We start from the raw sequence: 111,029 nt of genomic DNA, 5'->3' as shown, positions 1-111,029 counted from the left end.
CGGTGTCGATGGTGGATTGCAGCTGTGCGAAGTCGTCCAGGATCTGCTTGGAGGCCTTGAACATGTGAGCGATGGTGCTCACTGGGGTGATCTTGGTAGCGAACTGGATATCGCTGTACGGCTTCGCGGTGTTCTCAGCCACGACGCGGGCAGCGTTGGTGAAGCCGGTCTGCTGCACCCAGAAGATCGCGGGAGAGCTGGTACGGCCCGGGGCAATCAGGTCGCGGATGAACAGACGCTGCTTCGGCTCGGCATCGATGCCAGGCAGGCGCTGTGGCTCGACCACGCCCTCGGCAACGCCGGAGCTGATCAGGGCGGCCTGTACCGGCACGCTCACTCGGCGGTTGCCTTCGACACTGGCTGCGAACTGTTTCAGCGCTTCACTCTTGATCACGACGCCGCCAACGGTGTCGCGGGGAGTGGACGAGCTGTTGCCAGGGTTGCGCACCAGTTCCTGCTCCATTTCACCAAGACGAGCTTTCAGCTGCTTCTCGGCTTCGGTGAGGGAGTTGAATTTGGTGGCCAGCTCGTCGACGGCTGCCTTGGTCTCGTTCGAGAGAGTGCCAGCCTTCTTGGCTTCATTCAGGGCATTTTCAGCCTGTTTGCTGAAATCGTCGGTGGCCTTCTTCAGCTCAGCCGAGACGTTCTTCAACAGATCTGCAGTGGATTCGCTCATGGTTTTGCTCCGGTTTGGATAGCTGCTGCCGAGAACCGCGCAAGTGCGGCTTGTAGGTCGGCGATGGGGTTGGCCAAGTCGGCCGGCGTTTCGGCAGCGTTCTGCTTGCCGGAGCTGGTAGCGCCAGGCGTACCAGCTTTGAGGTCTTGAATCAGTGCACGCCGATCTGTGCGTGACATACCTTGCTTGGCAAGGATCACGTCCAGACGTCGGGCGGCGACTTGGTGAGGCGCGGAGGCCTGTGGGTCTTCCTGGATAGCATCCGAGGCAAGCAGGCTGTCAGCGAAACCTGCCTCTATCGCAGCGCTGCCGCCCATCCAGGTCTCCACATCCATCAGCTTGCGCATCGCCTCCGGCTTCTCGCCGGTTCGGACCGAATAGATATCGGCCAGGGTTCCGTCGATTTGCTCGAGGAAGTCAGCCACCTCGCGGATCTCGTTGCGATCGCCTGCGGCCATGGTCCAGCTGTTGTGGATCATCAAGAATCCAGCCCGGGCAACTTGGATTTCATCGGCGGCCATCGCGATGAAGGATGCGGCCGAGGCAGCCAGGCCCAGCACCTGGACGGTCACCTTGCCCTTGTGCTCGCGCAGCAGGTTGTAAATGGCCAGGCCTTCGAAGACGTCGCCGCCAGGGCTGTTGATCTTCACGGTCACATCGTTTTCGCCGATGGAACGCAGCGCTGCGCTGATCCGCTTGGCCGTTACGCCTTCGCCAGTCCACCAGTCGAAGCCAATCGGGTCGTACATGGTGATGGTATTGTCGTCGGTCGCCGCCGCTTTGATCGACGGGTTCCAGCGCTCCAGCGCCATCGGCATGAGATCGCAGTGGATCTGCGCGCGCGGGCGAGCCGCCGGAGCCTCCGGAATGGTCTTCAGTGTCATGAGTTACTCCAGGGTCAGGCTGCTTTGAGCAGTGGCAGTGAGATCAGGGCATGGGCCATCATTGGGCCGTCGGGGTTTCCAGATTCCAGCGCCTTGGACGCCAGGTCGAATGCATCACTGATTGCCCCCCTTGTCACCGCTCTGGTTGGCAGCGGCGATTCGCAACATGAATGCGGTGGCCGCCGGCGACATGCCAGCCGACTGCTTGCCCAGCTGGTCGAGCGGCACAAGCGCCGATTGCACGGTGAAGGTATCGCCACCGGGGATCGGCGCCAGGTTTTCGAGGCGGCGCACTTCGTTCCGGCTCATCCAGCCATTTTGCAGGGCTGTGTTGTACCAGGCGCCGCGACCGGCGCTGTCAGCGCGGAGCAGACCCTCTACGGCAAACTCAGCAAAGAACTCATCGGCATCAACCTCACCGATCAGGCATCGGGTGATTTCCTGTTCGATGTTGACGAGCAATGGCCGCAGGCTGTTGGTCAGAAAGTGCAGGTTCTGCGCCTCAACCGAGCTGGCCCAGCTGGACTGCTTATCCATGTGCCCCACCATGAACGGCGGCACGCGGAACCATCGGCAGATTTCTTCAACGTTGAACGACCTAGACTCCAGCATCTGGGCCGCCTCAGGGTTCATCGTTATGCCCTGGTACTTCATACCGGCCTCGGCCACCATGATCTTGCCGGCGTTCTTGGACCCCATGAAGGCGCCAAGGCTTGCCCTCAGCTGCTCACGCTGCTCTGGCTTCAGTAGCGTTTCGCTGCTGAGGATGCCTGAGGCCTGCATGCCCTGGGCAAACACCTTCGCAGCAGCCTCCTCAGCCGACATGGCCGAGCCGAAGATGTCACGGCCTGTAGTCACGGGGAGCATGCCGCACACACCATCCAGGCCGAACCCACGGATGTGCATCAGGCTCTTTTCGGGGATATCCCGGTCAGTACCGTTTTCAACGTATGTGTACTTGAGCCTACCGTTTTCCTGCCGCTTCACCTTCATGCACTGAGGCAGCAGCGGCACCAGTGCGACCAGGCGGTTGCCAATGAACTTCTTCTCGACGAAGGCATTGCCTCGAAGGCAGATACTCGCCACCACCAGCAGCATGAAGCGTTGCGGGGTCATTTCGCTGTTTGGCACCCGGCACAGCAGCCGGAACAGCGGGTGGTCCTTGGCGGTTTCACGCGACCCGTCGGGCATTCGCCGGTACAGCTTCAGGGGCAAAGTAGAGACCGACTCAGATAGCAGCCGCACGCAGGCCCAGACGGTGGACAGCTGCAGCGCCTTGTCAACCGTGACATGCTGGCCGCTCGCCGAGGTGCCAAACCACTCCTGCCAGAAAGCGCCGTCCTTCAAGCTGATGGGCACGCCCAGCCAGTCCAGCACAGCAGACTTGATCCGCCCTGGTTTCTTTTCGCGTGCCATTACAGTCCCACCATAATCGGGTTTTCAAAGAAGCCGCTTGCGTCCGGTTCGCCGGCATTCGCCAGCACTCGCCCGATGGCCATGATCAGCGCGACTGCGCCGTCTATCTTGTTGTCGTCGCCCTGCTTGATCGGGCGCACTACGTCGTCGTTGCCAGGCAGGAACTTCCCGATCACGTTGCCTATACACCAGGTCATGATCGGGTTGCCGTCATGGTGGAACCGGCCAGCGGTGATTGCCGCTTCCAGCTCCTTCATGGCGTCCGACATGTTGGTGTAGTTCTGCGTGATAGTGATCGGGTTGAATCCCTCGTCGTCGAGGTCGTGGCTCAGGCCTGTCGCGCCATGCGGGTCAATCGGAGACTCGCGCAGCGGTGCCTGATGATTGGCTTCCTTGGTGTCCTCGAGGATCTCGCGGTAATCGATCTCAGCGCCATCAGTAACATCCAGGTGCCCGGAGTTGACCCAGGCCTGGAACCGCTCCGACATGCGCTTGTTGTCGGTATTGAATGCCGTGTCGTAAGGCACCCAGAACTTGGGACCGACACTGTAATAGTGGGTCTTGCCATCGATGACTCGCCAGAACAGCCTTGCCCGCGAGTTCATGTCGAGCTTGCGAGCCAGGTCGAAGCCAGCAATCCACTCTTGCCCCTCGAATTGCTCCAAGGTCAGGGTCGTGTCTTCGCAGGCCTTCCAGTCCTCCATGTTGAAGAAGCCGGATTTGGCGCTCACCCATAGGTTCAGGTGCTTCGTCTTGAACGTGTTGGTGAAACGAGCGGAGCGGATCGCTCGCGCCTGCTGGCTTTCCAGGTACTCCTGAAACACCGAGATCCCATGGTTGGGGTTGGCCTTGGCCAGCATCTTCGGGTCGGTCCAGTCGTCACCTTCATCAAGCGTCCAGATGTACCCGAACAGCTCGTCGTCAGGAACCGTGCCCTCGAGCATCTCGATCACCTGGCGACGCTTGTCGTAGCATGGTCCTTCGATATCAGCCCCTGCAGTGGTGATGATGAACATCAAGGGCTGTCTGCGCGCGCCCATGCCGGTGAGCATTGTGTCGTACTGCGCCGAGGTTCTGTGCTCGTGGTATTCGTCGACGATGGCACAGCTGGGCGACGCACCGTCGCCAGGGTCGCCGATCAGTGGCTCGAAGCGGCTGAAGTCGGACGGTATGTTCATGTTCGAGGCGTTGACCTCGATGCCAGCAGCCTGGATCAGCATGGGCGACTTGCTCACCATCAGCTTGGCCGGACGGAAGACCTCCCAGGCCTGTTTCTCGGTCGTCGCTCCGGAGTACACCTCGGCACCAAACTCACCGTCGGCAACGAACATGCTGATGCCCACACCGGCCGCGATTACCGACTTGCCGTTCTTGCGTGGCACCTCCCAGTAACTTTCTCGAAACCGGCGGTGCCCGCCCTTCTTCCTGACCCAGCCGAAGGTGACCGCCATACCGAAGAGCTGCCAGGGCTCCAGGCTGATCAGCTGACGCTTGAAGGCCCATTCGCCCTTGGTGTGCGGCAGCAGCTGGATCAGCTTGAGCTTCTTCTCGGCCTTGGCCGGGTCGAACTTGAAGCGAAACCCACGCTTGCGACTTGCGGCCAGATCGTCGAAGTGACGCTGAATGGCCAGGTGAATGTATCGGCAGGCTGGTACTTTCCCGCGTAGCACGGAGCGCCCCCACGCCATCGCCTTGTCGACGTTGGGGTGCAGGGCCTTGGTCATCTATGAACTCAGTAGTTGGGCAAATTCGTTGGTGGCTTTTTCTTTATTGCCGCCGATCAGCCGGGTGCGGCTGGACGGATCAAGACCCAGCAGCGAGCCGAAGGTCACCATCTGGCGCATTGTTTCGTTGGCTGCGGTCAATGCTGGGTTCTTTACCGGCCCGCCCGTTGCCCCAGCCACCACGATGCCGTGTTCTTTGATCGACTCTTGGGCCATCCGCCAGTTGTCGTAGGCGGTGCAGAAGGCTTCGACATTGTGCAGATCGGTGAGCGCGACGACGTTCTCGCGCAGCAACTCTGGCAGGATCATCTTCCACATCACCGCGGCCCGCTCGCTCAGCCACTCTGGCGGATCGACATCGGTGATCTTGGAGAACTCCGGCTCAGCGTTATTCAGCGCTCTCTTGCCGGGGTTGCCGGCGAGCTTTTTCTTGGCCGTCGGCTTGGGTTTGCGACCACGGCCGGCGACCGTGGCGGTGCCTCCCATCGCGCAACTCCTGAATTTTTAATTTCGCGGGTGTAAAAAAACGACTGAGGGCGCGGTGTCCGAGCGAAAGGGCCTGAACTTTGGACCCTCCCCCTCCCCATAAACGAGATTTCGTTTCATCTTCACCGTTTTCGATCATTTTTTGACCGTTTTCGACTCCCGCTGCGTCTTCGCCTTGTGGCAGTCGCGGTTGATCGCCCGAAGGTTGTGGTCATCGTCGGTCCCGCCGTGGGCAAGAGCGACAATGTGGTCAACCTCGTGTGCTTCTCGGATGCGGCCAAGCTGGGCGCAGTCGTCACAGCGGCACAGGTACTGATCTCGCTTCAGGATGCGCTCACGCTTGCGCCGCCAAGGGCGACCACCACGGCCTGACCCCTTACGTGTTGCCCAAGCCTTGGCCTGCTCGGCAGCCAGGTCAGCATGGCCATCGCAGTAGCCATTGGCATTGCGGTGCAGAGCGCGACAGCCCTGGGCCCGACATGGCCGCTGAGGTCTCAACGGCATGGCGCGCCACTCAGGTAGGTCTGCGGTGGCGCATCAGGATCGACACCGCCTTCATCCGCTAGGGCTTCGATCAGTGCCAGGTTCTGGGTCGCGATCTGCTCGAGCAGGCTTGCCTGCCTCTTCTGCTCTTCCAGTATCTGTTCCAGTAACGAGATCTCGGGCTCGCTCATACGCCACCTTTGTCCACTTGTTGATCCATTCGCGCCGGGCGGCGCATCCACTGCAAGCCATCAGTCCACCCGCAGGATCTTGGCCACGTTGCCCTTGGCCCGGCACACCAGAACGGCGGCAAGCAGGTAGAACGCGGTGTTGAACCAGGACGCATCGGCGAACTCGTCATGCATCACCATGCGCCCTACCAAGCTGATGAACTGCATGCCAGTCACAGCGCAAGCAGCCCAGGCCATCAGCGAGACGCCAAGCTTGTAGCGGGAGTCCGGGTAGGGCCGGTAGCGCAGGCCGATCATCACGAAGATGACGGCGCAGAGTCCGGCCTGGATAACGGCAACCATTCAACCCTCCTTCCTGGCGCGCAGACGGAAGACCCATTGCAGCCAGGTAGGCATGCGACCGGTCTGCATCCACTCCAGCAAGCCAGAGAAAGTGACGACGCAGAGCACGCCGCATACGAATGCGCTGAAGCCAGCGGTCTGGGTCCACGCCCGGCCCATCAGCTCAGCTGCACCGAAGTAGCCACCGATCCAGCCAGCCAGTAAATAGCCGACGCGGCGCCAGGTGCTGATGTCCTTGGCGAACACCACGTAGAAGAAAGCCCCACCGAACGCGCCGACCAGTGCGGCGAGATCCAGCTGGGGGAATGCAGCACCCAGGCCGACGCTGGCAAGTACGCCGGTCACTGCGAGGGCGCCGGTACTTGGCTCGGCCATAAGCACTGCTCCATAAAAAAGCCCCAGCATTTGCCGGGGCCTAGAAACGATCAGGCCCGACACATTGGTCGGGCCTGAAAGAAATACTTGAGGGATTAGCGGGAAGCAACCAGATGCAAACCTTCGTTGTCTACTAGCCTAATCGCGCCTTGAGCCTTAGCCTTGGCATACGCCTTGGCAGCCTGGGCTAGTTTTTCACGCTTCAGCTCCTGAAGCTCGCTCAAAACTGATTTCGATGTGGTTTCGCAGTAGCGCATAACCCTGCCCTCCAAGGCAGCTTTTGTGTTCGTAGCCAAAGCCCATCACTTTGGCCTCATTTGTTTCGAGTAGGCGCCGGTAGTAAGAGTTCAATCCGGGTTTGCTATCCAACGCCAAAGCGACAAAGCCGTTACATTCGACTTTCGTGCCGAATTGCATGATGCATTCGACCAATCCATCTCCAAGTGTAGCTAAGCTGCGACGATTCAGCGGCTTGAGCCCGTAATCCTTAGGAGATGCAAAGCGGAATTCGTCATCGAAATCCAACCCCAGTGCGAATTTCACCTCATACATGTCGCTAGGCAACGGACCCAGCTCGGCCTCGATGCGCTTGCGTGTATGAGTGGCTTCGGCTTCTACAGGGACAAAAAGCACTCGATACGCAACGGCCCCGACGAAGAGGCGCTGAACGTAAAACTCATCCCCTAGATCTCCGCCAAAATGCCCTGGGATCTTTTCCAAACCTTCAATGCGCAGCTGATCCATGCCAGAGGACTCCACCAATCCAACCGCTACAAATAAAGAGCAGGTGGTGCGGACCATCGCTGCGATTTCCGCTAATCATATTTGAGCAGCGCCCTCATGACAATGGCAAATTGCCACTGGAAAAACAAAAACCCCGGCATAGAGGCCGGGGCTTTCGCCATCACTCCTAAGCAACGCGCAGGAATGACAGGATGGGGAAATAATCGGCCATGCGGCCATTTGATGTCAAGCGGCATTTTCCATCGAAAGACCTTCGTAGCTCAGGATGTCGGCCGCAGCCTCCAGCGCTTCTTCGGCCATCTGCTTCAGCATGTCCTCGATGTCCTTCCTCCAGCGGCGGCGAGTTCGCTCAGGTCGAGCATCCGGGTCCCACCGGTTGATATCGTAGAACTGAGCCGGCAACACGATCATGTCGCTCGACCGTTTTCCCTCGGCGCCCTTCATCTTCGGGATCGCCCAGGCCGTAACTGCACTGGTGATGAACAGCTTCGGAGCATGGGAGGCAACCATGGGGATCAGGCGGCTGATCGACTGAACCTTTCGCCCCTTGTGCGTGCTGAATTTCGCCACCAGGACATCCCAGTGCCGCGGCTTCAGCTGGCTGTGCAGCCTGGCAAACACCCAGCAGTCAGCATCCATACGGCTGATTTCGCCGCGCTCCACCGACCTGCTCAAGGTCGCCATGTCGTGGCCGTCTTCGCTGCCGGGCTCGTATAGCTTCTGCCAGGCCTGCTTGCTGGTGTTGTCGATCGCTTCTGCAGCCAGGGCCGAGACGACCGCCGCGAGTACGCTGCTGTAAATCATGTCCTTCCCCCTCAATCCCCGGTGTAGTTGCTGCCCCCGACGCCGAGCCGGTTGCCTTCCTGATAATGCGCACCCGGGCCGGTTGCCCGAGGCTTCTTCAACTGCTCGATCTGCTGGAGCGCTGCCCGGAGCCTCATGCTGAGCTGGGTCACCAGTTCATCCAGGGCCAGGGCCTCGCCAGTTGCAGCCGCTACCCAGCCCGAGGCGTTGCAGTGGTCGCATGGCAGTTCGTGAAACACGCCCTGAGTGACCGATCTCCCACGGCACAAAGGGCACTTGTCCAGCTCGATCGCGGCCTTCTTGAAGGCTGGGCCGTGCTTCTTCATCAGCCGAACACCTTCAGCCCTTGAGCGCGCAGCGACTTCTCAGTCACCTGGTGCGCCCACTGCCCATCAGGGTCACCCAGGATCAGTTCGAAAGGGTTCCTGATGCGCAGCGATTCGCGAGATGCCTGCCAGATCAGGAAATAGATCGGGTAAGGGTGAATCAGCTGGCTCTCGCACCATGCAGCGAAGTCTGGATAGCCAGGATGGTCGGTGATCGACTGCTTGAGCACCGAAGGAAGGTCGGAGCGCGCCTTGTCGCCGTTTTTCATTTCGAATCCTCGCTAATTACAAATGCGGTAAGGTCGTTCGGCGCCACGGCTGCTGTGGCCTCTGGCGAATTCTGCGAAATTTCAAATAAGGCCTTGGTAAGGCCGTGAATGGCTGCAAAGCCGATACGATCAAGCCAGGCGTGCCACTTCTCCAGCGCGGCGCGGCGCTGCTGCATGGCCTGGGTGTGGATGTAGGTGCTGGCGATCTTGCCCAGCTTGTGGTTCAGCAGCATCTCGCCGATGTGGCCGTCGATGCCGAGGTCGGTCCAGGTGCTGCGAGAGACCTTGCGCAGGTCGTGACTGGTCCACTCGCCCTGCCCCAGGCGCTTGAACACGTTGCTGGCTTGCGTCTCGCTCAGGCACAGGCCCCGGCGATTCGGGAACAGGTATACGCCCTCATAGCCCTCGGCCTGCTGGATGGCCCGGTACCGAGTCAGCAGCGCCTGCACCTGGGCGGTCAGCGGCAGGCGGTGCTCGGTGCGAGTCTTGGCGTTGGCGGCGGGAATGAACCACTCGGCCGCCGCCAGCGAGATCTCGTTCCAGCGCGCCATGCGGGTCTCGCCGATCCGGGTGCCGTGGGCCAGCATCGTCAGGGCCAGCATGGCAGCGCCTGGATCCTGCTCGAATGCCTGGGCCAGCTGCTGCATCAGCTCCGGCAGTTGCACATCGCGCAGGCGCGCCGCCTTGGGCAGGATCTTGGCCTTGGTGAAGTCGTTGAAGCGCATCCCGGCCATGGGGTTTCGGTCGATCAACCCCAGCTGCAGGGCCTGGCGGAAGGCTGTCAGCAGCAGCGCGAACATCTGCCGCAGGTAGGACAGCGACACCTCGGCCTGGCACGGCCACATCAGGTTCTTGTCCAACGCATCGGCAGTCACGTCAGCCAGGGCCAAGTCATCCAGGCGCGGCTTGAGGTGCTGGGCAATGGCGGACTTGGCGCCGGCCTTGCGCTTCGCCGACAGCGAGCGGTCGCGCGCCATGCGGTCACCGTACCAGTCAAGCAGCTGCCCCACGGTGGCCATGCCGGAAACCACCGGCGCCGTGGCCGGATCGCGCAGCAGGCGCTGACGCAGCGCGGGCAGCTCGGCAATCACCGCCGCCACGGTCAGGTCAGGCCAGCGGGCGACCGGCACCCACTTCTTGCCGCGCACCAGGTGCCAGGTGCCACGCTCGCGGTTGCTCCAGAAGCGCAGATACAGGCCGGGGTGACGCGGGTCGCGCAGGTCGCGTACAGACTTGTCGGCGGCCTGCCGGCGCACTTCGGCTTCGCTCAGCTTCACTTCACGGGTCGCGCTCATGCAGCCACCGTGGCGGGTTGCAGCAGGTAGGCGCGGATGGCCTCGACGGCGTCGATGTTGCCCCGGCACACGATGGCTAGGTAGCCTTGATCGGCAAGCGCCTGCAGGTAGGCATCCTGGCTCGGAGATACCGGCGCGTCATAGGGCGGCATGGCCTTGAACTCGATGTATAGGCCGAAATAGCCACCTCGAGCCATGGGCAGCACCAGGTCAGGCACACCGGCTTTCAAGCCCTGCCCCTTCAGCTTGGCAGCCACTGCCTTGACCCGGTGCCCGCCGTTCGGGACGTGGTAGATCAGCTTGTAGGCCTGCGGGTAGCGCAGTTGCAGCTCCTGCATCAGCGCGGCTTGCTCCTGCCCTTCCCGGTCGACGGGCTTGGCGCGAGTCGGCTTGGCCCTGAACGGGCGAATGGCGGGCGAATTCATGCGATCAGCACCCCCTCATTGAGCAGCAGCGCCTGGGTGCGCATGACGCCCTCGGCGTGGTACCGGCGTGCGGTGTCGCGATCCACTGCCCGGCTGCGTCCGTCGCACGCGTCGTGACAAGCGCTGCAGCACCAGGCGCCTTGCAGGTCGTGCGGCTTCTTGCCGACGCCGCAGGTGCCCGCCAGGCGATAGTGCGCAAGCACGGTGGTCTCGGGGTTGCCGTTGCATACGCCTGGGATGCGCACCTGGCACTCACGCCCGCGCGCGGCCTTGGTCAGCTTGGACTGGCGCATCAGATCGACTCCCGCCCGCGGTGGGACGCCCAGTCGAACGGCAGGACGATGCCGCCGCCTTCCCGCAGCCGGTCGGCCGATCGCTCGCCCATAGCCGCTGGCAACTCCTTCGCGCCAAGGTTGGAAATCACGATGGTCGGCAGCATCCGCTCGTAGCGGCCGTTGATGATCGAGAACAGACGGCTCAGTTCGAAATCGCTCGGCGCCTCCTTGCTCGCGCCGACCTCATCCAAGACCAACAGCGACGGCCGAATCAACGCGTCGAGGATGCTCCCCTCGGTCTGGCCGGAACTGCCATCGAACGTGGCGCGGATGGCCTGCAGGATTCCGCCGAGGGTCCGATAGGCTGCCGTATGCGTGGTGGTGGCCATGATGGCTTGGGCGATCGACACACCCAGGTGCGTTTTCCCGGTACCGGGGTTACCCACCAGGATCAGGCAGCGCCCGGCGGCCAGATTGGAATCGAACTCGGCGGCGTAACGCTCGCAGCGCGCCTTGGCCTTGTGCTGGCCTTCGCAGGTCGCCGCATAGCTGTCGAACGTCTTGTCCTTGAACCGCTTTGGGATCAGCGAGTCGCCGAGCTTGTACGCCAGATCCACGCGCTGACGCTTAGTGTCTTCGGCCTGGGTTTTGGCGACCTGCGCCGCCTTGCAGCCTGGGCATGGGGAGCGAAAGGTGTGGTTGAGTACCTGGTGGGTAGTTGCCTCATACGGGCCATGCTCTTCGCACATGGCCATGGAGGTGACCTGCGGGCCGGCAATGCTGGACAGGTGAACCACTTTTTCAGAACGCATAGGAGCCATCCTCCCGTGGAATGAGGCCGTCGTGGTAGTCGCGGTCATTGAAGCCGTGATGACGGCTGTTTGGCTTGCCCTGTGCGGGCGATTTGGCGGCGAATCGCTTGGTGATCCATTCCACCTCGAAGCTGCGCCACCCGCTCTCGATGACGATTTCCATGACCTGGGCAGGCTGGATACCGAAGGTGAGGCACTGGCGGAGCTTTTCGTTCAAGCGCGTCCAAACCCGGGAGCTCATTGGGGCGCCCTTGGACTTGCGGACCGCCAAGTAATCAGCGATCAGGGACTCATCGAGCCCGTGCGGATTGTCGGCCAGCATGGCGGCTTTGCCGAATGGCGCCTTGCGCTCGTCCTTGGTCGGAGTCGGCTCCGAGTCGCTGGGGGGGCATGTAACATCTTCCGAAGGAAGATTTACATAGGGGGTTTCTTTCTTAGAATAAAGAAGGGAGTCGGCGGTTTTGGTCTGTTTCGACTCCGAGCCGATTCGGACCACTTCAGCCGAGTCGGCTGTTTTGGTCTGTTTCGGATCAACGTAGATCCAGTCTTTTGGATCATTGACGCCGATGTCACCCCGAGCCCCACCCTCACGGAATAGGACACGACGACGCAGCAGGCTGGAAACCGCCTTGGACACGGTGTCAGGGTGAGCGTGGATGGCTTTCGCGATGTCGGTCGCCGGGATTCGCTGGGCGCCCGCACCGAAGTTGATGGTGGCCTTGGCCACGTACAGCACAATCTTCATCTCCCGGGCTGGGAGATCGATAGCCAGCAGGCCATCCATGAGCTGGTTGTCCATCCGGGTGAACCCCCTGGACTTGTCAATTGGGACTATGTTTGTCATGCTTCAACTCGTTGGAAAGTTGTAGAGAAAGCCGCCCTGCCAGGCGGTTTTTTTTCGTCTGCTGTTTGGCTACTGGATGCCTGAACAGCTGGACGGCCCCACTACTGGCGCAAGGCCAGATAGGTGAAAATTTCTACAAGGTCACGCAGCGGCATCCCTTTTCCCTGCCTTCAGCGCGCCCTTGGTCAAACGCTCGATTTGGTACTGGCGAAGCTCAGGAACATCCGCCCATTGGCGGACGGCCTCATAGGTCACCCCTAGCGCCTTCGCCAGGGCTGAAATAGACCCGAAATGTTGGATTGCCTGGCTCTTGGTCATGGCGACCTCCTCTGCTCGCCCAGACATTCAAGCATGCTTGCATATTCAAAACAAGCATGCTTGACAAGCAACCTTGTAGATTGCGCGAATGAAAACTACTGATCGAATCACCAAACTCGTCCTGACCCGTCGCCCACAGTTGGGCGTTCGCAATGTCAAACGCGACATCGCGAACACCTGCGGAATCAGCTATGAGGCTGTCCGCCAGTGGTTCGCCGGAGATACCGAGAACATCAAGAACGAAAACCTCGTCGCGCTAGCCGAGGGCTACGACACGACTGTTGATTGGCTTTTGTCTGGGAAGGGTGAGCCACCACGCAAAGGGGCCGCTAAGCAAGAGCAAACAAAAGAGGTTAGCGCTCCGAGTTCCGCTGCAGACGCAGTGCGAAAGATGCTTGAAAAGCACGGTAAGGGACTGACCGCTGAGGCCAGGCAGCGGATAGTCAGCGCGGTTGAACATGATCCTCAAGGCGAGAAGGAAAGCGGCTTTTTGATCGCCGCCAACCCTGCTATCAGGGGTGATATTTCCATCCCGCAGTACGACATTCGGGCGGCAATGGGTCACGGCCAAGTCCCGGCTGAATACAGCGAAATCATTAGGAACGTCGTAATAAGTGAAGATTTGCTGCGTGACAAAGGCGTGAACTACACGGCGCCTCAGTCCTTGGCCATCATCACCGGATGGGGCCAGAGCATGGAAGGTACAATCAATGACAAAGACCCTGTAATCGTTGACCGAGGCGTGAATGATTACGCAGGGGAAGGCGTTTACGTGCTCACCTGGCACGGTGACCTTCTGATTAAGCGCCTGCAGCGGAAAGACGAAGATCACCTCTGGCTGATCTCCGACAACCCTCACAACAAGGATCAGCAGGCCAGGATCGACGATGTGACAATTCACGCCAAAGTGCTACTTGTGTGGAACGCTCGCAAGGTCTGATTGATCGCAAGCCTGCGACCATTTCAGACCGTGACCGGCCCGCCAAAGCGGGCTGGATTAACTACTAAAACGGGGCCTCCTCCCCATCACTATCAACCAAGCTCACATCCTCTTCACTTTCGATCACCCGATCGTCATCCGTCGGCGCATCCCACTGAAGAAGCACCGATCCATCCTCGCAAAAACTCATCTCCAGCCCGTCAGACTCGGCTAGCAAGTCCATGATCGCGCACCAGTCCTGATCGTTGTCCGTGTCGAGGCGAGGGACGAGAACCCTCCTTCCGTGCTGCGCCAGCGGCGAGTTGATCATCGCTGAAACCCTCAAGCCCAGCCGCTCAAGGCTCGTTAGCTCTTCCATACGAACTGCTCTTTCCTGCGCCGACATCCGAAAGCTCCTACACACTGGACATCCATACAGTAAGAGAAAATTACACAAGCGTGCTTGCATTTAAAAAACAAGCATGCTTTTATAAATGCAAGTTCGCTTGCATTTGCATCGAGCTGGCAGCTCCGGCAGCCACCGCTCTTTAAAAACCAGTAGATGAGCCACCACGCGCCGAGTTAAGCCGGCCGTTGAGCCCTGGTGGACAGTACGCAACGCAGCAAGCTTCCTCGCTCGACATGTCGGCCCGCAGGTTTGCTGAGCAATACCGATTTCACTGGCTGGCCTTGGCAACAGGGCCAGACGGGAAATCAACCGCCCTGGAGGGCAACACGATGAGCTGCAACTGCATCAGCGATGCCGTGAAGCTGGTTACGGACCAGCTCGCTGAGGAGGCGCCAGGGTCAGGGCCTTTTTACATGCGCGCAGAGGGCCATAACCTTTCACTCAACATCGAGACCGGAAGGGCCAGTCGGCGATTCTGCGTAGAAGTCACCGGCCACTACATGGCGCCGAAGAAAGCTGGCGGCATGAAGCGCGTGAACAAGACCGTTTCGGTGGTCGCCAATTACTGCCCGCTCTGTGGCAAAGCATGTACCGCCGACGGAGAGGAAGAAACAACCAGCTGCGCGTCAGCCTGACGAAAACTGCCCGGTTCACCTGGTTCCCCATCACCAGGCTGCATCGGTCGTGGCGTTCGCCCTCCCCTTGGTCCGGGAGGTAGACGGCAGCGAGCATCACGACCAATGCAGCCACCCCGCAAGAGCAAATCATGGACACGATCACTATCGGCGCATGGATAGGCCACCTTGGCCGAGGCCTGGCGCCTCGCGAATTGCAATGCATCCTAGATGTCGCCCAGGGCTTCACCACCAAGGAGATAGCCAGGCACTTCGGCATCAGCGAAAGCGGTGTCGAGAAGCGTATCGGCGACGCCATGTTGAAGCTGGGCGTTGCCCGCCGGGCGGCGGCCGTAGCCGAAGCCATGCGCCGCCAGATCATCAGCCCGCTCTGCATCGCGCTGGCCGCCCTGATCACCATGCACGCGGTTATCGACGACAGCGACCCAATGCGCCGCGACCGCCGCGCGCCGGAGCGCCGCACCGCCCAAGTTCGAATCGTTCGCAAGGCCGAGGCCTTCGAGCTCCACGCCTGACCCACTGAGGACCAACCCCATGCAAGCAGCCATCCAACAAAGCCAGGACAAGCTCGAAGCCCTGCGCCAGGAAGTGATCACGGCCACCGAGGCATTCCGCGCCAAATCTCGCTTCTTTGTCACCCAAAGCGGCAACGGCTGGGCCGTCGTCTCTGCAAGCAACAACCGCGTATACGGCCGCAACACCAGCTACGCACAGGCTGTTCGCTATGCGCAGAGCCTGGAGCGCGCGATCGATGCCAAAACCCTCCCGGTAGTGGCTGTGGTGAAGGTCCGCCAGATCGGTGAAAGCGCAACACGCTGGGTGGCACTCTTAGCCTTGACGCTGATCTTGTTGGCCGGGGCGGCGTCGTCATGAGCCGCGGGGTAAACAAGGTCATCCTGGTCGGCACTTGCGGCCAGGACCCGGAGGTGCGCTACCTGCCGAACGGCAACGCCGTTACCAACCTCAGCCTGGCCACCAGCGAGCAGTGGACCGACAAGCAGTCGGGCCAGAAGGTCGAGCGCACCGAGTGGCACCGTGTGTCGCTTTTCGGGAAGGTCGCCGAGATCGCCGGCGAGTACCTGCGCAAAGGCTCCCAGTGCTACATCGAGGGCAAGCTTCAGACCCGCGAGTGGGAGAAGGATGGCATCAAGCGCTACACCACGGAAATCATCGTCGACATCAACGGCACGATGCAGCTGCTAGGCAGCCGGCCGCAGGGTCAGCAGCCAGGCCAGGTGCCAGATCGGCAACCGCAACAACGCCGGCCGGCGCGCCAGCAGCCGAACCAGCAGGCGGCGCCACCTGATCAAGACAGCTTCGACGACGACATACCGTTCGCGCCCCTTCCGTACCTCGCCGGTGCGTAGCGATGAAGCGCAGGCAGCAGGTTCACCCCACCGCCTACTACCTCGGCCGCGCATGCCGCGACAACAGCCAGTCACGCGATGCCCATCCCTATGGCTGGATGACCGTGGACTGCGGCTGGTGGCTTGCCGGCTGGCATGACCGAGACATGGAGCTTTCCGCTTGAAACGCATCACCGCGCACGTCCGGCACGACCGGCGCCAGCAGCAAATCAATTTGCCGCCCAGCGGCTTGGGAGGTACCGGCCATGGCCGAGGAGAAGACCGGAGCCGCGAAGCACTCGGCGGACTACCGCGATCGCGAAAAGAAGAAGGCCGAGAAGCTAGGTATCGAGAAGGTGTTCTTCAACATGCCTGCCGGAATCAAGGCTGCCATGGCCGCCGAGATCGAGCGCCACGGCTATGACCAGGTGCAGGAGCTTTGGCAGGACTTAGCCCTGTCGTGGATTGCCCAAGAGCCAGAAGAGCGTAAGCGTCCGGCGAATTCACCTTCCGAACTCCAGCTTTAAGGGCGATGGTGTCCGCGTATTTTTAAGCGGACGCAATCACCCTTATCGCCAGGATTTCCATGCGCCAACGAAGCTCTTATCCGAAACCCTTCAAAGCCCAGGTCGTTCAGGAATGCCTGCAACCTGGGGCGACCGTATCCAGTGTCGCCATCAGCCACGGCATCAACGCCAATGTCATCCGCAAATGGATGCCGCTCTATCGAGACCAGCCTGCAACAACCTCGCTGCCAGCCTTCGTCCCGTTAAAAGCCGCACCTAAACGGCCAGCCGAAGCGTCAGCGATCATCGAGTTGCCCATGGCCGGGCTAGTGATGACCGTCAAATGGCCAACCTCAGATCCCGAGGGCTGCGCGCAATTTATCCGGGCTGTCGCTCGATGATCCGCATCGATGCGATCTGGCTGGCCACCGAGCCGATGGACATGCGCGCCGGCACCGAAACGGCATTGGCCCGGGTGATTGCGGTGTTCGGTGCGGCGAAGCCGCACTGCGCTTATCTGTTCGCCAATCGCCGGGCTAACCGGATGAAAGTGCTGGTGCACGATGGCGTCGGCGTCTGGCTTGCCGCGCGTCGACTGAATCAAGGCAAGTTTCACTGGCCCAGCATTCGCCATGGTTGCGAAGTCGAACTCGACAGTGAACAACTCCAGGCGTTGGTACTAGGCCTGCCGTGGCAACGAGTCGGCGCAGGTGGTGTGATCAGCATGCTGTAATCGCCGGCCATTTGACTGGTCTGCTTGTCGTCGTCCTGCGCCTGCTCTGGCACAATCGGCAGCATGACTTTCTCGCCCAATCTCGATCAGATGACCCCGGAACAGCTTCGTGCCTTGGCGGCACAGGCGTTGCAGTTGCAGTCTCAGGTCGAGGCGATGAGCAGGAAGATCCAGAACGATGAAATCCTCATCGAACAGTTCAAGTTCGAAATCGCCCTGCTCAAACGCCACAAGTTTGCCAAGCGCAGCGAGCAAATCAGCCCGGCACAAGGCAGCTTGCTGGATGACCTGCTCGATACAGACCTTGAAGCTATCGAGGCAGAACTAAAACAGCTTCTTCCCGCTTCGTCACAGGCCGAGCCACGGCAATCACCCAAACGTGCACTATTGCCGCCGCAATTTCCGCGTACCGTGATTCGCCACGAGCCAGAAAACACTCTGTGCGCCTGTGGCTGCCAACTTCAGCGTATTGGGGAAGACGTCAGCGAGAAGCTGGATTACACGCCGGGCGTGTTTGCCGTCGAGCAACATGTGCGTGGCAAATGGGCCTGCCGTCAGTGCGAAACTCTGATTCAGGCGCCGGTGCCCGCGCAGGTCATCGACAAAGGTATTCCAACCGCAGGCCTGTTGGCCCATGTGATGGTGGCCAAGTTTTCCGATCACTTGCCGCTCTACCGACAGGAGAAAATCTTTGGCCGCGCCGGGCTGGCGATTGCTCGCTCGACTTTGGCCCAGTGGGTTGGACAGACCGGCGTGCGACTCCAGCCGCTGGTCGATGCGCTGCGTGAAGCTGTGCTGAAACAGGGTGTGATTCACGCTGACGAAACACCGGTGCAAATGCTTGCGCCGGGCGAGAAGAAAACCCACCGGGCTTACGTCTGGGCCTACAGCACTACGCCGTTTTCGGCACTCAAAGCTGTGGTTTACGATTTCAGCCCCAGTCGTGCAGGCGAACATGCGCGCAACTTCCTGGGCGACTGGAACGGCAAGTTGGTCTGCGATGACTTCGCTGGCTACAAAGCTGGTTTTGAGCAAGGCATCACTGAAATCGGCTGCATGGCCCACGCCCGTCGCAAGTTTTTCGATCTGCATGTTGCGAACAAAAGCCAGTTGGCCGAACAAGCGCTGCACTCGATCAGCGGCTTGTACGAGATCGAACGCCAGGCGCGGGACATGAGTGATGAAGATCGCTGGCGAATACGTCAGGAACTGGCGGTACCGATCAGCAAAACACTGCATGACTGGATGTTGGCCCAGCGCGACCTGGTGCCCAACGGATCAGCCACAGCTAAAGCCCTCGATTACAGCCTGAAACGCTGGGTAGCGCTGACGCGCTACCTGGACGATGGGGCTGTGCCCATCGACAACAACCAGGTGGAGAACCAGATACGGCCGTGGGCACTCGGACGCTCGAACTGGCTGTTTGCCGGGTCACTGCGCAGTGGCAAGCGGGCGGCTGCAATCATGAGCCTGATCCAGTCAGCGCGCATGAATGGGCATGATCCGTATGCCTACCTTAAAGATGTGCTGACGCGGTTGCCGACGCAACGGGCCAGTGAGATCGGGCAGCTACTGCCGCATCAGTGGGTATCGGCCTAGCTGCAACAAGGTGATTTCTGAGTGGACAATAGTTCGAAAATCCAAGCGATTATCTCAGATGACCCCATTCGGTGGCGGTTACTCGAAATAGTGCGCTCCTTGGGATTGCCAGACTGCTGGATCGGAGCAGGCTTTGTACGAAACGCGGTTTGGGATTATCTGCACGGGCGCGATTCATCCCCGATTTCAACAGACGTTGATGTCATCTGGTTTGATGCACAACGCTGCACACCAGAGCAAGATGAAGCCCTGGAAGCAGTTCTCAGAGGTCTAGAGCCGAACGTATTATGGTCTGTGAAAAATCAAGCGAGAATGCATGCTCAGAACGGCGATAAGCCATATCTCTCAGCGACCGACGCAATGCGCTACTGGCCAGAAACCGCAACGGCGGTAGCCGTAGCACTGCGAGAGAAAGGCTCATGCGAGGTCGCGGCGCCCTTGGGGCTTGATGATCTTTTTGACTTGATTATCAGGCCAGCGGGGAGGTTCGCCACGGAGAAAACTGCGATCTATCAAAGCCGCCTCAAGTCCAAAAATTGGGTGAAAATCTGGCCGCAGCTCAAGCTTGCGCTCGTAGCGGTACCTCCCATCCCTCCGACAAAGTAACTTAGCCGGACGCATATCTTTTAGGAGAGAACCATCAAGGCTTTATCAATTGTACGGCCCAGTGGCAGTCGAATCGCTTCTGGCCAGAAAACACTCGAAGTCCGTCGTTGGCATCCAGACTTACAACCTACCGAGGATCTTCTGATTGTCGAAAATGGGCGTTTTCTTCATGCCGACGGGGAGGAAGATGATGACGGTATTGCGGTCGCGATTGTGCGCGTAAAAGCCGTGCGTCCGTTCATCCTGGCTGACATGGAAGCAGCCTGCGCAAGTTATTTTGAAGACGGCTGGCTCGCATGGGAGTTGAGTGACATAAGACCAATATCCCCTGTTACCATCCGCGCGGCGCGGGGTATCTACGAGGTAGATTTCCTGCATACAGAAGAACCCTGAACATTGAGCAAGATGTGTTGGGCAGACGCTTACAGAAGAGCGTGCGCGCCGACTTGAACGGCCTGACGCGCCAGCTTTTTACATATCGCCAAAACTAGCGCGTCAGTTCGAAGCAGCCAGCATGGCAGAGCTTAAGCGAGAGCCTGGGTGCGAAGTGATCGACCCGTTTACTTCTTCTGCTCGGCATACACCGCAAGTCGCCAGATAATCGGCTTCTGACTGGTGTGCTGATAATGATTTTGGGCAGGAAGAGTGTGACCGCCAGCAATTGCAATTTCATCGCCGCAGTTGATGCAGTGATAAATGCCTGGCCATTCTGCCTTCTCTCCGGGCTTAAACTCCCGCTTGTAAGCATCCGAAGTGCTCTTCTTAACATCACTGTCGCGGTGATACCAAGCCATACATACCTCCTTCTGTATTGAGCCCCAACTTAATCACGGCAGGCAAATGGCCACAATGCTGTGATTTTAAACAGCCATCATGCCGCATCCGGCCACGGAGGGCGGCGCATGCATGGAGAAAGCCATGAGCAGAAAGCCAAACGCCGAAACTGCGCCGCCCAAGGTGCTGGCCTACAGCGTCGAAACAGATGACCCCGAAGAATCCACGATCCAGTTCGCCACGTCGAACGCCGCCGCAAGGCGCCAGGGCGCGGACGAGATAGGCGCTGACTTCGGCGCCGTATCCTGCCGACGTGCGCAGTGGGCCGACCAGTACGCCGGCCAGCGCTTCATCCCGGCCGAGGCCTACATCGACGCTGGCTGGTGGTTCGACTGCAACAACTGCGGAACCAGGTGCGACAGCGATGCCACGCGCTTTGATGAGGAGACTGGCGACGATATACCTCTAGATCTGATGTTCGACGGGCAAGTCGTCTACTGCTCGGCGGAGTGCAAGACAGGCCACGAGGCCGAAGTGACTGCCCGCAACGCCAGGTTCGAGGTGTTCAAGGAACGGGTCGTCGCTGCGCAGCCATTCGTCACATTCACCGAGTTCACCGGTGGATATCCACGATGCGGAGATAGCGCGAGATTCACCTTCCACGGCGCCAAGTACGGCGGATCAGTAAGCGAGGCATATGACGGTCAAGGCCTGAAGTGGTACGTGGCGCAGGACGATAAGGTCGCCTGGAACAACTTCATCGCAGAAGAAACTGACGCCTGACCCTCCGGCGCTGCCCGCCAGCGCTCATGAAGCACAGCCAGGCATAGCCATCATCGCCAGCAGTAGCGGCGTAATATTTTTGATGGCGACCGACAGTTTCACAATCAGGTCGGCGATAGAGTGCAGTAGTTCCATAAGGTGCTCCAAGCATGCAAGAGCAAACCGTTGCTCCTGTCGCACTATGCACCTTTAAAAATCCGCCTCTTCTGACCACCCTTCCTCTTGTGGGTTTCCGCCGCGCTGCCCGCCAGCGCCTTCCCCTATTCAACGATAACGCCTCCCCGGCGAGGATCCACCATGTCCAATCGAATCGTCTGCCAGTTCAGTTGCGGCGCCGCTTCGGCGGTGGCCACCAAGCTGGCCCTGGCCGAGTACGGCAGCACGCACGACGTGCAGATCATCAACGCGTTTCTCGCCAACGAGGAAGCCGACAACCGCCGGTTCGCCCAAGACTGCGAGGCTTGGTTCGGCCAGCCGATCACCGTCCTGCGTGACGAAAAGTACGGCGCCGACACCCACGAGGTGTTCCGCCGTGAGCGATACATGAAGGGCCGAACCGGCGCGCCATGCACCAAAATCCTCAAGCGCCGCTTACTCGACACTTGGAAACAGCCTGGCGACGTAATGGTGTTCGGTTACACCGCCGAAGAGGCCGATCGCCTGGAGGACTTCCGGGAGCGCAATCCAGACCGCCCAGTGATCGCCCCGCTGATCGACCGCGGCTTGGGCAAGGATGACTGTAAGGCCATCCTGCTGCGCGCCGGAATCGAGCTACCCCTGATGTACCGCATGGGCTACGACAACGCCAATTGCATCGGCTGCGTGAAGGGCGGCGAAGTCTACTTCCGGGCGATCCGCCAGGACTTCCCAGAGCAGTTCGAGGCGCTATGCGCCATCCAGGATGACCTGGGTGAAGGCTCATACCTCTTCCGCAACCGCACCACCAACGTGCGATTCTCACTTCGCGACCTGGGCGATGGCCCTGTGCGCCGCAACGAGAAACTGCCCGCCTGCTCCTTCTTCTGCGAACTGGCCGAGGCAGACATCATCGCCCGCGCCTGACCGGAGATCCTATGCCCATCACCTACGGAAGCGTCTGCAGCGGCATTGAAGCTGCGACAGAGGCCTGGCATCCGCTGGGCTGGAGTGCCGACTGGTACGCCGAGATCGAACCATTCCCCTCTGCGGTGCTTGCCTACCACTACCCGGAGACGCCGAACCACGGCGACATGACCCGCCTGGCGGCCATGGTGCTGTCCGGAAAGATCCCAGCGCCCGAAGTGCTGGTCGGTGGCACGCCGTGCCAGGCCTTCAGCGTGGCCGGCATGCGTGAAGGCCTTGCCGACCCCCGGGGCGCCCTCACCATCAAATACGTGGAGCTACTTGATGCAATTGACCATGTTCGAACCATGCGCGGCGAACCCGAGGCCGTCTGCACTTGGGAAAACGTCCCCGGCGTCCTCTCCGACAAAGGCAACGCGTTTGGCTGCTTCCTCGGCGCCCTGGTGGGCGAATCCGAAGAACTCCAACCGCCAGGGGGCAAATGGAAGGACGCTGGTTGTGTGTATGGACCCACGCGAACAGTCGCATGGCGGGTTCTGGATGCCCAATATTTCGGCCTGGCCCAACGACGCCGCCGTGTGTTCGTTGTCGCAAGTGCTAGAGCAGGATTCGATCCCCTCGAAGTACTTTTTGAGCGCGAAGGCGTGCGCCGGGATACTCCGCCGCGCCGAGGCGAGGGGCAAGACCTTACCGGCCGAGCTCCATTCGGCCCTGCACTCCAGTGCGGGTGCGGATACGTCTTCGGTTTAGACCTAGGCCAGTATGGCTGCCCAAACTGTGAGGGCGATGAAGGCCCGGCGGTTGAGGTCCTGGCCGGCGTGCCAGCGTATGGCGGTCACAGCCTGCGGGGAGAAGTCAGCCAGGCGGCCACCCTGACCGCAAAGGACACGCGCCTGGACATCGAAAGCGAGACCTTCTGCGTCGCTCCATCGCTTCGGGCACAGCCAAATGCCAGCCACCGGCTCGATTCCGATGCATACGTGACCGGCACACTGAGTTCGCGGGCCAGCGCAGGCGGCGGGCTGGGAACAGATTTCGACCTGGCGGGCGGACTGCAAGTAACTGGAACCCTCCAGGCCAACGGCAAGGCGGCAGGAAGTGCAACCCAGCAGGACGCCGAGAGCGGCATGCTGGTGGTTCACGGCACGCAAGACCCATGCGTCCTTGATGATCAGGCTTTCGCACTGGGCCGGAACAATGGCCAAGAAAACGCCCTGCTCGCCTTCAGCTGCAAGGACCATGGCGCCGACGCTGGCAGCCTGGCTCCGACGCTTCGGGCCATGGGGCACGGCGCCAGCCACCCCAACGCCGGCGGCCAGGTCGCAGTGTGCATCACTGGCGAAATCACCCATACGCTGAAGGCCGAAGGCTTCGACGCCAGCGAAGACGGTACCGGCCGTGGCCAGCCAATGGTTCAAGGGGGGGCTGGTGTTCGCCGACTCACTCCGCGCGAGTGTGAATGGCTCCAAGGCTTCCCCGGCGACCACACCCGCATCCCCTATCGCGGCAAGCCCGCCGATGAATGCCCGGACGGGCCGCGCTATAAGGCGATCGGCAACAGCAAGGCCGTGTTCGTCGTCCGGTGGATCGGGAGACGCATCGAACATCAACTCGCCCGAAAACAGATTTGACACAGCTTTCAGTCAACTGATGCTGGACGAAGTAGCACGAATGCCATCATAGTTGTACAAATAATGTCACCCGCAAAACAGATGCCAGAACAGATATGGAACTTCCAAAATTAAACAAAGAAAACAAAACCATAGAGAAAAAAATATTCTCTATAGCTATTTTTTCAGCTAACACGTGGATGACTTTGATAGCGCCTCTCGCTATTGGCCTTTTTGCCAGCAAGCTTTTCGCCAAAGAAGCGTTCACGCATGCGGAAACGACGCTATACACTATAGCAGCCGTGATACACATTGTTTTTGCGATAGTTATTTTTGTTGCCGGCAACAGAAAGTCAACCACGGTAGAAGTAGATGAAATAATACAGGAAAATAGAAAGTTCAAAGAAGAGATAATACCAAAGGCGAAGAGCCTTTACGAGATATCCAAAACACAGCAATCAGTAACTTACATGATGACTCTTGAGCTTGAAGCCATTATGGACCAAGTTAAGCAGAGATCAGCAGACTACCCGCTCAACCAGCGACTGAAAGATTGGGAAGCCGGTCTAAATAGAATTCTGTGGCACCTCGTAGAACACCGAACACAATTGTTCGACTACAAAGCGGACGCCTTTTACAACTTTGCTTTTTATATGTACAACAAGGATAGCGATGAGCTTTCAATAAAGTGGCGAAGCCATGATAACCGCCTGGAGGTTTCAAATCGGTCTTGGAAGCCAGGCTTCGGCCACGTCGGCCTAGCGTTTGTTCAAGGCGAAGCGAAAATCTGCCAAGACATTACTACAAGCTCAGAACTTTCTGATAGCTCAGCAGACGTTTCTGACAAGAAAAAGTATAGATCGTTCATTTCTATTCCGATCAAAGACTCCTACACTGTAATGGAGCCGAAGGCTGGCACCAAACCTCTAGGTGTGCTAGTATTCACCAGTAGTCATGTAAGCCAGTTCTCATGGCAACGTGACAAAATATTTACTCTGACCGTTGCTAAAATACTGTCCATGTATATAGAACGACACATAGCTTCTTGTTTAGAGGAGGGCATAAATGAAAACTAGCAAAAAACCGATGACCGCGCTTTTGATCAATCCTTCCAATCAGGAAGCTCACGGCACCCAGTCTGAGAGCCTTATTTTCGAAGACTTGATCATCCAGCATTATATGAACAGCCAGTCCCATTCATCCTTCGCGAGGGAGTGGGTTGAGCATGAGGTCGAGCAAAGCGGCGACTACTTTACAGAAGAAATATATAAAGAAGCCTAAGTTTTCACTAGAAGCCCGCTTAATGCGGGTTTCTTTTTGCCTCGCTTAAACTGCTTAGTATCAGCTCGTATAAGTCGAGTTGCAAAATAGCTATATCCCACCTACACCAACCGCCTCAACTTAGCCGCCTGATACCAGCCCTTGTCGCGACGTCCACTGCTACCTGCTGAATGGCGTCGGCATCAGCTGCATCCCCGACAGCCAGCTGCAGGCCAGCAACGAGCGCCAGCTCTCCCCGCACGAAACACAACCCGAACCTAAACCTGCACTGGCGCCTGGGCGCTGGATTGATGAGAGGTATCAGCTGTGACAGATCCTTCAGCACTCGGACGAGACATGTGGCTCATGCTCCGCCCCACTTTCGACGATGTGGCAGAGGCCAATGGGTTCTCTGGCCCCCTTGAAAAGGCGCAGCTCTGGGCCGGCTTCATGTCGGCTGCGAACGGGGCGATGTATCAACAGGTCGGCCGCGAGCAGGCCAAGATCATCAACGACGGCATCGAGGCCGCATTGGTTGATCTTGCACGTAGCAAACTGCAGGTGGTGAAGCCATGACCGACCTGATCGAAGTGAGGGTATCGAACCTAATCGGTGCGCCGCTGGACTGGGCGGTGGCCATGGCCGAAGGCTACAAGCAGGACACCGAGAACCACCTGACGATTATCAGTCCCCGGGGCGTCTTCACCAGCGTGAGCATTCGCGGCGCCTCCGAAGGCTTCGGGTTTCGACCATCCACCAACTGGGACCAGGGCGGCCCGCTGATCGACAAGCACAACGGCGGGCTGCACTACGAGGCCCACCTCGCCGACGCGAACTTCCGCTACAGCTCTGGGCCAGGCAGGACCGGTTTCTGGTGCTACGGCCCAACTGCGCTAATTGCCTTCTGTCGAGGCCTGGTCAAAGCCAAGCTCGGCGATACCGTCCAGGTGCCCAAGGAGCTGATGCCATGACCGAACAAAGCACAAAGGAATTCTACTCTGTCGATCAAGCCTCTCAGCATGCTGCTGAATGGTGCAAACGCAATCCCGCATGGTGCCGGATCTGCGATATCCCGGATATCTCCGTGTTCGAAAAAACTTACGATGAGATTCCAAAGCGCGAGCGCGCCTACTGGGAAAAGAACGGCGGCGAAGAATGCTGGCGTGAATTCGGCGCCGGAGGAACCAAGGTGCCCACCGGATTCATCTCTGGAAAGGGCGAGTTCTTCGACCACGTCCTGAAAGTGCCACTCCATCACAACATGATGATGGTGTACCGCGTCGGCAAGAGGTGGAAGCCATGATCGCCCTCGCCTACATGGCCTACCTCATCTACCGGGGGCCGCGATGAGCCGGTTCGTTGCCGTCGTGCACGGCTGGCACGTAGAGAGCAAAGGCTTCGATGTCCATGAGCTGGCCGCCAGAACAGCCCAAGGCGCCGATGACGAAGCATGTCTACTCGCAGCACGCCGTGACGCTACGTTTGACCGCACAGCCTATGTGGTGGTCGAGATCGATGACCGCGAGCATCTACCCCGGCGCCTGACCTGGCGAGAACGGCTCACTGGCCGAATCAAGTAACCCCTCCCCCTACAACTCAAGCCCGCCGACGATACCCGGCGATGAACAACGCAAGCCCAGGCACCAGCAAACCGACAGCGGTATAGCCGAAAGCAGCCTGCCCAGATGCACCTACTGCTGCAAATGCAGCACCCACCGCTATCAGCGGCGCCGCGACTAGGTAAAACGGTTTGGCTGTCTTGCCCATATCGAACCTCCTGTTTGATCAACCCTTTTATCACATGGGCCCGCCGACATGCGCGGGCGAGGACTCCCTATGTCTGCAACAGAACGATTCCACCACACCGCGAACGACTGCCTGGAGCGCCTGGCTGCCGATCTCTGGCCGGAAGCCAAGCTGGCTCTGGTCATCTACACCCCGGAAAAGCCCGAGCTCGACATCGTCCTGAAGGACAGCGGCCTCGACGTCGATGAGGTTGTGAGCACGTTGCGCCGGCGCGGAGGCCTCAGCCTCGACGGTCAAAACGTCTACAAGCGCTCGCTCTGCGACGTCATCATCGGCGCCCTTGCCATGGGCAAGATGAACACCAACCCGCCACCGGCTGACCATTGGTGCCAGGAATTCTGGGATGCCGGGCGCGCCGAGGGAGCGCTGCAGGAAGAACTGGTGCAGGCACTCCGCCTAGCTCGCAAAGAGCTGGACGCCTGCCAGCGGGTGATCCACTACGCCGGCGGCTTCGATCCAGCTTACGTCGATGATGCCCAGGCCGCGATCAAGATCACCGACGCAGTGTTGGCCAAGACCCCAGCCTAACCACCAACCTGCCGCCACCGGCGGCCTGGAGACCATGTCCCCCAACCGAGGCGACGGCACGGGCCGGCGCAGTCGGTTACCACTTCTTGGCCTGAGGAGGCTATATGGCACAGTTAGATGGAATTGATCGCCTGCTTCGCCTGCCCGATGTGCTCCGCATCACTGGCATGGGGCGCAACACCGTGTACACACGAATTAAGGAAGGAACGTTTCCAAAACAGGTTAAGATAGGACCCAAATCGGTCGCCTGGCGGCAGTCAGACATCAACCAATGGATGGCTTCACTCAACCCCAGCGACGACCAATCAGTACATTGAGCAGTACACTGAAACGTCAGATTCAGCTCAAGCCCATACCCCATCAGCTTTACAGGTCCACCAGTGGAAATTTTCAAGGAATTCACATTCGAATCGGCCCACCGCCTGCCCCACGTCCCTGAAGGGCACAAATGCGGCCGTTTGCATGGCCACTCGTTCAAGGTCGGCCTGCACCTGACCGGCCCGCTCGACCCGCACACGGGCTGGATCCGCGACTTCGCCGAGGTCAAGGCGATCTTCAAGCCGATCTATGATCAGCTGGACCACAACTACCTGAACGACATCCCCGGGCTGGAAAACCCCACCAGCGAAGTGATCGCCAAGTGGATCTGGGACCAGGTCAAGCCGCTGATGCCCGAGCTGTCCAAGGTTCGCATCCACGAAACCTGCACAAGCGGTTGCGAATACACCGGCGACTGATTCGCCCGGCTCACTGGCCCTGCGCGCTGCCCATGGCATCGCGCAGGAAGCTGGGGGCGATGTAGCGCTGGTAGTGCGCCTCTGAAAGCAGAAAGAACTCGCGATCGATCGCATCGCGCAATTGGGGCAGTTCCCAGTCACGGAACTCCGGCAGCAACACCATGCCATAGGCCTCCAGGTCACGGATCATCCGCGCCCCTCGGGCAATCAGCTGGTAAGCCCAACAATACACCGACTGCTGCTCGACAAAGCGGATGGAGCGCTGCTCCAGTTGCTGGCGCAGCAGGCCTTTGTCGAACACCTCAAGCTTGGCCATCATCACCTGCACCAGCAACTGCTCAAGGCGCAACCACACGGCGCGCTTCTGCGTGTCGTCGTAGCCGTTCCAGTTGATCACTTCGTGGTGAAAACGCTTGCAGCCACGGCACACCGTGTCTCCGTACACCGTGGAGCACAGGCCGACGCAAGGGGTTTTGATGGACTTGTTGGACATGAAAAACAACAGCTTGGCGATGGAACACAGGCCCATGTTAGCCCTTTGTCTAACCAGGGTCACTCGTTAAAGTCATGTACACCGCCTTACCTTCGGGCTTTTTTTGCCGTAGAATCATCCGGCCTTTTCAAAGGCAACAATGTCCGTTGGAAGCTGTTTTCAAAGCGTCACGAGCACAGTTGATCCGGTAGAACGGCGTTGGCCCGGGCCATGCATCCCTCGCATGCCCGCGCCAGCCCTCATCAGTCCCCGTTCTGCAGGCGTAAAACTTTGAAAGCAGCTTCTGTAAGGATTCCTTGCGACCCTGGTTGGGCGGCCCACAAAGCCGCGGCAGCGCATGGGTGCATTGAATGCTGGATAAGCGTCCCGGACCCCCTTTAGGGACCACTGATGAGGGAAATAACTGTGCTTGAAGCCTACCGCAAACACATCGAAGAGCGCGCCGCCCTGGGTATCGTTCCCCAGCCGCTGAACGCCGAACAAACTGCAGGCCTGGTCGAGCTGCTGAAAAACCCGCCGGCCGGCGAAGAAGCCTTCCTCGTAGACTTGATCACCAACCGCGTACCGCCAGGGGTCGACGAAGCTGCCTACGTCAAGGCCGCTTTCCTCTCCGCCGTCGCCAAGGGCGAAGCCAAGTCGCCACTGATCGACCGCAAGCACGCCACCGAACTGCTGGGCACCATGCAGGGCGGCTACAACATCGAAACGCTGGTCGCACTGCTGGATGACGCCGAACTGGGCGCCGTCGCGGCCGAACAGCTCAAGCACACCCTGCTGATGTTCGATGCTTTCCACGACGTGGCCGAAAAAGCCAAGGCCGGCAACACGCACGCCAAGGCCGTCCTGGACTCCTGGGCTGCCGGCGAGTGGTTCACCTCGCGCCCGGCCATCGCCGACAAGTACACCCTGACCGTGTTCAAGGTGCCTGGCGAAACCAACACCGACGACCTGTCGCCTGCACCGGACGCCTGGTCGCGCCCTGACATTCCGCTGCACGCCCTGGCCATGCTGAAAATGGCCCGCGACGGCATCGAACCGCAGCAGCCTGGTTCGGTCGGCCCGCTGGCCCAGATCGAAGCCGTCAAGGCCAAGGGCTTCCCGGTTGCCTATGTCGGCGACGTGGTCGGTACCGGTTCCTCGCGTAAATCCGCTACCAACTCGGTACTGTGGTTCTTCGGCGACGACATCCCTTACGTGCCGAACAAGCGCGCCGGTGGCTTCTGCTTCGGCACCAAGATCGCCCCGATCTTCTACAACACCATGGAAGACGCCGGCGCCCTGCCGATCGAATTCGACTGCACCAACCTGGGCATGGGCGACGTCATCGACGTTTACCCATACAAAGGTGAAGTACGCCGTCACGACAGCGACGAGCTGGTCACCACCTTCGAGCTGAAAACCGAAGTGCTGCTGGATGAAGTCCGCGCTGGCGGCCGTATCCCGCTGATCGTCGGCCGTGGCCTGACCGAAAAAGCCCGTGCCGAGCTGGGCCTGGGTGCTTCCGACCTGTTCAAGAAACCAGAGCAGCCTGCCGATTCCGGCAAGGGCTTCACCCTGGCGCAGAAAATGGTCGGCCGTGCCTGTGGCCTGCCAGAAGGCCAGGGCGTGCGCCCAGGCGCCTACTGCGAGCCAAAAATGACCACCGTCGGCTCCCAGGACACCACTGGCCCGATGACGCGCGACGAGCTGAAAGACCTGGCATGCCTGGGCTTCTCTGCTGACCTGGTCATGCAGTCGTTCTGCCACACCGCGGCCTATCCGAAGCCGATCGACGTCACCACCCACCACACCCTGCCAGACTTCATCCGCACCCGTGGCGGCGTGTCGCTGCGCCCGGGCGACGGCATCATCCACAGCTGGCTGAACCGCATGCTGATGCCTGACACCGTAGGTACCGGTGGCGACTCGCACACCCGCTTCCCGATCGGCATCTCGTTCCCGGCCGGTTCCGGCCTGGTGGCCTTCGCTGCCGCCACCGGCGTCATGCCACTGGACATGCCAGAATCGATCCTGGTGCGCTTCAAGGGCAAACTGCAGCCAGGCATCACCCTGCGTGACCTGGTTCATGCCATCCCTTACTACGCCATCCAGAAGGGTCTGCTGACCGTCGAGAAGAAAGGCAAGAAAAACGCCTTCTCCGGCCGCATCCTGGAAATCGAAGGCCTGGACGAACTGACCGTCGAGCAAGCCTTCGAGCTGTCCGACGCCTCGGCCGAGCGTTCCGCTGCCGGTTGCACCATCAAGCTGCCGGAAAAGGCCATCGCCGAGTACCTGCAGTCCAACATCACCCTGCTGCGCTGGATGATCGGCGAAGGCTACGGCGATGCCCGCACCCTGGAGCGCCGTGCCCAGGCCATGGAAGCCTGGCTGGCCAAGCCTGAGCTGCTGTCGGCCGATGCCGATGCCGAATACGCCGAAATCATCGAAATCGACCTGGCCGACGTCAAAGAGCCTGTGCTCTGCGCGCCGAACGACCCGGACGATGCGCGCCTGCTGTCTTCGGTACAAGGCGAGAAGATCGACGAAGTGTTCATCGGTTCGTGCATGACCAACATCGGTCACTTCCGCGCTGCCGGCAAGCTGCTGGAGAAGGTCAAGGGTGGCATTCCGACCCGTCTGTGGCTGGCTCCGCCAACCAAGATGGACGCTCACCAGCTGACCGAAGAAGGCTACTACGGCATCTACGGCAAGGCCGGTGCACGCATGGAAATGCCAGGCTGCTCGCTGTGCATGGGCAACCAGGCACGTGTGCAGACCGGTTCGACCGTGGTCTCCACCTCGACCCGTAACTTCCCGAACCGTCTGGGCGACGCGACCAACGTGTACCTGGCATCGGCCGAGCTGGCCGCTGTCGCTTCGATCATCGGCAAACTGCCGACCGTCGAAGAGTACATGCAGTACGCGAAAGACATCGACAGCATGGCTGCCGACGTTTACCGCTACCTGAGCTTCGACCAGATCGCCGAGTTCCGCGAAGCGGCAGCCAACGCCAAGATCCCGGTGGTCCAAGCGTAAGCTGAGTTACAGGTTGTAAACAAAGCCCCGGCAGCGATGCCGGGGCTTTGTTGTTTTGGCCTGTGCCGGCCGCTTCGCGGCTAAAGCCGCTCCTACAGGGCTCCCACGGTGTTCGAGACCTGCACATGCCCTTGTAGGAGCGGCTTTAGCCGCGAAGCGACCGGCACAGGCCACCTCATATCACAAACAAGTCGACGAACCTGTGCACAGCCGTGCCTTCCAGCTTCTGCTGGTCCTTGCACAGTTCGAAAACCTGCTGACACCGCTGCCGGGCAAAGCGGGTCGCCAGGTTGGCCCTGAACTTGGCCTCCAGCAACGGTATCCCCTCCCCCCGCCGCCGCCGATGCCCGATCGGGTATTCCACCACCACCTGCTCGGTGCTGCTGCCATCCTTGAAGAACACCTGCAGCGCGTTGGCGATCGAACGCTTGTCCGGCTCCAGGTACTCGCGACTGAAGCGCGGGTCTTCCACCACCTCCATCTTCTCGCGCAAGCGATCGATACTTGGGTGGTTGGCATGGAAGGCGTCCTCATAATGCTCGGCCACCAGATAGCCAAAGATCAGCGGCACGGCCACCATGTATTGCAGACAGTGGTCACGGTCGGCGGCATTGGCCAACGGGCCGCTCTTGGAGATGATGCGGATCGCCGATTCCTGGGTGGTGATGACGATGCGGTCGACTTCATGCAGACGATTACGCACAAGTGGATGCAGGGTTACTGCTGCCTCACAGGCAGTCTGGGCGTGGAACTCTGCAGGGAAACTGACCTTGAACAGCACGTTTTCCATCACATAGCTGCCCAACGCCTGGGGCAGGCGCAGCTCGTACTGCCCGGCGGGCTTGAGCGCCAGGTCTTTGTTGGTATGGCTGAACGAAACATCGTAGAACCCCCACTGCGACGCCGTGAGCACGCCCGGCACGCCCATCTCCCCACGCAAGGCGATGTCGGCCAGGCGTACACCTCGGCTGGAGGCATCGCCCGCAGCCCAGGATTTGCGCGAACCGGCGTTGGGCGCGTGGCGATAGGTTCGAAGGGCCTGGCCGTCAACGAAGGCGTGGGACAAGGCCGAGAGCATCTGCTCACGGTTGGCCCCCATCAGCCTGGCGCATACGGCGGTCGAGGCGACCTTCACCAGGATCACGTGATCGAGACCGACACGGTTGAAGGCGTTTTCCAGCGCCAGCACGCCCTGGATCTCATGCGCCATGACCATGGCCTTGAGCACCTCACGCATCAGCAGTGGCTTTTCACCCGCGGCAACACGCTTCTGTGACAGGTGGTCAGCCACTGCCAGGATGCCGCCAAGGTTGTCCGAGGGATGAGCCCATTCGGCGGCCAGCCAGGTGTCGTTGTAGTCCAGCCAGCGCACCGTGCAGCCAATGTCCCAGGCGGCCTTGACCGGGTCGAGGCGATAGGAGGTACCGGGGACGCGAGCACCATTCGGGACCAGCGTGCCTTCCACCTGGGGGCCAAGGAGCTTGGTGCACTCAGGGAAGCGCAAGGCGAGAAGGCCGCAACCGAGGGTGTCCATCAGGCAGTTGCGCGCGGTGTCCAGGGCCTCGCGGGATTCGACCCGGTAGCCGAGGGCGTAATCGGCCAGGGTTTGTAGCACCCGGTCGTAATCCGGGCGGTCGTTGAGGTCTACGTTGGCGCTCATATCCAGCTCCCTTCAGAATTGCCGGGGCTGCCGTGCAGCCCTTCGCGGGCTTGCCCGCTCCCACAGGTTGACCACAGCATTCAGAACCTGTGGTTACCCTGTGGGAGCGGGCAAGCCCGCGAAGGGCCGCTTGGCGGCCCCAACGAACTAAAGCCGAGCGCCAGTGGTGCGTTAGAAGCTGTCGCCAGGCACGCGAACCCAGCCCTCCATCAGCACGCGAGCACTACGGCTCATGATTGCCTTGGTTACCGTCCACTCACCATTCACCTGGCGTGCCTCGGCCCCGACCCGCAGGGTGCCCGAAGGATGACCGAAACGCACAGCGCTGCGCTCGCCCCCGCCAGCGGCGAGGTTGACCAGCGTGCCCGGAATGGCCGCCGCAGTGCCAATTGCCACCGCAGCCGTACCCATCATGGCATGGTGCAACTTGCCCATCGACAAGGCCCGCACCAGCAGGTCGATCTCAACGGCCTGCACCGCCTTGCCACTGGAGGCAGTGTAGGTGCTCGGCGGCGCGACGAACGCCACTTTCGGCGTGTGCTGACGCCCGGCAGCCTGGTCGACGTTGTCGATAAGCCCCATGCGCACGGCGCCGTAGGCGCGAATGGTCTCGAAGCGCAGCAGCGCCTGCGGATCGCCGTTGATGGCGTCCTGCAGTTCGGTACCGGTGTAGCCGATATCGGCAGCATTGACAAAAATGGTCGGGATACCGGCATTGATCAGGGTCGCCTTGAACGTACCGACCCCCGGCACTTCCAGGTCATCGACCAGATTGCCGGTGGGGAACATGGCACCGCCACCGCCGTCTTCATCGGCTGCTGGGTCAAGAAACTCCAGCTGCACCTCGGCCGCCGGGAAGGTCACCCCGTCCAGCTCGAAGTCGCCGGTTTCCTGCACTTCACCTTCAGTGATCGGGACATGGGCGATGATGGTCTTGCCGATATTCGCCTGCCAGATACGCACGGTAGCGATACCGTTGCGCGGAATACGCGCCGGGTCGACCAGGCCACTGCTGATGGCAAACGAACCGACCGCAGCGGACAGGTTGCCGCAGTTGCCGCTCCAGTCGACGAAAGCCTTGTCGATGCTGACCTGGCCGAACAGGTAGTCGACATCGTGCTCGGGTTTGATGCTTTGCGACAGGATCACCGTCTTGCTGGTGCTCGACGTGGCGCCGCCCATGCCATCGATCTGCTTGCCGTAAGGGTCGGGGCTGCCGATTACCCGCAGCAGCAGCGCATCGCGAGCGGGACCTGGAATTTGCGCCTGCTCGGGCAGGTCTTGCAGGCGGAAGAACACGCCTTTGCTGGTGCCGCCGCGGATGTAGGTGGCGGGGATTTTGATCTGGGGTACATGTGCCATTTTCTTGGGCATCCTGATAGTCCGGTGAAATACCCTGGGGCTGCCTTGCAGCCCTTTCGCGACACAAGGCCGCTCCCACAGGTACTGCGCCGCCCGTTGTGGGAGCGGCCTTGTGTCGCGAAAGGGCCGCACAGCGGCCCCCGATTCATGCTCAGGCGGTCGCTTCGAGGAAGTCCTGGGCAAAGCGCTGCAGCACCCCGCCCGCTTCGTAGATCGACACTTCCTCGGCGGTGTCCAGACGGCAGGTCACCGGTACTTCCAGGCGCTCGCCATTGGCACGGGTAACCACCAGGGTCAGGGTCGCCCGTGGCGTACGCGCACCCAGCACGTCATAGGTTTCGCTGCCATCCAGGCCCAGGGTCTTGCGGTCGGTCCCCGGCTTGAACTCCAGCGGCAATACCCCCATGCCTACCAGGTTGGTGCGGTGAATACGCTCGAAGCCTTCGGCCACGATCGCCTCGACACCGGCCAACCGCACGCCCTTGGCCGCCCAGTCACGGGACGAACCTTGGCCGTAGTCGGCACCGGCGACAATGATCAGCGGCTGCTTGCGCTGCATGTAGGTCTCGATCGCCTCCCACATGCGGGTAACCTTGCCTTCCGGCTCGATACGCGCCAGCGAGCCCTGCTTCACGCTGCCATCTTCATTGCGCACCATTTCGTTGAACAGCTTGGGGTTGGCGAAGGTGGCGCGCTGGGCGGTCAGGTGGTCGCCACGGTGGGTAGCGTAGGAGTTGAAGTCTTCTTCCGGCAGCCCCATTTTCGCCAGGTATTCGCCGGCGGCGCTGTCGAGCATGATGGCGTTGGACGGCGACAGGTGGTCGGTGGTGATGTTGTCCGGCAGCACCGCCAGCGGGCGCATGCCACGCAACGTGCGTTCGCCGGCCAGGGCACCTTCCCAGTAGGGAGGGCGGCGGATGTAGGTGCTCATCGGGCGCCAATCATACAGCGGCGCAACTTTCGGCCCGCGGTCTTCCTCGATGGCGAACATCGGGATGTACACCTTGCGGAATTGCTCCGGCTTGACCGCTGCACGTACCACCGCATCGATTTCTTCGTCGCTGGGCCAGATGTCCTTGAGGCGGATTTCCTTGCCATTGACCACGCCCAGCACATCCTTCTCGATGTCGAAACGAATGGTACCGGCAATGGCATAGGCCACCACCAGTGGTGGCGAGGCCAGGAAGGCCTGCTTGGCGTACGGGTGGATACGCCCGTCGAAGTTGCGGTTACCCGACAACACGGCAGTGGCGTACAGGTCGCGGTCGATGATTTCTTGCTGGATCACCGGGTCCAGGGCGCCGGACATACCGTTGCAGGTGGTGCAGGCGAAGGCGACGATGCCGAAGCCAAGTTGCTCCAGCTCCTTCTCCAGCCCTGCTTCCTCCAGGTACAGCTGCACGGCCTTGGAGCCGGGTGCCAGCGACGACTTGACCCACGGCTTGCGGGTCAGGCCCAGCTTGTTGGCATTGCGCGCAATCAGGCCTGCGGCAATCACGTTGCGCGGGTTGCTGGTGTTGGTGCAACTGGTGATGGCAGCGATGATTACCGCGCCGTCCGGCATCTGCCCCGGCACTTCTTCCCAGCTGCCGGCGATGCCTTTGGCTGCCAGGTCGCTGGTGGCGACGCGGGCATGCGGGTTGGACGGGCCGGCCATGTTGCGTACCACGCTCGACAGGTCGAAGCTCAGGGTACGCTCGTAGACCGCGCCGCCCAGGCTGTCAGCCCACAGGCCGGTGGCCTTGGCGTAGGTTTCCACAAGTTTGACCTGCTGCTCTTCACGGCCGGTCAGGCGCAGGTAGTCGATGGTCTGCTGGTCGATGGCGAACATCGCCGCCGTGGCGCCGTATTCCGGGGCCATGTTGGAAATGGTGGCGCGGTCGCCCAAGGTCAGGGCGCGGGCACCTTCACCATGGAACTCCAGGTAAGCGCCGACCACTTTCTGCTTGCGCAGGAACTCGGTCAGGGCCAGTACCAGGTCAGTGGCGGTGATGTTCGGGGCCAGCTTGCCAGTCAGCTCGACGCCGACGATTTCCGGCAGGCGCATCCAGGAGGCGCGGCCGAGCATCACGTTTTCGGCTTCCAGACCACCTACGCCGATGGCGATCACACCCAGTGCATCGACATGCGGCGTGTGGCTGTCGGTGCCGACGCAGGTGTCCGGGTAGGCGACGCCACGGTCGCTGTGGACCACCGGTGACATCTTCTCCAGGTTGATCTGGTGCATGATGCCGTTGCCCGGCTGGATCACGTCGACGTTCTTGAACGCCTTCTTGGTCCAGTTGATGAAGTGGAAGCGGTCTTCGTTGCGGCGGTCTTCGATGGCACGGTTCTTTTCGAAGGCCTGCGGGTCGAAACCACCGCACTCGACGGCCAGCGAGTGGTCGACGATCAGTTGCACCGGCACCACCGGGTTGACCTGGGCCGGGTCGCCGCCTTTGTCGGCAATGGCGTCACGCAGGCCGGCAAGGTCGACCAGCGCAGTCTGGCCGAGGATGTCATGGCACACCACGCGGGCCGGGAACCACGGGAAGTCGAGGTCGCGCTTGCGTTCGATCAGCTGGCTCAGCGAGGCGTCGAGCGTAGCAGGATCGCAGCGGCGCACCAGGTTCTCGGCGAGCACGCGGGACGTGTAAGGCAAGCCGTCGTAGGCGCCGGGCTTGATCGCCTCGACCGCCGCGCGGGCATCGAAGTAGTCCAGGTCGGTGCCTGGCAGGTGCTTGCGGTATGCAGTGTTCATCATGGAATCAGGCTCGGTCACAGGATTCGGAAGGTTTCACCGTACCTGTGGGAGCGGGCGTGCCCGCGAATGCGTCAGCAGGTGCACAGTGGTTGCAAGGCCGGGTGCATTCGCGGGCACGCCCGCTCCCACAAGGGGAACGGGTTGCCTCTCTATAGCTATTCAGCGCTGCTCGATCGGCACGAACTGGCGCTGTTCGACGCCGACATACTCGGCGCTCGGGCGGATGATGCGGTTGTTGGCGCGCTGCTCGAAGACGTGCGCCGCCCAGCCGGTCAGCCGCGAGCAGACGAAGATCGGGGTGAACAGCTTGGTCGGAATGCCCATGAAGTGGTACGCCGAGGCATGGTAGAAGTCGGCATTGGGGAACAGGCGCTTCTGCTCCCACATGGTCTTGTCGATGGCTTCGGAAACCGGGTACAGCACCTTGTCACCCACTTCGTCAGCCAACTGCTTCGACCAGCCCTTGATCACCTCGTTGCGCGGGTCGGACTCTTTGTAGATGGCATGGCCAAAGCCCATGATCTTGTCTTTGCGCTCGAGCATGCGCAGCAGCTCGGCGGTGGCTTCCTGCGGGCTCTGGAAGCGTTCGATCAGCTCCATCGCAGCCTCGTTGGCACCGCCGTGCAGCGGGCCACGCAGCGAGCCGATGGCTGCGGTAACGCAGGAGTACAAATCAGACAGGGTCGAGGCGCAGACGCGGGCAGTGAAGGTCGAGGCGTTGAATTCGTGTTCAGCGTAGAGAATCAGCGACACGTTCATGACCTTGACGTGCAGCTCGCTCGGCTTCTTGCCGTGCAGCAGGTGCAGGAAGTGGCCACCCAAGGTGTCTTCATCAGTGGTGCAGTCGATGCGTACGCCATGGTGAGTGAAGCGGTACCAGTAGCACATCACGGCCGGGAACAGCGCCAGCAGGCGGTCGGTCTTGTCGCGCTGGGCTTCGAAGGTCAGTTCTGGTTCGAGGGTGCCCAGTACCGAGCAACCGGTGCGCATCACGTCCATCGGGTGGGCATCGCGCGGGATGCGCTCAAGCACTTCCTTCAAGGCTTGCGGCAGGTCACGCAGGCCCTTGAGCTTGCGCTTGTAGTCGGCCAGCTCGGCCTGGGTTGGCAGCTCGCCATACAGCAGCAGGTAGGCGACTTCTTCGAACTCGGCACCGGCGGCCAGGTCACGCACATCATAACCACGGTAGGTCAGCCCGGCACCGGCCTGGCCCACGGTCGACAGTGCAGTCTGGCCGGCCACCTGGCCACGCAGGCCTGCGCCACTGAGTACTTTTGCTTCGGCCATGGTGTTTCTCCTTTCTTGAATTTGTTATGGATGCTTTCTGGCTAATTCGGGCGCTAGCGCTTAGCCCTTCTTCTGGGCAAACAGTGCATCGAGGCTCTGCTCGAAGGCGTGATAACCAATGGCATCGTAAAGCTCCATGCGGGTCTGCATGGTGTCGATCACGTTCTTTTGCGTGCCATCACGGCGCAGCGCTGTATACACGTTCTCGGCTGCTTTGTTCATGGCGCGGAACGCCGACAGCGGGTACAGCACCAACGACACGTCGACCGAGGCCAACTCTTCGGTTGTGTACAGCGGCGTGGCACCGAACTCGGTGATGTTGGCCAGGATCGGTGCCTTCACCCGATCAGCGAAAGTCTTGTACATCTGCAGTTCGGTAATGGCTTCCGGGAAGATCATGTCAGCGCCGGCTTCGACGCACGCCTCGGCACGGTCCAGGGCGGCGTTCAGGCCTTCGACGGCCAGCGCGTCGGTACGCGCCATGATCACGAAACTGTCATCGCTGCGGGCGTCCACGGCAGCTTTGATACGGTCAACCATTTCCTGCTGGCTGACAATTTCCTTGTTGGGACGGTGGCCGCAACGCTTGGCGCCAACCTGATCCTCGATATGGATGGCCGCAGCGCCGAACTTGCTCATCGAACGCACGGTACGGGCAACGTTGAAGGCCGAAGCGCCGAAGCCGGTGTCGACATCCACCAGCAACGGCAGGTCGCACACGTCGGTGATACGACGCACGTCGGTGAGCACGTCATCCAGGCCAGTGATGCCCAGGTCTGGCAGGCCCAGGGAGCCGGCGGCCACGCCGCCACCTGACAGGTAGATGGCCTTGAAGCCGGCGCGCTTGGCCAGCAGGGCATGGTTGGCGTTGATGGCGCCAACCACCTGCAGCGGATGTTCAGCGGCAACGGCCTCACGGAAACGCTGACCGGGGGTGCTCTTGACTGTCATTTCTCACCTCGTGTGCTGTTGTTGTGGGCGTCCAGGTAGTGACGCTCGATATTGCGCTTGGACGCGCCGATGTGGCGACGCATCAGGAGTTCGGCCAGTTCGCCGTCACGGTCGGCGATGGCATCAAGAATGCGATGGTGCTCGGCAAAGGCCTGGCGTGGCCGGTTAGGCGTGGCAGAGAACTGGATACGGTACATGCGCACCAGCTGGTACAGCTCGCCGCAGAGCATCTTGACCAGGGTCTGGTTGCCGCTACCCTGAATAATCCGGTAATGGAAGTCGTAGTCGCCTTCCTGCTGGTAGTAGCCCAGGCCGGCCTGGAACGCGGCATCGCGCTCATGGGTGTCGAGCACCCGGCGCAGTTCGTCGATGTCGGCCTGGCTCATGCGTTCGGCGGCCAGGCGGCAGGCCATGCCTTCCAGCGACTCGCGAATTTCGTACAGCTCGATCAGCTCGGCGTGGTTGAGCGATACCACCCGCGCGCCCACATGCGGCACGCGCACCAGCAGGCGCTGGCCTTCAAGGCGGTGGATAGCCTCGCGTAGCGGCCCGCGGCTAATGCCATAGGTGCGCGCCAACTCCGGCTCGGAAATCTTGCTGCCGGGGGCGATATCACCCTTGACAATGGCCGCCTGGATGCGTCGGAAGACGTTTTCGGAGAGGGTTTCCGTTTCGTCTGTCAGCACCGGGCCGGGGGTGGGAAGGTCCTGCATATTGTCGACACCTTTTAAAACTCTTGGCCAGAAACTAGCGAAACAAGACCCGCAAGTCAAAGACAAAATGAATATTGTCGACAATCGTCTAATCGCGAACTATCACCACTTCAACGCTGTCAGATCGCGCACCGCTGGCGTCAAGACGTCGTCGTGATAGAATGCCGCGCCTCCGATGGGGTATGGATAGCCTGTCTGTCATGCATTCGTGCCTGTTGGCAGATAAACGAGGAAGCTTGCGCAGTAATTGCCAGTCACCTTGACCTGAACCTTGCCTAGAACCTTGCAATGCACCGCGCCAGGAATATGAGACTTACACCCGTTTTATTGCTGCTATGCCTCACCCTGCTGCCGGCCCTTGGCCAGGCTGCGGGCAAGACCGTGTATGGTCTCAACGAATACGCACATCTGGGCGACCTGGACCTGGAAGTGGCCGCCAAGCTCGACACCGGTGCTAAGACCGCGTCGCTCAGCGCCCGCGACATCAAGCGGTTCAAGCGCAATGGCGAAAGCTGGGTGCGCTTCTACCTCGCCATCGATGCGGCCCATTCGCACCCGATCGAACGCCCACTGGCACGCGTCAGCAAGATCAAGCGCCGGGCCGGCGACTATGATGCCGAATCGGGCAAGGCCTATACGGCCCGCCCGGTCATCGAACTCGAAATCTGCATGGGCCAGACCAGGCGCACCATCGAAGTCAACCTCACCGACCGCAGCGCGTTCCAGTTCCCGCTGCTGATCGGTTCCGAGGCGCTCAAGCACTTCGACGCACTGGTTGACCCAAGCCTTAAATATGCGGCCGGCAAACCTGCCTGTGCCACCGACGCTCCCAAAGCAGAGTAATCCCGATGCGCTCTCTTACCCTCCATCTGAAAGTCCTGATCACCGTGCTGGTGCTATTGGGCGTGGCGGTCACGGCTTATCAGATCTTCGTGCTCGGCATCCCGGTGACCGAGGATGAAACCGACGACCTGTGGAACATCGACGCCAAGGTCGAGTTCGTGGCCAGCAGCAAGGACCCGGTCAAGGTGCAGATGTTCGTGCCACCGCTGAACCGCGACTACGTCAGCCTCAACGAGAGCTTCATCTCCAACAACTACGGGGTCAGCATCAACCGTGCCGACGGCAACCGCAAGGTTACCTGGTCGGCACGTCGCGCCAGTGGCAACCAGACCCTCTACTACCGCCTGGTACTGACCAAGCGCTACAGCAACGAGAAGACCAAGGTCAAAGGCCCGACCTTCCGTGACAGCCTGGCCGTCGAGGGTCCCGAGAAGATCGCCGCTGAAGCGCTGATGGCGCCTATACGTCAGCACTCGGCCGACGTCGAGACCTTTGTCAGCGAGACCATCAAGCGGGTCAACAACCTTAACGACGACAACGTCAAGCTGCTGCTGGCCGGCGACACTTCGGCGATGAAGAAGGCCCAGGTCATCGACCTGCTGCTGTCGATCGCCCACGTGCCGATGGAAAAGGTGCACACCATCCGCCTGCTGGCCGACACCCCGCAAACCCCAGAGCTGTGGCTGCGCAGCTTCAACGGCGACGACTGGCTGTACTTCAACCCGGACACCGGTGAGCAAGGCCTGCCGAGCGACCGCCTGCTGTGGTGGACCGGTGACGACAACCTGATCACCGTCGATGGCGGCAAGAAGGCCACCGTCACCTTCAGCATGAACAACAGCGAGATGAACGCCATCCGCCTGGCCAAGCTGACCGACGAGAACACCGACGCCGACTTCCTCGAATACTCACTGTACGGCCTGCCGCTGCAAACCCAGCAAACCTTCATGATCATGGTCATGATCCCGATCGGCGTGCTGGTGATCCTGGTGCTGCGCAACCTGATCGGCATCCAGACCCTGGGCACATTCACCCCGGTGCTGATCGCCCTGGCGTTCCGCGAAACCCAGCTGGGCTTCGGTATCATGCTGTTCACGGTGATCACAGCCCTGGGCCTGTCGCTGCGCTCGTATCTGGAACACCTCAAACTGCAGATGCTGCCACGCCTGTCGGTGGTATTGACCTTCGTCGTGGTGCTGATTGCCGCCATCAGCCTGTTCAGCCACAAGCTGGGCCTTGAACGCGGGCTGTCAGTAGCGCTGTTCCCGATGGTGATCCTGACCATGACCATCGAACGCCTGTCGATCACCTGGGAGGAGCGTGGTGGCGGCCATGCCATGAAAGTGGCCATCGGCACCCTGTTCGCCGCCTCCCTGGCACACCTGCTGATGATGGTGCCGGAGCTGGTGTACTTCGTGTTCACCTTCCCGGCGGTCCTGCTGATCCTGGTGGGCTTCATGCTGGCGATGGGCCGTTATCGCGGCTACCGCCTGACCGAGCTCGTGCGCTTCAAAGCCTTCCTGAACAAGGCAGACACCTGATGTTTGGTCTCATCAAGACGTGGAAAGCCCTGGAGGCCCGGGGCATCATGGGGATCAACCGGCGCAACGCGGACTATGTGCTGAAGTACAACAAGCGCAACCTGTACCCGATCGTCGACGACAAGATCATCACCAAGGAGCGCGCACTGGCGGCCGGCATCCATGTGCCGGAAATGTACGGCATCATCGAGACCGAAAAAGAGATCGAGAAGCTCGACCAGATCATCGGCGGTCGCAGCGATTTCGTCATCAAGCCAGCGCAAGGCGCCGGTGGTGACGGCATCCTGGTAATCGCCGACCGCTTCGAGGACCGCTACCGCACAGTGTCGGGCAAGATCATCAGCCATGAGGAAATCGAGCACCAGATTTCCAGCATCCTCACTGGGCTGTACTCCCTCGGCGGGCACCGCGACCGCGCGCTGATCGAGTACCGCGTGACCCCGGACCAGATATTCAAGAGCATCAGTTACGAAGGCGTACCGGACATCCGCATCATCGTGCTGATGGGCTACCCGGTGATGGCCATGCTGCGCCTTCCGACTCGCCAGTCTGGCGGCAAGGCCAACCTGCACCAGGGCGCCATCGGTGTGGGTGTCGACCTGGCCACTGGCGTGACCCTGCGCGGCACCTGGCTGAACAACATCATCAGCAAGCACCCGGACACCACCAACGCGGTGGACGGCGTGCAACTGCCGAACTGGGACGGTTTCATGAAGCTGGCCGCTGGCTGCTATGAACTGTGCGGCCTGGGCTATATCGGCGTGGACATGGTGCTTGACCAGGACAAGGGCCCGCTGATTCTGGAGCTCAACGCCCGCCCGGGGCTGAACATCCAGATTGCCAACGACTGCGGCCTGACTCAGCGCACTCATGCCATCGAGGCGCACATCGAAGCACTGGCCAAGGAGGGTGTGACCGAAGACGCCGAGCAGCGGGTACGGGTAGCACAGGGTCTGTTCGGGCATGTGCCCAACCGCTGAAATACAGGGGCTGCCTTGCAGCCCATTCGCAGCACACGGTTGCTCTTGCAAGCACTGCAGTTGATTCAAGCGCCTCGCTCAACCTGCAGGAACTGCCTTGTGCTGCGTATGGGCCAAACACAATGTTGAATGTCGTACCCAGCGCTAGGCGCTTTTCCTGCACAGGACTACAATCGCCCTCCTCGCTTTTACATCGCCGTCCATACTGATGCCGACCTGCACGCTACACCCCCTGCCCTACCAGCCCGACCCTGCCGCCTATTTCGCCCACCTGCGCCAGGCCCCCGGTGCGATCCTGCTCGACAGCGCGCGCCCCGGTGCCGAACGCGGGCGTTTCGACCTGCTCAGCGCCTGGCCGCTGCAACAACTGCAGGCGCAGCCCGATGAAGATGGCCGCGCCTTCCTCCAGCGCCTGCGCGCTGGCCTGGCACAACTGGGCCACGCCGACTTGCCCAACGGTGTAGAACTGCCCTTTGCCGGGGGCCTGATCGGCTACCTGAGCTACGACTTCGGCCGCCGCCTGGAACACCTTCCAAGTCTGGCCGTGGACGACCTCGGCCTGCCAGACGCACAACTGGGCCTGTATGACTGGGCACTGGTCAGTGATCATCTGCTCGGCACCAGCCAGCTGGTGTTCCACCCGAGCCTGGCCGGCGACGAACGCGAACGCCTTATCAGCGTGTTCCAGGACACCAGCGCCACCACCGGCGACTTCCGGCTGCTCGCGCCGATGGCCGGTGACCTGGAGCCGGAGCAATACAAAACCGCTTTCGACCAGGTACAACGCTACATCCAGGCCGGTGACTGCTACCAGATCAACCTCACCCAACGCTTTCGCGCGCCCTGCCAAGGCGATCCATGGCGGGCCTACCAGGCCCTGCGCCAGGCCTGCCCGACCCCTTTCTCCGGCTACCAGCAATTGGCCGACGGCAGTACCCTGCTGAGCTTTTCGCCCGAGCGCTTCATCCGCGTCAGCCAGGGCCAGGTGGAAACCCGGCCGATCAAGGGCACCCGCCCACGCGCCAGCGACCCGGCGGAAGACCAGCGTAATGCCCAAGAGCTGCTGCACAGCCCGAAGGACCGCTCGGAAAACCTGATGATCGTCGACCTGCTGCGCAACGACCTGGGGCGCACGTGCGAGATTGGCTCAGTGAAGGTACCGGAACTGTTCAGCCTGGAGAGTTACCCCAACGTGCACCATCTGGTCAGCAGCATCACCGGCCAGCTGGCCAGCGACAAGGATGCGCTGGACCTGATCGGCGACAGCTTCCCTGGCGGCTCGATCACCGGCGCACCGAAGATCCGCGCCATGCAGATCATCGACGAACTGGAACCCGCGCGCCGCGCGCTTTACTGCGGCTCGCTGCTGTATGTGGATGTGCGCGGCGAAATGGACAGTTCGATCGCCATTCGCAGCTTGCTGATCAAAGATGGTCAGGTCAATTGCTGGGGCGGCGGGGCGGTGGTAGCCGACTCGCAGTGGCAGGCCGAGTATGAAGAGTCGATCGCCAAAGTGCGGGTGCTGATGCAGACCCTGCAAGGCTTGTGAGCCCATCCAGACCACGTTTTTTTGTTACCATCCCCCTACTACGAGCGCACAGCGCCACAGCCAAGATGGAAACCGCCTGATGAGCCAACCCTTCGACGTCGCCGCCCTGGCCGCGACCTATGCCAACAAGTCCCCGCAGGACATCCTCAAGCTTGCCTTCGAGCACTTCGGTGATGACCTGTGGATCTCCTTCAGCGGCGCCGAGGATGTGGTGCTGGTCGACATGGCCTGGAAGCTGAACAAGCAGGTAAAGGTATTCAGCCTCGACACTGGGCGCCTGCACCCGGAGACCTACCGGTTCATCGACCAGGTACGCGAACAGTACAACCTGCCGATCGAAATCCTCAGCCCCGACCGCGCCAAGCTCGACCCGTTCGTCAAGGAAAAGGGCCTGTTCAGCTTCTACAAGGACGGCCATGGCGAGTGCTGCGGCATTCGCAAGATCGAGCCGCTGCGACGCAAGCTGGCCACCGTCAGCGCCTGGGCCACCGGCCAGCGCCGCGACCAAAGCCCGGGCACCCGCAGCCAGGTGGCGGCACTGGAAATCGACAGCGCCTTTTCCACGCCTGAGCGCACGCTGTACAAGTTCAACCCACTGGCGCAGATGAGCAGTGAAGAGGTATGGGGTTATATCCGCATGCTCGAGCTGCCGTACAACAGCCTGCACGAGCGTGGCTTCATCAGCATTGGCTGCGAGCCATGCACCCGCCCGGTGCTGCCAAACCAGCATGAGCGTGAAGGGCGCTGGTGGTGGGAAGAGTCGACGCAGAAGGAATGCGGGTTGCATGCGGGCAACCTGATCAGCAAGGCTTGAGATAGCTAGGGCGGCCTGTAGGAGCGGGTTTACCCGCGAAGAAGACACCGCGGTGGATGGAGCGGGCAAGCCCGCTCCCACACAGTTACTCCCACAGCGGCCCCATCACTCCCGAATCAGTGCACCGGCAGCTCGACACCTTCGAACAATTCTTCCAGCTCTTGCTTGTTATGGCACTGAATGGCCTTGGCCATCACTTCACGAGTCAGGTGCGGGGCAAACTTTTCGATGAAGTCGCACATGAAGCCGCGCAGGAAGGTACCCCGACGGAAGCCGATCTTGGTGATGCTGGCTTCGAACAGCTCACTGGCATCCAGCGCCACCAAGTCACTGTCGAGCTTGGCGTCCACAGCCATGCCGGCAACGATACCAACGCCCAGCCCCAGGCGCACATACGTCTTGATCACGTCGGCGTCAGCCGCGGTGAAGACCACTTTTGGCGTGAGGCCGCGGTGATTGAACGCCTCATCCAGCTTTGAGCGCCCGGTGAAGCCGAACACGTAGGTGACGATCGGATATTCGGCGACCGCTTCCAGGGTCAGTTTCGGCAGCTTGGCCAGCGGGTGCCCCTGTGGCACCACGACGCAACGGTTCCACTTGTAGCACGGCATCATGATCAGGTCGCCGAACAGCTCCAGCGCCTCGGTGGCGATGGCGAAATCGACCGTACCGTCCGCAGCCATCTCGGCAATCTGCATGGGCGAACCCTGATGCATGTGCAGGGACACTTCCGGATACTGCTTGATAAAGCTGCTGATAACCGGCGGCAACGCATAGCGCGCCTGGGTGTGGGTGGTGGCGATGGACAGCGTGCCCTTCTTCTCGTTGGAGAACTCCTGGGCAATCTGCTTGATGCTCTCGACCTTGCGCAGGATTTCGCCTGCGGTATTGATGATGCGCTCACCGGCCGGGGTCACGCGGGTCAGATGCTTGCCGCTGCGGGCAAAGACTTCAACACCCAATTCGTCTTCGAGCAGGCGGATCTGCTTGCTGATACCTGGCTGGGAGGTATACAGGCTCTGCGCCGTCGCGGAGACGTTGAGGTCATGGTGCGCCACTTCCCAGATGTAGCGCAGTTGTTGAAGCTTCATAGGTTTCCCTCGGTTCAGCGGTGAGTCCGCGGCAGCAGGCAGCGACGATATATAACTATATTAGTGGTTCTGGAAATAAATCTAGAACTATTTTGTTACATGCCCACGGAAATGGACTGCACCTATCTTCACGTTTTCCTACGCCCCAGATGCTGCGCCAAGGGCACCATGTACACCGGCACCGGCGACAGCTGCAGCAGCCGCACCGCCGTGCGCCCCAGCGGTACATCCACTCCGGCACCGGCACTGTGGCTACCGAATATCAACAGGTCGACGCTTAGCCGCTGGGCCTGGTCGAGAATCACCTGCGCCGGGTCACCCTGCCGCACACGCACGGCCTTGATCACCGCCAGGTCAGCCTCTTCGCCCAGCTCGTCGCGAAAGTTTTCCAGCACACGCTGCTCTATGTTCGCCATCACTGTGTTCACCCCCTGACTGTGCAATTGATCGAGCGTCTGCTCATCGAGGTAACTTTGCAGGAGGGATTCGGCGAACTGGCCCATCGGCTCGACCGCGTGGATCACATACAACTCGGCACCGAACGTGCGCGCCAGGGCCAGTGCGTGTTGCATCACGAAAGGGGCGTAGACACCGAGGTCGGTGGCGTACAGCATGGAGCGGATCATTCGACCTCCTCGACTGCCGCAGCGGCAGAGCAAGCTTCAGCTTAGCAGCGCGCCGGACGCTCGCTTTGCCGTCCGGCGCGCTGCTGCCGTGGGCTGGAGGGCCCTGCCGTAGCCTCGGCCACCCTCAGGCCGGCCGGCCGCTGCTGTCGATGAAACTCAGCGCTTGGTACAGCATTTCAATGCGCGGCATGCTGCAGCCTGCCGCCCGTGCGCGTGCCAGCGGCTCGGCGTAAATGGCCTCCAGCTCCAGCGGGCGTTTGTGGACATGGTCGTGATACATGCTCGGCCAGTAGTCGGGCATGCGCTCGGTCACCTGGAACAAGTGCTCGGCATAGCCCGCGGGCAGTACATGGCCACAGGCTGCCGCCCCCTGCACCACCTCGGCCATCAAGGCCTGTATCAGCTCGCGGCTATTGCTGTCGGCCATCAGTGGCGAAGTGCTGGCCCCCAGTAGCACCGACAGCCCGTTGTAAGGCACGTTCCACACCAGCTTCTGCCAGCGCGCCAAGGCCAGGTTCGGCATGGCCTGCGAGTCGATCCCCGCAGCCTGGAACAACCCGGCGCCTTCATTCACCAGCGCGACACCGCAATCGGTGGCCGGCCCACTGTGATACCCCAGGTTGACCGCCCCCAGCGCCTGGTGGCGGATTACACCTGGCGCCTGACGGTTGACGCAGATGAAGCACAGGCCGCCGAGCAGGTGCATGTCGCTGCGCAAGGCCGGACGCAACTGCTCCTCGACACCCAGGCCATTCTGCAACAGCACCACCTTGGCGCCGGGCGCAGCAGCCTGGACGATCAACGGTGCCAACTGCTCGTTGCTGGTGGCCTTGGCCCCGATCAGGAGCCAGTCACAGGGCGGCATGTCGGCGGCACTGACGTAAGCCTGCACATTCATGTGCAGTGCGCCATGCACGGCACTGTCCAGGCTCAGTCCGCGCTCACAAACGGCCTGGTACTCGCTGCGCAACAGAAAATGCACATCGAAACCGGCCCGGGCCAGCATCAATCCATAAAAGCCGCCGATGGCGCCACTGCCGATGATGCCGATGCGAGGGGGGTGCGAATGCATGACAATCTCCAGGTAAAGGGTCAGCACTCTTTTTACACAGGTTACGTAGCGCTGGGCAGTCCATACGCGCGCAACACCCTCGCTCAGGTAAAAACCCCACAATGACTGGGTTCAGCCCATTGTCGTGCCATCTGTAACGCGCTAAGGTTCGGCTCCCCGCTGCGATTATTCTTGCTGCTGGGCCGCACGGGGATAGTTGGCGGCCGGCACCCGTGACCTGACGAGTAACACGATGGCTGATTTACCGATCGATGACTTGAACGTTGCCTCCAACGAGACCCTGATCACCCCTGATCAGCTCAAGAAGGAAATCCCCCTCAGCGCCAAGGCCCTGCAGACCGTGACTGCCGGCCGTGAAGTGGTGCGCAATATTCTCGACGGCAAGGACCATCGCCTGTTCGTCGTGGTCGGCCCTTGCTCCATCCACGACATCAAGGCAGCCCACGAATACGCCGAGCGCCTGAAAGTGCTGGCCGAAGAAGTGTCCGATACGCTGTACCTGGTCATGCGCGTGTACTTCGAAAAGCCGCGCACCACCGTCGGCTGGAAAGGCCTGATCAACGATCCGTACCTGGATGACTCGTTCAAGATCCAGGACGGCCTGCACATCGGCCGCAAGCTGCTGCTGGACCTGGCCGAAATGGGCCTGCCGACCGCCACCGAAGCGCTCGACCCGATTTCTCCGCAGTACCTGCAAGACCTGATCAGCTGGTCGGCCATCGGTGCCCGCACCACCGAATCGCAAACACACCGCGAGATGGCCTCGGGCCTGTCCTCGGCGGTGGGTTTCAAGAACGGCACCGACGGCGGCCTGACCGTTGCCATCAATGCCCTGCAGTCTGTGTCCAAGCCGCACCGCTTCCTGGGCATCAACCAGGAAGGCGGCGTGTCGATCGTCACCACCAAGGGCAACCCATACGGCCACGTGGTACTGCGCGGCGGCAATGGCAAGCCGAACTACGACTCGGTCAGCGTCGCCCTGTGCGAACAGGACCTGGCCAAGGCCAAGATCAAGGCCAACATCATGGTCGACTGCAGCCATGCCAACTCCAACAAGGACCCGGCCCTGCAACCGCTGGTGATGGAGAACGTCGCCAACCAGATTCTGGAAGGCAACCAGTCGATCATCGGCCTGATGGTCGAAAGCCACCTGAACTGGGGCTGTCAGTCCATTCCGAAAAACCTGGACGATTTGCAATATGGCGTGTCGATCACGGACGCCTGCATCGACTGGTCGGCTACCGAGAAAACCCTGCGCAGCATGCATGCCAAGCTCAAGGATGTGCTGCCGCAGCGTAAGCGCGGCTGAACATTACGGGAATGAAAAACGCCGGGCACTGCCCGGCGTTTTTTGTTGTGTCTGGTGCCTGTCGTCAGCTCAGGCCTTGCTCGAATGCCGCTGCTGGCGCTCCATGTAACGCTCCACGTACGAGCAAGACGGGATCACCGTGTAACCCATCTGATCGGCGTACTCCAGAGCCCGCTCGGTCAGGGCGGCAGCGATCCCACGGCCGCGCAGGGCGTTGGGCACGAAGGTGCGATAGATGTCCAGCGTCTGCTTGCCCAGATCCATGTACGTCAAGTAGGCACGATGACCGTCCACGTTGGTCTCGAACTGATGACCGGCCTGGTCATGGTGGATGGTCAGCGCTTCGCTCATCACTACTCCTCGCAGGTCTTCTCGGCAGACCCTTACCTTAACCGATGGTGGTTTATCCGGCACAGAATCCTCTACGCCACCTGTTGCCGCTTCGACCATTGGACGATTGTAATCGTTCGGATCGCCTGGCACTCACAAGATAGTAGGCACCCCGAGCGGGAATGCTCAAGGTGGTGGCGGTTAAAAAAGGTCGAAACGCCGCCCGGGTGACTTTCCCAAGCCCGCCCCAACAGCCACCGGATGTTCTAGGGCTTAAGACGCTGATCGACAGTTAAAGTCACCCTTAGTTCAACAAAAAAGTTCCTGCAGCACAACCGCTTGCGAACCCTGCAGATTTTTTTCACAGACACGTCGCAAATCTTGTCGGCGCGGAGTCAAGCAACATTTTTTTTGCAGTTCTTGCGCTCTGTCAGTTTACTTACTACAAGTAATGGGTACTATGTACGCCGGCCAGTTTCTCTTTCCTGAGAGATGGCTATTTAATAGAAAGTCCTTGAAGGGGAACACGATGAACAACGTTCTGAAATTCTCTGCTCTGGCTCTGGCCGCAGTTCTGGCTACCGGTTGCAGCAGCGTATCCAAAGAAACCGAAGCTCGTCTGACTGCGACTGAAGACGCAGCAGCTCGCGCTCAAGCTCGTGCTGACGAAGCCTACCGTAAGGCTGACGACGCAATGGCAGCCGCTCAGAAGGCTCAGCAGACCGCTGACGAAGCCAACGAGCGCGCCCTGCGTATGCTGGACAAAGCCAGCCGCAAGTAATAATCCTCACGGATTGTTAAGAAGCCGACCCACTTGTGGGTCGGCTTTTTTATTGCCCTTGAAACCGGTAAACGCGGTCATCAGGTACGAAAAGGCCTGCACTAAGGGCAGGCCTGGGTACGCCGAAATTACCTTACTGCAGTTCGGGCGGAATGCTCGACACCATCGGTGCGGCCCCTTGGTTTTCCACCGGCACGGCAATTTCTACCGGCATGCCATCTTCTGCAGCCACCACGTCACGCACCATGTCCCAGTTCATGCGTAGGTTATTGGCCAGGTCTTCACGCTTGAGCAAGGCATTGATAACTGCGGTGTGTTTGTCGACCACTGACGGGTTACCCTGGTCATCCAGCGGCGTGTGCGCCTCAAGATAGACCTTGCCGGCGCTGATACCGAACTTGTAAGGCTCGTTGATGATGCGCACTGGCGTGCCCACCGGCACCATTTTCGACAGTTCAAGCACGTTGTTGTTGAACATGCGGAAGCAACCGTGACTGGTGCGCATGCCAATACCGAACTTCTTGTTCGAACCATGGATCAGATAGCCCGGTACGCCCAAGGTGAACTTGAACGGCCCCAGCGGGTTGTCCGGGCCAGCCGGCACCACAGTTGGCAGGATATCACCGTCCTCGGCGTGCTCTTTGCGAATCGAAGCGGGCGGCGTCCAGGTCGGGTTGGGCGTCTTGGCGGTGATCCTGGTGTTGGCGATCGGCGACCCCCACCCCTCGCGACCAATGCCCAACGGGAAGGTGTACACCACGCTCTCCCCCTTGGGGAAGTAGTACATGCGGTACTCAGCCAGATTGATGACGATGCCTTCGCGCGGGCCCGGCGGCAGAACGAAACGGGTTGGCAGGATGATCTCGGTACCGGCGCCCGGCAGCCAAGGGTCCACGCCGGGGTTGGCGGCAATCATTTCCAGGTAGCCGAGGTCATTCGCGGTGCCGATATCGGCGAACGTGTCCTCGTACTTTGCCTTGATCACATGCACTTGGCCGACGATGTCTTCACCGGGCGGTGGCAGTGGCAGCTCCAGCGCAGCAGCGGGGCCCGCTACCAACAGGGCGGCCAGGGACAGGCTACGGGTGACGGCAGGAAAGCGCGGCAACATCCGGTAAATCCTTCGAAAGGTGGGTCAAGAGGATCGATTGTACACCCGCGCCGATGCAAGCGGGAGGCATTGGCACGTTGCAAGCGTTTCAGATGATGAAAGGTGCTTTTCGTTCAGCTGCCGTGCAGCTCTGGCCACACCGGACGCATGCCACGTCGCTGGGCATCGAGGATGGCACGGCACAGCTCACACAGGCGACCATCGCGGTAGATCGATCGCGGCACCCCCGACCAACGCGGCTGGGCTGGCAGCAGGCCGCCACACAAAGTACGGTCGACCGGCACGCCCAGCTCGAGCTGGCGGGCCACGAGGTGGACGCGGCTTTCCTGGCAGGCGAACAGGTCGAGCTGCTCGTCGGGCTCGATCAGTTGATAGGCATACAGGGACCAGGCAGGGCGCGGCATTTGGAGCACTCGAAACGGGGGGCGCAACATTAGCCCAAAGGCGGCCCCGTTTAAAGCTTCACAGCAAGGGTTTTATCGCTGGCCAGGCATTTTCCAGCAGGCGCTGCTGAGCCCCCTGGGCCGGATGGATGCCATCAGCCTGCATCAGTTCAGGCACTCCCCCTACCCCTTCGAGGAAAAACGGCACCAAAGGAACCTGTTTGTCCGCTGCCAGCTGTTCATACACCTTGGCAAAGGCAGTGGTGTAACGCACACCATAATTGGGCGGCAGGCGCATGCCCAATAGCAGCACCTTGGCCCCTGCCTGACGCGAATGCTCGATCATCGAGGCAAGATTTTGTTGCAATTGTGCAGGCGGCTGCCCGCGCAGGCCATCGTTGCCGCCCAGTTCCAGCACCACCAGGCTCGGTTTATGTGCTGCAAGCAGCGCCGGCAGCCGCGCCTGGCCACCTGCGCTGGTGTCGCCACTGATCGAAGCATTGACCACTTTGTCGTCAAAACCTTCGTCCCTGAGGCGGGCCTGCAAGAGAGACACCCAGCCCTGACGGCTATCCAGGCCAAAACCGGCGCTGATACTATCGCCAACAACCAGCAGTGTTCCTGCCGCTGCGCTCTGGGCCAGGCAATACAGGGCCAGACCGGCACTCAACCACCACACTCGCATCGGATTCTCCATGAGCCCCAGCATTCTCGTTGCGCAGAACCTTAGCAAAGTGGTCCCCAGCGCGGAAGGTGACCTTACCATCCTCCACGCACTGTCTCTCGACCTGGCCCAAGGCGACAGCCTGGCCATCGTCGGCGCCTCGGGCTCTGGCAAGTCGACCCTGCTCGGTTTGCTCGCCGGCCTCGACCGGCCCAGCGCTGGCAGCGTCATGCTCGCCGGCCACGACCTGGGGCCACTGGATGAAGACCAGCGTGCCCGTGTGCGAGCCGAACATGTGGGTTTCGTGTTCCAGTCGTTCCAGTTGCTCGACAGCCTCAATGCACTGGAAAACGTCATGCTGCCACTGGAACTGGACGGCCGCCGCGATGCCCGCGAACAGGCTCGCACTTTGCTGGAGCGGGTCGGCCTGGGCAAGCGCCTGAGCCACACACCTCGGCAGCTGTCGGGCGGCGAGCAGCAGCGCGTGGCAATCGCCCGCGCCTTCGCCGCGCAGCCTGCGGTGCTATTCGCCGATGAACCCACCGGCAACCTCGACAGCCACACCGGCGAACGCATAAGCGACTTGTTGTTCGAGCTGAACAAGGAGCGCGGCACTACCTTGGTGCTGGTCACCCATGACGAACGCCTGGCCCGCCGCTGCCGGCGCCAGATCCGCCTGGACGCGGGCCGCCTTGTGGCGCCGATGGAGGCCCGGTGAGCCGTATGCCGCTGTCCCGCTTGTGTGGCCTGGCACTGCGCCAGTTGCTGCGCGATGTTCGCGCCAGTGAAGTGCGCGTGCTGTTCTTTGCCCTGTTGGTGGCGGTAGCTGCCAGCACCGCCATCGGCTATTTCGGCGCCCGCCTAAACGGCGCCATGCAGCTGCGCGCCAGCGAGTTTCTGGGCGCAGATCTGGTACTGCAGGGCAGCGCACCGGCCCGCGAGCAACAGCTCGATGCCGGCAAGGCATTGGGCTTGCGCCATGCACGCGTGGTCGAGTTCACCAGCGTGGTCGGCGGCGACAATGGCATCCAGCTGTCCAGCGTCAAGGCCGCCGACGGCGCCTATCCGTTGCGCGGGCAAGTACGCAGCGCTCCGGCACCCTATGCCGGAGAAACACCCGGCGGCGGCCCTGCCCCTGGCGAAGTGTGGGTCGAACCGCGCCTGTTGGCAGCACTGGGGCTGGCAATCGGCGACAGCATCGACGTGGGCATGAAAACCCTGCGCATGAGCCGCGTGCTTACCTACGAACCGGACCGCGCCAACAACTTCTACAGCCTTACCCCGCGCGTGATGATGAACCTGGCCGACCTGGAGGCCACCGGCGTAATCCAGCCGGGCAGCCGGGTCACCTACCGCGACCTGTGGCGCGGCGATGCCGAGGCGCTGGCGCAGTACCGTCACACCGTGGAAAAAGACCTGGCCGCCAACCAGCGCCTGCGTGACACCCGCGATGGCAACCAACAGATCGGCGGCGCGCTGGGCAAAGCCGAACGCTACCTGAACATGGCCAGCCTGGTAGCTGTGCTGCTGGCAGGCGTGGCCGTGGCACTGTCGGCCAGTCGCTATGCCGCACGCCGACTGGACGCCAGCGCTCTGCTGCGCTGCCTGGGCCTGTCGCGCCACCAGGCATTGGGCTTGTATTGCTTGCAACTGGCCATGCTCGGCCTGGTCGCTGCCCTGGCCGGCGCCTTGCTCGGCTGGCTGGCTCAGCTGGGCCTGTTCCGCCTGCTGCACGGCTTGCTGCCGAGCGTGGTGCCCGCCGGCGGCATCGTTCCAGCGCTGGCAGGTATCGGTACCGGGTTGGTCGCACTGGCTGGCTTTGCCCTGCCGCCGATTGCAGCACTGGGCCAAGTACCGCCTCTGCGTGTGCTGCGCCGTGACCTGCTGCCGATACCTGCGAGCAGTTGGCTGGTGTACGGCGCCGCCCTGCTCGCCCTGGGCCTGATAATGTGGCGCCTGAGCCTCGATCTGCTACTCACCTTCGCCCTGCTCGGTGGCGGCCTGGTCGCTGCACTTCTGCTCGGCGGCCTGCTGTTGCTCGGTTTACGCAGCCTGCGCCAGCTGCTGGCCGGTGCGCCACTCACCTGGCGTCTGGGGCTGGGCCAGCTATTGCGCCACCCCATGGCGGCAGCAGGCCAGGCCCTGGCATTCGGCCTGATACTGCTGGCCATGGCCTTGGTCGCCCTGCTGCGCGCAGAGCTGCTCGATACCTGGCAAGCACAGCTACCCAAGGATGCGCCTAACCACTTCGCCCTGAACATCCTGCCAGATGACCGTGAGCCGTTCATTCAACACCTGCACCAGGTCAATGCCGCTTCAGCACCGCTGTACCCGGTAACGCCCGGGCGCCTGGTGCAAATCAATGAAAAACCGGTACAGCAGGTGGTCAGCAAGGACTCGGCAGGCGAGCGCGCCGTGCAGCGCGACCTCAGCCTGACCTGGGCCGCCGAGTTGCCCGAAGGCAACGTGCTGACCGCCGGCAGCTGGTGGCAAGCTTTGCCAGCCGACAACGATATTCCCGGGGTTTCGGTGGAGGCAGAACTGGCCAGCAGCCTGAAACTGCAGATGGGCGACCTGTTGACGTTCGATATTGGCGGTCAGCAGCGCCAGGCCCGCGTGAGCAGCCTGCGCAACGTGCATTGGGACAGCTTCCAGCCGAATTTCTACATGATCTTCCAGCCTGGCACGCTGCAGGGGCTGCCGACCACTTACCTGACCAGCTTCTACTTGGCGCCAGGGCATGACCTGGATGTCGTCGCACTGTCACGGGCGTTTCCGGCGGTGACCATCCTGCAGGTGGATGCCTTGCTCGACCAGCTGCGCAGCATTCTCGCCCAGGTAACCCTGGCGGTAGAGTATGTGCTGCTGTTCGTGCTGGCCGCCGGGCTGGCAGTGCTGTTCGCTGGCTTGCAGGCCACGCTGGACGAGCGCATTCGCCAAGGCGCACTGTTGCGCGCACTGGGCGCGGCGCGGCCGTTGCTGGTCAAGGCCCGGCGTATCGAGTTCGGCCTGCTGGGTGCGGCCAGCGGGCTATTGGCGGCCGTGGGCTGCGAACTGATTACCTGGGTGCTGTACCGCTATGCCTTCGACTTGCAGTGGAGCCCGCACCCGTGGCTGCTGGTGTTGCCGCTGACGGGGGCACTGCTGGTGGGTGGTGCTGGGGTGCTGGGAACGCGGCGGGCGTTGAATGCCAGCCCGCTGGCGGTGTTGCGCGAGGCTTGAGGCCTGGCTGTCAGCGCTTCTGCCGGGACAGCACATGCCTCAAGCTGACGCAAGACGGGCCAGTCAGTCCGTCGAGACGCCCTGGCCGTAACGGATGCTGCTCACATACCAGGTCGCTTCACCGGTAGGTGTATGCACCACCACCTCATCACCCTCCTCCTTCTTCAGCAAGGCACGGGCCATGGGCGAATCGATCGAGATGTAATCGTTGCGCCCGTAGATCTCGTCGTAGCCGACAATGCGAAACTTCATGGTCTCGCCCTCGTCGTTCTCGATCTCAACCCAGGCACCGAAAAACACTTTGCCTTCCTGCTCGGGCGAGTACGCCACCACTTTCACATCTTCAAGCCGCTTGCGCAGGTATCGCACCCTGCGGTCGATTTCGCGCAGCAGCTTCTTGTTGTACTGGTAGTCCGCGTTCTCGCTGCGGTCACCCAACGAAGCCGCCCAGGCAACCTTTTGGGTGATTTCCGGACGATACACCCGCCACAGGTGGTCCAGCTCTTTCTTCAGCGCCTCATGGCCTTCTGTGGTGATGATATTGGTGCTCAATAGCGCATTCCTCAGCGGCGGGTAATCAGGCCTTGACGCGCGATGCGGGTGAGATGGCCGATGACTTCGGCGGCTTCGTCCGGTGCCGGCGCCTGGATCACAGCCAGGTCGAAACGGTCATTGCCATACTGCGCGAGATGACAGCCGCTATCGGCGAACTGGATCAGAAAGGCACGCGCCTGTCCCTTGCGCCGTGACAGGCCTTCAAGATGACGCAAAAGGGTGGGCTGATGCCGGCCGCCGAGCAGGATGCGCGGTGTGCGGGACGCCTGGTTGGCAGGCAAAGGGCTCAAACAGACACTGGTACGTGGGCAACTCATGGAGCTTCTCTCCGCCTCGCGAATCCCGCTGGGCAGCGGTGGGAGGCGTCACCGAACCAGCGCTTTAGCGGTATTTCGGACGGCCCGGAGGTGGGGCTTTCCTGCGCCCCGCAAGTAGCTGTTTAAATCGGCGCAGGCGGTATGCTAGAGCGATGAGCCCCAAGTTGCAAGCGACAAGCCGCAAGCAAGAACAAGCCGAGTATTGGCCCGCGCTTGCCTGCGGCTCGTAGCTCACAGCGTGCAGCTGATTACCGGGCGATCAGGCGGTCGAGCGAGAAGCGGCCAGCGCCTTCGATCATGACTGCAACGGTGCCGGCCAACAGCGCCAGGGCGAACTCGTAGCCGTTGTTGGACATGAACAGGCCGTTGCCGATGTGCACCGAAACGATCGCCACTATCAAGGTCACCGTCAACGCCAGGGCCGCCGGGCGAGCCAGCAGGCCGACCACCAAGGCCAGGCCACCGAAGAATTCGGCACTACCGGACAATAGGGCCATCAGGTAACCCGGCGCCAGGCCGATGCTTTCCATCCATTGGCCGGTGCCTTCCAGGCCGTAGCCACCGAACAGGCCGAAGAGTTTTTGCGCACCATGAGCCATGAAGATGATGCCGACCAGGATGCGGATAACGCTCAAGCCAGCGCCAGCACGTGTAGAGAACAGAGCGTTGAGGGTAGTGTTGTTCATGTCGAAGCGTCCTTGAAGTGAAGCAGTTGTGTGGGTATGGGCGCCATCATAATCAATTCTATTGATATGAAAATCGCAAAAAACCCAACATAACAATCGATAAAATCGATGCTTAACGCTTCGCTACGCGCTCCAGCGCCGCGCGTTCGCGGTTGAACGCCAGGTAGTACTTGTTGATGCTGTTGACGAAATTGACCGGTCCCATCCCCACTTGCTCCATGGCGATGCGTTCGGTCTGGAAAAACCACTGGTTGCCGTTGAGACCTCGCCGCCGAGCCTCTGCACGCATGGCCTGAACCCGCTCGGGGCCGAGGTTGTAGGCTGCCAGCACAAAGGCCATGCGCTCACGCTCGTTGATCTTGGTACTGGCGAAAAACTTGCGCCGGATAAGCGCCAGGTAACGGGCACTGGCCAGGACATTGCCATCTACCGTCGCAGTATTGCTCACCCCCACCCGCTGGGCCGCCGAAGGGGTAATCTGCATCAGGCCATGGGCACCGCCCGTACCGCGTGCAGCCGGGTTGAGCGTCGACTCCTTGAAGGCCAATGCAGCCAGGTTGAGCCAATCGATCTGTTGCGCCTGGCCATGCTTCTGCAACACCGCCCGCACCGATGCCAGACGCTGGCGGTCCTTGCTGGCCAACGGATTGTGTACACGGTACTGGCGGCGGTAGATGCGCTCGAACGCCGCATCCTGGTTATCTGGCGCGCGGTAACCTTGCAGAAAGTGATCGACTGCGGCCAACAATTGCGGCGCTTCACGCCCTACATACCAGCGCATGGCTTGCGGCGCCCCCAGGCGCACCCGGCTGTCCAGGCGCAGGCGCGGCATAACCCGGGCCCAACGCCGGGCAATGGGCTGCTCGACCACGGTCAGGTGGTAGATGCCTGCCTGTACCATCTCCAGCACATCCTCCACCGCCAGCGTCGAATCGACCCACTCCACTTTGATCGGCGGCCGCTTGCGCAGTGCCAGTTGCTGGTTGACCTGCTGGATCAGCGGCCCGGCGGCACTGGCGCTGGTCAAGGCCACGGTACGCCCTGACAGCTGTTCGACCTTGCTGAAACTTCGCTCGCCTTTGCGCCCGACCAGCATCAGCGGCACCTGGTCGAGTATCGGCGCACTGCCCCGGACACCGCTCACCGTAGTGGGGTCAAGCAGCTCGCCGGGCGCAGCCAGGTCACCCTCGCCGCGGGCCAGGGCGCCCAGCAACTGTTCCTTGGCCCGCGGGATGAGCTTTAGCTGGATCTGCTGGTCGTCAGCGGTGCGAGCATTGAGGAAATGCTCCAAGGCACGCAGGCGATAATACTCGATGCCGACTGGCTCGCCCTTGACCTCACCAGAGCTGTTGCGGCTCTGGTTGACCAGCACTCGCAGTACTTTGCTGGTGCGAATCTGCGCCAGGTCACGCACCTTGGCAGGCGGTATGTTTTGCTGCGGCCCCGGCGAGCGCGCCTGGGCGGGACCGGCAAAGGCCAACCCCAGCGTCAGCAGAAAAATGAGCCAGCATCGCTGCATGCGAAAACGTGTCCGTGGTCGGTGAGCGGCATCCATGGGTTGCACCGCCAAGTGATAAACGACGGTAAAAGACCACGGCAACAGCATGAAGTTCTTGGTTTTTTCAGAAAAACGCGGTTTTTGCTATGCTGGCCGCCCCGCGGCACGAGATAGCACCATGCAACTGATCGATATCGGCGTCAACCTGACCAACAGCAGTTTCCACGACCAACAAGCCGCAATCGTCGAGCGCGCACTGGAGGCCGGCGTTACGCAAATGCTGCTGACAGGCACCAGCCTGGCGGTCAGCGAACAAGCCCTGGAACTGTGCCAACAACTGGATGCAAGCGGCGCGCACCTGTTCGCCACGGCCGGCGTGCACCCTCATGATGCCAAGGCCTGGGATGCCGACAGCGAGCGCCAGCTGCGACGGTTGCTGAGCGAACCGCGCGTACGCGCGGTAGGCGAATGCGGCCTGGATTTCAACCGCGACTTCTCCCCTCGCCCGCTGCAGGAAAAAGCCCTGGAAGCCCAGCTGACACTGGCTGCGCAGCTGCGCCTGCCGGTGTTCCTGCACGAGCGCGATGCCAGCGAGCGCTTGCTGGCGATTCTCAAGGACTACCGCGACCACCTGACCGGCGCGGTGGTGCACTGCTTTACCGGTGAGCGCGAAGCGCTGTACGCCTATCTGGACCTGGACCTGCATATCGGCATCACTGGCTGGATCTGCGACGAACGCCGCGGTACGCACCTGCATCCGCTGGTGGGCAACATCCCTCAAGGCCGGTTGATGCTGGAAAGCGACGCGCCCTACCTGCTGCCACGCAGCTTGCGGCCCAAGCCGAAGAGTGGGCGCAACGAGCCGGCGTTCTTGCCGGAGGTACTGCGCGAAGTGGCCTCGCATCGCGGTGAGTCAGCCGAGCACACGGCAGCGCATACCACCGCAACGGCTCGAGATTTTTTCCAGCTTCCCTGGATCTCGCGGGTTTCTGCGGGCGGGTGAACGCTGTTGATATGCATCAACAAATCCCGTGGTGGATGTGGGCACAATGATGGCACCTTGCCAATATTGTTTCCGCTCAACTCAGAGAAGACCTGCCCATGGGTGCCTGGCTTAGCAATGTTTCCCTGAAGTACAAATTCTGGGCCGTCAACGCAGTGGCCTTTGTCACCACCTTGCTGCTGGTGCTGTACGCCGTGCACCTGGAGCAACGCGCACGTGCCGAGGCGGCTCAGGGCCAGGCGGTCGCACAAGCCCAGTTGCTGGCCGCCTGGCCAGCCGGGCAAGCACTGCCACGCCCGGCCAACGTCATCAGTTGGTCAACAGGGCAAACGCCAACCTACGCCGGGGAGGCGCTCGATGCCCTGCGCAACGCCCAAGGCTGGGTAGCATTGCCGAGCGCCTGGATCCTCGGTGAAAACCCACTGCGTGGCGCACAGGTGTTGCGCAATGGCGACCAGCAGTTGGCTGTGCTGGCCCAGTCACCCAGCCTGCGCCAGGTCTTCTTCGATCGCTTCAGCAATTACGCGGTGTGTGTGCTGATCCTGATGCTGGCCATGCTCGGCGCCTCGCAACTGCTGATCCGCTTCCTGCTCAGCCAACTCAACACCCTCAAGGACGTGATGCTGCACGTGGAAAAAACCGGCGACCTGTCGGCCCGCGTACCGCTAGCCAGTGGCGACGAGGTCGGCCAGATGGCCGGGGCCTTCAACGCCATGCAGTCCACCTATCACCGCATAGTCAGCACCGTCGCCCAAAGCGCAGCACAGCTGGACTCGGGCGCCGCACGCCTGGCCGCCAGCATGAGCGACGTACGCCATGGCATGCTCGGCCAGCAGAGTGAAACCGACCAGGCCGCCACTGCCATCAACGAAATGTCGGCGACCGTGCACCACATTGCCCAGCACGCCGGTGCCACCCGCGATTTGTCACAAACCGCCGACACCTTGGCCGGCAGCGGCCAAGCGGTGGTCAGCCGAGTGCAGGATTCGATTTCCGGGCTTTCCAGCGGCGTGCAGCAAACTGCCGAGATGATTCGACAGCTAGCCGAGGACAGCCAGAAGATCAACGGTGTAGTCAGTGTGATCCACAGTATTGCCGAGCAGACCAACTTGCTGGCGCTTAATGCTGCCATCGAAGCCGCGCGGGCCGGCGACCTGGGCCGCGGCTTTGCCGTGGTGGCCGATGAAGTGCGTAACCTGGCCAAACGCGTGCAAACCTCCACGGATGAAATCACCACCATGGTTTCGGCTCTGCAGTCTGGCACCCGCGATGCGGTGGAGTTCATGCAGGAAAGTTCGTACAAGGCCGACGACTGCGTACGTCAGGCACAGGAAGCCGGTGAGGCGCTGGCTGAAATTACCGGTGCCGTGGCGCAGATGCGCGAAAGCAATACCCAGATCGCTGTAGCGGCCGAGCAGCAAAGCCAGGTAGCCGAGGAAATGAACCGCGCGGTGGTCAGCATCCGCGATGTCACCGAGCGGACCGTGCAGCAGACGGTCGGTTCGGCGACCACCAGCAGCGAACTGGCGACCCTGGCCGGCGAACTGAACAAGGCCATTGGCCAGCTCAAACTATAGTCACCATAGCCAGGTTCGATTGGCCCCCGCTTGGGGGCCGCACTAAGCTTTGGGCATGACCGAGAGGAAATCCCCATGAGCAAACGCCTGCCCAATCTTCCCGCCTGGCAATGGCGCGGCTATCACCATAATCACCGCCACCCGGCCAACCTGGTGTTGCACCTGATCGCTGTGCCGTTGTTCATTCTAGGGGCACTGCTGGTGCTGTCCGGCCTGTTCGGTTTCGACCTCGGCCAGATCGCGGTGGGTGTGATTGCCCTGGTCGCCGCGCTGGGCCTGCAGCGCCAAGGCCACCGCCTTGAAGCCCAGCAGCCCGAGCCGTTCGCCAACCGCCAGGATGCCGTGCAGCGCTTACTGACCGAGCAGTTCATCACCTTTCCGCGCTTTGTGGTGAGCGGGGCCTGGTGGAGGGCCTGGCGCGAACGGCACAAGCACCGACACTGAGCCAGCTGCCGGAGCGCTCCTTGTGAGCAGCCTGGTAAGGATCAGGCGAAAACGGTGACGGTCTGCCGGCTCAAGGCCAACAACTCGCCCTGCGCCGTCCACAACGCCGCGGCAGCATGACCATAGCCATCCCGCGCATGCTCGGTTTCCACGCAGTACCGGCACCATTCCTGGGTCGAAAGCTTCGCCGTTGGCTGGATAAACTCGATGGTCCAAGTCAGCGTACTGCCCGCAGCGGGTTGCTTGAGAAACGGCATAAGGCTGGGCGGCCACGCATCCACCAACGCCAGCAAGTGCGCCTCGTTCACCGGCTCGTCAGCCACATCCCGCAAACGCACCCAGCCGCCCATCTTGCGCGACTGATTGCCACTGAACGGCAGCCCGCCTACTGCCCAGCGCAGGGCCACGTGGCGCATGAACTCCGGGGTAACGCCTTTGATATAGGGCAACTCCGGGGCCGCCTCTTCGAGCGCAGGCATTTCAATGGCCGGTAACGCCGGCACTTCGACCACCGAAGGGCGGCCCGCACCGAAATTGCCCTGCACCAAAGTCACCACCTGGCCATCCTGAACAGCGCGGCCCAGCAACGTGCTAACCGCCTTGCCTTCGCGCAAAACCTCCACCTCGAAGCGGATGGGCACATCCGCCGCCGCGGGTGCCACGAAGCTGATGGCCAATGAGCGTACCGGGCGGTTGTCGCAGATCTTGAGGCGCATGGTTTCATAGACCATGGCCGCCATCAGCCCGCCAAAGGCAGCGCGCCCCTGGGCCCAGCTGGGCGGAATGCTGACGGAATCCGGGTTGGCGCGCACGGCGTCGAGCAGTTGGTTGAAATTCATTGGCCGGCTCCTGCCTGCAAAGAAAAGGTCCGCTCATCCTAGCCAGCAAACGCTGGGCAATCAGCCCGCATATCGGTCATTTTCCGTGATAACGCCGCGCCAGCGCCTCTTGCAGGGCATCCAGCGTCACATCCGACTGGCGCTCCGCCTCATGCAGCTCCTGCTCCCAATCGGCTTTGCAGGGGAGCAAGTCGGCATGGTCGCGCGCTTGCAGCAGCCATTGCAGGCGGTCGTGCCAATCACCCAGGCTGCCCTGTGCCTTTTTCAGCAGACGTTGCAGTTTCTTCCCAGCGTGATCGAGTTGCGGGTAGGCCTCATCGCCATAGCGTGCACGCTTGATCAGCAAACGCAGGCGGTGGCGATCGTGAGCAGGGTCCTGCAACGCTTTGTGCAACTTGCGCCACTGCTTGACCAAGCGCTTGTCTATACGTTTGCTTAGCGACTTGACCAGCCCCTCCCGGCCCGCCGCCCGCAGGAACAATGGAAAGGCGTCGAGAATCGCCAATACCCTGGCCAGCTGTGGGCTGGCAGCGACACTGGCGAAGGTCCTGTCACGCCCCTCCAGACGCCGCTGCCCGGCTGCTGTGTGACCGCGCCCGATCAGCTCGGCCGCCAGCACCTCGCGATCACGCAGCGGCGTGGTAAGGGTCCCCAGCGAACGTGCAGCATCCTCCAGCTGTTCCACGCCAGGCAGCCCACGCAGCGGCCTCAGCAGACTGCGCAGGCGCCGCAAGGTGGTACGCAAGTCGTGCAAGGCCTCACTGTCGGTATTGGCAGCCAGGCGTTCACGACAGGCCAGCAAGCGCACCTGCAAGGTCAGTATCTGGGCAACGACATGGTCGAGCATGGCAGACATACGATGCTCCCTGTTCAGCGCCCGGCGCGAGATTCACGAATGTAGAACCGCGCCTTTTCGGCTTTGCGGGTACAGCTTTCGTAGCCTTCGAACTGCTGCTGGGTCTTGGCCCCGGTCAGCAATGACAAGGCCTTGGAATAACTTACGGCACCGGCGAAGCCTTCGGCCTTGGCCAGGTCCAGCTCCTTCCAGGCGGCATCCAGCTGGGTCGCGCAGCTGTCACGGTAGGCCGTCTTGCCCGCGCAGCCAGCAAGGGCCAGGGCAATCAGTGGAAGGCAAATCCAGGCTTTCATCAGTAATACCTCTATGGAAAAACGGTGGCTGTTCGACGCTCCGACAGCTGGAAAGTGCCATGCCCAGCCGGCTTTGCCTGGCCAGTTTTATTACAGTAGCTCAGCACGATCTACATTGAAGCACAGGCAGCGATGGGTGCATTGTAGGACCATGATGGCACTGGCCGGGGAATGTTCATGAGTAAACGTGTGGCACTGGTACTGGGATCGGGCGGAGCCCGAGGGTATGCGCACATCGGCGTGATCGAGGAAATCGAGCGCCGCGGCTACGACATAGCCTGCGTCGCGGGGTGTTCCATGGGCGCGGTGATTGGCGGTATCTATGCCGCCGGCAAGCTCGACGACTATCGCAACTGGATCGAAAGCCTCGACTACCTCGATGTGCTGCGCCTGGTCGACGTCAGCTTTCGCCTCGGTGCGATTCGCGGCGACAAGGTGTTCGGGCAGATCCGCAAGATCGTCGGCGAGATAAACATCGAGCAACTGCGCATACCCTACACCGCAGTGGCCGCCGACCTTACCAACCAGCAGGAAATCTGGTTCCAGGAAGGTTGCCTGCATCAGGCCATGCGCGCCTCGGCGGCCATTCCCAGCCTGTTCACGCCGGTGATGCAAGGCAACCGCATGCTGGTCGACGGTGGCATCCTCAACCCGCTGCCAATCGTGCCGGTGGTGTCCAGCCATTGCGACCTGATCATCGCGGTAAACCTAAACGCCACCAACCAGAAGCAGTACCAGTTGCCGGTGATCGAGCGCCCGGCGGCGTTCAAGATGCGCTTTGACGCCTTGTTGAGCTCGCTGGGTTCACGCTTGCCATTCCGGCGCAAACCGGCGGAAGAGCTGATCCGCATCGAAAAGGAGATCGTCGCCGAGGGGCTGGCACCGCCAAGCCCGTGGCTTGCCGACAGCGCCGACCCGGAAAGCCAGCAACCGGCAGCGGCCCCGGAGCGCGAGGGCGCGCCGAAGTCTGCCACCGGTTCTTTCATCATCGACAACGTGGGGCCGGCCTCACTCCTGGACTTGATCAACCAGAGCTTCGAGGTCATGCAGACTTCGCTGGCACAGTACAAGATTGCCGGCTATCCACCGGATGTGCTGATCAACGTACCCAAGCGGGTGTGCCGGTTTTTCGAGTTCTACAAGGCGCCGGAGCTCATCGCCCTGGGGCGAGAGATTGCACGCGATACGCTGGACAGTTATGAAGGGGTGAAGCGGTAGCACCTGGTTGGCGCCACCCCTGAAGGCGCTGTGACCTTCGACAATGACCGTGCTCGCGGCTGGCGAAAACGAAGCAGGCCGCACGAGGCGGCCTGTTTCTTCATGCAACGAACACCTTAGTAACGGGTGATGTCTGCATTGGCTTCCAGCTGCTTGCGGTAAGCGGCAAAGTCCTGCTGGCCAGCACGTGACGCGAGGTAGCGGCGAATCTGCTGCTTCTCTTCGTCGGTGGCGGCAGCGCCTTCGTTCACGCCCTTGAGCTGCAACACCACCAGGCTACCGTCACGCAGCACGACGCTGCCATACACTGGCTTGTCCTTGGCTTGCGGCTTGCCCAGACGGAACAGTGCCTGCAGTTCGGCCGGGTCAATACCGTCCTCACCACGGGTGACGGCTTCATAGGCTTTCCAGCCTTGGCCTTCGTGCACGCTGCCTGCTGCGATGGAACCGTCACGCAGGCCGGCAATCAGCTTGTCTGCCTTGGCCTTGAGTTCGGCAGTCGCCTTCTCTTTGGCCAGGTGCTCCCTGATATTCTTGGCCACAGCGTCCAGCGGCAGTTGCTCTGGCTTGCGGTGTTCCTTGACGCGCAGCACCACGGTGGTCTCAGGGTCGAGCTCGATGGCGGTGCTGTTGGCACCCTCATCCAGCACTTCTTCAGAGAACGCAGCCTGCACCACCGCACGGTTGGCGGTAATGCCTTCACCGCCCTCGCGGCCGAAGGCGGCGGAGGTGTGCACCTTGAGGTTCAGGTCCTGGGCCGGCTGGGCCAGGTCGGAAGCCTCGTAGGCAGCATCCTGCAGTTGCTTGCTGGCGTCGACATAACGCTGCTCGACCAGCGGCATCTTCAGATCGCGGGTCAGTTTGTCCTTCAGGCTGGCGAAGCTCGGTACTTCTGGCGCCTGGACGCCCAGCAGCTTGATCAGATGGTAGCCAAACTCGGTGCGCACCGGGGCAGATACCTGCCCATCCTGCAGCTTGTACAGCGCCTCTTCGAAGGCCGGGTCGTATACGCCCGGGCCGGCAAAGCCAAGGTCACCACCGGTGTTGGCGGAGCCTGGGTCCTGAGAGAACTCCTTGGCCAAAGCGGCAAAGTCCTCACCCTTGGCCAGACGCTGCTCGATCTCTTCGGCGCGGGCCTTGGCCTGGGCGTCGGTGACCTTGTCGTTGACCTCGATGAGGATGTGCGCGGCATGGCGCTGCTCGGCCAGGTTGGCGATTTCCTTCTCGTACTGGGCCTTGAGCTCTTCGTCAGTCACTTTGACCTGATCGAAGAACGCCGACTTCTTCAGCTCGATGTAGTCGATCACGACCTGGTCAGGCGACATGAACTCCTTGGCGTGCTGGTCGTAGTGCGCCTTGACCTCTTCGTCGCTGACCTTGACTGCGGCCGGGTCGGCCTTGAAGGTCAGGGAGGCGAAGTCGCGGGTCTGCTTCTCCAGGCGAGCGAAGGCATCGACCTGTTGATCGGTGACGAAGCTGCTGCCGGCCAGGCCGGTGCGCAGTTGGCCGATGAGCATTTCCTCGCCGAGCATCTCGCGGAACTGCATGCGACCGTAGCCCATCTGGCGGATCACCTGGTCGAAACGCTCAGCGCTGAACTTGCCGTCCACCTGGAACTCAGGGGTCTGCAAGATCACCTGATCCAGCGCGGCCTCGGAGAATGCGAACTTGGCATCCTCAGCACCTTGCAGCAGCAGCTTGCGGCTGATCAGCCCCTTGAGTGCCTCCTCACGCAGCAACTTGTCATCCAGCAGCGCCGGGTCGAAATCCTTGCCCAACTGTTGCATCAGTTGACGGCGCTGCATGTCGGCCGCCTGGCTCAGTTCGTTCTGGCTGATGGTCTGGCCGTTCACCTTGGCGGCGTCCTGGCTATGAGTGGCGGCCTGGAAAATGGCTTCGAAACCGGTCAATGCCATCAACACGACGATAAGGCCGATGATGGTCTTGGCAATCCAACCTTGTGAATTGTCCCTGATATTTTGCAGCATGCGTCCCCCAGAAACGGCTGTACCACTGCGTCGACAACCGCGGAGCGTGGGTAGAATCCTGATAAAAGAAAGGCGCATCCGAGGATGCGCCTTTTCTTAGCAAACGTGTCAGGCGGGAACGTTTGCGCCCCGCCATCACCGTGCTCGGACCAGGCCAGGCCGGGTCCGGCTGAAAGACGACTTAGTTGACGGCGTCTTTCAGGCCTTTGCCGGCCTTGAAACCTGGAACCTTGGCGGCTTCGATCTTGATTGCCTTGCCGGTTTGCGGGTTGCGGCCAGTACGCTCGGCGCGCTCCTTGACCGAGAAGGTACCAAAGCCAACCAGTACCACATCGTCACCTTGCTTCAGGGCGCCGGTGACGGATTCGATGACTGCGTCCAGCGCACGGCCGGCTACAGCTTTCGGGATGTCTGCAGATGCGGCGATAGCGTCAATCAGTTCCGACTTGTTCACTCTAAGTCCCCTTATTTCTCTATTGAGTTTGTTTCTAAGTATGTAATGAAAAGCTTATGAAACGTGTGCTGGGAGGCATGGCGACAATAACGTGCCGCTTTATAGCAAGGCGCCGAAAATACTGTCAAGGAAAGCCCCCCAGCCAAAAACTACTAATGCGTGCTGATTCTTTCCTTAGCATCGCCGTCGCGCTTCTCGTCTTTCGCGACAATCTCCGGAGCCACATCTGGCAAGGGCTCCGGGGCGTATTGCAGCGCAATTTGCAGGACTTCGTCAATCCATTTGACCGGTTTGATCTGAAGATCCTGTTTGATATTTTCAGGAATCTCCTTGAGATCGCGAACATTTTCCTCGGGAATGATCACCGTCTTGATCCCGCCACGGTGTGCCGCCAGCAGTTTTTCCTTCAGCCCGCCAATGGCCAATACCTGGCCACGCAAGGTGATTTCGCCGGTCATGGCCACATCGGCACGTACCGGAATCTGCGTCAGCGCCGACACCAGTGCGGTGCACATTCCGATACCGGCACTCGGGCCGTCCTTCGGCGTGGCGCCCTCAGGCATGTGAATGTGCACGTCATGCTTCTCGTGGAAGTCGGCGGCAATCCCCAGGCTGCGGGCGCGGCTGCGCACTACTGTCTGCGCGGCGGTAATCGACTCGACCATGACATCGCCCAGCGAGCCGGTCTTGATCAACTGGCCCTTGCCGGGGATGACCACGGCCTCGATGGTCAGCAACTCGCCGCCCACCTGGGTCCAGGCCAGGCCGGTTACCTGGCCGATCTGGTCCTGCTGCTCGGCCAGGCCATAGCGGAACTTGCGCACGCCCAGCAGGTGCTCCAGCTGCTCGCTGGCCACCTTGACCTTGACCTGCTTCTGCCCGGTATGTTCCTTGACCACCTTGCGGCAGACCTTGGCAATTTGCCGCTCCAGACCCCGTACACCGGCTTCACGGGTGTAGTAGCGGATGATGTCGCGAATCGCCGAGACGTCGACTTCCAGCTCTTCTTTCTTCAAGCCGTTGGCCTTGACCTGCTTGGGCACCAGGTACTTGACCGCGATGTTGATCTTTTCGTCCTCGGTGTAGCCAGGCAGACGGATGACTTCCATCCGGTCCAGCAGCGCCGGCGGGATGTTCATCGAGTTCGAGGTGCACAGGAACATCACGTCCGAGAGGTCGTAGTCGACCTCCAGGTAGTGGTCGTTGAAGTTGTGGTTCTGCTCAGGGTCGAGCACTTCCAGCAGTGCCGAGGCTGGGTCGCCGCGCATGTCGCTGCCCATCTTGTCGATTTCGTCGAGCAGGAACAACGGGTTGCGCACACCCACCTTGGTCATCTTCTGGATCAGGCGACCCGGCATGGAGCCGATGTAGGTACGGCGGTGGCCACGGATCTCGGCCTCGTCACGCACGCCACCCAGGGCCATGCGCACGAACTTGCGGTTGGTGGCGGCAGCGATCGACTCAGCCAGCGAGGTCTTGCCGACGCCGGGTGGCCCGACCAGGCACAGCACCGGACCGCGGATCTTCTTGACGCGCTTCTGCACGGCAAGGTACTCGAGGATGCGTTCCTTGACCTCTTCCAGGCCATAGTGGTCGGCATCGAGGATTTCCTCGGCCTTGGCCAGGTCCAGACGCACCTTGCTCTGAGCCTTCCACGGCACCTGCACCAACCAGTCGAGGTACGAGCGCACCACGGTAGCTTCGGCCGACATCGGAGACATTTGCTTGAGCTTGTTCAGCTCCGCCTGAGCCTTGGCCAAGGCATCCTTAGGGAGACCTGCGGCTTCGATGCGCTTCTTCAGCTCTTCGACTTCATTGTGGCCTTCGTCACCATCGCCAAGTTCTTTCTGAATGGCCTTCATCTGCTCATTCAGGTAGTACTCGCGCTGGCTGCGCTCCATCTGCTTCTTGACCCGGCCGCGAATGCGCTTTTCGACCTGCAGGAGGTCGATTTCGGCATCCAGCAGTGCCAGCACGTGCTCGACACGGGTAGTCAAGTCGACGATTTCAAGAATTTCCTGCTTCTGCTCGATCTTCAGGGCCATGTGCGCGGCCATGGTGTCGACCAGGCGCCCTGGCTCGTCGATGCTGTTCAGCGAAGAAAGCACTTCGGCAGGCACCTTCTTGCCCAGCTGAACGTACTGTTCGAACTGCGACAGCAGCGTGCGCACGAACACTTCCGACTCGCGCTCGGCAGTGTCGGTTTCGTCGATCAGGGAGACTTCGGCACGGATGTGCCCATCAACTTCGGAGAAGCGCTCGACCGCACCACGCTGCTCGCCTTCGACCAGCACCTTGACGGTGCCATCAGGCAGCTTCAGCAGTTGCAGCACGGTGGCAACGGTACCGACGCGGTACAGGGCGTCCTCGCCCGGATCGTCGTCGGCTGGATTCTTCTGGGCCAGCAGAAGGATCTGCTTTTCGCCCGTCATCGCCGCCTCGAGGGCTTCGATGGACTTTTCGCGCCCCACGAACAGCGGGATAACCATGTGCGGGTAAACAACGACATCGCGCAATGGCAAAAGAGGCAAGTCGAGGGTGGTCTTCATGATTTCGCCTCTACAGCGGCCTTATGGCCGGAAACCGGTGGAAATGATGCTTGGACCTAATGTGGGGGCACGCTTGGGAAATTACAAGCGCTTGTACAGGAAAAGCAGAAAGGGGCCCGTAGGCCCCCTCTTGCTTGCAACCGAGAACCGGCCATTGCCTGAATCAGGCGTCTGGCGCGGCCTTGGCTTGCGGTTCGCTGTTTTCGTAGATCATCAGCGGCTGCGAGGTGCCCTCGATGACGCTCTCGTCGATAACCACCTTGCTGACATCCTTTTTCGAAGGAATCTCATACATGGTATCGAGCAGCACGCCTTCGAGGATCGAGCGCAGGCCACGAGCGCCAGTCTTGCGCTCCAGGGCCTTGCGTGCAACGGCCTTGAGCGCATCGCTGCGGAACTCGAGGTCGACGCTTTCCATCTCGAACAGCTTGGCATACTGCTTGGTCAGGGCATTCTTCGGCTCGGTGAGGATCTGCATCAACGCAGCCTCATCCAGCTCGTCAAGGGTAGCCAGTACCGGCAGACGGCCGACGAATTCCGGAATCAGGCCAAACTTGACCAGATCGTCCGGCTCGACCTCACGCAGGGACTCGCCAACCTTCTTGCCCTCTTCCTTGCTGCGCACTTCGGCACCAAAACCGATGCCACCTTTGGTGGAACGGTTCTGGATGACCTTTTCCAGGCCCGAGAACGCACCACCGCAGATGAACAGGATGTTGCGGGTATCAACCTGCAGGAATTCCTGTTGCGGGTGCTTGCGGCCGCCCTGCGGCGGAACCGAGGCCACGGTGCCCTCGATCAGTTTCAGCAGCGCCTGCTGCACGCCCTCACCGGAAACATCACGGGTAATGGACGGGTTGTCGGACTTGCGCGAAATCTTGTCAATTTCGTCGATGTAGACAATGCCCATCTGGGCCTTTTCCACGTCGTAGTCGCACTTCTGCAACAGCTTCTGGATGATGTTCTCGACGTCCTCACCCACATAACCGGCTTCGGTCAGGGTGGTGGCGTCAGCAATGGTGAACGGTACGTTCAACAGGCGTGCCAGGGTTTCGGCGAGCAGGGTCTTGCCCGAGCCGGTCGGCCCGATAAGCAGGATGTTGCTCTTGCCCAGTTCGACTTCGTCACCCTTCTTGTCACGCTGGTTCAGGCGCTTGTAGTGGTTGTACACCGCTACGGCCAGCACCTTCTTTGCGCGCTCCTGACCAATAACGTACTGGTCAAGGATGCCGCTGATTTCTTTCGGCGAAGGCAATTTGTGCGCGCTGCTCTCGGCCTGGGCTTCCTGCACCTCCTCTCGGATGATGTCGTTGCACAGGTCGACGCACTCGTCGCAGATAAATACCGAGGGCCCGGCAATCAGTTTGCGCACTTCGTGCTGGCTTTTGCCGCAGAAGGAGCAATAAAGCAATTTGCCGCTGTCCTCGCCGTTACGGGTGTCAGTCATTCGATCGATCCAATCCGGTAGGCTTGCAACACAAGATGAAGGCAATTGCGGGCTTTTTCAAGTCCGCAGGTAGGCGCTTTCGACGCCCACCTGCTCTGACCCCCCGGTTCAGGAGGCCAGTTGCCGCTTGTCGTAGACCGAGTCGATCAGGCCGTACTCGGCTGCGCGCGAGGCGCTCATGAAGTTGTCACGCTCGGTGTCACGCTTGATGGTCTCGAGGTCCTGGCCGGTGTGATAGGCCAGCAGCTCGTTCAGACGGGCCTTGATATTGAGAATTTCCTGGGCGTGGATCTCGATATCGGTGGCCTGACCCTGGAAGCCGCCCAGCGGCTGGTGGATCATCACGCGCGAGTTAGGCAGGCAATGACGCTTGCCCTTGGCACCTGCCGCCAGCAGGAAGGCGCCCATGCTGCAGGCCTGGCCGATGCAGATGGTCGAAACGTCCGGCTTGATGAACTGCATGGTGTCGTAGATCGACATGCCGGCGGTGACGGAACCGCCCGGCGAGTTGATGTACAGATGGATATCCTTGTCCGGGTTTTCCGCCTCAAGGAACAGCAGTTGCGCAACGACGAGGTTGGCCATGTAGTCCTCTACCGGGCCAACCAGGAAGATCACACGCTCCTTCAACAGGCGCGAGTAGATGTCGTAAGCGCGTTCGCCACGGGCGGACTGCTCGATAACCATCGGGACCAGGCCGCCTGCGGCCTGGATGTCAGAGCTCTGCTGAATATAAGAATTGCGGGACATGTCCTGCGCTCACTCCCAAATAGTCATGGCTTGAATACGCACAAGCCAGCTCGAAGGCTGGCTTGTGGAGGTTTCCTACGAGAGAAGCCCGTTACTCAGCAGCGGCAGGAGCCTCGGCTGGTTTAACGGCTTCTTCGTACGAGACCGACTTGTCGGTCACAGTCGCTTTCTGCAGAACAGTATCTACAACTTGTTCTTCCAGCACAACCGAACGCACTTCGTTCAGTTGCTGGTCGTTCTTGTAGTACCAGGCGATGACCTGCTCAGGCTCTTGGTAAGCCGAAGCCATTTCTTCGATCATCTCGCGAACCTTGGCGTCGTCCGGCTTCAGCTCGAACTGCTTGACCACTTCGGCCACGATCAGGCCCAGCACGACGCGGCGCTTGGCTTGCTCTTCGAACAGCTCGACTGGCAGCTGCTCAGGCTTGATGTTGCCACCAAACTGCTGAACAGCCTGCACGCGCAGACGGTTGACTTCGTTTTCCAGCAGGGCCTTTGGAACTTCGATCGGGTTGGCAGCCAGCAGACCGTCCATGACCTGGTTCTTGACCTTGGTCTTGATCGCCTGACGCAGCTCACGCTCCATGTTCTTGCGAACTTCGGCGCGGAAGCCTTCCAGCGTCGATTCCTTGATGCCGAACTGGGCGAAGAACTCTTCGTTCAGTTCTGGCAGTACAGGTGCCGAAACGCTGTTGACGGTGATGGTGAACTCGGCGGCTTTGCCAGCCAGATCCAGGTTCTGGTAGTCCTCTGGGAAGGTCACGTTGACAACGCGCTCTTCGCCAGCCTTGGCGCCTACCAGGCCCTCTTCGAAGCCTGGGATCATGCGGCCGGAACCCAGCACCAGCAGGGTGCCCTTGGCCGAGCCACCGGCAAACGCTTCACCGTCGACCTTGCCGACGAAGTCGATGTTGACTTGGTCGTCATTCTGCGCAGCGCGCTCAACGGCCTCGAAGCGGGTGTTCTGCTTGCGCAGCACTTCCAGCATGTTGTCCAGGTCACTGTCAGCCACTTCGGCGCTCAGGCGCTCGACCTTGATCGACTCGAGGCCCGCAACAGTGAACTCAGGGAACACTTCGAAGATGGCAACGAACTCCAGATCCTTGCCCTTTTCGAAGGACTTGGGCTCTACAGCCGGGGCGCCAGCCGGGTTCAGCTTTTGCTCGACGATGGCTTCGTAGAAAGAGGCCTGGACCAGGTCACCGAAAGCCTCTTGACGGGCGTCCGCCTCGAAACGCTGGCGGATCACGGTCATCGGTACTTTACCAGGACGGAAGCCCGCAATCTTGGCGCGCTTGGCAGTCTGCTGCAGACGCTTGTTGACTTCGTTCTCGACGCGCTCGGCCGGAACGGCGATGGTCATGCGGCGCTCGAGAGCGGAAGTGTTTTCAACAGAAACTTGCATGGATATTCCTCGTTGCACAGACGTTAGCCGGCGTTAGCCCGACTCCAGAATCAAGGGCAAACATTCTAGTGAGTCACGCAGCAGAAGTCACCCCACACGGGACGACTGAAAACAACGCCGGTCGATTAACTTTCAAGGCCCGCACGGCACAGCGCCAGGCCTGCTTCCAACAGGGGCTGCGCGGCGCCGGGGGCGGCCTGCAGCCGAAATACTTTGTCAAACAACTACCCGCAACGCATTCGCTTCCTTTATTCAGGATCAATGTCGTTGAACTGGCAGTACTCCTCCCATTCCAGCCCCAGCGCCTCGGCCACTTCACGGTGCGTTTCCAGACGCATGGCCTGCAGCTGCTCCGGGGACTCGGCAATCAATTGCAGCGCCAGCTCCCAAGGCTCAATACCCTGCTCCTCGGCGGCATCCTCGAACGCCCACTCGATTTGCTGGGCCTGCTCACGCGCATCCAGCTCGCGGATCTCCTCGAGCAACTGCGGATTGGCGTCGGCAAAGCGCTGCAGCGCCAGGGCCTGACGGGCTTCTTTTGCAATCATCGTGATGTCCTTTGCCGGCCAAACAGGCCGGTGTTTCAACCGGCTGAAATCTAACAGCTTTTATTGGGGTGCCACCAGTGGATTACAAGGGGCAGGAGGTGTTTTGACTGGGGCGGGGCTCATCACCGCTACGCAGACCCAAAACAAAAAGGCGCCCGATCTCACGATCAAGGCGCCTTTCAGGAATATGGGGTGGACGATGGGAATCGAACCCACGACAACTGGAATCACAATCCAGCGCTCTACCAACTGAGCTACGCCCACCATATTGCGGTCTTGCAGTACTACCTTACAGAAGCATGGTGCGGACGAAGAGACTCGAACTCTTACAGCTTGCGCCGCTGGAACCTAAATCCAGTGTGTCTACCAATTTCACCACGTCCGCGTAACGCTTAAAACAAAGGCGCCAGATGCTATCGAGGCGCCCTTGAAAAATATGGGGTGGACGATGGGAATCGAACCCACGACAACTGGAATCACAATCCAGCGCTCTACCAACTGAGCTACGCCCACCATATTGCATTACAGCCTACTTGCTTGCCAAAGCTGCCTAATGGCGCACCCGGCAGGACTCGAACCTGCGACCATCCGCTTAGAAGGCGGATGCTCTATCCAGCTGAGCTACGGGCGCTTAAGCTTGAAGCCTAACCGAACGAGACGCTAACAAGGAACTGTTAAACCACTCATTCTGCCCGACTTAGCCAACCAGTGCTAGGCTGTGCCCGACAAGTGCGGCGAATCTTATAGTCGACCCCGAAAGTCGTCAACACCTTTTTCGAAAAAATTTAAATTATTTAAGGGGTTAGGGGATTTGCCCGACCACCCGCCTTTGCCCTTGGCCCATGTCGTGCGAGAATGCACGTTCTTTATTGTTCCTTCTCGATGGTTAATCACGCGTCTATGACTGCACACCTAATCGATGGCAAGGCTATCGCCGCCAGCCTGCGCCAGCAGATCGCTCAACGTGTCGTGGAGCGTCGCCAGCAAGGCCTGCGTACGCCGGGCCTGGCAGTGATCCTGGTCGGCACCGACCCCGCCTCCCAAGTCTATGTCTCGCACAAGCGCAAGGACTGCGAAGAGGTCGGCTTCATTTCGCAGGCTTTCGACCTGCCCAGCGAGACCACGCAACAAGCCCTGACCGAGCTGATCGACCGTCTCAATGACGACCCGGCCGTCGACGGCATCCTGCTGCAACTGCCGCTGCCGGCGCACCTGGACGCCTCGTTGCTGCTTGAGCGCATTCGCCCGGACAAGGATGTGGACGGCTTCCATCCGTACAACATCGGCCGCCTGGCCCAGCGTATTCCACTGCTGCGCCCGTGCACACCGAAAGGCATCATGACCCTGCTGGAAAGCACCGGCCAGGACCTGTACGGCATGAACGCGGTGATCGTCGGCGCGTCCAACATCGTTGGCCGCCCGATGGCCATGGAGCTGCTGCTGGCCGGCTGCACCGTGACGGTCTGCCACCGCTTCACCAAGGACCTGGCCGGCCATGTCGGGCGTGCCGACCTGGTGGTCGTGGCTGCCGGCAAGCCGGGCCTGGTCAAAGGTGAGTGGGTCAAGGAAGGCGCCATCGTCATCGACGTGGGCATCAACCGCCAGGAAGACGGCAAGCTGGTCGGCGACGTGGTCTACGAGACTGCCCTGCCACGCGCCGGCTGGATCACACCAGTGCCCGGCGGCGTCGGGCCGATGACCCGGGCGTGCCTGCTGGAGAACACGCTGTATGCGGCAGAAGAGCTGCACAAGTAATACCGCGTGATGCAAAAACGGCACCCTTACAGGTGCCGTTTTTTTTGCCCGTGACTAATGGCCTCTTCGCGAGCGAGCGGTTGCACGGCCCCCGCGGTCGGTGAAACCACCACGGTGTTCAGCCGATCACTTCCTGGCCGCCTCCCAGGACTTCAGCAGTTCGTTGTAGCTGACTGTCTCGCCCATGGGCTTTTCGTTGGCCAGCTTGGCTTTCGGCGCACCCGGCTGGTCGAACCAGTACTGGGCATCCTTCTCCGGATTCAGCTTGGGTGCACACGTCGCCTGGGCGTTGGAGCGTTGCAGGCGCTCCAACATGCGGTCCTGGTCGCGGGCCAGCCCATCCAGGGCTTCCTGCGGGGTCTTTTCGCCACTGGCGACTTCGGCGATATGGCTCCACCACAATTGCGCCAACCGCGGGTAGTCCGGCACGTTGGTGCCGGTCGGCGTCCACTGCACCCGCGCAGGGCTGCGATAGAACTCCACCAGCCCACCGAGCTTGGGCGCCAACTCGGTCATGGCCTGGGAGTTGATGTCCGACTCACGAATCGGCGTCAGGCCGACGATGGTCTTTTTCAGCGATACGGTCTTTGAGGTGACGAACTGGGCGTACAGCCACGCCGCCAAGCGTTGCTTCTCGGGGGTGGACTTGAAGAAGGTCCACGAGCCGGTGTCCTGGTAGCCGAGTTTCATACCCTCTTCCCAGTATGGCCCCTTCGGTGAAGGCGCCATGCGCCACTTCGGCGTGCCGTCGGCATTCACAACCGGCAAGCCGGGCTTCGTCATGTCGGCGGTGAATGCGGTGTACCAGAATATCTGCTGGGCAATGTTGCCTTGCGCCGGCACAGGGCCGGCTTCGGAGAATGTCATGCCCTGCGCTTCCTTGGGCGCGTAAGCACGCATCCAGTCCACGTACTTCTGCGTGGCATAGACGGCGGCCGGCCCATTGGTATCGCCGCCGCGGGTCACGCTGGAACCCACCGGATGGCAGTCCTCCACGCGAATGCCCCATTCATCGACCGGCAAACCATTGGGCAGGCCCTTGTCGCCGCCGCCGGCCATCGAGAACCAGGCATCGGTGAAGCGCCAGCCCAGGGACGGGTCTTTCTTTCCATAGTCCATGTGCCCGTAGACGCGCTTGCCGTCGATCTCCTTGACGTCTTCGGTGAAGAACTTGGCAATGTCCTCGTACGCCGACCAGTTCACTGGCACCCCCAGTTCATAGCCGTACTTCTCTTTGAACCTGGCCTTCAACTCAGGCCGTTCGAACCAGTCGGCGCGGAACCAGTACAGGTTGGCGAACTGCTGGTCGGGCAGTTGGTAGACCTTGCCGTCGGGCGCGGTGGTGAAGGAAATACCGATGAAGTCCTTCAGGTCGAGGGTCGGCGAGGTGTAGGCTTTGCCCTCGTTGGCCATCAGGTCGGTGATCGATTCCACTTTGCCGTAGCGAAAGTGCGTACCGATCAGGTCGGAGTCGTTGACCCAGCCGTCATAGATGTTCTTGTCCGACTGCATCTGCGTCTGCAGTTTTTCCACCACGTCGCCTTCCTGCAGCAGGTCGTGGGTCAGCTGGATGCCGGTGATCTCACTGAAAGCCTTGGCCAGCACCTTGGATTCGTATTCATGGGTGGTGATGGTTTCCGACACAACGTTGATCTTCATCCCGCGAAACGGCTCGGCTGCCTTGATGAACCACTGCAATTCGGCCAACTGCTGTTCGGGGGTAAGGGTCGAAGGCTTGAACTCGCTGCCGATCCATTTCTTTGCCGCCTCTTCGTACTGGTCGGCCCAGGCTGTGCCTTGCACGCTGGCCAGTACCAGCAACGCGGCCAGGGTCAAATGTCGCCTGTTGTGTTTGTTGTCGAACATTGTGATCTCCCGTTTCAGTTATCCCACAGGGCCGCTCGCTCAGCCCCAGCGCAACACCACCGCCAGCCACGCCAGCGACAGCAGCGAGGCCACCCACAATGGCCAGTCGCTGACACCGACCACCAGCAGGTGCAGGTAGGCGCTGGCCAGCAGGCCGATGAACAAACGGTCACCACGGCTGGTGACCAGCGGCAAAAAGCCCCGTCGCTCTACGCAGGGGCGACGCAGTTCAAGCAGGGTCATGCCCAGCAGCAAGAGGCCCACAGCGGCGAAGAACAGCGCTGTCGGCAGGGTCCAGGCCATCCAATCCATGCGTTGCCCTCCTCACACCCGGCCCAGGGCGAAGCCCTTGGCCACATGATTGCGCACGAACCAGATCACCAGCATGCCCGGCAAGATGGTCAGCACTCCCGCCGCCGCCAGCACACCCCAGTCGATGCCCGATGCCGACACTGTGCGGGTCATCACCGCGGCAATCGGCTTGGCATTCACCGAGGTCAGGGTGCGCGCCAGCAGCAGTTCGACCCAAGAGAACATGAAACAGAAAAACGCCGTGACGCCGATGCCAGAGCCAATCAGCGGTATGAAGATCTTCACGAAGAAGCGCGGAAAACTGTAACCGTCGATGTAGGCGGTTTCGTCGATTTCCCTTGGCACGCCCGACATGAAACCCTCCAGGATCCACACCGCCAGCGGTACGTTGAACAGGCAATGGGCCAGCGCCACGGCAATGTGGGTATCGAACAGCCCGATCGACGAGTACAACTGGAAGAACGGCAGCAGGAACACCGCCGGTGGCGCCATGCGGTTGGTCAGCAGCCAGAAGAACAGGTGGCGGTCGCCGAGAAAGCGGTAGCGCGAGAAAGCATAGGCCGCGGGCAACGCCACGAGCAGTGAAATCAGCGTGTTCAGGCACACGTAGTACAGCGAGTTGATGTAGCCGCTGTACCAGCTGGCGTCGGTGAAGATCACTCGGTAGTTGTCGAGCGTGAACGCCTGCGGCCACAGGGTCAGGCCGCCAAGGATCTCGGCGTTGCTCTTGAACGACATGTTCAGCAACCAGTAGATCGGCACCAGCAGGAAGAAGAAGTACAGCAGCAGGGCCATTGATTTGCGTGTGCTCATGGCCTAGTCCTTGTCGGCGTGGGTCATGGCTGTGTAGAACAGCCATGACACCAGCAGGATGATCAGGAAGTACACCAGTGAAAACGCTGCCGCCGGCCCCAGGTCGAACTGCCCGACAGCCATACGCGTGAGGGTCTGGCTGAGGAACGTGGTCGCGTTGCCTGGCCCGCCGCCGGTCAGCACGAACGGCTCGGTGTAGATCATGAAACTGTCCATGAAGCGCAGCATCAACGCGATCACCAGCACGTTCTTGAGCTTGGGCAACTGGATATGGCGAAACACCGCCCAGCCCGAGGCCCGATCGATGCGCGCGGCCTGGTAGTAAACGTCGGGGATCGCACGCAGCCCCGAATAGCACAGCAAAGCCACCAACGAAGTCCAGTGCCACACATCCATCACCAGCACGGTGAGCCAGGCATCGAACGGGTCACCGGCGTAGTTGTAGCTGACCCCGAGCTTGGCCATGGAAGCGCCGAGCAGGCCGATGTCGGCACGGCCAAAAATCTGCCAGATAGTGCCGACCACGTTCCACGGGATCAGCAACGGGATAGCCATTACGATCAGGCACACCGAGGCCATACGGCCTTTGGTTGGCATGGCCAGGGCGATGCCTATACCCAACGGAATTTCGATCAGCAGGACGCAGGCCGAGTAAATGAACTGGCGCAGCAATGCGTCGTGCAGCGCCGGGTCGCGCAGTACCTGGCGGTACCAGTCGGCACCGACGAAGTAGCGGCTGGACTGGTCGAAGATGTCCTGCACCGAGTAGTTGACCACCGTCATCATCGGCACCACCGCGCTGAACGCGACCAGCAGGAACACCGGCAGCACCAGCCACCAGGCCTTGTTGTTCGCCACCTTGTTGTTCATGGCCCGGTCTCCAGCAGCACATCGTCGACGTACAGCATCAGCCACTGCGCCGGCAGGCTGACCCAGGCCTGGTCCACAGGCAACGGGCGGTCCTCGCCCAGTCTCGCCTTGAGCGCGACACCGCCCAGCTCGAGGGTGACGATGCGATAGGTACCCAGGTCTTCGACGTCCAGCACCCGTGCCGGGTAGGCACCCTCGAACGGGCTGTCCCACAGCTGCACGAACTCCGGGCGAATGCCCAACTGCAGCCGCCCGCCCGCCAATGCAGCCAGGCGCTCGCACAGGCCATCGGGCAGTACCAGCTGGACATCGCCGAACACCACTGCGCCCGCCTCGGCACGCACGTCGATCAAGTTCATGCCCGGGCTACCGATGAAATAACCGACGAACGTATGCCGCGGTCGCTCGAACAGCTCGCGCGGCGTGCCGAACTGGACGATGCGTCCGCCGTGCATCACCGCGATCTTGTCGGCGAAGGTGGAGGCCTCCAACTGGTCGTGGGTGACGTAGATCATGGTGATATTGAACTGCTCATGAATCTGCTTCAGCTTGCGCCGCAGTTTCCACTTCAGATGCGGGTCGATCACCGTCAGCGGCTCGTCGAACAGGATCGCCGACACGTCATCGCGCACCAGGCCACGCCCCATGGAGACTTTCTGCTTTTCATCGGCGGTGAGGTTGCGTGCCTTCTTGCGCAACACGGCAGTCAGTTCGAGCACTTCGGCAATTTCTTCCACCCGGGCATGCACCCGGGCCTCATCGAGCCCCTGGTTGCGCAAGGGGAAGGCCAGGTTGTCGAACACCGTCATGGTGTCGTACACCACCGGGAACTGAAACACCTGGGCGATATTGCGCGCCTGCGGGGACAGCTGGTTGACCGGCTTGCCGTCGAACAGCACCTCGCCATGAGACGGCGTCAGCAGCCCGGAAATGATATTGAGCAAGGTCGACTTGCCGCAGCCTGACGGCCCGAGCAACGCATAGGCACCGCCCTGCTCCCACACATGCTCGAGTGCGTGCAGGGCATAGTCTGCCTCGCTGGTGGGCTGGCGGCTGTAACTGTGCGCCAGCTGGCGCAGGCGGATTTCGGCCATCACCCTCTCCTTGCCTGGCGCAGCCCCGGGGCCTGCACCAACACCCCGGCGCTGTCGAAAACGAACAGCTTGTGCGTGGGGATGAACACGCGTATCGGCGTGTCCACCTGGTATTCGTGCACCCCGGGAAGGTGCAGCACCATGCGCCAGTATTCGTTGCGTACATGCAGAAATGTTTCTGACCCACTGATCTCGGCCAACTCCACCAGCACCGCAAGCTCCAGGTCATCGTCGTGGGCCGGCACCAGCGCGATATGACTGGGGCGCACGCCGAAACGGTAGTCACCCTCGGCCAGCGGCTCCAGGTCGGCATTGCGGGCGAAGTGCACGGTCTGGGCCAGGCTCACCTCGTTACCCGTGATACGGCCAGACACCAGGTTGATCGGCGGCTCGGAAAACAGCTCGGCAGCCAGCACGCTGCTGGGGCGCTGATAGACCTCGGCGGTGGGCCCGCTCTGCACGATACGGCCCTCGTGCACAAGCGTGGTGGTGCCGCCCAGTGCCAGCGCCTCGTTGGGCTCGGTGGTGGCGTACACAGCAATGCAATGGCGCGCCGCGAACAGCTCGCGCAGCTCCTGGCGCAGGCCTTCGCGCAACTTGTAGTCGAGGTTGACCAATGGCTCGTCGAAGAGGATCAACGAGGCATCCTTGACCAGTGCCCTGGCCATCGCCGTGCGTTGCTGCTGGCCACCGGAGAGCTCCAGTGGCAGGCGTTGCAGGTAGGTTTCGATGCGTAGCATCTCGGCAGTTTCCTGCACCCGCCGTCGGATCTGGTCCTCGGCCATGCGCGCCTGGCGCAGCGGCGAGGCGATGTTTTCGTACACGCTCAAGGTCGGGTAATTGATGAATTGCTGATACACCATCGACACATTGCGCTGACGCACCGGCACACCGGTGACGTCCTGGCCATCCATCAGCACCCGCCCCCGGTCCGGACGGTCCAGCCCGGCCATCAGGCGCATCAGGCTGGTCTTGCCGGCCAGGGTGCGACCCAGCAGCACATTGAACGAACCGGGCTCGAAACGCAGTGATGCATCGACGATCCACGGCTGGTTGTCGACGCTACGGCTGACCTGCTCCAGCACCAGGGACATGGCGTGGCCTTTTTGTGATTGTTGTCTGCCGAGTACAGCCAGTTCCGTGCCAATCCTTGCCCGATGCTCTGGTTCGGGGCCCGGGTGGCAGCGCTGGCAAATCGCGGGCTCGCACGTGAACACAATCGCTGCACAACTGGACACTGGCCAGTTTGACAATGAACAGCCGTGAACAACACTGAACGGCGGTCGACCCATGACAACAATCACACAGGACAGGCCCATGGCCGCATCCACTTCGACCCACGCCCAACTGATCCAGGCGTCCTGGGACCGCTGCCGCGCCCACGGCCTGCAGCCGCAGCATGCGCCAGACTTTGACTGCCTGTCCCGCGCCGAGCTCAGTGCCCTGCTGGAGCGGCGCCAAAACCTGCTGCGCCTGACCCGCGAGGAAGTGCTACCGCACTATGCGCACCTCTTGGGTAACGCCAGCTACCTGGTGATGCTGGCCGATGCCAGTGGCTGCCTGCTCGACAGCTGGGGCTCGCGGCGTTTCATCGAACCGCGCCAGCACCATGGTTTCAGCGCCGGCGCCCATTGGCACGAACGTGGCGTCGGCACCAACGCCCTGGGCACCACACTGATTTGCGCCGAAGCGGTTCACGTCGGCCAGGACGAACACTTCCTACGCCAGAACCGCTACATGTCCAGCGCCGCCGCCCCCCTGTTCGACGCCGCACGGCAGCTGGTCGGGGTGCTCGACGTAGCCAGCGACGGCTACCTGCCGGCCAGCCAGACGCTTGGGCTGGTGCGCATGATGGGCCAGAGCCTGGAGAATCGCCTGATCCTCGCCGAACATGCTGACCAGCATGCACAACTGATCTTCAACAGCGCCTCCGACAACCTCGACAGCCCTTGGGCCGGCTTGCTGGTGTTCGATGAACGCGGACAGGTGTTGGCCGCCAATCACCGGGCCGATAGCCTGCTTGGCGTAAACCCGCTGCAGCAAAACATCGAGCAACTGTTCCAGTTACCCCTGCAACAGCTGCTCAGCCATCCCCGACAACAGCCCTTCGCCCTGCAGGCCACCGGGCGCAACCGCTTTCACTGCCAGTGGCACCCCCCACGCGAAACCACTCTCCGCCCCGAAGCCGGCAGTGCCGAGCCGCGCCTGGAAAAAGCCTTGATACAAGCCGGCCTGCTATTGGAAAAGGACATCCCGGTGTTGGTGGAGGGCGAAACAGGCGTAGGCAAAGAAGTGTTCGTCGACACCCTGCACCGGGCCAGCAGCCGCGCCAGGCAGCCGCTGGTCGCCGTAAACTGTGCGGCGATCCCGGCCGAACTGGTGGAGTCGGAACTGTTCGGTTATGACAAAGGCGCGTTCACCGGCGCCCACCACAAGGGCAACCCGGGGCTGATCCGCAAGGCCGACCACGGCATCCTGTTTCTGGATGAAATTGGCGACATGCCACTGCCCACCCAGGCCCGCCTGCTGCGCGTACTGCAGTCGCGCAGCATCCAGCCGCTGGGCAGTGGCGAACCGGTGCCGGTGGATATCCGCGTGGTGTCGGCGAGCAATCGCAACCTGGCCGAAGAAGTGCGCGCCGGGCGCTTTCGCCAGGACCTGTACTACCGCATCGCCGGCCTGACGCTGGTGCTGCCTCCCCTGCGCGAACGCGGTGACCGGCGCCAGCTGATTGAGCAGGTGCATGCCCGCTACCGCGAGCCCGGGCAACCTGCGCGGCTGCCCCCGGCCATTATCGACCTGTTCGATCAACACCCCTGGCCGGGCAACCTGCGCGAACTGGTGAGTGTGCTACAGGTCGCGCTGGCCCTGGCGGCCAACGGGCCGGTCGGCGTCGAGCACCTTCCTGCGGGTTTTCTGGCCGAGTCGAAAATACCGGTGCCGATAGCGGCTGAAGAGACGGACCTGCAGAGCCTGGTCGAGCAAGCCAATGGCAACCTGTCGGCGGTGGCCCGCCGACTGGGAATCAGCCGCACCACACTGTACAAGCGGTTGCGTGAGCGATGACTCGATCGGCCCTGAAGCGCGCCGCACAGCAGCTCTTCGAAGCCACCCCTGATCGACAAGCAGGTGGCACCCCCCGTGCAGGTCAAGACCACGGCCCGCTGATGGCCTTCAAGGGTCACGCCACTGCACTGGCTGCCGGTAGGCCTGTGCCCAGGCTTGCACGTCACTGGCGGGCATCGGCCGGGCGATGCAGTAACCCTGCGCCAGCTCGCAGCCCAGGCCCATCAGCACCCGGCCGTGCTCGACACTCTCCAGCCCCTCGGCAATCACCTCGCGGCCAAACGCCCGCGCCAGGCCGATCACCGCCTCGGTCAGCGCCAGATCGTCCTGGTCATGAAGGATGTCACGCACGAACGACTGGTCGATCTTGATCGTCTGGGTCGGCAAGCGTTTCAGGTAACTCAAGGACGAATAACCGGTGCCGAAATCGTCCAGCGAGAAACGCACACCCAGCGCACGGCAAGCATCCAGGCAACGGCTGACATGCTGCAGGTTGTCGATGGCAACCGACTCGACGATTTCCAGATCCAGCAGCGCCGGGTCCACCGCCGGGTACGCTGCCAGCAGCTGCTGCAGGCGCTCGGCAAAGTCACTGCGCTGCAAATGCCGCGCGGCGATATTCACGCTCAGCGACCAGGGCTGCCCTTGGCGCTGCCAGGCCTGCAACTGGCTCAACGCCTGCCCGATCACCCACTCGCCAATTTCGACGATCAGGTCGGTCTGCTCTACCCAGGGCAGGAAATCGCCAGGCGGCACCACGCCACGGCCTGGCCGCTGCCAGCGCAATAAACCCTCGAAGCCCAGCACCTTGCCACTGCGCAGGTTGACCTTGGGCTGGTAGTAAAGACACAGCTCACCGTTGCGCAGCGCCCGGCGCACGCGCGCCACGGTCTGGTGGGTGGCCTTGAGTTCCTGTTCCTGCGACACGTCGAACAGGTGGTAACGGTTGCGCCCGCGCTGCTTGGCCACATACATGGCCTGGTCGGCGTGGCGCACCAGGGTGTCGGCATCTTCGTCATCCTGCGGGTACAGGGTCACGCCGATACTGGCGCTGAGCGACAGCGTATGCTCACGCACCACACAAGGCGCCGCCAATGCACGCAATACCCGCTGCAGGGCTGCATGCAGCTGGTGCTCATCGTCGACGTCGCGCAGGGTCAGCACGAATTCGTCGCCCGACAGCCGGGCCACGGCATCCCCACCACGCAGGATACTCTTCAAGCGCTGCGCCACTTCCACCAGCAGCAGGTCACCTACGGCATGCCCGTAGCCGTCGTTGACCGCCTTGAAACCATCCAGGTCGAGCATGCACACCGCCAGCGAGATGCCTTCGCGGCGCGAGTAGGCCAGGGCCTGGTTCAGAAGGTCGGACAGGTAGGCGCGGTTGGGCAGGCCGGTGAGCACATCGTGGCCCACCCGCCACTGCAAGGTATGCAGCAGCTGGCGCTTCTCCGTGACGTCAAAGCGGATCGACACATACTTGCGCACCTGGCCTGTCAGCGGATCGACCAGTGGCACCATGGTGCTGTCGACCCAGTACAACGAACCGTCCTTGGACCGGTTGCAGATTTCGCCCTTCCACACCCGCCCGGCGACCAAAGCCCGCCACATGCCGACAAAGAACGTCGGTTCATGCAGCCCGGAATTGAGTATGCGGTGGTTGGCCCCCAGCAGTTCCTCACGGCTGTAGCCCGAGATGCTGCAGAACTGCTGATTGACGTAGGTGATGTTCCCACGCAGGTCGGTTTCCGAGAAAATTGCGGCCGCGTCCACGGCCGCGCGATAGTTATCATCCATAAAAGCATCCTGCCTTAGCGGTTGAAGCGCTCCACCAGGGCGCGCAATCCGGCGCACACGTGTTCCAGTTCGGTGCCGCGCGAGGCGGCAGCGTTGGCGCTATGGGCGCTGTGCTGGGCAATACCGGCTACGCCGTTGATCTGCCGCGAAACATCTTCTGCCACCGCCGACTGCTGCTGCGAGGCGGTGGCCATCTGCTGGCTCATGTCGCTGATGCGCTGTACCGCGTCACGAATGCCATGCAGCGCCTGCCGGGCTTCCTGCACCTGGGCAACGCCTTGCTCGGCACCGTCGATGCCTCGGCTGGCGATCGCTACGGCTTCCTCGGCGCCACTGCGCAGGGCATCGATGATGGCCTGGATGTGCAGGGTGGACTGGCGGGTCTTGTCGGCCAGTGCCCGCACCTCGTCGGCGACCACGGCAAAGCCCCGGCCCTGCTCGCCCGCACGGGCAGCCTCGATGGCAGCGTTGAGGGCCAGCAGGTTGGTTTGCTCGGCAATGCCGCGGATCATCCCGGCTGCCTCGGCGATGGCGCCGGTCTGACCCGCCAGGTGGCTGACCGCCTGGTTGATCTGCGTCACAGTGCTGGCCAAGTTACGAATGGCCGTGCCGCTGGCATCGGCCACCTGGCTACCTTGCTCGGCCAGCAGGTGCGCCGTGTGTGCCTCGGCGGCGGTCAACTGCACGTGGTTGGCGACTTCGCCAATGGAGGCGGCCATCTGGTTCATTGCAGTGGCGCTCAGGTCGGTTTCGGCACGCTGCTCCAGCAATGCCGCCTCGGTGCTGCGCGACAACTGCCCGGCATCGCGAGCGGCCACGGCCATTTGCCCGGCCAGATCGCTTAGCCGCGTCAATGCGGTTTTCAGACGTGCCTCTTCGCTGATCAGCATCAGTTGCAACTGCCCGGCAGCACCCGACAGGTCGCTGTAGGTCAAGGCTGCAACCGGGTCGGCGAAGGCACCTTCGGCACCCTGCACAATCTGCTGCAGCTGCCGCCCGAGGGCATTGCGCGCCCACAGGCCGCAGGCCACGAACAGCCCCAGGGTCAGCCCCTGCCCCACCAGGCCAGGCCACAGCTGGTTGACCCCCACCGCCAGCAGCCCACCGGCCAGTGGCAAGGCCAAGGCCTGCGTCAGCAAGCTCAGCCGGCGCGGCGCCGACAATGCCGCCTGGCCGTTGCGCAGCCGCGCATACAAGGCTTCGGCACGGGCTACTTGCTCGCGCGTAGGGCATACGCGCACCGACTCGTAACCCACGACCCGCCCACCTTCGAGGATGGGCGTGACGTAGGCATTGACCCAGTAGTAGTCGCCGTTACGGCAGCGGTTCTTGACGATACCCATCCAGCTCTTGCCGGCCTTCAGGTAGCGCCACATCAACTCGTACACCGCCGGCGGCATGTCCGGATGGCGCACCAGGTTGTGCGGGCTGCCGACCAGTTCGGCCTCGCTGTAGCCACTGATGGCGGCAAACTCTGGGTTGCAGTAGGTGATCAGGCTGGCGGTATCGGTAGCAGAAATCAGCCGCTGATCGGGGGGGAAACGTTGCTCGACCGGGGTTACCGGCAAGTTGAGGCGCACGATGAGACTCCATTCGATGACAAGCCGGTACCCAGTTCATCGACGGCCATCGGAACCGATTCATGAGGATCCGTTCCAATGGGCAAAAGCGCTTCCTGCCGTTGCGGCACGGGGCCGAACGGTACAAGGAAGGTGACGATGACTGACCGGTCAAGCCATGAATTCTACGAAATTCATCACATAAATAAAACAAAGGTGATCGATCATGGCGTTGCGCCACATTGATAGATATCGTTAAGTTCTTGATTCTAAATGGGAATTAAGCGATGACGAGATCAGCTTTGGGTATCGCCCTGCGCCGCTACCGTAAGCTGGCGGGCCTGACCCAGGCACAACTGGCCGAACGAACCGGCTTCGACCCCAAGACCATCAGCCGTTTCGAAACCAGCACCTACACCCCCAGCATTGATGCAATCATGGCTTTTGCCCAGGTGCTGGGCGTCAAGCCCAAGGACTTCTTCGCTGAACCGGACGACGAAGAGGAGCAGCGCGCCTACTTGTTCGGTGTCATCCACAACGCCCCGCCCAAAGATCTTGGCAAGCTGATTGCAGCGGTGGACCAGGCACTGGCCAAGCCCTGAGCTATTTCACGCGCCCCCTTTCACGGCACGCACCGAACTAGAGCATGGCAGGCCGGATTGCCCCACAACTGGTCAGACCGGTAAGGCCAAAAATCCTTGCAATCAGGGATTTTTCGCGCTTTTATGGCCTCGCGCTGAACAAACCGGTAAGACCACAATAATTAAGTCCTGCGCTCTTTCGCCCCGTGCGGCTACCGAAGCAAGGACACCGATCAGAGACTCCTCCCATGCTCAAATGGTGCTCGCGTTCGATTTTCCTGCAAGTCGTACTCGGCCTTGCCCTCGGCATCGCCTGCGGTCTGAGCTTCCCCGACCTCTCCCTGCAACTCAAACCCCTTGGCGACGGCTTCATCAAGCTGATCAAGATGCTCATCGGCCTGATCGTGTTCTGCGTGGTGGTCAGCGGCATTTCGGGTGCGGGTGACCTGAAAAAGGTCGGGCGCATCGGCCTGAAGTCAGTGATCTACTTCGAAGTGCTGACTACCCTGGCGCTGGTGATCGGCCTGGTGTTCGCCTTCACCAGTGGCATTGGCAGCGGTGCCAATATTCACCTGGATCAACTGTCCGCCGCCGATGCCAACGGCTTGGCCGAGCGCGGCCAGCACATCCATGGCGCCACGGCGTTCTTCATGGACCTGATCCCCACCTCGGTGATCGGTGCCTTCGCCGACAACAACATTCTTCAGGTGCTGCTGTTCTCGGTGCTGTTCGGCAGCGCGCTGAACCTGGTAGGTGACTCGGCCGCCGGCATTTCGCGACTGATCAACGAACTGAGCCATGTGATCTTCCGCATCATGGGCATGATCGTGCGCCTGGCGCCGATCGGCGTGTTCGGTGCCATCGCCTTCACCACCAGCAAGTACGGCCTGGCGTCGCTGCAGCACCTGGGCGGGCTGGTGGCGCTGTTCTACCTGACCTGTGCCGGCTTCGTGCTGATCGTGCTGGGCACCGTCATGCGCCTGTCGGGCCTGAAACTGCTGCCGTTGATCAAGTACCTGCGTGAAGAGCTGACCATCGTCCTGGGCACCGCCTCTTCCGACGCCGTGCTGCCACAGATCATGCGCAAGCTTGAGCACCTGGGCATCGGCAGTTCCACGGTTGGTCTGGTGATCCCTACCGGCTACTCGTTCAACCTCGATGGTTTTTCCATCTACCTCACCCTGGCGATCGTGTTCATCGCCAACGCCACCGGCACGCCACTGGAAATGACCGACCTGCTGACCATCCTGCTGGTGTCGTTGGTGACTTCCAAGGGGGCTCACGGCATCCCAGGCTCGGCACTGGTGATTCTTGCCGCCACCCTGACTGCGGTACCGGCGATCCCTGTGGTTGGCCTGGTACTGGTGCTGGCGGTGGACTGGTTCATGGGTATCGGCCGGGCGTTGACCAACCTGATCGGCAACTGCGTGGCCACCGTGGCCATTGCCCGTTGGGAGAAGGACATTGACCTGGAGCGTGCGCAGAACGTACTCGACGGCAAGCCTGGCTTTGCCCCCACGCCACGCAAGCAACCCAACGCCCATCAACAGGAATTCTGAGCGAACGTGGCCGGCATGACGCCGGCCCTTCCAGGAGCGAACCGTGATCAGCTCATCAACCGTCGTCAACTCAGTGGTGGAAAAACTCCGCCAGGCCCTGGCCCGCGGCCAATGGCGCACCGGCGACATGTTGCCAGGCCAGCGCGAACTGGCCGAACAACTGGGCATCAGCCGCCCCAGCCTGCGCGAAGCGGTAACCGTGCTGGAAACACTGGGCCTGGTGCGCTCGTTACCCGGCAAGGGCGTATTGGTGCTGGATGCCGATGCCCAGGCTTCGGGCATGGAAACCAGCACTGCGGCCAGCTTGGCCGACGTGCTGGAACTGCGCTACACACTGGAACCGTTCATCGTCGGCCTGGTGGCGCAGTCGGCCAACAGCCAGGACATCGGCCAGTTGCGCCTGACCCTGATGGACATGCGCGAAGCGCTGGAGGCCAATGACAGCGAGGCCGGGGTCAAAGCCTACATCGCCTTCCATGAGGCGCTGTTCGCCCTGACCACCAACCCGATTTTCCAGAGCGTGGTGCAGCAGACCGGCAATGCCCTGAAGCAAAGCGCCGACATGCTGCGCAACTCGCCAGAGCACCTGGCCGCGCGGCTGAAGGAGAACGAAGCGGTGGTGCGCGCCATTCGCGAACGCAGCAGCGCCCAGGCCAGTGCCCAGATGCGTCAGCACATCGTGGCCGAAGGGCTGCGCATGGGCATCGCGCTGAATATCCCGGACGAACATCCGCATCCATGACCTCAGGAGAGTGCCCATGAACGCCGCCCCCCACTTGCCTGCCCTGCTCGCGGCTGGCGAAACCCGCCTGTCGGCCGAGCAGATTTATCCGCGGCTGTTCGACGCCATTCTCGAACAGCGCCTGCCGCCGGGCAGTCTGTTGCCCGAACAGGCGCTGGGCCATGCCTTTGGTGTCAGCCGCACGGTGATCCGCCGCGTGCTGGGGCGCCTGTCCGACCAGCAGGTAGTGGTACAGCGCCCCAGCCACACCGCACATCTGGCTGCACCCGACCCAGACCAGGCACGTCAGGTGCTCAGTGCCCGGCGTCTGGCCGAAACCACGCTGATCACTCTGGCCGCGCAACGCGCCCGGCCGGCGCAGGTACGCCAGCTACGGCAACTGGTGGAGCGCGAGCGCCAGCACCATGAGAGTGGCGAACGCTGCGCAGCGATCCGCCTGGGCGGCGAGTTCCACCTGAAACTGGCCCAGGTGGCGGCCAATGCACCACTGGCGCGATTTCTCAATGGGCTGGTGCCGATGACCTCGCTGATCATCGCACGCTACGAATCGCCGTGCTGCGATCACTGTGCGTGGGAAGAGCATGCGGCAATCATCGATGCCGTGGAGCAAGGTGATGCCGAAGCGGCGCTGGGGTTGATGCACAGGCACCTTGACCGTCTGGAAGAAAAGCTGGACCTGGAATAACCCGTCCAGACTGACGCGATCGCTCCCCCGTAGCACGCGCTCAAGCAACCATTTGCATCTGTGCTGACGCGGGCGATGGGCTGCACAGCAGCCCCAATAACCCCACCCTATACTTCGAGAACCACCCCAGCCTCTACCAGGGAGGCGGTCGCGTGAGTTCTCGAGCCCTCCTGTTGCTCTGCCTTCTGCTGGCCCTCGGCGGTTGTGCCAGCAAGCGCCCCCCTGCCCCGCCGCCGCCCACAATACTCACTCCCGCGGCCTGGCAACGCATCGACCAGGAACTGATAGAAGCTTCGACCGGTGCCGCCGGCTCAGCCAACGACTATGCCCGGCGCTCCATGCGGGTGTGGAAGGAGCAGGTGCAGCAACGCACCGAAAGCGACTTCATCCCCTGGTTCACGGGTTACTGGACCCAGCAGTGGCTGACCCTCAAGGTGGCCTGGTACAAGCTCGACAGTGGCGAGGGTCGGGAACCGGCAGAAAAACGCCTGGCCCTGTACCTGCAGGAGCAGTATCACGCGCGGGTGATCGAGCCGGTAGCCGAGCAGATCAACCCCGAAGGCATCCGCGACCGCGCCTGCGAACTGTACCTGCAACTGCTCGGCCAGCAACTGCCGGCCATCATCAGCCGTTACAACGCGCCGCCCGAGCAGTTCAGCCAGCGTCTCAACCGTATCCCCGCCATCGCCCTGGGGCCACCGGATGCGCGCAATGCCAGCCTGTATCAGCTGCTGCGGGCCAAGTCACTGGACCAGCAGCCGGCCTGGCAAGCCATGCGCCAGCACTTGCATCAACAGGCCAGCAAAGGCCCTGGCAGGACCGATGTCGGGCTCAACTCGGTGGCCACCCAGGCCAGCGAAAAGCTTGGCGCCACCCTGGCCCCACGCGGTATCGCCAGTGCCGTGGCATCGGCAGTGGGCAAGGTGGCAGGGGCGATGATTTCGATTGCTGCAGCCGGTTACGGGATGATGACCCATGACCGTGACCACCCGCAGATGGTCGAACAACTGCGGGTGATCCTGAACGTGGCGTTGAACCAGGAGTGGCAGGAGTTGATGGAGAACCGCCAGAGCGGGGCCATGGCGGGGGTCTATTACCTGTCGGGGCAGGTTGAGGACAGCTTGCTGGCCAGTGTGCCGCGGCCGGTGGAGCAGCAGGTCGAGCAGCAGCAGGCGCCTTTGATCATTCGCCTACCACCTTAATGGCGGCCTGTGCCGGCTCCTTCGCTGCGCCAGGCTGTATCAAGCGGTGGCCAAGGCAGAACGTGGCAGGCCAAACACGCGATCAAACGCCCAGTTGTAGGCAAAGGTGTAGCACGGCACCAGGATAATGAATGCCATATCCACCAGCAGCGCCTCCAGCAATGTCATGTCCAGCCACCAGGCAATCAGCGGAATCAAGTAAACCACCAAGGTCAACTGGAAGCCGATGGCATGCACCACCCGCCGCGCCACGCTGCGTCCCCGCTTGGCCTGGCGGCTCTCCCAGTACTCGAACAGGGTGTTGTAGATCAGGTTCCAGAGCATGGCGATGGTGGTGATCATCACCGCCAGCGGCCCGGTATGCGACGCCTGCGTATCTGACAGGTAGGCCAGCCCGAGGGTCGACATGCACAGCCCGATCAGTTCATAGAAAGTCACGTAGACCAGCTTGCGTTTCAATCCCTGCACCCAGGTTTCCTCCAAAGACAAAAAGCGACGGGGGCGATCATGCTTCAACGCACTTGACAGCAAAAGTCAGCAGCTGTCAGATCAACTGACAGGAGGCTGCCATGAATTTTTCCAGCGACAACATCCAGCTGTTTCTGGCCGTGCTCGACCACGGTTCGTTTTCTTCCGCAGCGCGCGCCCTCAAGCGGGTGCCTTCAGCCGTGAGCATGGCCATTGGCAACCTTGAAGCAGAACTTGGCTACAGCCTGTTCGAACGCGGCCCGCGTGAAGTTCGCCCAACCGCACAGGCCTTGGCCCTGAAGCCACACGCCAGGCTGATTGCCGAACAACTGGGGCTGCTGCAGGTTCATGCCCTGGAGTTGTCCCAAGGGCTGGAGAGCAGCCTGACCCTGGCCGTGGTACCCGACATCGATCACCGCCCGCTGCTGGCGGCCATCGCCAACCTAGGTAAGCGCCACCCCTTGCTGGACATTGCCCTGCTCAGCGCCCCGCAGGAAGAAGCCCTGCACTTGCTGGACAGTGGCCGTGCCGACCTCTGCGTAGCCTTTGCCGGCCTGCAGGTCGATGCCCGCCGCGGCTTCCAGCACATTGGCATGGAGTCGCTGGTGGCCACCCTGTCGCCGGCCCACCCGGCCTTGCGTGAGGGGCGTATCCACGACCTCGAGGACCTGACCCGGGTGCGTCAGATTCTGGTGCGCAGCCGCGACCTGCCACTGGCTGACCCTCGCCCGCTGATCGGCGCCACACACTGGTCCACCGACAGCTTCGATCTGGCTTTGCAAATGGTGGAAGCTGGCTTGGGCTGGGGCGATCTGCCGTTGACGCGGGTCGCGCCGCTGCTGGCCAGCGGGCGTCTGGTGCGCCTGGAATTCCGCAATACACGCAACGAATTGCAACTGCCCGTGCATATCCTGTGGCGCAAACAACAGCCGCTGCAGCAGGCCGCACGCCTGCTGATCGAGCAGCTGGCTGACCCGTGACTGCCGTCCGTCGAAACGCCTGTAAGAATTTTCTCTAAGCACTTCAATCTTTTACCCCTCAAGCCGATATCTCGGTCGATAGGCCCCGCATCGCGTCATGAGCGCGCTGCGCCCTCCCCTCATTGGCTCAAGGTCTCGAAACATGAACCTGAAATTTCGCCACAAGATCCTGCTCAGCGCCTGCGGCGTCGTGGTCCTGGCATTTGCCCTGTTCACGCTCTACAACGACTACCTGCAACGCAATACCATCCGCCAGAATATCGAAGCCTCGGTGCAGCAGTCCGGTGCACTGACCGCCAGCAGTGTGCAGAACTGGATGAGCGGGCGCATTCTGGTGCTGGAGAACCTGGCCCAGGACATCGGCCAGCAAGGCGCCGGCGACACCTTGGCAGGGCTGATCGAGCAGCCGTCCTACACGCGTAATTTCCTGTTCACCTACCTGGGCCAGGCCAACGGCGAATTCACCCAGCGCCCGGATGCCCAGATGCCCGCCGGTTACGACCCGCGCCAGCGCCCTTGGTATGGCGCCGCCGCCAGCGCCGGGCAGACCGTGCTGACCGCCCCGTACCAAGGGGCAGTCGGTGGACTGATGGTGACCATCGCCACGCCGGTGAAGAGCAAGCGCAATGGCGAACTGATCGGTGTGGTCGGCGGTGACGTGACCCTCGACACCCTCGTCGAGATCATCAACTCGGTCGACTTCGGCGGCATCGGTCACGCCTTCCTGGCCGACGCCAATGGCCAGGTGATCGTCAGCCCGAACAAAGACCAGGTGATGAAGAACCTCAAGGACATCTACCCAGGCAGCAACCTGCGGGTTGCCGCCGGCATGCAGGATGTCACCCTCGACGGCCAGGATCGCATCATCTCGTTCGCCCCGGTGGCCGGCCTGCCTTCGGCACAGTGGTACATCGGGCTGTCGATCGACAGGGACAAGGCCTATGCCGCGCTCAGCCAGTTCCGCACCTCGGCGATCATTGCCGTGCTGATTGCCGTGGCCGCCATCGCCGGCCTGCTCGGCCTGCTGATTCCGGTGCTGATGAGCCCGCTGACCACCATGGGCCGCGCCATGCGCGACATTGCCGAGGGTGAAGGTGACCTTACCCGCCGCCTGGCCGTGCAGAACAAGGACGAGTTCGGCGAACTGGCTACCTCGTTCAACCGCTTTGTCGAACGTATCCATGCCTCGATCAGCGAAGTGTCCTCGGCCACCCGCCTGGTGCATGACCTTTCGGAAAAAGTGGTCAGCGCGTCCAATGCGTCGATCATCGGGTCTGAAGAACAGAGCATGCGCACCAACAGCGTCGCTGCGGCCATCAACGAACTGGGCGCCGCCACCCAGGAAATCGCCCGCAACGCCGCAGATGCTTCGCAACATGCCAGCGGTGCCAGTGAACAGGCGCACGGTGGCCGTGAAGTGGTTGAAGAAGCCATCAACGCCATGACTGCCCTGTCGCAACGGATCAGCGAGTCGTGCGCGCAGATCGAAACGCTCAACGCCAGCACCGACGAAATCGGCAAGATCCTCGACGTGATCAAGGGCATTTCCCAGCAGACCAACCTGCTGGCACTGAACGCCGCCATCGAAGCGGCCCGTGCCGGTGAAGCTGGCCGTGGCTTTGCCGTGGTGGCCGACGAGGTGCGCAACCTGGCGCACCGTACCCAGGAGTCGGCGGAAGAAATCCACCGCATGATCACCAGCCTGCAGGTGGGCTCGCGCGAAGCGGTGCACACCATGAACACCAGCCAGGTTTCCAGCGAACAGACCGTGCAGGTGGCCAACCAGGCCGGCGAACGCCTGGCCAGCGTGACCCAGCGCATTGGCGAAATCGATGGCATGAACCAGTCGGTGGCGACAGCGACCGAAGAACAGACTGCCGTGGTCGAGAGCCTCAACCTGGACATCACCCAGATCAACGCCCTGAACCAGCAAGGGGTGGAGAACCTCAACGAGACCCTGCGCCATTGCGACCAGCTGGCCCAGCAGGCTGGACGTTTGAAGCAGTTGGTGGGCAGCTTCAGGATTTAAACGCCGGGTTCAGGCGGCGACGGCCTATGCCTGTTGTCGCCTGTACCAGTCCCTTATGCAGCCACCGCCTTCGCAGCCCTGCCCCGCCGTACCCAGGCCAGCAATACCGCCGTCATCAGCACAAAGCCCAGGTAACCGAAGAACGGGTACACCTCACCCACCAGGCTGATGAACCCCACCAGGCTACAGCCGAACGCCACCACCCCGGTCACCACCGAGCCCCAGCGAAACTTCGTCGTGCCCGCCGGCAACAGCCGCGAGAGGAAGGAAAACAGCGTGCCCACCGCGGTGTTGACGATCATGCCGAAGATGATCAGGCACATCACCAGCCCCAGCAGTGGTGACACTTCGTTGGCAATCGACAGCATCGGCATCGGCTGGTCGGCCACACTGTCCAGGCGCGACAGCAGCCCGGTACTCATCACCAGCATCAGGCCGCCTAGCGCTGCACCACCGAGCAGGCCTCCCCACACCGCGGTTTTCTCGCCCTTGGCCGAACCGCCCAGAATAGCCAGGATCGGCGCACCCGCGACGATGTTATACGACACATACAAGAACGCCCCCAGCAGCCAATGGCGGGTGCCGGCCTGTTGCTGGCTGGCCACCTGATCGAGCGCAGCAAAGCTCTGCTCGCGGGTGATCACGGCATACAGCGCTATCGCCGAAGCCACCAGGATCAGCAAGGGGGTGATGGCGCCAATTGCAAGAATCATCTTGCGCACGTCCAGGCACACGATACCGACCACCACCAGCGTCACCAGCACGCTGCCGGTCAGGGCCGGGATGCCAAACTGCTGCTCCAGCAATGCACCACCACCGGCCAGCATGACCACGGTGACGGCGAACATGAAAAAGGTGATCAACCAGTCGACGAACATGCCCAGGTGACGGCCGCAGATGGCCAGGATCACATCCTTGTGCGAGGTGGCCTGCTGGCGATTGCCCAGCCCCGCCAACGCCATGCCGAGGAAGGTGAACAGGGCGGCGCTGACCAACGCGCCAGCCAAGCCCCACACGCCGAAATCGACAAAGAACAACAACAGTTCCCGCCCTGAAGCGAACCCCGCCCCCACGATCACGCCGACAAATGCGCCGGCAATCTTCAGCTGCTCTTGCATGTGAACCTCTGGATTTATTGTTGTTTTGTCATCGCCGTCGCATACATGTCGTAGGGGCGGCCTTGCAGCCCATCGCGACACAAGGTCGCCTCTACACGGGCTCTTTGCCCTGTCAGGCGTCGCCGACGAACGCCTGCACTTCGATCTCCACATCCACGCCCAGGGCCAACGCCGAGGCCACGGTGGAACGCACCGGTAGCGCCGCGCCGAAGAACGCCTTGTACACCTCGTTGAAGCCGGCGAAATGGCGCATGTCCGACAGCCAGACCGTGACCTTCACCACCTGATCGAAGCGCGCGCCACAGGCCGCCAGGCTTTCGGCGATACGCTCGCAGGCAGCACGGGTCTGGGCCTGGATATCACCGCGCACCACTTCGCCACCGGCGCTCATCGGCACCTGCCCGGAGAGGAACAGAAAGCCACCGGCCTTCACCGCGCGGGAAAACGGGAACGGCAAGCTGCTGGGGAAACGCTCAATGTCATTGCTCATGGGATGCTCCTTTCAGGGTTGCTGGAAACGGGCCGGGGACAGGCGCTCGGGCGCCACGCCCTGGCTGACAAGGCTGGCACACAACGGCTGGCCCAGTAACACGTCGGCGGCCAGGCGCGAGGCGCCCGCTGCCGACTGGATGCCATAGCCACCCTGGGCCGCCAGCCAGAAAAACGCGGGTGCATGCGCATCGAAGCCGATCACCAGGTCGCCGTCGGCAACGAACGAACGCAGCCCGGCCCAGGTGTGGCTAGGGCGGCGGATCGCCAAGGTGGTCATGGCTTCAATGTTGTAAATACCCAAGGCCACGTCGAACTCCTCGGGCGCGGCATCCTGTGGCTCAACCGGGTCGGCATTGGCTGGCGACCCCAACAGTTGGCCGGCATCAGGCTTGAAGTAGAAGCTTTCATCGACGCCAATCACCGCAGGCCAACGAGTAAAGTCCTGCTCTGCCGGACCAGGGAAGGTGAAGGCGCTACGACGGCACGGTTGCAAACCGATGCGCGCCACCCCGCACTGCTCGGCCACACGGTCCGCCCAGGCACCTGCAGCATTGACCAGACATCGGGCCTGCAGGCGGCTGCCATCAGCCAACTCCACCTGCCACACGTCGTCCAGGTACCAGGCCTGGATCAGCTCGGCGTTGCAGCGCAGTTCACCGCCGGCGGTGCGATAACCACGCAAGAAGCCTTGGTGCAAGGCATGTACGTCAAGGTCCATTGCACCTGGCTCAAGCACGGCGCCGGCCAGGGTTTCGCCACGCAGGCTGGGTATCAGTGCCAAGGCTGCATCCCGGTCAAGCAGGCTGACTTCTGTGCCATTGGCCAGGTTCTGCGCGTAAGTTTGCTCAAGCAGTTCCCGCTGCTCCAGGCTGGCCACATACAGACAGCCTCGCGGCTCCAGCAGCGGGTGCTCGCAGAAGCCCTGCGGTGGCGATTCGTAGAAGGCCCGGCTGGCGCGGGTCAGTGCCTGGATCTGTGGGGTGCCGTAAGCCTCCATGAACATGGCCGCCGAACGCCCGGTGGAATGGTAGCCAGGCTGCGATTCACGCTCGACCAGCAGCACACGCTGCTGGCCGGCCAGGCGGTAGCCCAGCGAGGCGCCGGCGATGCCAGCACCGATGATCAGGGTGTCGTAGGTCGGGGTCATGCACGCTCCTGCCAGGCTAATTATCATTTATGAGAATTCTAATATATGAGAATTTAGAAATACGCAAGGGTCCAAGGTAAGATGCCCGACCAACGCCGCATGCCGAGATCCCTGAATGCCTTCAGCTCTACCCCAGCTTGACCGTGCAGTAGTGGGCCAGCGCCTGCGCCAGGTGCGCAAGGCGCGCCAGATGACCCTCAAGCAATTGTCCGAAGCCAGTGGCGTGCCGCTGTCCACGTTGTCGAAGATGGAACTGGCGCAGGTGTCGGTCAGCTATGAAAAACTGGCCGCTGCTGCGCGGGCGCTGAATGTCGATATTGCCCAGCTGTTCCGCGCCAGCGGCACGGTCAGCGCCCCGGTGCCGGTGACCGTGGTGGTCGACTCACTGCCCGCAGCGGCGGGTTATTCGACCGGCACCTACGACTATTATCCGATTGCCGGGGATTTCCCCGCACGACGCATGACACCGGCCTATGCCCGCATCATTGCCCGGGAACGCGGCCAGTTCGACGATTTTATCCGCCACCCCGGGCAAGAGTTCGCGCTGGTGCTGAGCGGGCGCGTGCGCATCGAGTTCGAGACCGGAGAAGCGGTCAGCATCGGGCCGCAGGAGACTGCGTATTTCGACAGCCAGGTGGGGCACATCTACCTGTCGGAAAGCGATGACGGTGGTGATGCCCATGTCATGGTAGTGATGACCGATCGTTGATCCGCTGCGCCTGCCAAGGCAAGCCTGGTTATAACCTAATAACGAACAAGTCTATTTGGCTATAAAAAAATCTATATGCTGACTGGCATCCGATAACGGGCAAAGTTGGGCAGTCGAGTAGCGTATGGATGTAGGTTCTTTCGGTTTCACCATTGCTGGCCTGGTCGTGGGCTTCATCGTCGGTATGACCGGCGTCGGTGGCGGCTCGCTGATGACCCCGATCCTTTTGTGGTTTGGCATCCACCCGGCGACCGCTGTCGGCACCGACCTGCTGTATGCAGCGATCACCAAGGCCAGTGGCGTCTGGGTGCATGCGCGCAACAAGAACATCGACTGGAAGATCACCGGCCTGCTCAGCCTGGGCAGCGTGCCCGCAGCGGCGCTGACCCTGTGGTTCCTCAGCACCCTGCACGCCGATACCTCGGCGCTCAACGCCATCATCAAGCAAGGCCTGGCGGTGGTGCTGATCCTGACCGCGCTGGCCATCCTGTTCAAATCGCGCCTGCAGGCCTTCGCCAGCCGCCATGCCGGTGATCACTATCACCTCAGCGACCGCAGCCTGAACATCCTCACAGTGCTGACCGGCGTGGTGCTTGGAATAATGGTCACCCTCACCTCCATCGGTGCTGGCGCCCTGGGTACGGTGGCGCTGTTCCTGCTGTACCCGTTTCTGGTCACCCGTCGCCTGGTCGGTACTGAAATTGCCCACGCCGTGCCACTGACCTTGGTAGCAGGCCTGGGCCACGCGGGCATGGGCAACATGGATTGGTCGCTGCTGGGCTACCTGCTGCTGGGCTCGCTGCCAGGCATCTACCTGGGTAGCCACCTCACTGGGCGGATCTCCGACCGCGTGCTGCGCCCTTGCCTGGCAACGATGCTGCTGCTGATCGGTTACAAGCTGGCGTTCTGAGCCTTAGCACAGGCGCAACCGCCACTGCCCGGTAAAACTCAGTTGCAGACGTGACAGCGGCAGCACGTCGATTCGCTGCCCGGCACTCATCGGACACCCAAGCACCTGCACCAGCATGGCGCGTATGACCATCGGGTGGGTCACCGCCAGCCAGTCACCCGGCCTGTCGAAGGCCGCCAGCCAGGCGGCCAGGCGCTGGCATAGCGCAGCGAACGACTCGCCACCATGCACGGCACTGGCCGGATCCTGCAGCCATTCAGCCAACGCCTGCGGTTGCTCGGCTTGTAGCTGCTTCAACGACACACCTTGCCAGCGCCCAAGGTCGCAATCGGCCAAACCTGGCTCGATCTGTACTGCCCCCGTTAACCACGCTGCCGTCTCGCAAGCCCGCCGCTCTGGCGCACTCAGCAGTTGCACGCCTGAACGGTCGGCGTCTGACTGACGGGCTAGCGGCAGGATGCCATCATCCGTATGGTGCAGGCGCCCGTTCTTCTGGGCCTGGGTCAGGGCATGGCAGATCAGGGTCAGGCGGATGGCTTTCACCAGGCATTTCTCGCAGCGGGCTGGGGTGCATGGTTTAGCACGCTGCGAGACGTTTGGCTGCAACAATGTCGTCGGCCATGCGCGACCCGATTGACCCGCGATTGGGCCGCATCGCGGCACTTTGGATCAGAAGTTGATATTCAGCGCAGCAAACACAGCCCTGCCCGGCTGGTTATACGTGTTTGCCCCCGAGCTGCTGGCGTTGCCGCCGCGCAGGATCTGCTTGTCGAAGACGTTGTTCACGCCTACCCGCACGTCGTAGTTGGCATTGAAACTGTACCCGGCGCTCACGTCCACCAGGCCATAGGCCTCGACGTCCTGCTGGGCGATCTTGTCGTAGTCCTGCTGGGTGCGGTAGTTGTAGGTCGGCGATTTTTGCTTGCCGAAGTAAGTACCCGCTACCTGGAATGACAGCTGCTCGGTGGCGCGCCAGTCGAGGCTGGTGTTGACGGTGTATTCCGGGATCACCGACAGCGGCTCGCCCGTTTCGCGATCATCGTTGTCGAGCATCCAGGTCAGGTTGGTGTTCCAGTCCAGGGTCGGGGCCAACTCGATGAAGAAGTTGCCTTCGACACCTTCCACCCGCGCCTTTCCGGCGTTGTCCCACTGAGTCACGCGGCTGCCGGTACCAATGGTGTAAAGCACATCGGTATCACCGATGATCTTGTTCTTGTAGTCGTTGCGGAAGTAGGTGGCACTGGTGCGCCAGGTACCCCGGTCGTACAGCAGGCCGATTTCCTTGTTGACGCTGATCTCGGGCTTGAGGTCGGCGTTGCCCTGCAGGTAGCAGCCGCCATTGTTGGTCTGTTGCACGCTGCAGCCATTACCGCGGCTGTACAGCAGGTAGTTGGGGTTGGACTGGTACAGGTTCGGAACCTTGTAGGCACGGGCGATGCCGCCTTTTACCGACAGCGCTTCGGTGAGCTTGTGCGACAGGTTCAGGCTGGGGCTGAAGTTGTCACCGAAGGTTTCGTGGTGGTCGAAACGCAGGCCCGGCGTAAGGGTGGTGTCGCCAACGATGATGTTGTCTTCGACAAACAGCGCATAGCTGCGTGCGGTCATCTTCGAGCTGCTGCGATCGAAGCCGACAAGGCCGTCATTGTTGGTGGGGTCGGAGCTTTGCGGGCGCAACGAACCTTGGTCGTTGAGGGTTTCGTACAGGTACTCGCCGCCCAAGGTAAGCACATGGTCTGTGCTGCCCATGGCGAACGGCAGGTTCACCTCACTGCTCAGGCGTGTGTTGCGCAAACGTGACATAGCCCCACCTTCGTTGCTTGGGGCACCTTCGGTGCGGCCAGCCAAGCCCTCGTTAAGCCGCCAGTTGCGTACGTATTCATAGGCCAGCGTGGTCTTGCTGGTACCCCAGGTGAAATCACCGAGGTGGGTCAGGTCATAAGTACTGCGCTGCATCACGTTGGTTTCGTGGCCGTAGAGGCTGGAGACGAAGTCAACGTCTCCGCCGCCGTTGCTGTTCATGGTGTCGCCGGCAAAAATGTTGCCCTGACGGCTGTAGCCGGCACTGGCTTCCAAGCGGTGCTCGTCGTTCAGTTTCCAGCTCAGCAGGCCGTTGATGTCCTTGTTGCGAACGCCTTCCCGCCCCGCTACCAGGGCGCTGGTGGCATGCCCGGCGTTGATGTCGAGATCGTCGGCGTCAGTCTTTGCCAGGCCGCCGTACAGGCGGAAACCCAGGTTATCGGTCAGGCCGCCACCGAGGTTGAAGTTGGCTCGGCGGCTGGCGCCCTCTGCGCTGTCTTCCGGCAGCTGCGTGTACAGGCTGACGCTGCCTTTCAACTCGTCGGAAGGACGCTTGGTGATGATGTTGACCACCCCGCCCATGGCGCCGGAGCCATAGCGTGCGGCGGCCGGGCCACGCAAGATCTCGATGCGCTCGACCGCTTCGGCCGGCACCCAGTTGGTTTCACCCCGAGTATCACGGTCACCGTTCCAGCCATAGCGCACGGCGTTGCGCGCGCTGGATGGCTTGCCGTCGATGAGGATCAAGGTGTTTTCCGGGCCCATGCCGCGCAGGTCGATCTGCCGGTTGTTTCCGCGTGCCCCACTGGCACTGTTGCCTGTCAGGTTAACCCCGGGCTCGCGGCGGATGATGTCGGACAGGTCATTGGCCGGCGGGTGGCGCTTGATGTCTTCGGCCGTGATGATCGACGTGCCCAGGGCCTGTCGCGCCTCGCGCTCGGCGGTGATCAGGGTGTCCTGGATCACCAGAGCGTTGTCGGCGACGGGCACTTCCAGGACCTCACCCGCACGCCGCTCCTCGGACTCTGCTGCGGTCGCCAGCATGGACGGCGACGCCAGCGCAACGAACGCCAGGGCCAGGCTGTTGGGTGAAGTTCTGCACTGCATGGGTACATCTCCTGCGATTCATGAGCGAAAAGGCACATCCCTGTCGGAAACCGGGAGCCCTCGCCCACCAGCCCCGCACTCAGTTTGGCGGCCAACAGGGGTGGTAAATATAGAGAATCGCAAATGCGAGTAAATCTTATTTACGAAGTTTACATGTTTGTTACTGAACTTTGCTGAACCGTGATCTTTGCCACAGCGAAGCTTGTGAGCCACGCCGGACTGCCCCCTAAATTTGATAAGCCTTCGCGGTCGCCTGTAGGAGCGGGTTTACCCGCGAAACGGGCGAAGACACTCTCTGACGGAATAACCACCCCTGCATTTATGGAAAGTTTCGTCATCTCCACAGGCTGTTGCTGCTATCCACCTATCCAGTTTGCATCCTGTGTGCAGGCATCTACAGTTTCGACGTACAACGCTGCGGAGAGACCAGATGCGTGGCGATGACAACAGCTGCGCGAACACTGCCAAAAGCCTGCCGAAGATGCCCCGCAGTATCTGGGCGCTGGGCTTCGTGTCGATGTTGATGGACATTTCCTCGGAGATGATCCACGCCCTACTGCCCCTGTACATGGTCAGTGTGCTCGGCGCTTCGGTGATAGCGGTGGGGCTTATCGAAGGAATCGCCGAGTCGACCGCATCGTTCACCAAGGTGTTCTCTGGTGCCCTCAGCGACCGACTGGGTAAACGCAAGCTGCTGACAGTCCTCGGCTACGGCCTCAGTGCGCTGATGAAGCCGGTATTTCCCATGGCTCCCGGACTTGAGTGGCTGACTGCGGCACGCTTCGTCGACCGCGTCGGCAAGGGTATTCGGGGGGCCCCACGCGATGCGCTGGTGGCCGATGTTACGCCGGTCGAGCTGCGCGGCGCGGCGTTCGGCCTGCGTCAGGCGCTCGATACCGTAGGCGCTATCCTCGGGCCATTGCTGGCGATCGTATTGATGTGGTTGACAGCGAGCCATTTCCAGACCGTGTTCTGGGTAGCTGTTATCCCGGCGTTCGTGGCGGTGTATATCCTGATTGCCTTCGTTCACGAACCTGCGGCCCCAGCGATGGGGCGTCCGGTGCGCTCACCGTTGGCACTGCACGAGCTGCGGCGCCTCGGGCCGGTCTATTGGCGCCTGATCGGTCTGGCCACGTTGTTCACCCTCGCCCGTTTCAGCGAGGCGTTCTTGCTGCTGCGGGCTCAGAACATAGGCCTGACACCGCTATGGGCGCCGGCGGTACTGGTATTGATGGCGATGGCCTACTCACTGTCGGCCTACCCTGCCGGCGTGTTGTCGGACCGAGTGGGGCGCCGTGGCGTGCTGATGGCCGGGCTAGGCCTGCTGATCACTGCCGACCTGCTGCTGGCCCTTTTGCCAGGATGGGTCGGGCTTGCCTTTGGAGTAACGGCCTGGGGCCTGCACCTGGGCTTCAGCCAGGGCATCTTCTCTGCCATGATCGCCGACAGCGCCCCCGCCAACTTGCGCGGTACCGCCTTCGGCCTGTTCAACCTGCTGACCGGTGCGGCGCTGCTGATAGCCAGCGTGGTTGCCGGATTGCTGTGGGAGCGTGCAGGGTACCAGGCAACCTTCCTGGTTGGTGCGGGCTTTGCCGTCACCACCCTTGCAGGACTGACGCTGCTGCGCTGAACCTGGCTAGCCTGGCGGTTCACGGCTGCGGCGTACGCAGGTTGAACAGTTCCATCCTGTAACCCGGACGCCCCGCCGCAGAGGCCGAACGTCTGGACAGGGAGCGCCGCCTGCCGGTGAAAGCGTTCGAGTAAGGATGTCGCCAATGCACGCAGTGAAGGGGCCAAGCTAATCGCGATGCCGGATGGCGATCTCACCCACAAGCCGAACTAAGCCAGCGCAGCCTCCTGCTCCAGCAACGACCAACCGCCATGCCCATCCACCTCAAGCCGGTGGGTATGGAACGCCGCCAGCGTGCTACGGTGGCCGACACTGACCAGCAATGCACTCGGCATCTCCGAACGCAACAACGCATACAGGGCATGCTCGAGCCCTTCATCCATCGCCGAGGTGGACTCGTCGAGGAACACCACCTGTGGCCTGTTGAACAGCACCCGGGCGAACGCCAGGCGCTGCTGCTCGCCCACCGAGAGGATGTGTGACCAGTCACAGCTGACGTCCAGACGCTCGGCGAGATGGGCCAGGTTGACCTGGCGCAATGCCTGCTGCATGAGCAGTTCATCCTTGGGGTTGCTGGCTGCCGGGTAGGCAATGACGGTACGCAAGTCACCCAGCGGCAGGTACGGCCGTTGCGACAAGAACAGTGCCTGATGGCCCGTTGGCCGCCTGACCTTGCCTTCGGCATACGGCCAAAGGCCCGCCAGGGCACGCAGCAGCGTGGTTTTACCACTGCCCGATGGCCCTTTGATCAACAACGCCTGACCGGCGTGCAAGCTCAGGTCCAGGTCGGCGATAAGGGCATGTCCGTCCGGGCGTAGCACCTGCAACCCCGCGATCTGCAGCGCATGCGCCTGGTCTTCGGTGGTGACGCGCGGCAACGCACTTGCCTGCTGGTTGGCATCGAGAAAGCCGGTGAGACGATCAAGGGTCGCGCGGTACTGCGCGAACGCATCGTACGACTCACGGAAGAACGACAGAGAATCCTGCACCTGCCCAAAGGCCTGGGAAGTTTGCATGACGTCGCCCAGCTTGATCGCCCCACTGAAGAAGCGCGGCGCCTGAAGAATGAACGGAAACACAACGGCAACCTGACTGACACCCAAGTTGAAACCACTGAACTTCAGGTTCCGGTACACCAATGCCCAGACATTCACGATCAAGGCAGCAAAACGGCCGAGCAACGTGCCCCGCTCGACTTGCGCACCTTGGTAGAAGGCAATGTTCTCGGCGTTCTCACGCAGGCGCATCAACGCGTAACGGAAGTTGGCGGTGAGTTTCTCGTTGAGGAAGTTAAGCCGGATCAGTGGGCGCCCGAGGCGGAAGGCGACCCAGGTGGCGATGATGACATACAGGTAAACGGCAAATACCATCGCCCGAGGGATCTCCACGCCGGCCACCGTCAACGGTGCTGACAGCCCCCAGAGGATGCCGGTGAACGCCACCAGTGAAACCAGCGCACTGACTGCGCCCAAGGCAAGACTGACTGAGTTGGTGACGAAAGCGTTAACGTCCAGTTCGATACGCTGGTCAGGGTTGTCCACTGGCTCGGCAAGGAACTGGCCACGGTAATAGGCATCGCCCTGCATCCAGTCGTGGGTCAGGCGCTCGGTCAGCCAGACCCGCCACTTGATACTGAATGCCTGGCTGACATAGAAGGTGAACAGCGAGCGCAGCACATGGATGGTGGCCAGCACCGCGAAGACGCCGAGCAGGTACCAGAACGCCGCCTGGTCAAGGCCCTGCAAGGCGCTGTAGAAGCCGTTGTACCAAAACGAAAACAGCACGTTCAGGCGAACCGAAAACAGCGTCAGGACCAGCAGCAGGGCAAACACCAGCAACGGCCGCCAACTGCGCCTGAAACTGAAATAGGGCCCGGCAAGCTGCCAGAACTGGCTGCCCCAGCGTGTAAAACGCACGGCCAGAGTTGCGGCTGCAGTGAAGCTGACAAGGGTGATGAACGAGGCGATTGCCAGCCAGCTTAGGCTCTCTTGCAGGGCCTGATGCCAGTTCATTTCCATGGTAAGTATCCGTGCTGAGTATTTCCGCGAGCGTAGCATTACGCTGTCATTCGTCAGGTATAAATGACGCACATTTCATGATTTGTAGGAGCGGGTTTACCCGCGAATGGGCCGCGCCTGCGGGCCAATTTCCACCCGCCGTTCACCGTTGCCGCCGCCACCGTATTCGCGGGTAAACCCGCTCCTACACAGATCGGTGGTGGACACACATCGGGGGGTGGACACAGGCCGCTGTAGGAGCGGGTTTACCCGCGAACACCGGCGAAGCCGGTGCCATCTCCGCTCTCGAGCAGGTCCAGTTTTTTGCCCACAAAGACAAAACCCCTACCTGCATGCGCAGATAGGGGTTTTGCGAAATGAATCTTGACGATGACCTACTCTCACATGGGGAAACCCCACACTACCATCGGCGATGCATCGTTTCACTACTGAGTTCGGGATGGGATCAGGTGGTTCCAATGCTCTATGGTCGTCAAGAAATTCTGTTGCCAGAATGTCCAGATGGACAGCCCAGCGAATCCGGATATGCGATATTTGTGGTCTTACGAATTTTCGGGTCTTTCGTCTTCACCACCACAATCTGCGTAGCAGATTGCTTGGGTGTTATATGGTCAAGCCTCACGGGCAATTAGTATTGGTTAGCTCAACGCCTCACAGCGCTTACACACNATTGCTTGGGTGTTATATGGTCAAGCCTCACGGGCAATTAGTATTGGTTAGCTCAACGCCTCACAGCGCTTACACACCCAACCTATCAACGTCGTAGTCTTCGACGGCCCTTTAGGGGATTCAAGATCCCAGTGAGATCTCATCTTGAGGCAAGTTTCCCGCTTAGATGCTTTCAGCGGTTATCTCTTCCGAACATAGCTACCCGGCAATGCCACTGGCGTGACAACCGGAACACCAGAGGTTCGTCCACTCCGGTCCTCTCGTACTAGGAGCAGCCCCTCTCAAATCTCAAACGTCCACGGCAGATAGGGACCGAACTGTCTCACGACGTTCTAAACCCAGCTCGCGTACCACTTTAAATGGCGAACAGCCATACCCTTGGGACCGGCTTCAGCCCCAGGATGTGATGAGCCGACATCGAGGTGCCAAACACCGCCGTCGATATGAACTCTTGGGCGGTATCAGCCTGTTATCCCCGGAGTACCTTTTATCCGTTGAGCGATGGCCCTTCCATACAGAACCACCGGATCACTAAGACCTACTTTCGTACCTGCTCGACGTGTTTGTCTCGCAGTCAAGCGCGCTTTTGCCTTTATACTCTACGACCGATTTCCGACCGGTCTGAGCGCACCTTCGTACTCCTCCGTTACTCTTTGGGAGGAGACCGCCCCAGTCAAACTACCCACCATACACTGTCCTCGATCCGGATGACGGACCTGAGTTAGAACCTCAAAGTTGCCAGGGTGGTATTTCAAGGATGGCTCCATGAGAACTGGCGTCCCCACTTCAAAGCCTCCCACCTATCCTACACAAGCAAATTCAAAGTCCAGTGCAAAGCTATAGTAAAGGTTCACGGGGTCTTTCCGTCTAGCCGCGGATACACTGCATCTTCACAGCGATTTCAATTTCACTGAGTCTCGGGTGGAGACAGCGCCGCCATCGTTACGCCATTCGTGCAGGTCGGAACTTACCCGACAAGGAATTTCGCTACCTTAGGACCGTTATAGTTACGGCCGCCGTTTACCGGGGCTTCGATCAAGAGCTTCGCTTGCGCTAACCCCATCAATTAACCTTCCGGCACCGGGCAGGCGTCACACCCTATACGTCCACTTTCGTGTTTGCAGAGTGCTGTGTTTTTAATAAACAGTCGCAGCGGCCTGGTATCTTCGACCGGCATGGGCTTACGGAGCAAGTCCTTCACCCTCGCCGGCGCACCTTCTCCCGAAGTTACGGTGCCATTTTGCCTAGTTCCTTCACCCGAGTTCTCTCAAGCGCCTTGGTATTCTCTACCTAACCACCTGTGTCGGTTTGGGGTACGGTTCCCAGTTATCTGAAGCTTAGGAGCTTTTCTTGGAAGCATGGTATCAACCACTTCGTCGCCTGAAGGCAACTCGTCATCAGCTCTCGGCCTTGAAATCCCGGATTTGCCTAAGATTTCAGCCTACCACCTTAAACCTGGACAACCAACGCCAGGCTGGCCTAACCTTCTCCGTCCCTCCATCGCAATAACTGGAAGTACAGGAATATTAACCTGTTTTCCATCGACTACGCTTTTCAGCCTCGCCTTAGGGACCGACTAACCCTGCGTCGATTAACGTTGCGCAGGAAACCTTGGTCTTTCGGCGTGCGAGTTTTTCACTCGCATTGTCGTTACTCATGTCAGCATTCGCACTTCTGATACCTCCAGCAAGCTTCTCAACTCACCTTCACAGGCTTACAGAACGCTCCTCTACCGCATCATCATAAGATGATACCCGTAGCTTCGGTGCATGGTTTGAGCCCCGTTACATCTTCCGCGCAGGCCGACTCGACTAGTGAGCTATTACGCTTTCTTTAAAGGGTGGCTGCTTCTAAGCCAACCTCCTAGCTGTCTAAGCCTTCCCACATCGTTTCCCACTTAACCATGACTTTGGGACCTTAGCTGACGGTCTGGGTTGTTTCCCTTTTCACGACGGACGTTAGCACCCGCCGTGTGTCTCCCATGCTCGGCACTTGTAGGTATTCGGAGTTTGCATCGGTTTGGTAAGTCGGGATGACCCCCTAGCCGAAACAGTGCTCTACCCCCTACAGTGATACATGAGGCGCTACCTAAATAGCTTTCGAGGAGAACCAGCTATCTCCGAGCTTGATTAGCCTTTCACTCCGATCCACAGGTCATCCGCTAACTTTTCAACGGTAGTCGGTTCGGTCCTCCAGTCAGTGTTACCTAACCTTCAACCTGCCCATGGATAGATCGCCCGGTTTCGGGTCTATACCCAGCGACTAAACGCCCTATTAAGACTCGCTTTCGCTACGCCTCCCCTATTCGGTTAAGCTCGCCACTGAATATAAGTCGCTGACCCATTATACAAAAGGTACGCAGTCACCTAACAAAGTAGGCTCCCACTGCTTGTACGCATACGGTTTCAGGTTCTATTTCACTCCCCTCTCCGGGGTTCTTTTCGCCTTTCCCTCACGGTACTGGTTCACTATCGGTCAGTCAGTAGTATTTAGCCTTGGAGGATGGTCCCCCCATATTCAGACAAAGTTTCTCGTGCTCCGTCCTACTCGATTTCATTGACAAGAGATTTTCGTGTACGGGGCTATCACCCACTATGGCCGCACTTTCCAGAGCGTTCCACTAATCTCAAATCAACTTAAGGGCTGGTCCCCGTTCGCTCGCCACTACTAAGGGAATCTCGGTTGATTTCTTTTCCTCAGGGTACTTAGATGTTTCAGTTCCCCTGGTTCGCCTCTTGCACCTATGTATTCAGTACAAGATAACCAGCTTATGCTGGCTGGGTTCCCCCATTCAGAGATCTCTGGATCACAGTCTGTTTGCCGACTCCCCAAAGCTTATCGCAGGCTACCACGTCTTTCATCGCCTCTGACTGCCAAGGCATCCACCGTATGCGCTTCTTCACTTGACCATATAACCCCAAGCAATCTGGTTATACTGTGAAGACGACATTCGCCGAAAATTCGTACGTTGCTCTTTCGAGCAGAACTCACAAATTTTACCTTAGCCTGATCCACCAGCAGTGAAACTGGTGTTCAGTCTATATCTATCACATATCCGAATTTTTAAAGAACGATCTGACAAAAG

General features: G+C 61.2%; 115 protein-coding genes, 4 tRNA genes and 2 rRNA genes (1 of these 121 running past the window's edge). 50 read left to right on the top strand and 71 right to left on the bottom strand.

Annotation, left to right across the window (positions count from 1 at the left end; translation table 11 throughout):
- The 19 genes from FQ668_RS11620 to FQ668_RS11530 all read right to left on the bottom strand — a co-directional run.
- Positions 1-676, bottom strand: partial view of a phage major capsid protein gene (locus FQ668_RS11620; RefSeq protein WP_144180196.1) — the 5' portion only. The gene continues 539 nt to the left of window position 1, outside the view; the window shows 676 of its 1,215 coding nt (coding positions 1-676); the start codon lies at positions 674-676; its stop codon lies beyond the left edge, outside the window.
- Positions 673-1,560, bottom strand: coding sequence for a head maturation protease, ClpP-related (locus tag FQ668_RS11615; protein WP_144180193.1), 888 nt, complete (start codon positions 1,558-1,560; stop codon positions 673-675). Before FQ668_RS11615 ends, FQ668_RS11620 begins: the two co-directional genes overlap by 4 nt.
- A gap of 114 nt (positions 1,561-1,674) precedes the next feature.
- Positions 1,675-2,976, bottom strand: a complete 1,302-nt coding sequence (locus FQ668_RS11610) for a phage portal protein (protein ID WP_256677187.1) — start codon at positions 2,974-2,976, stop codon at positions 1,675-1,677.
- On the bottom strand, positions 2,976-4,700 hold the full coding sequence (locus FQ668_RS11605) for a terminase large subunit (protein WP_144180190.1): 1,725 nt from the start codon (positions 4,698-4,700) through the stop codon (positions 2,976-2,978). The genes FQ668_RS11610 and FQ668_RS11605 overlap by 1 nt, the downstream gene beginning before the upstream one ends.
- The gene (locus FQ668_RS11600) at positions 4,701-5,186 is read right to left on the bottom strand and encodes a phage terminase small subunit P27 family (protein ID WP_003250988.1); all 486 of its coding nucleotides are present in this window, start codon (positions 5,184-5,186) and stop codon (positions 4,701-4,703) included.
- 135 nt (positions 5,187-5,321) lie between these two features.
- A complete protein-coding gene (locus tag FQ668_RS11595; protein WP_144180187.1) occupies positions 5,322-5,690 on the bottom strand; it encodes an HNH endonuclease in 369 nt (122 codons plus the stop codon).
- The gene (locus FQ668_RS11590; protein WP_144180184.1) at positions 5,681-5,860 is read right to left on the bottom strand and encodes a hypothetical protein; all 180 of its coding nucleotides are present in this window, start codon (positions 5,858-5,860) and stop codon (positions 5,681-5,683) included. Before FQ668_RS11590 ends, FQ668_RS11595 begins: the two co-directional genes overlap by 10 nt.
- Before the next feature lie 60 nt (positions 5,861-5,920).
- Positions 5,921-6,202, bottom strand: coding sequence for a phage holin family protein (locus FQ668_RS11585; RefSeq protein ID WP_099431098.1), 282 nt, complete (start codon positions 6,200-6,202; stop codon positions 5,921-5,923).
- A complete protein-coding gene (locus FQ668_RS11580) occupies positions 6,203-6,577 on the bottom strand; it encodes a putative holin (RefSeq protein ID WP_085273440.1) in 375 nt (124 codons plus the stop codon).
- 195 nt (positions 6,578-6,772) lie between these two features.
- Positions 6,773-7,321 carry a hypothetical protein gene (locus tag FQ668_RS11575; RefSeq protein WP_144180181.1) on the bottom strand — a complete coding sequence of 183 codons (549 nt, stop codon included), beginning with the start codon at positions 7,319-7,321 and terminating at the stop codon, positions 6,773-6,775.
- Between the two features lie 225 nt (positions 7,322-7,546).
- Complete coding sequence (locus FQ668_RS11570; RefSeq protein ID WP_144180178.1) at positions 7,547-8,125, bottom strand: hypothetical protein; 579 nt, start codon at positions 8,123-8,125, stop codon at positions 7,547-7,549.
- Between the two features lie 11 nt (positions 8,126-8,136).
- On the bottom strand, positions 8,137-8,454 hold the full coding sequence (locus FQ668_RS11565; protein ID WP_144180175.1) for a hypothetical protein: 318 nt from the start codon (positions 8,452-8,454) through the stop codon (positions 8,137-8,139).
- Complete coding sequence (locus FQ668_RS11560; RefSeq protein WP_144180172.1) at positions 8,451-8,720, bottom strand: hypothetical protein; 270 nt, start codon at positions 8,718-8,720, stop codon at positions 8,451-8,453. The genes FQ668_RS11565 and FQ668_RS11560 overlap by 4 nt, the downstream gene beginning before the upstream one ends.
- A complete protein-coding gene (locus tag FQ668_RS11555) occupies positions 8,717-10,015 on the bottom strand; it encodes a site-specific integrase (RefSeq protein WP_144180169.1) in 1,299 nt (432 codons plus the stop codon). The genes FQ668_RS11560 and FQ668_RS11555 overlap by 4 nt, the downstream gene beginning before the upstream one ends.
- Positions 10,012-10,440: a VRR-NUC domain-containing protein gene (locus FQ668_RS11550; protein WP_144180166.1), complete on the bottom strand. Its 429-nt coding sequence runs from the start codon at positions 10,438-10,440 to the stop codon at positions 10,012-10,014. Before FQ668_RS11550 ends, FQ668_RS11555 begins: the two co-directional genes overlap by 4 nt.
- Positions 10,437-10,733: a DUF1364 domain-containing protein gene (locus FQ668_RS11545; RefSeq protein ID WP_070096471.1), complete on the bottom strand. Its 297-nt coding sequence runs from the start codon at positions 10,731-10,733 to the stop codon at positions 10,437-10,439. Before FQ668_RS11545 ends, FQ668_RS11550 begins: the two co-directional genes overlap by 4 nt.
- Positions 10,733-11,527, bottom strand: coding sequence for an ATP-binding protein (locus FQ668_RS11540; RefSeq protein ID WP_144180163.1), 795 nt, complete (start codon positions 11,525-11,527; stop codon positions 10,733-10,735). The genes FQ668_RS11545 and FQ668_RS11540 overlap by 1 nt, the downstream gene beginning before the upstream one ends.
- Positions 11,517-12,371, bottom strand: a complete 855-nt coding sequence (locus FQ668_RS11535; RefSeq protein WP_144180160.1) for a replication protein — start codon at positions 12,369-12,371, stop codon at positions 11,517-11,519. The genes FQ668_RS11540 and FQ668_RS11535 overlap by 11 nt, the downstream gene beginning before the upstream one ends.
- A gap of 141 nt (positions 12,372-12,512) precedes the next feature.
- On the bottom strand, positions 12,513-12,689 hold the full coding sequence (locus tag FQ668_RS11530) for a Cro/CI family transcriptional regulator (RefSeq protein WP_010952634.1): 177 nt from the start codon (positions 12,687-12,689) through the stop codon (positions 12,513-12,515).
- An 88-nt stretch (positions 12,690-12,777) separates the two neighbouring features.
- Here FQ668_RS11530 and FQ668_RS11525 point away from each other — a divergent pair, with 88 nt between their 5' ends.
- On the top strand, positions 12,778-13,629 hold the full coding sequence (locus tag FQ668_RS11525) for an XRE family transcriptional regulator (protein WP_144180157.1): 852 nt from the start codon (positions 12,778-12,780) through the stop codon (positions 13,627-13,629).
- A gap of 64 nt (positions 13,630-13,693) precedes the next feature.
- On the opposite strand, the gene FQ668_RS11520 is transcribed toward FQ668_RS11525, so the two are convergent.
- Complete coding sequence (locus FQ668_RS11520) at positions 13,694-13,987, bottom strand: DUF1654 domain-containing protein (RefSeq protein ID WP_020190909.1); 294 nt, start codon at positions 13,985-13,987, stop codon at positions 13,694-13,696.
- 359 nt (positions 13,988-14,346) lie between these two features.
- Here FQ668_RS11520 and FQ668_RS11515 point away from each other — a divergent pair, with 359 nt between their 5' ends.
- From FQ668_RS11515 to FQ668_RS11470, 11 genes are all read left to right on the top strand, one after another.
- A complete protein-coding gene (locus tag FQ668_RS11515; RefSeq protein WP_144180154.1) occupies positions 14,347-14,652 on the top strand; it encodes a hypothetical protein in 306 nt (101 codons plus the stop codon).
- A gap of 131 nt (positions 14,653-14,783) precedes the next feature.
- The gene (locus tag FQ668_RS11510) at positions 14,784-15,167 is read left to right on the top strand and encodes a helix-turn-helix transcriptional regulator (RefSeq protein WP_144180151.1); all 384 of its coding nucleotides are present in this window, start codon (positions 14,784-14,786) and stop codon (positions 15,165-15,167) included.
- A gap of 19 nt (positions 15,168-15,186) precedes the next feature.
- Positions 15,187-15,525, top strand: coding sequence for a hypothetical protein (locus FQ668_RS11505; RefSeq protein WP_144180138.1), 339 nt, complete (start codon positions 15,187-15,189; stop codon positions 15,523-15,525).
- Entirely contained in the window at positions 15,522-16,019 is a 498-nt protein-coding gene (locus FQ668_RS11500; RefSeq protein WP_108191418.1) for a single-stranded DNA-binding protein, read from the top strand. The genes FQ668_RS11505 and FQ668_RS11500 overlap by 4 nt, the downstream gene beginning before the upstream one ends.
- A 2-nt stretch (positions 16,020-16,021) precedes the next feature.
- Positions 16,022-16,183, top strand: a complete 162-nt coding sequence (locus tag FQ668_RS28535) for a hypothetical protein (RefSeq protein WP_178095684.1) — start codon at positions 16,022-16,024, stop codon at positions 16,181-16,183.
- A gap of 81 nt (positions 16,184-16,264) precedes the next feature.
- The gene (locus tag FQ668_RS11495) at positions 16,265-16,525 is read left to right on the top strand and encodes a hypothetical protein (protein WP_144180135.1); all 261 of its coding nucleotides are present in this window, start codon (positions 16,265-16,267) and stop codon (positions 16,523-16,525) included.
- Between the two features lie 59 nt (positions 16,526-16,584).
- The gene (locus FQ668_RS11490) at positions 16,585-16,905 is read left to right on the top strand and encodes a transposase (RefSeq protein ID WP_144180134.1); all 321 of its coding nucleotides are present in this window, start codon (positions 16,585-16,587) and stop codon (positions 16,903-16,905) included.
- Positions 16,902-17,237 (top strand): IS66 family insertion sequence element accessory protein TnpB, encoded by a 336-nt coding sequence (tnpB, locus tag FQ668_RS28970; RefSeq protein ID WP_014861582.1) that lies wholly within the window; start codon positions 16,902-16,904, stop codon positions 17,235-17,237. Before FQ668_RS11490 ends, tnpB begins: the two co-directional genes overlap by 4 nt.
- 63 nt (positions 17,238-17,300) lie before the next feature.
- Positions 17,301-18,836 carry an IS66 family transposase gene (locus FQ668_RS11480; RefSeq protein WP_014861581.1) on the top strand — a complete coding sequence of 512 codons (1,536 nt, stop codon included), beginning with the start codon at positions 17,301-17,303 and terminating at the stop codon, positions 18,834-18,836.
- Positions 18,837-18,857: 21 nt separating this feature from the next.
- The gene (locus FQ668_RS11475; protein WP_014756466.1) at positions 18,858-19,442 is read left to right on the top strand and encodes a nucleotidyltransferase family protein; all 585 of its coding nucleotides are present in this window, start codon (positions 18,858-18,860) and stop codon (positions 19,440-19,442) included.
- A gap of 33 nt (positions 19,443-19,475) precedes the next feature.
- A complete protein-coding gene (locus FQ668_RS11470; protein WP_080580377.1) occupies positions 19,476-19,835 on the top strand; it encodes an ASCH domain-containing protein in 360 nt (119 codons plus the stop codon).
- Between the two features lie 167 nt (positions 19,836-20,002).
- Here the strand turns inward: FQ668_RS11470 and FQ668_RS11465 are convergent, their stop codons facing one another.
- Positions 20,003-20,236 (bottom strand): hypothetical protein, encoded by a 234-nt coding sequence (locus FQ668_RS11465; protein ID WP_126404382.1) that lies wholly within the window; start codon positions 20,234-20,236, stop codon positions 20,003-20,005.
- A 124-nt stretch (positions 20,237-20,360) separates the two neighbouring features.
- Between FQ668_RS11465 and FQ668_RS11460 the strand changes: the two genes are divergently transcribed.
- The 9 genes from FQ668_RS11460 (at position 20,361) to FQ668_RS11420 (ending at position 26,511) form a co-directional block, all read left to right on the top strand.
- Positions 20,361-20,999, top strand: coding sequence for a hypothetical protein (locus tag FQ668_RS11460; RefSeq protein ID WP_144180132.1), 639 nt, complete (start codon positions 20,361-20,363; stop codon positions 20,997-20,999).
- Between the two features lie 297 nt (positions 21,000-21,296).
- Complete coding sequence (locus FQ668_RS11455; protein ID WP_144180130.1) at positions 21,297-22,061, top strand: hypothetical protein; 765 nt, start codon at positions 21,297-21,299, stop codon at positions 22,059-22,061.
- An 11-nt stretch (positions 22,062-22,072) separates the two neighbouring features.
- Positions 22,073-23,692, top strand: coding sequence for a DNA cytosine methyltransferase (locus FQ668_RS11450; protein ID WP_144180128.1), 1,620 nt, complete (start codon positions 22,073-22,075; stop codon positions 23,690-23,692).
- Positions 23,693-23,787: 95 nt separating this feature from the next.
- Positions 23,788-24,747: a hypothetical protein gene (locus FQ668_RS11445; protein WP_144180126.1), complete on the top strand. Its 960-nt coding sequence runs from the start codon at positions 23,788-23,790 to the stop codon at positions 24,745-24,747.
- The gene (locus FQ668_RS11440) at positions 24,737-24,952 is read left to right on the top strand and encodes a hypothetical protein (RefSeq protein ID WP_144180124.1); all 216 of its coding nucleotides are present in this window, start codon (positions 24,737-24,739) and stop codon (positions 24,950-24,952) included. The genes FQ668_RS11445 and FQ668_RS11440 overlap by 11 nt, the downstream gene beginning before the upstream one ends.
- Positions 24,953-25,297: 345 nt before the next feature.
- Positions 25,298-25,507: a hypothetical protein gene (locus FQ668_RS11435; protein ID WP_144180122.1), complete on the top strand. Its 210-nt coding sequence runs from the start codon at positions 25,298-25,300 to the stop codon at positions 25,505-25,507.
- Positions 25,504-25,902, top strand: a complete 399-nt coding sequence (locus FQ668_RS11430) for a phage protein NinX family protein (protein WP_144180120.1) — start codon at positions 25,504-25,506, stop codon at positions 25,900-25,902. The genes FQ668_RS11435 and FQ668_RS11430 overlap by 4 nt, the downstream gene beginning before the upstream one ends.
- Entirely contained in the window at positions 25,899-26,234 is a 336-nt protein-coding gene (locus FQ668_RS11425; protein ID WP_144180117.1) for a hypothetical protein, read from the top strand. The genes FQ668_RS11430 and FQ668_RS11425 overlap by 4 nt, the downstream gene beginning before the upstream one ends.
- Before the next feature lie 43 nt (positions 26,235-26,277).
- Entirely contained in the window at positions 26,278-26,511 is a 234-nt protein-coding gene (locus FQ668_RS11420) for a hypothetical protein (protein ID WP_108191408.1), read from the top strand.
- 16 nt (positions 26,512-26,527) lie between these two features.
- On the opposite strand, the gene FQ668_RS28530 is transcribed toward FQ668_RS11420, so the two are convergent.
- A complete protein-coding gene (locus tag FQ668_RS28530) occupies positions 26,528-26,698 on the bottom strand; it encodes a hypothetical protein (RefSeq protein WP_178095682.1) in 171 nt (56 codons plus the stop codon).
- Between the two features lie 69 nt (positions 26,699-26,767).
- On the opposite strand from FQ668_RS28530, the gene FQ668_RS11415 reads away from it, so the two are divergent.
- The 3 genes from FQ668_RS11415 (at position 26,768) to queD (ending at position 28,002) form a co-directional block, all read left to right on the top strand.
- On the top strand, positions 26,768-27,265 hold the full coding sequence (locus FQ668_RS11415; RefSeq protein ID WP_144180115.1) for a hypothetical protein: 498 nt from the start codon (positions 26,768-26,770) through the stop codon (positions 27,263-27,265).
- Between the two features lie 104 nt (positions 27,266-27,369).
- Entirely contained in the window at positions 27,370-27,582 is a 213-nt protein-coding gene (locus tag FQ668_RS11410) for an AlpA family transcriptional regulator (RefSeq protein ID WP_012053046.1), read from the top strand.
- Between the two features lie 63 nt (positions 27,583-27,645).
- Positions 27,646-28,002 (top strand): 6-carboxytetrahydropterin synthase QueD, encoded by a 357-nt coding sequence (queD, locus tag FQ668_RS11405; RefSeq protein ID WP_003250327.1) that lies wholly within the window; start codon positions 27,646-27,648, stop codon positions 28,000-28,002.
- A 10-nt stretch (positions 28,003-28,012) separates the two neighbouring features.
- On the opposite strand, the gene FQ668_RS11400 is transcribed toward queD, so the two are convergent.
- The gene (locus FQ668_RS11400; protein ID WP_003250325.1) at positions 28,013-28,495 is read right to left on the bottom strand and encodes a DUF1289 domain-containing protein; all 483 of its coding nucleotides are present in this window, start codon (positions 28,493-28,495) and stop codon (positions 28,013-28,015) included.
- Positions 28,496-28,900: 405 nt separating this feature from the next.
- On the opposite strand from FQ668_RS11400, the gene acnB reads away from it, so the two are divergent.
- Positions 28,901-31,510 carry a bifunctional aconitate hydratase 2/2-methylisocitrate dehydratase gene (gene acnB / locus FQ668_RS11395; RefSeq protein ID WP_019437438.1) on the top strand — a complete coding sequence of 870 codons (2,610 nt, stop codon included), beginning with the start codon at positions 28,901-28,903 and terminating at the stop codon, positions 31,508-31,510.
- A gap of 175 nt (positions 31,511-31,685) precedes the next feature.
- On the opposite strand, the gene prpD is transcribed toward acnB, so the two are convergent.
- The 6 genes from prpD to FQ668_RS11365 form a co-directional block, all read right to left on the bottom strand.
- Positions 31,686-33,170 (bottom strand): 2-methylcitrate dehydratase, encoded by a 1,485-nt coding sequence (gene prpD / locus FQ668_RS11390; RefSeq protein ID WP_019437437.1) that lies wholly within the window; start codon positions 33,168-33,170, stop codon positions 31,686-31,688.
- A gap of 171 nt (positions 33,171-33,341) precedes the next feature.
- The gene (gene prpF, locus FQ668_RS11385) at positions 33,342-34,532 is read right to left on the bottom strand and encodes a 2-methylaconitate cis-trans isomerase PrpF (protein WP_014591656.1); all 1,191 of its coding nucleotides are present in this window, start codon (positions 34,530-34,532) and stop codon (positions 33,342-33,344) included.
- Between the two features lie 151 nt (positions 34,533-34,683).
- Complete coding sequence (gene acnD / locus FQ668_RS11380) at positions 34,684-37,272, bottom strand: Fe/S-dependent 2-methylisocitrate dehydratase AcnD (protein ID WP_019437326.1); 2,589 nt, start codon at positions 37,270-37,272, stop codon at positions 34,684-34,686.
- 162 nt (positions 37,273-37,434) lie between these two features.
- Positions 37,435-38,562, bottom strand: a complete 1,128-nt coding sequence (gene prpC / locus FQ668_RS11375) for a 2-methylcitrate synthase (protein WP_003250313.1) — start codon at positions 38,560-38,562, stop codon at positions 37,435-37,437.
- Between the two features lie 60 nt (positions 38,563-38,622).
- Positions 38,623-39,513 (bottom strand): methylisocitrate lyase, encoded by an 891-nt coding sequence (gene prpB / locus FQ668_RS11370; protein WP_014591658.1) that lies wholly within the window; start codon positions 39,511-39,513, stop codon positions 38,623-38,625.
- Positions 39,510-40,226, bottom strand: coding sequence for a GntR family transcriptional regulator (locus tag FQ668_RS11365; protein WP_014591659.1), 717 nt, complete (start codon positions 40,224-40,226; stop codon positions 39,510-39,512). The genes prpB and FQ668_RS11365 overlap by 4 nt, the downstream gene beginning before the upstream one ends.
- 306 nt (positions 40,227-40,532) lie before the next feature.
- Here FQ668_RS11365 and FQ668_RS11360 point away from each other — a divergent pair, with 306 nt between their 5' ends.
- From FQ668_RS11360 to FQ668_RS11340, 5 genes are all read left to right on the top strand, one after another.
- The gene (locus FQ668_RS11360; protein WP_010953297.1) at positions 40,533-41,069 is read left to right on the top strand and encodes an ATP-dependent zinc protease; all 537 of its coding nucleotides are present in this window, start codon (positions 40,533-40,535) and stop codon (positions 41,067-41,069) included.
- A 5-nt stretch (positions 41,070-41,074) separates the two neighbouring features.
- Complete coding sequence (locus FQ668_RS11355) at positions 41,075-42,610, top strand: inactive transglutaminase family protein (RefSeq protein ID WP_014591660.1); 1,536 nt, start codon at positions 41,075-41,077, stop codon at positions 42,608-42,610.
- A complete protein-coding gene (locus FQ668_RS11350; RefSeq protein WP_010953295.1) occupies positions 42,610-43,590 on the top strand; it encodes an alpha-L-glutamate ligase-like protein in 981 nt (326 codons plus the stop codon). Before FQ668_RS11355 ends, FQ668_RS11350 begins: the two co-directional genes overlap by 1 nt.
- Before the next feature lie 208 nt (positions 43,591-43,798).
- Positions 43,799-45,139, top strand: a complete 1,341-nt coding sequence (gene pabB / locus FQ668_RS11345; protein WP_014591661.1) for an aminodeoxychorismate synthase component I — start codon at positions 43,799-43,801, stop codon at positions 45,137-45,139.
- 79 nt (positions 45,140-45,218) lie between these two features.
- The gene (locus tag FQ668_RS11340) at positions 45,219-45,953 is read left to right on the top strand and encodes a phosphoadenylyl-sulfate reductase (protein WP_003250299.1); all 735 of its coding nucleotides are present in this window, start codon (positions 45,219-45,221) and stop codon (positions 45,951-45,953) included.
- A gap of 116 nt (positions 45,954-46,069) precedes the next feature.
- On the opposite strand, the gene cysB is transcribed toward FQ668_RS11340, so the two are convergent.
- From cysB to FQ668_RS11325, 3 genes are all read right to left on the bottom strand, one after another.
- Positions 46,070-47,044: an HTH-type transcriptional regulator CysB gene (cysB, locus tag FQ668_RS11335; protein ID WP_010953293.1), complete on the bottom strand. Its 975-nt coding sequence runs from the start codon at positions 47,042-47,044 to the stop codon at positions 46,070-46,072.
- 128 nt (positions 47,045-47,172) lie between these two features.
- Complete coding sequence (locus FQ668_RS11330) at positions 47,173-47,670, bottom strand: universal stress protein (RefSeq protein ID WP_003250295.1); 498 nt, start codon at positions 47,668-47,670, stop codon at positions 47,173-47,175.
- 124 nt (positions 47,671-47,794) lie between these two features.
- Positions 47,795-48,742: a putative 2-dehydropantoate 2-reductase gene (locus FQ668_RS11325; RefSeq protein ID WP_019438670.1), complete on the bottom strand. Its 948-nt coding sequence runs from the start codon at positions 48,740-48,742 to the stop codon at positions 47,795-47,797.
- Between the two features lie 232 nt (positions 48,743-48,974).
- On the opposite strand from FQ668_RS11325, the gene FQ668_RS11320 reads away from it, so the two are divergent.
- Positions 48,975-50,051 carry a 3-deoxy-7-phosphoheptulonate synthase gene (locus tag FQ668_RS11320; RefSeq protein ID WP_014591663.1) on the top strand — a complete coding sequence of 359 codons (1,077 nt, stop codon included), beginning with the start codon at positions 48,975-48,977 and terminating at the stop codon, positions 50,049-50,051.
- Positions 50,052-50,120: 69 nt separating this feature from the next.
- On the opposite strand, the gene FQ668_RS11315 is transcribed toward FQ668_RS11320, so the two are convergent.
- Positions 50,121-50,402, bottom strand: a complete 282-nt coding sequence (locus FQ668_RS11315) for a GNAT family N-acetyltransferase (RefSeq protein WP_014591664.1) — start codon at positions 50,400-50,402, stop codon at positions 50,121-50,123.
- A gap of 508 nt (positions 50,403-50,910) precedes the next feature.
- On the opposite strand from FQ668_RS11315, the gene FQ668_RS11310 reads away from it, so the two are divergent.
- On the top strand, positions 50,911-51,162 hold the full coding sequence (locus tag FQ668_RS11310) for an Lpp/OprI family alanine-zipper lipoprotein (protein ID WP_003250288.1): 252 nt from the start codon (positions 50,911-50,913) through the stop codon (positions 51,160-51,162).
- Positions 51,163-51,295: 133 nt separating this feature from the next.
- Here FQ668_RS11310 and FQ668_RS11305 read toward each other — a convergent pair whose 3' ends face one another.
- The 3 genes from FQ668_RS11305 to FQ668_RS11295 form a co-directional block, all read right to left on the bottom strand.
- Positions 51,296-52,273, bottom strand: coding sequence for a L,D-transpeptidase family protein (locus FQ668_RS11305; RefSeq protein ID WP_019438671.1), 978 nt, complete (start codon positions 52,271-52,273; stop codon positions 51,296-51,298).
- A 113-nt stretch (positions 52,274-52,386) separates the two neighbouring features.
- Positions 52,387-52,677 carry a hypothetical protein gene (locus tag FQ668_RS11300; protein ID WP_014591666.1) on the bottom strand — a complete coding sequence of 97 codons (291 nt, stop codon included), beginning with the start codon at positions 52,675-52,677 and terminating at the stop codon, positions 52,387-52,389.
- A 58-nt stretch (positions 52,678-52,735) separates the two neighbouring features.
- Positions 52,736-53,341: an arylesterase gene (locus FQ668_RS11295; RefSeq protein ID WP_014591667.1), complete on the bottom strand. Its 606-nt coding sequence runs from the start codon at positions 53,339-53,341 to the stop codon at positions 52,736-52,738.
- A 10-nt stretch (positions 53,342-53,351) separates the two neighbouring features.
- Between FQ668_RS11295 and FQ668_RS11290 the strand changes: the two genes are divergently transcribed.
- Entirely contained in the window at positions 53,352-54,038 is a 687-nt protein-coding gene (locus FQ668_RS11290) for an ABC transporter ATP-binding protein (RefSeq protein ID WP_010953285.1), read from the top strand.
- Positions 54,035-56,542, top strand: coding sequence for an ABC transporter permease (locus FQ668_RS11285; protein ID WP_019438672.1), 2,508 nt, complete (start codon positions 54,035-54,037; stop codon positions 56,540-56,542). The genes FQ668_RS11290 and FQ668_RS11285 overlap by 4 nt, the downstream gene beginning before the upstream one ends.
- Before the next feature lie 63 nt (positions 56,543-56,605).
- Here FQ668_RS11285 and greB read toward each other — a convergent pair whose 3' ends face one another.
- From greB to FQ668_RS11265, 4 genes are all read right to left on the bottom strand, one after another.
- Positions 56,606-57,094 (bottom strand): transcription elongation factor GreB, encoded by a 489-nt coding sequence (gene greB / locus FQ668_RS11280; RefSeq protein WP_010953283.1) that lies wholly within the window; start codon positions 57,092-57,094, stop codon positions 56,606-56,608.
- 11 nt (positions 57,095-57,105) lie between these two features.
- Positions 57,106-57,414 (bottom strand): hypothetical protein, encoded by a 309-nt coding sequence (locus FQ668_RS11275; protein ID WP_014591670.1) that lies wholly within the window; start codon positions 57,412-57,414, stop codon positions 57,106-57,108.
- A gap of 248 nt (positions 57,415-57,662) precedes the next feature.
- Entirely contained in the window at positions 57,663-58,100 is a 438-nt protein-coding gene (locus FQ668_RS11270) for a DoxX family protein (RefSeq protein WP_010953281.1), read from the bottom strand.
- A 112-nt stretch (positions 58,101-58,212) separates the two neighbouring features.
- Positions 58,213-59,619 carry a transglycosylase SLT domain-containing protein gene (locus FQ668_RS11265; protein ID WP_019438673.1) on the bottom strand — a complete coding sequence of 469 codons (1,407 nt, stop codon included), beginning with the start codon at positions 59,617-59,619 and terminating at the stop codon, positions 58,213-58,215.
- A 157-nt stretch (positions 59,620-59,776) separates the two neighbouring features.
- Between FQ668_RS11265 and FQ668_RS11260 the strand changes: the two genes are divergently transcribed.
- The 3 genes from FQ668_RS11260 to FQ668_RS11250 all read left to right on the top strand — a co-directional run bounded on the left by FQ668_RS11260 (position 59,777) and on the right by FQ668_RS11250 (position 62,622).
- Complete coding sequence (locus tag FQ668_RS11260) at positions 59,777-60,601, top strand: TatD family hydrolase (RefSeq protein WP_019438674.1); 825 nt, start codon at positions 59,777-59,779, stop codon at positions 60,599-60,601.
- Between the two features lie 98 nt (positions 60,602-60,699).
- Positions 60,700-62,178, top strand: a complete 1,479-nt coding sequence (locus FQ668_RS11255) for a methyl-accepting chemotaxis protein (RefSeq protein WP_019438675.1) — start codon at positions 60,700-60,702, stop codon at positions 62,176-62,178.
- 75 nt (positions 62,179-62,253) lie between these two features.
- Entirely contained in the window at positions 62,254-62,622 is a 369-nt protein-coding gene (locus FQ668_RS11250) for an Mpo1-like protein (protein ID WP_014591674.1), read from the top strand.
- A gap of 41 nt (positions 62,623-62,663) precedes the next feature.
- Here FQ668_RS11250 and FQ668_RS11245 read toward each other — a convergent pair whose 3' ends face one another.
- The 3 genes from FQ668_RS11245 to FQ668_RS11235 form a co-directional block, all read right to left on the bottom strand.
- Entirely contained in the window at positions 62,664-63,461 is a 798-nt protein-coding gene (locus FQ668_RS11245) for an acyl-CoA thioesterase II (protein WP_014591675.1), read from the bottom strand.
- A 76-nt stretch (positions 63,462-63,537) separates the two neighbouring features.
- Positions 63,538-64,317 carry a CHAD domain-containing protein gene (locus tag FQ668_RS11240; protein WP_019438676.1) on the bottom strand — a complete coding sequence of 260 codons (780 nt, stop codon included), beginning with the start codon at positions 64,315-64,317 and terminating at the stop codon, positions 63,538-63,540.
- 14 nt (positions 64,318-64,331) lie between these two features.
- A complete protein-coding gene (locus tag FQ668_RS11235) occupies positions 64,332-64,610 on the bottom strand; it encodes a lipoprotein (RefSeq protein ID WP_003250254.1) in 279 nt (92 codons plus the stop codon).
- 177 nt (positions 64,611-64,787) lie between these two features.
- On the opposite strand from FQ668_RS11235, the gene FQ668_RS11230 reads away from it, so the two are divergent.
- A complete protein-coding gene (locus tag FQ668_RS11230; protein WP_026031953.1) occupies positions 64,788-65,828 on the top strand; it encodes a patatin-like phospholipase family protein in 1,041 nt (346 codons plus the stop codon).
- Between the two features lie 116 nt (positions 65,829-65,944).
- Here FQ668_RS11230 and FQ668_RS11225 read toward each other — a convergent pair whose 3' ends face one another.
- The 11 genes from FQ668_RS11225 to FQ668_RS11175 form a co-directional block, all read right to left on the bottom strand.
- Positions 65,945-67,816: a SurA N-terminal domain-containing protein gene (locus FQ668_RS11225; protein ID WP_019438678.1), complete on the bottom strand. Its 1,872-nt coding sequence runs from the start codon at positions 67,814-67,816 to the stop codon at positions 65,945-65,947.
- A 181-nt stretch (positions 67,817-67,997) separates the two neighbouring features.
- A complete protein-coding gene (hupB, locus tag FQ668_RS11220; protein ID WP_003250246.1) occupies positions 67,998-68,270 on the bottom strand; it encodes a nucleoid-associated protein HU-beta in 273 nt (90 codons plus the stop codon).
- Positions 68,271-68,422: 152 nt separating this feature from the next.
- Complete coding sequence (lon, locus tag FQ668_RS11215) at positions 68,423-70,819, bottom strand: endopeptidase La (protein WP_014591679.1); 2,397 nt, start codon at positions 70,817-70,819, stop codon at positions 68,423-68,425.
- Between the two features lie 163 nt (positions 70,820-70,982).
- Positions 70,983-72,266 (bottom strand): ATP-dependent Clp protease ATP-binding subunit ClpX, encoded by a 1,284-nt coding sequence (clpX, locus tag FQ668_RS11210; protein WP_003250242.1) that lies wholly within the window; start codon positions 72,264-72,266, stop codon positions 70,983-70,985.
- 108 nt (positions 72,267-72,374) lie between these two features.
- Positions 72,375-73,016, bottom strand: a complete 642-nt coding sequence (gene clpP, locus FQ668_RS11205) for an ATP-dependent Clp endopeptidase proteolytic subunit ClpP (RefSeq protein WP_003259400.1) — start codon at positions 73,014-73,016, stop codon at positions 72,375-72,377.
- A 91-nt stretch (positions 73,017-73,107) separates the two neighbouring features.
- On the bottom strand, positions 73,108-74,421 hold the full coding sequence (gene tig / locus FQ668_RS11200; RefSeq protein WP_014753846.1) for a trigger factor: 1,314 nt from the start codon (positions 74,419-74,421) through the stop codon (positions 73,108-73,110).
- 248 nt (positions 74,422-74,669) lie between these two features.
- Positions 74,670-74,969, bottom strand: coding sequence for a DUF6388 family protein (locus FQ668_RS11195; RefSeq protein ID WP_014591682.1), 300 nt, complete (start codon positions 74,967-74,969; stop codon positions 74,670-74,672).
- A 188-nt stretch (positions 74,970-75,157) separates the two neighbouring features.
- Positions 75,158-75,233, bottom strand: a tRNA-His gene (locus FQ668_RS11190).
- A 36-nt stretch (positions 75,234-75,269) separates the two neighbouring features.
- A tRNA-Leu gene (locus tag FQ668_RS11185) sits at positions 75,270-75,354 on the bottom strand.
- Positions 75,355-75,406: 52 nt separating this feature from the next.
- Positions 75,407-75,482 (bottom strand) — tRNA-His (locus FQ668_RS11180).
- A gap of 41 nt (positions 75,483-75,523) precedes the next feature.
- Positions 75,524-75,600 (bottom strand) — tRNA-Arg (locus FQ668_RS11175).
- 269 nt (positions 75,601-75,869) lie between these two features.
- Between FQ668_RS11175 and folD the strand changes: the two genes are divergently transcribed.
- On the top strand, positions 75,870-76,724 hold the full coding sequence (gene folD / locus FQ668_RS11170) for a bifunctional methylenetetrahydrofolate dehydrogenase/methenyltetrahydrofolate cyclohydrolase FolD (RefSeq protein WP_003250234.1): 855 nt from the start codon (positions 75,870-75,872) through the stop codon (positions 76,722-76,724).
- Positions 76,725-76,850: 126 nt separating this feature from the next.
- Here the strand turns inward: folD and FQ668_RS11165 are convergent, their stop codons facing one another.
- The 6 genes from FQ668_RS11165 to FQ668_RS11140 are packed head-to-tail and all read right to left on the bottom strand — an operon-like array spanning position 76,851 to position 82,773.
- Positions 76,851-78,590 (bottom strand): ABC transporter substrate-binding protein, encoded by a 1,740-nt coding sequence (locus tag FQ668_RS11165; protein ID WP_019438680.1) that lies wholly within the window; start codon positions 78,588-78,590, stop codon positions 76,851-76,853.
- A gap of 39 nt (positions 78,591-78,629) precedes the next feature.
- Positions 78,630-78,902 carry a DUF2160 domain-containing protein gene (locus FQ668_RS11160; protein WP_014591683.1) on the bottom strand — a complete coding sequence of 91 codons (273 nt, stop codon included), beginning with the start codon at positions 78,900-78,902 and terminating at the stop codon, positions 78,630-78,632.
- Positions 78,903-78,914: 12 nt separating this feature from the next.
- Positions 78,915-79,715, bottom strand: a complete 801-nt coding sequence (locus tag FQ668_RS11155) for a carbohydrate ABC transporter permease (RefSeq protein WP_003250228.1) — start codon at positions 79,713-79,715, stop codon at positions 78,915-78,917.
- A gap of 3 nt (positions 79,716-79,718) precedes the next feature.
- On the bottom strand, positions 79,719-80,585 hold the full coding sequence (locus FQ668_RS11150) for a carbohydrate ABC transporter permease (protein ID WP_019438681.1): 867 nt from the start codon (positions 80,583-80,585) through the stop codon (positions 79,719-79,721).
- Positions 80,582-81,679 carry an ABC transporter ATP-binding protein gene (locus tag FQ668_RS11145; RefSeq protein WP_019438682.1) on the bottom strand — a complete coding sequence of 366 codons (1,098 nt, stop codon included), beginning with the start codon at positions 81,677-81,679 and terminating at the stop codon, positions 80,582-80,584. Before FQ668_RS11145 ends, FQ668_RS11150 begins: the two co-directional genes overlap by 4 nt.
- Positions 81,679-82,773: an ABC transporter ATP-binding protein gene (locus FQ668_RS11140; protein WP_014591686.1), complete on the bottom strand. Its 1,095-nt coding sequence runs from the start codon at positions 82,771-82,773 to the stop codon at positions 81,679-81,681. The genes FQ668_RS11145 and FQ668_RS11140 overlap by 1 nt, the downstream gene beginning before the upstream one ends.
- A 223-nt stretch (positions 82,774-82,996) precedes the next feature.
- Here FQ668_RS11140 and FQ668_RS11135 point away from each other — a divergent pair, with 223 nt between their 5' ends.
- Positions 82,997-84,745, top strand: coding sequence for a sigma-54-dependent Fis family transcriptional regulator (locus FQ668_RS11135; RefSeq protein WP_019438683.1), 1,749 nt, complete (start codon positions 82,997-82,999; stop codon positions 84,743-84,745).
- A gap of 108 nt (positions 84,746-84,853) precedes the next feature.
- Here the strand turns inward: FQ668_RS11135 and FQ668_RS11130 are convergent, their stop codons facing one another.
- Positions 84,854-86,542: a bifunctional diguanylate cyclase/phosphodiesterase gene (locus tag FQ668_RS11130; protein WP_019438684.1), complete on the bottom strand. Its 1,689-nt coding sequence runs from the start codon at positions 86,540-86,542 to the stop codon at positions 84,854-84,856.
- A 14-nt stretch (positions 86,543-86,556) separates the two neighbouring features.
- Positions 86,557-88,122, bottom strand: coding sequence for a PAS domain-containing methyl-accepting chemotaxis protein (locus FQ668_RS11125; RefSeq protein WP_019438685.1), 1,566 nt, complete (start codon positions 88,120-88,122; stop codon positions 86,557-86,559).
- Between the two features lie 266 nt (positions 88,123-88,388).
- Between FQ668_RS11125 and FQ668_RS11120 the strand changes: the two genes are divergently transcribed.
- The 5 genes from FQ668_RS11120 (at position 88,389) to FQ668_RS11100 (ending at position 92,870) form a co-directional block, all read left to right on the top strand.
- Positions 88,389-88,703, top strand: coding sequence for a helix-turn-helix domain-containing protein (locus tag FQ668_RS11120; RefSeq protein ID WP_003250216.1), 315 nt, complete (start codon positions 88,389-88,391; stop codon positions 88,701-88,703).
- A gap of 227 nt (positions 88,704-88,930) precedes the next feature.
- The gene (locus FQ668_RS11115) at positions 88,931-90,241 is read left to right on the top strand and encodes a C4-dicarboxylate transporter DctA (RefSeq protein ID WP_012053078.1); all 1,311 of its coding nucleotides are present in this window, start codon (positions 88,931-88,933) and stop codon (positions 90,239-90,241) included.
- A gap of 43 nt (positions 90,242-90,284) precedes the next feature.
- Complete coding sequence (locus tag FQ668_RS11110) at positions 90,285-90,983, top strand: FadR/GntR family transcriptional regulator (protein ID WP_019438686.1); 699 nt, start codon at positions 90,285-90,287, stop codon at positions 90,981-90,983.
- Between the two features lie 16 nt (positions 90,984-90,999).
- The gene (locus FQ668_RS11105; RefSeq protein WP_014591693.1) at positions 91,000-91,668 is read left to right on the top strand and encodes a GntR family transcriptional regulator; all 669 of its coding nucleotides are present in this window, start codon (positions 91,000-91,002) and stop codon (positions 91,666-91,668) included.
- A gap of 152 nt (positions 91,669-91,820) precedes the next feature.
- Positions 91,821-92,870: a hypothetical protein gene (locus FQ668_RS11100; protein WP_019438687.1), complete on the top strand. Its 1,050-nt coding sequence runs from the start codon at positions 91,821-91,823 to the stop codon at positions 92,868-92,870.
- Between the two features lie 39 nt (positions 92,871-92,909).
- On the opposite strand, the gene FQ668_RS11095 is transcribed toward FQ668_RS11100, so the two are convergent.
- Positions 92,910-93,338 (bottom strand): PACE efflux transporter, encoded by a 429-nt coding sequence (locus FQ668_RS11095; protein ID WP_014591695.1) that lies wholly within the window; start codon positions 93,336-93,338, stop codon positions 92,910-92,912.
- 101 nt (positions 93,339-93,439) lie between these two features.
- Here FQ668_RS11095 and FQ668_RS11090 point away from each other — a divergent pair, with 101 nt between their 5' ends.
- Positions 93,440-94,318, top strand: a complete 879-nt coding sequence (locus FQ668_RS11090) for a LysR family transcriptional regulator (protein WP_014591696.1) — start codon at positions 93,440-93,442, stop codon at positions 94,316-94,318.
- A gap of 142 nt (positions 94,319-94,460) precedes the next feature.
- Positions 94,461-96,347 carry a methyl-accepting chemotaxis protein McpA gene (gene mcpA, locus FQ668_RS11085; protein ID WP_144180112.1) on the top strand — a complete coding sequence of 629 codons (1,887 nt, stop codon included), beginning with the start codon at positions 94,461-94,463 and terminating at the stop codon, positions 96,345-96,347.
- A 53-nt stretch (positions 96,348-96,400) separates the two neighbouring features.
- Here mcpA and FQ668_RS11080 read toward each other — a convergent pair whose 3' ends face one another.
- The 3 genes from FQ668_RS11080 to FQ668_RS11070 all read right to left on the bottom strand — a co-directional run bounded on the left by FQ668_RS11080 (position 96,401) and on the right by FQ668_RS11070 (position 99,104).
- Complete coding sequence (locus FQ668_RS11080) at positions 96,401-97,465, bottom strand: membrane protein (protein ID WP_019438689.1); 1,065 nt, start codon at positions 97,463-97,465, stop codon at positions 96,401-96,403.
- Between the two features lie 112 nt (positions 97,466-97,577).
- Entirely contained in the window at positions 97,578-97,955 is a 378-nt protein-coding gene (locus tag FQ668_RS11075; protein WP_014591699.1) for a RidA family protein, read from the bottom strand.
- Between the two features lie 12 nt (positions 97,956-97,967).
- The gene (locus FQ668_RS11070) at positions 97,968-99,104 is read right to left on the bottom strand and encodes an FAD-binding oxidoreductase (protein WP_014591700.1); all 1,137 of its coding nucleotides are present in this window, start codon (positions 99,102-99,104) and stop codon (positions 97,968-97,970) included.
- 115 nt (positions 99,105-99,219) lie between these two features.
- Here FQ668_RS11070 and FQ668_RS11065 point away from each other — a divergent pair, with 115 nt between their 5' ends.
- Positions 99,220-99,813, top strand: coding sequence for a helix-turn-helix domain-containing protein (locus FQ668_RS11065; protein ID WP_012053085.1), 594 nt, complete (start codon positions 99,220-99,222; stop codon positions 99,811-99,813).
- Between the two features lie 124 nt (positions 99,814-99,937).
- On the top strand, positions 99,938-100,723 hold the full coding sequence (locus FQ668_RS11060; protein WP_019438690.1) for a sulfite exporter TauE/SafE family protein: 786 nt from the start codon (positions 99,938-99,940) through the stop codon (positions 100,721-100,723).
- A gap of 3 nt (positions 100,724-100,726) precedes the next feature.
- Here the strand turns inward: FQ668_RS11060 and FQ668_RS11055 are convergent, their stop codons facing one another.
- Together FQ668_RS11055 and FQ668_RS11050 are read right to left on the bottom strand one after the other, a co-directional pair.
- Positions 100,727-101,266 carry a histidine phosphatase family protein gene (locus FQ668_RS11055; protein WP_019438691.1) on the bottom strand — a complete coding sequence of 180 codons (540 nt, stop codon included), beginning with the start codon at positions 101,264-101,266 and terminating at the stop codon, positions 100,727-100,729.
- Positions 101,267-101,392: 126 nt separating this feature from the next.
- Positions 101,393-103,627 carry a TonB-dependent siderophore receptor gene (locus tag FQ668_RS11050; protein ID WP_019438692.1) on the bottom strand — a complete coding sequence of 745 codons (2,235 nt, stop codon included), beginning with the start codon at positions 103,625-103,627 and terminating at the stop codon, positions 101,393-101,395.
- A 430-nt stretch (positions 103,628-104,057) separates the two neighbouring features.
- On the opposite strand from FQ668_RS11050, the gene FQ668_RS11045 reads away from it, so the two are divergent.
- Positions 104,058-105,257, top strand: coding sequence for an MFS transporter (locus FQ668_RS11045; RefSeq protein WP_019438693.1), 1,200 nt, complete (start codon positions 104,058-104,060; stop codon positions 105,255-105,257).
- Between the two features lie 209 nt (positions 105,258-105,466).
- Here the strand turns inward: FQ668_RS11045 and FQ668_RS11040 are convergent, their stop codons facing one another.
- The 3 genes from FQ668_RS11040 to FQ668_RS11025 all read right to left on the bottom strand — a co-directional run bounded on the left by FQ668_RS11040 (position 105,467) and on the right by FQ668_RS11025 (position 110,853).
- Positions 105,467-107,275 carry an ABC transporter ATP-binding protein/permease gene (locus tag FQ668_RS11040; protein ID WP_019438694.1) on the bottom strand — a complete coding sequence of 603 codons (1,809 nt, stop codon included), beginning with the start codon at positions 107,273-107,275 and terminating at the stop codon, positions 105,467-105,469.
- Between the two features lie 361 nt (positions 107,276-107,636).
- A 5S ribosomal RNA gene (rrf, locus tag FQ668_RS11030) occupies positions 107,637-107,752 on the bottom strand.
- A 208-nt stretch (positions 107,753-107,960) separates the two neighbouring features.
- Positions 107,961-110,853: ribosomal RNA gene (locus FQ668_RS11025) — 23S ribosomal RNA — on the bottom strand.
- Positions 110,854-111,029: the final 176 nt, after the last annotated feature.

The organism is Pseudomonas sp. Kh14 (assembly GCF_900291005.1).
Taxonomy (GTDB): domain Bacteria; phylum Pseudomonadota; class Gammaproteobacteria; order Pseudomonadales; family Pseudomonadaceae; genus Aquipseudomonas; species Aquipseudomonas alloputida.
Note: the sequence above shows the minus strand (reverse complement) of the source record. Positions and strands in the feature narration are given on the sequence as shown.

Bases quoted from the DNA above. Each gene is read 5' to 3' on its own strand.
- FQ668_RS11040 (WP_019438694.1), bottom strand. From the start codon at position 107,275: ATGGAAATGAACTGGCATCAGGCCCTGCAAGAGAGCCTAAGCTGGCTG.
- FQ668_RS11155 (WP_003250228.1), bottom strand. From the start codon at position 79,715: ATGAGCACACGCAAATCAATGGCCCTGCTGCTGTACTTCTTCTTCCTG.
- FQ668_RS11415 (WP_144180115.1), top strand. From the start codon at position 26,768: ATGTCTGCAACAGAACGATTCCACCACACCGCGAACGACTGCCTGGAG.
- FQ668_RS11130 (WP_019438684.1), bottom strand. From the start codon at position 86,542: ATGGATGATAACTATCGCGCGGCCGTGGACGCGGCCGCAATTTTCTCG.
- prpD (WP_019437437.1), bottom strand. From the start codon at position 33,170: ATGAGCGCCAACGTAGACCTCAACGACCGCCCGGATTACGACCGGGTG.
- FQ668_RS11525 (WP_144180157.1), top strand. From the start codon at position 12,778: ATGAAAACTACTGATCGAATCACCAAACTCGTCCTGACCCGTCGCCCA.
- FQ668_RS11305 (WP_019438671.1), bottom strand. From the start codon at position 52,273: ATGTTGCCGCGCTTTCCTGCCGTCACCCGTAGCCTGTCCCTGGCCGCC.
- acnD (WP_019437326.1), bottom strand. From the start codon at position 37,272: ATGAACACTGCATACCGCAAGCACCTGCCAGGCACCGACCTGGACTAC.
- folD (WP_003250234.1), top strand. From the start codon at position 75,870: ATGACTGCACACCTAATCGATGGCAAGGCTATCGCCGCCAGCCTGCGC.
- FQ668_RS11555 (WP_144180169.1), bottom strand. From the start codon at position 10,015: ATGAGCGCGACCCGTGAAGTGAAGCTGAGCGAAGCCGAAGTGCGCCGG.
- FQ668_RS11340 (WP_003250299.1), top strand. From the start codon at position 45,219: ATGAGCCAACCCTTCGACGTCGCCGCCCTGGCCGCGACCTATGCCAAC.
- FQ668_RS11510 (WP_144180151.1), top strand. From the start codon at position 14,784: ATGGACACGATCACTATCGGCGCATGGATAGGCCACCTTGGCCGAGGC.
- prpC (WP_003250313.1), bottom strand. From the start codon at position 38,562: ATGGCCGAAGCAAAAGTACTCAGTGGCGCAGGCCTGCGTGGCCAGGTG.
- FQ668_RS11425 (WP_144180117.1), top strand. From the start codon at position 25,899: ATGACCGAACAAAGCACAAAGGAATTCTACTCTGTCGATCAAGCCTCT.
- FQ668_RS11090 (WP_014591696.1), top strand. From the start codon at position 93,440: ATGAATTTTTCCAGCGACAACATCCAGCTGTTTCTGGCCGTGCTCGAC.
- FQ668_RS11230 (WP_026031953.1), top strand. From the start codon at position 64,788: ATGAGTAAACGTGTGGCACTGGTACTGGGATCGGGCGGAGCCCGAGGG.
- FQ668_RS11330 (WP_003250295.1), bottom strand. From the start codon at position 47,670: ATGATCCGCTCCATGCTGTACGCCACCGACCTCGGTGTCTACGCCCCT.
- FQ668_RS28530 (WP_178095682.1), bottom strand. From the start codon at position 26,698: ATGGGCAAGACAGCCAAACCGTTTTACCTAGTCGCGGCGCCGCTGATA.
- FQ668_RS11365 (WP_014591659.1), bottom strand. From the start codon at position 40,226: ATGCAGGACCTTCCCACCCCCGGCCCGGTGCTGACAGACGAAACGGAA.
- FQ668_RS11315 (WP_014591664.1), bottom strand. From the start codon at position 50,402: ATGAGCGAAGCGCTGACCATCCACCATGACCAGGCCGGTCATCAGTTC.
- FQ668_RS11135 (WP_019438683.1), top strand. From the start codon at position 82,997: ATGGCCGCATCCACTTCGACCCACGCCCAACTGATCCAGGCGTCCTGG.
- FQ668_RS11290 (WP_010953285.1), top strand. From the start codon at position 53,352: ATGAGCCCCAGCATTCTCGTTGCGCAGAACCTTAGCAAAGTGGTCCCC.
- FQ668_RS11550 (WP_144180166.1), bottom strand. From the start codon at position 10,440: ATGAATTCGCCCGCCATTCGCCCGTTCAGGGCCAAGCCGACTCGCGCC.
- FQ668_RS11275 (WP_014591670.1), bottom strand. From the start codon at position 57,414: ATGAGTTGCCCACGTACCAGTGTCTGTTTGAGCCCTTTGCCTGCCAAC.
- FQ668_RS11610 (WP_256677187.1), bottom strand. From the start codon at position 2,976: ATGGCACGCGAAAAGAAACCAGGGCGGATCAAGTCTGCTGTGCTGGAC.
- FQ668_RS11245 (WP_014591675.1), bottom strand. From the start codon at position 63,461: ATGAATTTCAACCAACTGCTCGACGCCGTGCGCGCCAACCCGGATTCC.
- tnpB (WP_014861582.1), top strand. From the start codon at position 16,902: ATGATCCGCATCGATGCGATCTGGCTGGCCACCGAGCCGATGGACATG.
- FQ668_RS11350 (WP_010953295.1), top strand. From the start codon at position 42,610: ATGTTTGGTCTCATCAAGACGTGGAAAGCCCTGGAGGCCCGGGGCATC.
- FQ668_RS11115 (WP_012053078.1), top strand. From the start codon at position 88,931: ATGCTCAAATGGTGCTCGCGTTCGATTTTCCTGCAAGTCGTACTCGGC.
- FQ668_RS11490 (WP_144180134.1), top strand. From the start codon at position 16,585: ATGCGCCAACGAAGCTCTTATCCGAAACCCTTCAAAGCCCAGGTCGTT.
- FQ668_RS11535 (WP_144180160.1), bottom strand. From the start codon at position 12,371: ATGACAAACATAGTCCCAATTGACAAGTCCAGGGGGTTCACCCGGATG.
- FQ668_RS11320 (WP_014591663.1), top strand. From the start codon at position 48,975: ATGGCTGATTTACCGATCGATGACTTGAACGTTGCCTCCAACGAGACC.
- prpF (WP_014591656.1), bottom strand. From the start codon at position 34,532: ATGGCACATGTACCCCAGATCAAAATCCCCGCCACCTACATCCGCGGC.
- FQ668_RS11145 (WP_019438682.1), bottom strand. From the start codon at position 81,679: ATGGCCGAAATCCGCCTGCGCCAGCTGGCGCACAGTTACAGCCGCCAG.
- FQ668_RS11445 (WP_144180126.1), top strand. From the start codon at position 23,788: ATGGAACTTCCAAAATTAAACAAAGAAAACAAAACCATAGAGAAAAAA.
- FQ668_RS11595 (WP_144180187.1), bottom strand. From the start codon at position 5,690: ATGCCGTTGAGACCTCAGCGGCCATGTCGGGCCCAGGGCTGTCGCGCT.
- FQ668_RS11050 (WP_019438692.1), bottom strand. From the start codon at position 103,627: ATGCAGTGCAGAACTTCACCCAACAGCCTGGCCCTGGCGTTCGTTGCG.
- FQ668_RS11450 (WP_144180128.1), top strand. From the start codon at position 22,073: ATGCCCATCACCTACGGAAGCGTCTGCAGCGGCATTGAAGCTGCGACA.
- FQ668_RS11070 (WP_014591700.1), bottom strand. From the start codon at position 99,104: ATGACCCCGACCTACGACACCCTGATCATCGGTGCTGGCATCGCCGGC.
- clpX (WP_003250242.1), bottom strand. From the start codon at position 72,266: ATGACTGACACCCGTAACGGCGAGGACAGCGGCAAATTGCTTTATTGC.
- FQ668_RS11480 (WP_014861581.1), top strand. From the start codon at position 17,301: ATGACTTTCTCGCCCAATCTCGATCAGATGACCCCGGAACAGCTTCGT.
- FQ668_RS11045 (WP_019438693.1), top strand. From the start codon at position 104,058: ATGCGTGGCGATGACAACAGCTGCGCGAACACTGCCAAAAGCCTGCCG.
- FQ668_RS11065 (WP_012053085.1), top strand. From the start codon at position 99,220: ATGCCTTCAGCTCTACCCCAGCTTGACCGTGCAGTAGTGGGCCAGCGC.
- clpP (WP_003259400.1), bottom strand. From the start codon at position 73,016: ATGTCCCGCAATTCTTATATTCAGCAGAGCTCTGACATCCAGGCCGCA.
- FQ668_RS11160 (WP_014591683.1), bottom strand. From the start codon at position 78,902: ATGGATTGGATGGCCTGGACCCTGCCGACAGCGCTGTTCTTCGCCGCT.
- FQ668_RS11465 (WP_126404382.1), bottom strand. From the start codon at position 20,236: ATGGCTTGGTATCACCGCGACAGTGATGTTAAGAAGAGCACTTCGGAT.
- FQ668_RS11615 (WP_144180193.1), bottom strand. From the start codon at position 1,560: ATGACACTGAAGACCATTCCGGAGGCTCCGGCGGCTCGCCCGCGCGCG.
- mcpA (WP_144180112.1), top strand. From the start codon at position 94,461: ATGAACCTGAAATTTCGCCACAAGATCCTGCTCAGCGCCTGCGGCGTC.
- FQ668_RS11140 (WP_014591686.1), bottom strand. From the start codon at position 82,773: ATGTCCCTGGTGCTGGAGCAGGTCAGCCGTAGCGTCGACAACCAGCCG.
- FQ668_RS11435 (WP_144180122.1), top strand. From the start codon at position 25,298: ATGCTCCGCCCCACTTTCGACGATGTGGCAGAGGCCAATGGGTTCTCT.
- FQ668_RS11355 (WP_014591660.1), top strand. From the start codon at position 41,075: ATGCGCTCTCTTACCCTCCATCTGAAAGTCCTGATCACCGTGCTGGTG.
- FQ668_RS11545 (WP_070096471.1), bottom strand. From the start codon at position 10,733: ATGCGCCAGTCCAAGCTGACCAAGGCCGCGCGCGGGCGTGAGTGCCAG.
- FQ668_RS11075 (WP_014591699.1), bottom strand. From the start codon at position 97,955: ATGAGCAATGACATTGAGCGTTTCCCCAGCAGCTTGCCGTTCCCGTTT.
- pabB (WP_014591661.1), top strand. From the start codon at position 43,799: ATGCCGACCTGCACGCTACACCCCCTGCCCTACCAGCCCGACCCTGCC.
- FQ668_RS11270 (WP_010953281.1), bottom strand. From the start codon at position 58,100: ATGAACAACACTACCCTCAACGCTCTGTTCTCTACACGTGCTGGCGCT.
- cysB (WP_010953293.1), bottom strand. From the start codon at position 47,044: ATGAAGCTTCAACAACTGCGCTACATCTGGGAAGTGGCGCACCATGAC.
- FQ668_RS11260 (WP_019438674.1), top strand. From the start codon at position 59,777: ATGCAACTGATCGATATCGGCGTCAACCTGACCAACAGCAGTTTCCAC.
- FQ668_RS11505 (WP_144180138.1), top strand. From the start codon at position 15,187: ATGCAAGCAGCCATCCAACAAAGCCAGGACAAGCTCGAAGCCCTGCGC.
- FQ668_RS11540 (WP_144180163.1), bottom strand. From the start codon at position 11,527: ATGCGTTCTGAAAAAGTGGTTCACCTGTCCAGCATTGCCGGCCCGCAG.
- FQ668_RS11250 (WP_014591674.1), top strand. From the start codon at position 62,254: ATGAGCAAACGCCTGCCCAATCTTCCCGCCTGGCAATGGCGCGGCTAT.
- FQ668_RS11120 (WP_003250216.1), top strand. From the start codon at position 88,389: ATGACGAGATCAGCTTTGGGTATCGCCCTGCGCCGCTACCGTAAGCTG.
- FQ668_RS11560 (WP_144180172.1), bottom strand. From the start codon at position 8,720: ATGAAAAACGGCGACAAGGCGCGCTCCGACCTTCCTTCGGTGCTCAAG.
- FQ668_RS11255 (WP_019438675.1), top strand. From the start codon at position 60,700: ATGGGTGCCTGGCTTAGCAATGTTTCCCTGAAGTACAAATTCTGGGCC.
- FQ668_RS11410 (WP_012053046.1), top strand. From the start codon at position 27,370: ATGGCACAGTTAGATGGAATTGATCGCCTGCTTCGCCTGCCCGATGTG.
- FQ668_RS11455 (WP_144180130.1), top strand. From the start codon at position 21,297: ATGTCCAATCGAATCGTCTGCCAGTTCAGTTGCGGCGCCGCTTCGGCG.
- FQ668_RS11495 (WP_144180135.1), top strand. From the start codon at position 16,265: ATGGCCGAGGAGAAGACCGGAGCCGCGAAGCACTCGGCGGACTACCGC.
- FQ668_RS11310 (WP_003250288.1), top strand. From the start codon at position 50,911: ATGAACAACGTTCTGAAATTCTCTGCTCTGGCTCTGGCCGCAGTTCTG.
- FQ668_RS11195 (WP_014591682.1), bottom strand. From the start codon at position 74,969: ATGATTGCAAAAGAAGCCCGTCAGGCCCTGGCGCTGCAGCGCTTTGCC.
- FQ668_RS11520 (WP_020190909.1), bottom strand. From the start codon at position 13,987: ATGGAAGAGCTAACGAGCCTTGAGCGGCTGGGCTTGAGGGTTTCAGCG.
- FQ668_RS11300 (WP_014591666.1), bottom strand. From the start codon at position 52,677: ATGCCGCGCCCTGCCTGGTCCCTGTATGCCTATCAACTGATCGAGCCC.
- lon (WP_014591679.1), bottom strand. From the start codon at position 70,819: ATGAAGACCACCCTCGACTTGCCTCTTTTGCCATTGCGCGATGTCGTT.
- FQ668_RS11605 (WP_144180190.1), bottom strand. From the start codon at position 4,700: ATGACCAAGGCCCTGCACCCCAACGTCGACAAGGCGATGGCGTGGGGG.
- FQ668_RS11570 (WP_144180178.1), bottom strand. From the start codon at position 8,125: ATGATTTACAGCAGCGTACTCGCGGCGGTCGTCTCGGCCCTGGCTGCA.
- FQ668_RS11590 (WP_144180184.1), bottom strand. From the start codon at position 5,860: ATGAGCGAGCCCGAGATCTCGTTACTGGAACAGATACTGGAAGAGCAG.
- FQ668_RS11575 (WP_144180181.1), bottom strand. From the start codon at position 7,321: ATGGATCAGCTGCGCATTGAAGGTTTGGAAAAGATCCCAGGGCATTTT.
- FQ668_RS11235 (WP_003250254.1), bottom strand. From the start codon at position 64,610: ATGAAAGCCTGGATTTGCCTTCCACTGATTGCCCTGGCCCTTGCTGGC.
- FQ668_RS11265 (WP_019438673.1), bottom strand. From the start codon at position 59,619: ATGCAGCGATGCTGGCTCATTTTTCTGCTGACGCTGGGGTTGGCCTTT.
- FQ668_RS28535 (WP_178095684.1), top strand. From the start codon at position 16,022: ATGAAGCGCAGGCAGCAGGTTCACCCCACCGCCTACTACCTCGGCCGC.
- FQ668_RS11105 (WP_014591693.1), top strand. From the start codon at position 91,000: ATGAACGCCGCCCCCCACTTGCCTGCCCTGCTCGCGGCTGGCGAAACC.
- FQ668_RS11080 (WP_019438689.1), bottom strand. From the start codon at position 97,465: ATGCAAGAGCAGCTGAAGATTGCCGGCGCATTTGTCGGCGTGATCGTG.
- tig (WP_014753846.1), bottom strand. From the start codon at position 74,421: ATGCAAGTTTCTGTTGAAAACACTTCCGCTCTCGAGCGCCGCATGACC.
- FQ668_RS11295 (WP_014591667.1), bottom strand. From the start codon at position 53,341: ATGCGAGTGTGGTGGTTGAGTGCCGGTCTGGCCCTGTATTGCCTGGCC.
- FQ668_RS11460 (WP_144180132.1), top strand. From the start codon at position 20,361: ATGAGCAGAAAGCCAAACGCCGAAACTGCGCCGCCCAAGGTGCTGGCC.
- FQ668_RS11060 (WP_019438690.1), top strand. From the start codon at position 99,938: ATGGATGTAGGTTCTTTCGGTTTCACCATTGCTGGCCTGGTCGTGGGC.
- FQ668_RS11600 (WP_003250988.1), bottom strand. From the start codon at position 5,186: ATGGGAGGCACCGCCACGGTCGCCGGCCGTGGTCGCAAACCCAAGCCG.
- FQ668_RS11240 (WP_019438676.1), bottom strand. From the start codon at position 64,317: ATGTCTGCCATGCTCGACCATGTCGTTGCCCAGATACTGACCTTGCAG.
- FQ668_RS11225 (WP_019438678.1), bottom strand. From the start codon at position 67,816: ATGCTGCAAAATATCAGGGACAATTCACAAGGTTGGATTGCCAAGACC.
- FQ668_RS11165 (WP_019438680.1), bottom strand. From the start codon at position 78,590: ATGTTCGACAACAAACACAACAGGCGACATTTGACCCTGGCCGCGTTG.
- FQ668_RS11150 (WP_019438681.1), bottom strand. From the start codon at position 80,585: ATGAACAACAAGGTGGCGAACAACAAGGCCTGGTGGCTGGTGCTGCCG.
- FQ668_RS11325 (WP_019438670.1), bottom strand. From the start codon at position 48,742: ATGCATTCGCACCCCCCTCGCATCGGCATCATCGGCAGTGGCGCCATC.
- FQ668_RS11360 (WP_010953297.1), top strand. From the start codon at position 40,533: ATGAGACTTACACCCGTTTTATTGCTGCTATGCCTCACCCTGCTGCCG.
- FQ668_RS11430 (WP_144180120.1), top strand. From the start codon at position 25,504: ATGACCGACCTGATCGAAGTGAGGGTATCGAACCTAATCGGTGCGCCG.
- FQ668_RS11580 (WP_085273440.1), bottom strand. From the start codon at position 6,577: ATGGCCGAGCCAAGTACCGGCGCCCTCGCAGTGACCGGCGTACTTGCC.
- FQ668_RS11440 (WP_144180124.1), top strand. From the start codon at position 24,737: ATGAAAACTAGCAAAAAACCGATGACCGCGCTTTTGATCAATCCTTCC.
- prpB (WP_014591658.1), bottom strand. From the start codon at position 39,513: ATGACAGTCAAGAGCACCCCCGGTCAGCGTTTCCGTGAGGCCGTTGCC.
- FQ668_RS11500 (WP_108191418.1), top strand. From the start codon at position 15,522: ATGAGCCGCGGGGTAAACAAGGTCATCCTGGTCGGCACTTGCGGCCAG.
- FQ668_RS11400 (WP_003250325.1), bottom strand. From the start codon at position 28,495: ATGTCCAACAAGTCCATCAAAACCCCTTGCGTCGGCCTGTGCTCCACG.
- FQ668_RS11585 (WP_099431098.1), bottom strand. From the start codon at position 6,202: ATGGTTGCCGTTATCCAGGCCGGACTCTGCGCCGTCATCTTCGTGATG.
- FQ668_RS11515 (WP_144180154.1), top strand. From the start codon at position 14,347: ATGAGCTGCAACTGCATCAGCGATGCCGTGAAGCTGGTTACGGACCAG.
- FQ668_RS11530 (WP_010952634.1), bottom strand. From the start codon at position 12,689: ATGACCAAGAGCCAGGCAATCCAACATTTCGGGTCTATTTCAGCCCTG.
- FQ668_RS11420 (WP_108191408.1), top strand. From the start codon at position 26,278: ATGAGCCGGTTCGTTGCCGTCGTGCACGGCTGGCACGTAGAGAGCAAA.